This window comes from Bacillus sp. F9_6S_D1_P_5 (assembly GCF_054823925.1).
Map to the genome: position 1 here is coordinate 1 of NZ_JBTREW010000016.1, position 115,343 is coordinate 115,343.

129 protein-coding genes and 5 pseudogenes (1 of these 134 running past the window's edge) are annotated in these 115,343 nt (G+C 34.6%); 39 read left to right on the forward strand and 95 right to left on the reverse strand.

The genetic code is table 11. The features are described from left to right. Positions 1-132: 132 nt before the first annotated feature. The gene (bsaA, locus tag ACUXEY_RS18980; RefSeq protein ID WP_461301326.1) at positions 133-615 is read right to left on the reverse strand and encodes a glutathione peroxidase; all 483 of its coding nucleotides are present in this window, start codon (positions 613-615) and stop codon (positions 133-135) included. 224 nt (positions 616-839) lie between these two features. Here bsaA and ACUXEY_RS18985 point away from each other — a divergent pair, with 224 nt between their 5' ends. The 4 genes from ACUXEY_RS18985 (at position 840) to ACUXEY_RS19000 (ending at position 3,188) form a co-directional block, all read left to right on the forward strand. Continuing rightward, entirely contained in the window at positions 840-1,049 is a 210-nt protein-coding gene (locus ACUXEY_RS18985; protein ID WP_000844974.1) for a DUF3925 family protein, read from the forward strand. 95 nt (positions 1,050-1,144) lie between these two features. Then, positions 1,145-2,116 carry an MBL fold metallo-hydrolase gene (locus tag ACUXEY_RS18990; protein WP_461301327.1) on the forward strand — a complete coding sequence of 324 codons (972 nt, stop codon included), beginning with the start codon at positions 1,145-1,147 and terminating at the stop codon, positions 2,114-2,116. An 85-nt stretch (positions 2,117-2,201) separates the two neighbouring features. Further along, entirely contained in the window at positions 2,202-2,636 is a 435-nt protein-coding gene (locus ACUXEY_RS18995) for a hypothetical protein (protein WP_240369089.1), read from the forward strand. A gap of 309 nt (positions 2,637-2,945) precedes the next feature. After that, positions 2,946-3,188, forward strand: a complete 243-nt coding sequence (locus ACUXEY_RS19000; RefSeq protein ID WP_429601538.1) for a hypothetical protein — start codon at positions 2,946-2,948, stop codon at positions 3,186-3,188. Positions 3,189-3,242: 54 nt separating this feature from the next. Here the strand turns inward: ACUXEY_RS19000 and ACUXEY_RS19005 are convergent, their stop codons facing one another. Both ACUXEY_RS19005 and ACUXEY_RS19010 read right to left on the reverse strand, forming a co-directional pair. Next, complete coding sequence (locus ACUXEY_RS19005; protein ID WP_461301328.1) at positions 3,243-3,923, reverse strand: DUF3600 domain-containing protein; 681 nt, start codon at positions 3,921-3,923, stop codon at positions 3,243-3,245. Next, entirely contained in the window at positions 3,920-4,498 is a 579-nt protein-coding gene (locus ACUXEY_RS19010; protein WP_461301329.1) for a sigma-70 family RNA polymerase sigma factor, read from the reverse strand. The genes ACUXEY_RS19005 and ACUXEY_RS19010 overlap by 4 nt, the downstream gene beginning before the upstream one ends. A 195-nt stretch (positions 4,499-4,693) precedes the next feature. Here ACUXEY_RS19010 and ACUXEY_RS19015 point away from each other — a divergent pair, with 195 nt between their 5' ends. Together ACUXEY_RS19015 and ACUXEY_RS19020 are read left to right on the forward strand one after the other, a co-directional pair. Next, positions 4,694-5,680, forward strand: a complete 987-nt coding sequence (locus ACUXEY_RS19015; RefSeq protein ID WP_461301330.1) for a quinone oxidoreductase family protein — start codon at positions 4,694-4,696, stop codon at positions 5,678-5,680. A 29-nt stretch (positions 5,681-5,709) separates the two neighbouring features. Continuing rightward, complete coding sequence (locus tag ACUXEY_RS19020; protein ID WP_461301331.1) at positions 5,710-6,348, forward strand: zinc dependent phospholipase C family protein; 639 nt, start codon at positions 5,710-5,712, stop codon at positions 6,346-6,348. 45 nt (positions 6,349-6,393) lie between these two features. Here ACUXEY_RS19020 and ACUXEY_RS19025 read toward each other — a convergent pair whose 3' ends face one another. From ACUXEY_RS19025 to ACUXEY_RS19050, 6 genes are all read right to left on the reverse strand, one after another. Then, a complete protein-coding gene (locus ACUXEY_RS19025) occupies positions 6,394-6,777 on the reverse strand; it encodes a VOC family protein (RefSeq protein ID WP_461301332.1) in 384 nt (127 codons plus the stop codon). A 70-nt stretch (positions 6,778-6,847) separates the two neighbouring features. Further along, entirely contained in the window at positions 6,848-7,642 is a 795-nt protein-coding gene (locus ACUXEY_RS19030; protein ID WP_461301333.1) for a sugar phosphate isomerase/epimerase family protein, read from the reverse strand. Positions 7,643-7,837: 195 nt separating this feature from the next. Continuing rightward, positions 7,838-9,007: a DEAD/DEAH box helicase gene (locus ACUXEY_RS19035; protein ID WP_429601544.1), complete on the reverse strand. Its 1,170-nt coding sequence runs from the start codon at positions 9,005-9,007 to the stop codon at positions 7,838-7,840. 19 nt (positions 9,008-9,026) lie between these two features. After that, positions 9,027-9,554, reverse strand: coding sequence for a hypothetical protein (locus ACUXEY_RS19040; RefSeq protein WP_429601545.1), 528 nt, complete (start codon positions 9,552-9,554; stop codon positions 9,027-9,029). Between the two features lie 90 nt (positions 9,555-9,644). After that, positions 9,645-11,333 carry a formate--tetrahydrofolate ligase gene (locus tag ACUXEY_RS19045; protein ID WP_001985392.1) on the reverse strand — a complete coding sequence of 563 codons (1,689 nt, stop codon included), beginning with the start codon at positions 11,331-11,333 and terminating at the stop codon, positions 9,645-9,647. Between the two features lie 94 nt (positions 11,334-11,427). After that, on the reverse strand, positions 11,428-12,108 hold the full coding sequence (locus tag ACUXEY_RS19050; protein WP_429601546.1) for a class I SAM-dependent methyltransferase: 681 nt from the start codon (positions 12,106-12,108) through the stop codon (positions 11,428-11,430). A gap of 204 nt (positions 12,109-12,312) precedes the next feature. Here ACUXEY_RS19050 and ACUXEY_RS19055 point away from each other — a divergent pair, with 204 nt between their 5' ends. Further along, positions 12,313-12,651, forward strand: a complete 339-nt coding sequence (locus ACUXEY_RS19055; RefSeq protein WP_001253201.1) for a hypothetical protein — start codon at positions 12,313-12,315, stop codon at positions 12,649-12,651. A gap of 29 nt (positions 12,652-12,680) precedes the next feature. Here the strand turns inward: ACUXEY_RS19055 and ACUXEY_RS19060 are convergent, their stop codons facing one another. The 4 genes from ACUXEY_RS19060 to ytfJ all read right to left on the reverse strand — a co-directional run bounded on the left by ACUXEY_RS19060 (position 12,681) and on the right by ytfJ (position 14,697). Continuing rightward, positions 12,681-12,893 (reverse strand): hypothetical protein, encoded by a 213-nt coding sequence (locus ACUXEY_RS19060; protein ID WP_429601547.1) that lies wholly within the window; start codon positions 12,891-12,893, stop codon positions 12,681-12,683. 69 nt (positions 12,894-12,962) lie between these two features. Beyond that, the gene (locus tag ACUXEY_RS19065) at positions 12,963-13,283 is read right to left on the reverse strand and encodes a hypothetical protein (protein ID WP_429601549.1); all 321 of its coding nucleotides are present in this window, start codon (positions 13,281-13,283) and stop codon (positions 12,963-12,965) included. Positions 13,284-13,334: 51 nt separating this feature from the next. Continuing rightward, on the reverse strand, positions 13,335-14,111 hold the full coding sequence (locus ACUXEY_RS19070; RefSeq protein ID WP_000014091.1) for an oxalate:formate antiporter: 777 nt from the start codon (positions 14,109-14,111) through the stop codon (positions 13,335-13,337). 160 nt (positions 14,112-14,271) lie between these two features. Next, positions 14,272-14,697, reverse strand: a complete 426-nt coding sequence (gene ytfJ, locus ACUXEY_RS19075; protein WP_000349987.1) for a GerW family sporulation protein — start codon at positions 14,695-14,697, stop codon at positions 14,272-14,274. 142 nt (positions 14,698-14,839) lie between these two features. On the opposite strand from ytfJ, the pseudogene ACUXEY_RS19080 reads away from it, so the two are divergent. The 4 genes and pseudogenes from ACUXEY_RS19080 to ACUXEY_RS19095 form a co-directional block, all read left to right on the forward strand. Next, a pseudogene (locus ACUXEY_RS19080) lies at positions 14,840-15,292 on the forward strand (GNAT family N-acetyltransferase); the annotation flags it as partial. Between the two features lie 364 nt (positions 15,293-15,656). After that, positions 15,657-15,980 (forward strand): hypothetical protein, encoded by a 324-nt coding sequence (locus ACUXEY_RS19085; RefSeq protein ID WP_061531419.1) that lies wholly within the window; start codon positions 15,657-15,659, stop codon positions 15,978-15,980. A 52-nt stretch (positions 15,981-16,032) separates the two neighbouring features. Then, positions 16,033-16,116: pseudogene (locus ACUXEY_RS19090) on the forward strand (GNAT family N-acetyltransferase); the annotation flags it as partial. Positions 16,117-16,325: 209 nt separating this feature from the next. Beyond that, positions 16,326-16,661, forward strand: a complete 336-nt coding sequence (locus ACUXEY_RS19095; RefSeq protein WP_139867454.1) for a hypothetical protein — start codon at positions 16,326-16,328, stop codon at positions 16,659-16,661. A gap of 212 nt (positions 16,662-16,873) precedes the next feature. Here the strand turns inward: ACUXEY_RS19095 and ACUXEY_RS19100 are convergent, their stop codons facing one another. The 15 genes and pseudogenes from ACUXEY_RS19100 to ACUXEY_RS19170 form a co-directional block, all read right to left on the reverse strand. After that, a complete protein-coding gene (locus ACUXEY_RS19100) occupies positions 16,874-17,065 on the reverse strand; it encodes a hypothetical protein (RefSeq protein WP_461301392.1) in 192 nt (63 codons plus the stop codon). A 111-nt stretch (positions 17,066-17,176) separates the two neighbouring features. Next, entirely contained in the window at positions 17,177-17,389 is a 213-nt protein-coding gene (locus tag ACUXEY_RS19105; RefSeq protein ID WP_461301334.1) for a hypothetical protein, read from the reverse strand. Positions 17,390-17,450: 61 nt separating this feature from the next. Next, positions 17,451-17,675: a DUF4176 domain-containing protein gene (locus ACUXEY_RS19110; protein WP_078420111.1), complete on the reverse strand. Its 225-nt coding sequence runs from the start codon at positions 17,673-17,675 to the stop codon at positions 17,451-17,453. A gap of 2 nt (positions 17,676-17,677) precedes the next feature. After that, positions 17,678-17,881: a hypothetical protein gene (locus ACUXEY_RS19115; protein ID WP_210625945.1), complete on the reverse strand. Its 204-nt coding sequence runs from the start codon at positions 17,879-17,881 to the stop codon at positions 17,678-17,680. 125 nt (positions 17,882-18,006) lie between these two features. Beyond that, on the reverse strand, positions 18,007-18,198 hold the full coding sequence (locus ACUXEY_RS19120) for a hypothetical protein (protein WP_078420030.1): 192 nt from the start codon (positions 18,196-18,198) through the stop codon (positions 18,007-18,009). A 126-nt stretch (positions 18,199-18,324) separates the two neighbouring features. Next, entirely contained in the window at positions 18,325-18,513 is a 189-nt protein-coding gene (locus ACUXEY_RS19125) for a hypothetical protein (protein WP_461301335.1), read from the reverse strand. Positions 18,514-18,781: 268 nt separating this feature from the next. Continuing rightward, positions 18,782-18,967 carry a hypothetical protein gene (locus ACUXEY_RS19130; RefSeq protein WP_461301336.1) on the reverse strand — a complete coding sequence of 62 codons (186 nt, stop codon included), beginning with the start codon at positions 18,965-18,967 and terminating at the stop codon, positions 18,782-18,784. Between the two features lie 143 nt (positions 18,968-19,110). Next, a complete protein-coding gene (locus ACUXEY_RS19135) occupies positions 19,111-19,290 on the reverse strand; it encodes a hypothetical protein (RefSeq protein WP_373605321.1) in 180 nt (59 codons plus the stop codon). A 579-nt stretch (positions 19,291-19,869) separates the two neighbouring features. Further along, a complete protein-coding gene (locus tag ACUXEY_RS19140) occupies positions 19,870-20,058 on the reverse strand; it encodes a hypothetical protein (RefSeq protein ID WP_461301337.1) in 189 nt (62 codons plus the stop codon). Positions 20,059-20,141: 83 nt separating this feature from the next. Further along, positions 20,142-20,336, reverse strand: coding sequence for a hypothetical protein (locus ACUXEY_RS19145; protein WP_340438099.1), 195 nt, complete (start codon positions 20,334-20,336; stop codon positions 20,142-20,144). Continuing rightward, complete coding sequence (locus tag ACUXEY_RS19150) at positions 20,337-20,531, reverse strand: hypothetical protein (protein ID WP_461301338.1); 195 nt, start codon at positions 20,529-20,531, stop codon at positions 20,337-20,339. A gap of 13 nt (positions 20,532-20,544) precedes the next feature. Next, on the reverse strand, positions 20,545-20,922 hold the full coding sequence (locus tag ACUXEY_RS19155; protein WP_461301339.1) for a cupin: 378 nt from the start codon (positions 20,920-20,922) through the stop codon (positions 20,545-20,547). Between the two features lie 12 nt (positions 20,923-20,934). Next, on the reverse strand, positions 20,935-21,420 hold the full coding sequence (locus tag ACUXEY_RS19160; RefSeq protein ID WP_461301340.1) for a GNAT family N-acetyltransferase: 486 nt from the start codon (positions 21,418-21,420) through the stop codon (positions 20,935-20,937). After that, positions 21,417-21,524, reverse strand: a pseudogene (locus tag ACUXEY_RS19165) (2'-5' RNA ligase family protein); the annotation flags it as partial. The gene ACUXEY_RS19160 and the pseudogene ACUXEY_RS19165, both read right to left, overlap by 4 nt. Further along, positions 21,503-22,060 (reverse strand): GNAT family N-acetyltransferase, encoded by a 558-nt coding sequence (locus tag ACUXEY_RS19170; RefSeq protein WP_461301341.1) that lies wholly within the window; start codon positions 22,058-22,060, stop codon positions 21,503-21,505. The gene ACUXEY_RS19170 and the pseudogene ACUXEY_RS19165, both read right to left, overlap by 22 nt. A gap of 136 nt (positions 22,061-22,196) precedes the next feature. Here ACUXEY_RS19170 and ACUXEY_RS19175 point away from each other — a divergent pair, with 136 nt between their 5' ends. After that, on the forward strand, positions 22,197-22,802 hold the full coding sequence (locus ACUXEY_RS19175; RefSeq protein WP_461301342.1) for a DUF1648 domain-containing protein: 606 nt from the start codon (positions 22,197-22,199) through the stop codon (positions 22,800-22,802). A gap of 52 nt (positions 22,803-22,854) precedes the next feature. Here the strand turns inward: ACUXEY_RS19175 and ACUXEY_RS19180 are convergent, their stop codons facing one another. Both ACUXEY_RS19180 and ACUXEY_RS19185 read right to left on the reverse strand, forming a co-directional pair. Further along, positions 22,855-23,982, reverse strand: coding sequence for a metallophosphoesterase (locus tag ACUXEY_RS19180; protein ID WP_461301343.1), 1,128 nt, complete (start codon positions 23,980-23,982; stop codon positions 22,855-22,857). Between the two features lie 120 nt (positions 23,983-24,102). Further along, entirely contained in the window at positions 24,103-24,525 is a 423-nt protein-coding gene (locus tag ACUXEY_RS19185; protein WP_461301344.1) for a GNAT family N-acetyltransferase, read from the reverse strand. Positions 24,526-24,655: 130 nt separating this feature from the next. On the opposite strand from ACUXEY_RS19185, the gene pdxR reads away from it, so the two are divergent. Further along, positions 24,656-26,056, forward strand: coding sequence for a MocR-like pyridoxine biosynthesis transcription factor PdxR (pdxR, locus tag ACUXEY_RS19190; protein ID WP_461301345.1), 1,401 nt, complete (start codon positions 24,656-24,658; stop codon positions 26,054-26,056). A gap of 46 nt (positions 26,057-26,102) precedes the next feature. Here the strand turns inward: pdxR and ACUXEY_RS19195 are convergent, their stop codons facing one another. Both ACUXEY_RS19195 and ACUXEY_RS19200 read right to left on the reverse strand, forming a co-directional pair. Beyond that, positions 26,103-26,948 (reverse strand): YitT family protein, encoded by an 846-nt coding sequence (locus ACUXEY_RS19195; RefSeq protein WP_000755131.1) that lies wholly within the window; start codon positions 26,946-26,948, stop codon positions 26,103-26,105. A 169-nt stretch (positions 26,949-27,117) separates the two neighbouring features. Beyond that, the gene (locus ACUXEY_RS19200) at positions 27,118-28,326 is read right to left on the reverse strand and encodes a macrolide family glycosyltransferase (RefSeq protein WP_461301346.1); all 1,209 of its coding nucleotides are present in this window, start codon (positions 28,324-28,326) and stop codon (positions 27,118-27,120) included. A gap of 385 nt (positions 28,327-28,711) precedes the next feature. Here ACUXEY_RS19200 and ACUXEY_RS19205 point away from each other — a divergent pair, with 385 nt between their 5' ends. Genes ACUXEY_RS19205 through ACUXEY_RS19215 form a run of 3 tightly spaced genes read left to right on the forward strand, consistent with a single transcriptional unit; the run spans position 28,712 to position 31,207 of the window. Next, on the forward strand, positions 28,712-29,590 hold the full coding sequence (locus ACUXEY_RS19205; protein WP_461301347.1) for a nitrate reductase: 879 nt from the start codon (positions 28,712-28,714) through the stop codon (positions 29,588-29,590). Between the two features lie 23 nt (positions 29,591-29,613). Further along, on the forward strand, positions 29,614-30,501 hold the full coding sequence (locus ACUXEY_RS19210; protein WP_461301348.1) for a GNAT family N-acetyltransferase: 888 nt from the start codon (positions 29,614-29,616) through the stop codon (positions 30,499-30,501). Continuing rightward, positions 30,494-31,207, forward strand: coding sequence for a class I SAM-dependent DNA methyltransferase (locus ACUXEY_RS19215; RefSeq protein WP_461301349.1), 714 nt, complete (start codon positions 30,494-30,496; stop codon positions 31,205-31,207). The genes ACUXEY_RS19210 and ACUXEY_RS19215 overlap by 8 nt, the downstream gene beginning before the upstream one ends. Positions 31,208-31,227: 20 nt before the next feature. On the opposite strand, the gene alr is transcribed toward ACUXEY_RS19215, so the two are convergent. Next, positions 31,228-32,403: an alanine racemase gene (gene alr / locus ACUXEY_RS19220; protein ID WP_461301350.1), complete on the reverse strand. Its 1,176-nt coding sequence runs from the start codon at positions 32,401-32,403 to the stop codon at positions 31,228-31,230. Between the two features lie 171 nt (positions 32,404-32,574). Between alr and ACUXEY_RS19225 the strand changes: the two genes are divergently transcribed. Beyond that, a complete protein-coding gene (locus ACUXEY_RS19225; protein ID WP_166704488.1) occupies positions 32,575-33,036 on the forward strand; it encodes a DinB family protein in 462 nt (153 codons plus the stop codon). Positions 33,037-33,043: 7 nt separating this feature from the next. On the opposite strand, the gene ACUXEY_RS19230 is transcribed toward ACUXEY_RS19225, so the two are convergent. The 4 genes from ACUXEY_RS19230 to ACUXEY_RS19245 form a co-directional block, all read right to left on the reverse strand. Next, a complete protein-coding gene (locus tag ACUXEY_RS19230) occupies positions 33,044-33,820 on the reverse strand; it encodes a Cof-type HAD-IIB family hydrolase (RefSeq protein WP_461301351.1) in 777 nt (258 codons plus the stop codon). Positions 33,821-33,826: 6 nt separating this feature from the next. After that, complete coding sequence (locus tag ACUXEY_RS19235) at positions 33,827-34,417, reverse strand: histidine phosphatase family protein (protein WP_461301352.1); 591 nt, start codon at positions 34,415-34,417, stop codon at positions 33,827-33,829. 239 nt (positions 34,418-34,656) lie between these two features. After that, on the reverse strand, positions 34,657-35,634 hold the full coding sequence (locus ACUXEY_RS19240) for an SPFH domain-containing protein (protein ID WP_461301353.1): 978 nt from the start codon (positions 35,632-35,634) through the stop codon (positions 34,657-34,659). Between the two features lie 2 nt (positions 35,635-35,636). Then, positions 35,637-36,065, reverse strand: a complete 429-nt coding sequence (locus ACUXEY_RS19245) for an NfeD family protein (RefSeq protein ID WP_461301354.1) — start codon at positions 36,063-36,065, stop codon at positions 35,637-35,639. 274 nt (positions 36,066-36,339) lie between these two features. Between ACUXEY_RS19245 and ACUXEY_RS19250 the strand changes: the two genes are divergently transcribed. Continuing rightward, the gene (locus ACUXEY_RS19250) at positions 36,340-37,557 is read left to right on the forward strand and encodes an MFS transporter (RefSeq protein WP_461301355.1); all 1,218 of its coding nucleotides are present in this window, start codon (positions 36,340-36,342) and stop codon (positions 37,555-37,557) included. A 49-nt stretch (positions 37,558-37,606) separates the two neighbouring features. Here ACUXEY_RS19250 and ACUXEY_RS19255 read toward each other — a convergent pair whose 3' ends face one another. The 5 genes from ACUXEY_RS19255 to spoIIP form a co-directional block, all read right to left on the reverse strand. Next, entirely contained in the window at positions 37,607-39,082 is a 1,476-nt protein-coding gene (locus ACUXEY_RS19255) for an amidase family protein (protein ID WP_461301356.1), read from the reverse strand. Positions 39,083-39,419: 337 nt separating this feature from the next. After that, positions 39,420-39,866 (reverse strand): NUDIX hydrolase, encoded by a 447-nt coding sequence (locus ACUXEY_RS19260; protein ID WP_429601575.1) that lies wholly within the window; start codon positions 39,864-39,866, stop codon positions 39,420-39,422. Positions 39,867-39,888: 22 nt separating this feature from the next. Continuing rightward, on the reverse strand, positions 39,889-40,629 hold the full coding sequence (locus tag ACUXEY_RS19265; RefSeq protein ID WP_166704495.1) for a M15 family metallopeptidase: 741 nt from the start codon (positions 40,627-40,629) through the stop codon (positions 39,889-39,891). A gap of 11 nt (positions 40,630-40,640) precedes the next feature. Further along, on the reverse strand, positions 40,641-41,138 hold the full coding sequence (locus tag ACUXEY_RS19270; protein WP_166704496.1) for a GNAT family N-acetyltransferase: 498 nt from the start codon (positions 41,136-41,138) through the stop codon (positions 40,641-40,643). Between the two features lie 224 nt (positions 41,139-41,362). Then, complete coding sequence (gene spoIIP / locus ACUXEY_RS19275; protein ID WP_166704497.1) at positions 41,363-42,517, reverse strand: stage II sporulation protein SpoIIP; 1,155 nt, start codon at positions 42,515-42,517, stop codon at positions 41,363-41,365. Between the two features lie 89 nt (positions 42,518-42,606). On the opposite strand from spoIIP, the gene ACUXEY_RS19280 reads away from it, so the two are divergent. Continuing rightward, positions 42,607-42,903 (forward strand): hypothetical protein, encoded by a 297-nt coding sequence (locus tag ACUXEY_RS19280; RefSeq protein WP_166704498.1) that lies wholly within the window; start codon positions 42,607-42,609, stop codon positions 42,901-42,903. A gap of 4 nt (positions 42,904-42,907) precedes the next feature. Next, positions 42,908-43,213, forward strand: coding sequence for a permease (locus ACUXEY_RS19285; RefSeq protein ID WP_429601577.1), 306 nt, complete (start codon positions 42,908-42,910; stop codon positions 43,211-43,213). Here the strand turns inward: ACUXEY_RS19285 and ACUXEY_RS19290 are convergent. From ACUXEY_RS19290 to cbpA, 4 genes are all read right to left on the reverse strand, one after another. Continuing rightward, positions 43,186-43,713, reverse strand: coding sequence for a DUF1572 domain-containing protein (locus tag ACUXEY_RS19290; RefSeq protein ID WP_461301357.1), 528 nt, complete (start codon positions 43,711-43,713; stop codon positions 43,186-43,188). The genes ACUXEY_RS19285 and ACUXEY_RS19290 overlap by 28 nt on opposite strands. Before the next feature lie 19 nt (positions 43,714-43,732). Then, a complete protein-coding gene (gene csaA, locus ACUXEY_RS19295) occupies positions 43,733-44,062 on the reverse strand; it encodes a chaperone CsaA (RefSeq protein ID WP_048527442.1) in 330 nt (109 codons plus the stop codon). Positions 44,063-44,129: 67 nt separating this feature from the next. Continuing rightward, on the reverse strand, positions 44,130-45,467 hold the full coding sequence (gene brnQ4, locus ACUXEY_RS19300; protein ID WP_432207168.1) for a branched-chain amino acid transport system II carrier protein BrnQ4: 1,338 nt from the start codon (positions 45,465-45,467) through the stop codon (positions 44,130-44,132). Positions 45,468-45,901: 434 nt separating this feature from the next. Then, complete coding sequence (gene cbpA / locus ACUXEY_RS19305; RefSeq protein ID WP_087959607.1) at positions 45,902-46,549, reverse strand: cyclic di-AMP binding protein CbpA; 648 nt, start codon at positions 46,547-46,549, stop codon at positions 45,902-45,904. Positions 46,550-46,793: 244 nt separating this feature from the next. Between cbpA and ACUXEY_RS19310 the strand changes: the two genes are divergently transcribed. The 3 genes from ACUXEY_RS19310 (at position 46,794) to ACUXEY_RS19320 (ending at position 49,663) form a co-directional block, all read left to right on the forward strand. After that, positions 46,794-47,663, forward strand: coding sequence for a hypothetical protein (locus ACUXEY_RS19310; RefSeq protein WP_461301358.1), 870 nt, complete (start codon positions 46,794-46,796; stop codon positions 47,661-47,663). Positions 47,664-47,871: 208 nt separating this feature from the next. Next, a complete protein-coding gene (locus tag ACUXEY_RS19315; RefSeq protein ID WP_166704502.1) occupies positions 47,872-49,179 on the forward strand; it encodes a hemolysin family protein in 1,308 nt (435 codons plus the stop codon). Between the two features lies 1 nt (position 49,180). Next, on the forward strand, positions 49,181-49,663 hold the full coding sequence (locus tag ACUXEY_RS19320) for a DUF456 domain-containing protein (RefSeq protein ID WP_461301359.1): 483 nt from the start codon (positions 49,181-49,183) through the stop codon (positions 49,661-49,663). Between the two features lie 24 nt (positions 49,664-49,687). On the opposite strand, the gene ACUXEY_RS19325 is transcribed toward ACUXEY_RS19320, so the two are convergent. The 4 genes from ACUXEY_RS19325 to cls form a co-directional block, all read right to left on the reverse strand. Next, positions 49,688-50,308, reverse strand: a complete 621-nt coding sequence (locus ACUXEY_RS19325) for an NAD(P)-dependent oxidoreductase (protein ID WP_461301360.1) — start codon at positions 50,306-50,308, stop codon at positions 49,688-49,690. A 101-nt stretch (positions 50,309-50,409) separates the two neighbouring features. Further along, a complete protein-coding gene (locus ACUXEY_RS19330; protein WP_098095972.1) occupies positions 50,410-50,589 on the reverse strand; it encodes a hypothetical protein in 180 nt (59 codons plus the stop codon). 188 nt (positions 50,590-50,777) lie between these two features. Beyond that, positions 50,778-51,236 carry a spore coat protein gene (locus tag ACUXEY_RS19335; RefSeq protein WP_166704505.1) on the reverse strand — a complete coding sequence of 153 codons (459 nt, stop codon included), beginning with the start codon at positions 51,234-51,236 and terminating at the stop codon, positions 50,778-50,780. Between the two features lie 31 nt (positions 51,237-51,267). Then, positions 51,268-52,452, reverse strand: a complete 1,185-nt coding sequence (gene cls / locus ACUXEY_RS19340; RefSeq protein ID WP_461301361.1) for a cardiolipin synthase — start codon at positions 52,450-52,452, stop codon at positions 51,268-51,270. Positions 52,453-52,612: 160 nt separating this feature from the next. Between cls and ACUXEY_RS19345 the strand changes: the two genes are divergently transcribed. Beyond that, positions 52,613-52,699: a YjcZ family sporulation protein gene (locus tag ACUXEY_RS19345; protein ID WP_000505094.1), complete on the forward strand. Its 87-nt coding sequence runs from the start codon at positions 52,613-52,615 to the stop codon at positions 52,697-52,699. A 126-nt stretch (positions 52,700-52,825) separates the two neighbouring features. On the opposite strand, the gene ACUXEY_RS19350 is transcribed toward ACUXEY_RS19345, so the two are convergent. The 8 genes from ACUXEY_RS19350 to cotH form a co-directional block, all read right to left on the reverse strand. Further along, positions 52,826-53,332, reverse strand: coding sequence for an acyl-CoA thioesterase (locus ACUXEY_RS19350; protein ID WP_461301362.1), 507 nt, complete (start codon positions 53,330-53,332; stop codon positions 52,826-52,828). 195 nt (positions 53,333-53,527) lie between these two features. Continuing rightward, on the reverse strand, positions 53,528-54,397 hold the full coding sequence (locus ACUXEY_RS19355; protein ID WP_166704507.1) for a TIGR03943 family putative permease subunit: 870 nt from the start codon (positions 54,395-54,397) through the stop codon (positions 53,528-53,530). A 3-nt stretch (positions 54,398-54,400) separates the two neighbouring features. Then, positions 54,401-55,297 carry a permease gene (locus tag ACUXEY_RS19360; protein WP_000418725.1) on the reverse strand — a complete coding sequence of 299 codons (897 nt, stop codon included), beginning with the start codon at positions 55,295-55,297 and terminating at the stop codon, positions 54,401-54,403. A 198-nt stretch (positions 55,298-55,495) separates the two neighbouring features. Beyond that, positions 55,496-56,437: a magnesium transporter CorA family protein gene (locus ACUXEY_RS19365; protein ID WP_000932394.1), complete on the reverse strand. Its 942-nt coding sequence runs from the start codon at positions 56,435-56,437 to the stop codon at positions 55,496-55,498. A gap of 184 nt (positions 56,438-56,621) precedes the next feature. Next, entirely contained in the window at positions 56,622-58,001 is a 1,380-nt protein-coding gene (locus tag ACUXEY_RS19370) for a putative polysaccharide biosynthesis protein (RefSeq protein ID WP_429601586.1), read from the reverse strand. A gap of 97 nt (positions 58,002-58,098) precedes the next feature. Further along, positions 58,099-58,701 carry an undecaprenyl phosphate transporter UptA gene (uptA, locus tag ACUXEY_RS19375; protein WP_461301363.1) on the reverse strand — a complete coding sequence of 201 codons (603 nt, stop codon included), beginning with the start codon at positions 58,699-58,701 and terminating at the stop codon, positions 58,099-58,101. 104 nt (positions 58,702-58,805) lie between these two features. Next, positions 58,806-59,423 (reverse strand): NUDIX hydrolase N-terminal domain-containing protein, encoded by a 618-nt coding sequence (locus tag ACUXEY_RS19380; protein ID WP_461301364.1) that lies wholly within the window; start codon positions 59,421-59,423, stop codon positions 58,806-58,808. A gap of 106 nt (positions 59,424-59,529) precedes the next feature. Next, positions 59,530-60,606: a spore coat protein CotH gene (gene cotH, locus ACUXEY_RS19385; RefSeq protein WP_166704509.1), complete on the reverse strand. Its 1,077-nt coding sequence runs from the start codon at positions 60,604-60,606 to the stop codon at positions 59,530-59,532. A gap of 181 nt (positions 60,607-60,787) precedes the next feature. Here cotH and exsB point away from each other — a divergent pair, with 181 nt between their 5' ends. Continuing rightward, positions 60,788-61,348 carry an exosporium protein ExsB gene (gene exsB / locus ACUXEY_RS19390; RefSeq protein ID WP_076537042.1) on the forward strand — a complete coding sequence of 187 codons (561 nt, stop codon included), beginning with the start codon at positions 60,788-60,790 and terminating at the stop codon, positions 61,346-61,348. 44 nt (positions 61,349-61,392) lie between these two features. Here the strand turns inward: exsB and ACUXEY_RS19395 are convergent, their stop codons facing one another. From ACUXEY_RS19395 to ACUXEY_RS19420, 6 genes are all read right to left on the reverse strand, one after another. Next, positions 61,393-61,944, reverse strand: a complete 552-nt coding sequence (locus ACUXEY_RS19395; RefSeq protein WP_461301365.1) for a phosphoserine phosphatase 1 — start codon at positions 61,942-61,944, stop codon at positions 61,393-61,395. Between the two features lie 73 nt (positions 61,945-62,017). Then, complete coding sequence (locus ACUXEY_RS19400) at positions 62,018-62,563, reverse strand: short-chain dehydrogenase (RefSeq protein ID WP_461301366.1); 546 nt, start codon at positions 62,561-62,563, stop codon at positions 62,018-62,020. Positions 62,564-62,575: 12 nt separating this feature from the next. Beyond that, on the reverse strand, positions 62,576-62,992 hold the full coding sequence (gene fosB / locus ACUXEY_RS19405; RefSeq protein WP_166704512.1) for a FosBx1 family fosfomycin resistance bacillithiol transferase: 417 nt from the start codon (positions 62,990-62,992) through the stop codon (positions 62,576-62,578). Between the two features lie 58 nt (positions 62,993-63,050). Beyond that, a complete protein-coding gene (locus tag ACUXEY_RS19410) occupies positions 63,051-64,712 on the reverse strand; it encodes a peptide ABC transporter substrate-binding protein (RefSeq protein ID WP_098346470.1) in 1,662 nt (553 codons plus the stop codon). Between the two features lie 76 nt (positions 64,713-64,788). Continuing rightward, the gene (locus ACUXEY_RS19415; protein WP_461301367.1) at positions 64,789-65,784 is read right to left on the reverse strand and encodes a DUF2628 domain-containing protein; all 996 of its coding nucleotides are present in this window, start codon (positions 65,782-65,784) and stop codon (positions 64,789-64,791) included. 25 nt (positions 65,785-65,809) lie between these two features. Then, complete coding sequence (locus ACUXEY_RS19420) at positions 65,810-66,262, reverse strand: methylated-DNA--[protein]-cysteine S-methyltransferase (protein WP_461301368.1); 453 nt, start codon at positions 66,260-66,262, stop codon at positions 65,810-65,812. Between the two features lie 133 nt (positions 66,263-66,395). Between ACUXEY_RS19420 and namA the strand changes: the two genes are divergently transcribed. Beyond that, on the forward strand, positions 66,396-67,433 hold the full coding sequence (gene namA, locus ACUXEY_RS19425) for an NADPH dehydrogenase NamA (RefSeq protein ID WP_461301369.1): 1,038 nt from the start codon (positions 66,396-66,398) through the stop codon (positions 67,431-67,433). A 384-nt stretch (positions 67,434-67,817) separates the two neighbouring features. On the opposite strand, the gene ACUXEY_RS19430 is transcribed toward namA, so the two are convergent. From ACUXEY_RS19430 to ACUXEY_RS19440, 3 genes are all read right to left on the reverse strand, one after another. Continuing rightward, a complete protein-coding gene (locus ACUXEY_RS19430; RefSeq protein WP_461301370.1) occupies positions 67,818-68,309 on the reverse strand; it encodes a DinB family protein in 492 nt (163 codons plus the stop codon). A gap of 65 nt (positions 68,310-68,374) precedes the next feature. Next, on the reverse strand, positions 68,375-69,034 hold the full coding sequence (locus ACUXEY_RS19435; protein WP_461301371.1) for an oxidoreductase: 660 nt from the start codon (positions 69,032-69,034) through the stop codon (positions 68,375-68,377). A gap of 115 nt (positions 69,035-69,149) precedes the next feature. Continuing rightward, a complete protein-coding gene (locus ACUXEY_RS19440) occupies positions 69,150-69,299 on the reverse strand; it encodes a hypothetical protein (RefSeq protein WP_000540925.1) in 150 nt (49 codons plus the stop codon). A 266-nt stretch (positions 69,300-69,565) separates the two neighbouring features. Here ACUXEY_RS19440 and ACUXEY_RS19445 point away from each other — a divergent pair, with 266 nt between their 5' ends. Together ACUXEY_RS19445 and ACUXEY_RS19450 are read left to right on the forward strand one after the other, a co-directional pair. After that, complete coding sequence (locus tag ACUXEY_RS19445; RefSeq protein WP_166704519.1) at positions 69,566-70,516, forward strand: metal ABC transporter substrate-binding protein; 951 nt, start codon at positions 69,566-69,568, stop codon at positions 70,514-70,516. 134 nt (positions 70,517-70,650) lie between these two features. Beyond that, a complete protein-coding gene (locus ACUXEY_RS19450; RefSeq protein ID WP_429601597.1) occupies positions 70,651-71,121 on the forward strand; it encodes a GNAT family N-acetyltransferase in 471 nt (156 codons plus the stop codon). A 97-nt stretch (positions 71,122-71,218) separates the two neighbouring features. On the opposite strand, the gene ACUXEY_RS19455 is transcribed toward ACUXEY_RS19450, so the two are convergent. Next, positions 71,219-72,169, reverse strand: coding sequence for a CobW family GTP-binding protein (locus ACUXEY_RS19455; protein ID WP_429601598.1), 951 nt, complete (start codon positions 72,167-72,169; stop codon positions 71,219-71,221). Between the two features lie 165 nt (positions 72,170-72,334). On the opposite strand from ACUXEY_RS19455, the gene ACUXEY_RS19460 reads away from it, so the two are divergent. Next, positions 72,335-73,237, forward strand: coding sequence for an aldo/keto reductase (locus tag ACUXEY_RS19460; RefSeq protein WP_461301372.1), 903 nt, complete (start codon positions 72,335-72,337; stop codon positions 73,235-73,237). Positions 73,238-73,261: 24 nt separating this feature from the next. On the opposite strand, the gene ACUXEY_RS19465 is transcribed toward ACUXEY_RS19460, so the two are convergent. After that, positions 73,262-73,846, reverse strand: a complete 585-nt coding sequence (locus ACUXEY_RS19465; protein ID WP_461301373.1) for a GNAT family N-acetyltransferase — start codon at positions 73,844-73,846, stop codon at positions 73,262-73,264. Positions 73,847-73,921: 75 nt separating this feature from the next. Continuing rightward, entirely contained in the window at positions 73,922-75,394 is a 1,473-nt protein-coding gene (locus tag ACUXEY_RS19470; RefSeq protein WP_429601601.1) for a flavin monoamine oxidase family protein, read from the reverse strand. 240 nt (positions 75,395-75,634) lie between these two features. Here ACUXEY_RS19470 and ACUXEY_RS19475 point away from each other — a divergent pair, with 240 nt between their 5' ends. Both ACUXEY_RS19475 and ACUXEY_RS19480 read left to right on the forward strand, forming a co-directional pair. Then, positions 75,635-75,826 carry a DUF3896 family protein gene (locus tag ACUXEY_RS19475; protein ID WP_144611075.1) on the forward strand — a complete coding sequence of 64 codons (192 nt, stop codon included), beginning with the start codon at positions 75,635-75,637 and terminating at the stop codon, positions 75,824-75,826. 105 nt (positions 75,827-75,931) lie between these two features. Beyond that, the gene (locus tag ACUXEY_RS19480; RefSeq protein ID WP_461301374.1) at positions 75,932-76,933 is read left to right on the forward strand and encodes an LLM class flavin-dependent oxidoreductase; all 1,002 of its coding nucleotides are present in this window, start codon (positions 75,932-75,934) and stop codon (positions 76,931-76,933) included. A 45-nt stretch (positions 76,934-76,978) separates the two neighbouring features. Here the strand turns inward: ACUXEY_RS19480 and ACUXEY_RS19485 are convergent, their stop codons facing one another. From ACUXEY_RS19485 to ACUXEY_RS19495, 3 genes are all read right to left on the reverse strand, one after another. Beyond that, complete coding sequence (locus ACUXEY_RS19485) at positions 76,979-77,923, reverse strand: alpha/beta hydrolase (protein ID WP_461301375.1); 945 nt, start codon at positions 77,921-77,923, stop codon at positions 76,979-76,981. 207 nt (positions 77,924-78,130) lie between these two features. Then, a complete protein-coding gene (locus ACUXEY_RS19490) occupies positions 78,131-78,586 on the reverse strand; it encodes a DUF3939 domain-containing protein (RefSeq protein ID WP_098346456.1) in 456 nt (151 codons plus the stop codon). 107 nt (positions 78,587-78,693) lie between these two features. Continuing rightward, positions 78,694-79,137, reverse strand: coding sequence for a Dps family protein (locus tag ACUXEY_RS19495; protein ID WP_000105199.1), 444 nt, complete (start codon positions 79,135-79,137; stop codon positions 78,694-78,696). A gap of 241 nt (positions 79,138-79,378) precedes the next feature. Here ACUXEY_RS19495 and ACUXEY_RS19500 point away from each other — a divergent pair, with 241 nt between their 5' ends. Then, positions 79,379-80,419: a YkvI family membrane protein gene (locus tag ACUXEY_RS19500; RefSeq protein ID WP_166704527.1), complete on the forward strand. Its 1,041-nt coding sequence runs from the start codon at positions 79,379-79,381 to the stop codon at positions 80,417-80,419. A 36-nt stretch (positions 80,420-80,455) separates the two neighbouring features. Here ACUXEY_RS19500 and ACUXEY_RS19505 read toward each other — a convergent pair whose 3' ends face one another. The 6 genes and pseudogenes from ACUXEY_RS19505 to ACUXEY_RS19530 form a co-directional block, all read right to left on the reverse strand. After that, positions 80,456-80,824, reverse strand: a complete 369-nt coding sequence (locus ACUXEY_RS19505) for a DUF3979 family protein (RefSeq protein WP_429601609.1) — start codon at positions 80,822-80,824, stop codon at positions 80,456-80,458. Positions 80,825-81,121: 297 nt separating this feature from the next. Then, complete coding sequence (locus ACUXEY_RS19510) at positions 81,122-81,427, reverse strand: hypothetical protein (protein WP_144611070.1); 306 nt, start codon at positions 81,425-81,427, stop codon at positions 81,122-81,124. A gap of 195 nt (positions 81,428-81,622) precedes the next feature. Then, positions 81,623-82,570: a methyl-accepting chemotaxis protein gene (locus ACUXEY_RS19515; RefSeq protein WP_429601629.1), complete on the reverse strand. Its 948-nt coding sequence runs from the start codon at positions 82,568-82,570 to the stop codon at positions 81,623-81,625. After that, a pseudogene (locus ACUXEY_RS19520) lies at positions 82,565-83,605 on the reverse strand (cache domain-containing protein); the annotation flags it as partial. The pseudogene ACUXEY_RS19520 and the gene ACUXEY_RS19515, both read right to left, overlap by 6 nt. A gap of 204 nt (positions 83,606-83,809) precedes the next feature. After that, positions 83,810-84,859, reverse strand: coding sequence for a ribosome small subunit-dependent GTPase A (rsgA, locus tag ACUXEY_RS19525; protein WP_166704531.1), 1,050 nt, complete (start codon positions 84,857-84,859; stop codon positions 83,810-83,812). A gap of 182 nt (positions 84,860-85,041) precedes the next feature. Beyond that, positions 85,042-85,569, reverse strand: a complete 528-nt coding sequence (locus ACUXEY_RS19530) for a DinB family protein (protein WP_461301376.1) — start codon at positions 85,567-85,569, stop codon at positions 85,042-85,044. A gap of 196 nt (positions 85,570-85,765) precedes the next feature. On the opposite strand from ACUXEY_RS19530, the gene ACUXEY_RS19535 reads away from it, so the two are divergent. Together ACUXEY_RS19535 and ACUXEY_RS19540 are read left to right on the forward strand one after the other, a co-directional pair. Further along, positions 85,766-86,113 carry a DUF4257 domain-containing protein gene (locus ACUXEY_RS19535; RefSeq protein ID WP_000426320.1) on the forward strand — a complete coding sequence of 116 codons (348 nt, stop codon included), beginning with the start codon at positions 85,766-85,768 and terminating at the stop codon, positions 86,111-86,113. An 84-nt stretch (positions 86,114-86,197) separates the two neighbouring features. Then, positions 86,198-86,422 carry a hypothetical protein gene (locus ACUXEY_RS19540; protein ID WP_142286529.1) on the forward strand — a complete coding sequence of 75 codons (225 nt, stop codon included), beginning with the start codon at positions 86,198-86,200 and terminating at the stop codon, positions 86,420-86,422. 45 nt (positions 86,423-86,467) lie between these two features. Here the strand turns inward: ACUXEY_RS19540 and ACUXEY_RS19545 are convergent. From ACUXEY_RS19545 to ACUXEY_RS19555, 3 genes and pseudogenes are all read right to left on the reverse strand, one after another. Beyond that, positions 86,468-86,664 (reverse strand): annotated as a pseudogene (locus tag ACUXEY_RS19545) (hypothetical protein). Positions 86,665-86,696: 32 nt separating this feature from the next. Beyond that, positions 86,697-87,872: an MFS transporter gene (locus tag ACUXEY_RS19550; protein WP_429601612.1), complete on the reverse strand. Its 1,176-nt coding sequence runs from the start codon at positions 87,870-87,872 to the stop codon at positions 86,697-86,699. Positions 87,873-87,921: 49 nt separating this feature from the next. Further along, entirely contained in the window at positions 87,922-88,857 is a 936-nt protein-coding gene (locus tag ACUXEY_RS19555; RefSeq protein WP_166704534.1) for an aldo/keto reductase, read from the reverse strand. A gap of 108 nt (positions 88,858-88,965) precedes the next feature. Here ACUXEY_RS19555 and ACUXEY_RS19560 point away from each other — a divergent pair, with 108 nt between their 5' ends. After that, positions 88,966-89,274 (forward strand): ArsR/SmtB family transcription factor, encoded by a 309-nt coding sequence (locus tag ACUXEY_RS19560; RefSeq protein ID WP_001259913.1) that lies wholly within the window; start codon positions 88,966-88,968, stop codon positions 89,272-89,274. Between the two features lie 312 nt (positions 89,275-89,586). Here ACUXEY_RS19560 and galT read toward each other — a convergent pair whose 3' ends face one another. Further along, a complete protein-coding gene (gene galT, locus ACUXEY_RS19565) occupies positions 89,587-91,077 on the reverse strand; it encodes a UDP-glucose--hexose-1-phosphate uridylyltransferase (protein ID WP_166704535.1) in 1,491 nt (496 codons plus the stop codon). A 619-nt stretch (positions 91,078-91,696) separates the two neighbouring features. Here galT and ACUXEY_RS19570 point away from each other — a divergent pair. Beyond that, complete coding sequence (locus tag ACUXEY_RS19570; protein WP_461301377.1) at positions 91,697-95,197, forward strand: endo-alpha-N-acetylgalactosaminidase family protein; 3,501 nt, start codon at positions 91,697-91,699, stop codon at positions 95,195-95,197. A 249-nt stretch (positions 95,198-95,446) separates the two neighbouring features. Here the strand turns inward: ACUXEY_RS19570 and ACUXEY_RS19575 are convergent, their stop codons facing one another. From ACUXEY_RS19575 to ACUXEY_RS19625, 11 genes are all read right to left on the reverse strand, one after another. Next, complete coding sequence (locus tag ACUXEY_RS19575) at positions 95,447-99,823, reverse strand: endo-alpha-N-acetylgalactosaminidase family protein (RefSeq protein WP_461301378.1); 4,377 nt, start codon at positions 99,821-99,823, stop codon at positions 95,447-95,449. A gap of 430 nt (positions 99,824-100,253) precedes the next feature. After that, positions 100,254-101,261, reverse strand: coding sequence for a tagatose-bisphosphate aldolase (lacD, locus tag ACUXEY_RS19580; RefSeq protein ID WP_461301379.1), 1,008 nt, complete (start codon positions 101,259-101,261; stop codon positions 100,254-100,256). Between the two features lie 15 nt (positions 101,262-101,276). Beyond that, positions 101,277-102,212 (reverse strand): tagatose-6-phosphate kinase, encoded by a 936-nt coding sequence (gene lacC, locus ACUXEY_RS19585; RefSeq protein WP_461301380.1) that lies wholly within the window; start codon positions 102,210-102,212, stop codon positions 101,277-101,279. A 26-nt stretch (positions 102,213-102,238) separates the two neighbouring features. Continuing rightward, on the reverse strand, positions 102,239-103,387 hold the full coding sequence (nagA, locus tag ACUXEY_RS19590; RefSeq protein ID WP_461301381.1) for an N-acetylglucosamine-6-phosphate deacetylase: 1,149 nt from the start codon (positions 103,385-103,387) through the stop codon (positions 102,239-102,241). Between the two features lie 20 nt (positions 103,388-103,407). Then, positions 103,408-104,574 (reverse strand): SIS domain-containing protein, encoded by a 1,167-nt coding sequence (locus ACUXEY_RS19595; protein ID WP_461301382.1) that lies wholly within the window; start codon positions 104,572-104,574, stop codon positions 103,408-103,410. A gap of 64 nt (positions 104,575-104,638) precedes the next feature. Next, on the reverse strand, positions 104,639-105,535 hold the full coding sequence (locus ACUXEY_RS19600) for an ROK family protein (protein WP_461301383.1): 897 nt from the start codon (positions 105,533-105,535) through the stop codon (positions 104,639-104,641). Positions 105,536-105,643: 108 nt separating this feature from the next. Continuing rightward, entirely contained in the window at positions 105,644-105,811 is a 168-nt protein-coding gene (locus ACUXEY_RS19605; RefSeq protein WP_440166123.1) for a DUF6903 family protein, read from the reverse strand. After that, a complete protein-coding gene (gnpA, locus tag ACUXEY_RS19610; protein ID WP_461301384.1) occupies positions 105,801-107,972 on the reverse strand; it encodes a 1,3-beta-galactosyl-N-acetylhexosamine phosphorylase in 2,172 nt (723 codons plus the stop codon). The genes ACUXEY_RS19605 and gnpA overlap by 11 nt, the downstream gene beginning before the upstream one ends. Positions 107,973-107,984: 12 nt before the next feature. Then, entirely contained in the window at positions 107,985-108,974 is a 990-nt protein-coding gene (locus ACUXEY_RS19615) for a carbohydrate ABC transporter permease (protein WP_461301385.1), read from the reverse strand. Between the two features lie 14 nt (positions 108,975-108,988). Further along, positions 108,989-109,879 (reverse strand): carbohydrate ABC transporter permease, encoded by an 891-nt coding sequence (locus tag ACUXEY_RS19620; protein ID WP_440166117.1) that lies wholly within the window; start codon positions 109,877-109,879, stop codon positions 108,989-108,991. A 70-nt stretch (positions 109,880-109,949) separates the two neighbouring features. Then, entirely contained in the window at positions 109,950-111,293 is a 1,344-nt protein-coding gene (locus tag ACUXEY_RS19625; RefSeq protein WP_461301386.1) for a carbohydrate ABC transporter substrate-binding protein, read from the reverse strand. 169 nt (positions 111,294-111,462) lie between these two features. Here ACUXEY_RS19625 and ACUXEY_RS19630 point away from each other — a divergent pair, with 169 nt between their 5' ends. From ACUXEY_RS19630 to ACUXEY_RS19640, 3 genes are all read left to right on the forward strand, one after another. Further along, positions 111,463-112,323, forward strand: a complete 861-nt coding sequence (locus ACUXEY_RS19630) for a helix-turn-helix domain-containing protein (protein ID WP_461301387.1) — start codon at positions 111,463-111,465, stop codon at positions 112,321-112,323. A 69-nt stretch (positions 112,324-112,392) separates the two neighbouring features. After that, entirely contained in the window at positions 112,393-113,256 is an 864-nt protein-coding gene (locus ACUXEY_RS19635; RefSeq protein WP_461301388.1) for a PucR family transcriptional regulator, read from the forward strand. 237 nt (positions 113,257-113,493) lie between these two features. Next, positions 113,494-114,597: an ABC transporter ATP-binding protein gene (locus ACUXEY_RS19640; RefSeq protein ID WP_461301389.1), complete on the forward strand. Its 1,104-nt coding sequence runs from the start codon at positions 113,494-113,496 to the stop codon at positions 114,595-114,597. A gap of 210 nt (positions 114,598-114,807) precedes the next feature. Here ACUXEY_RS19640 and ACUXEY_RS19645 read toward each other — a convergent pair whose 3' ends face one another. Then, positions 114,808-115,343: the 3' portion of a serine protease gene (locus ACUXEY_RS19645; RefSeq protein ID WP_461301390.1), read on the reverse strand. Its footprint extends 415 nt past the window's final position; the window shows 536 of its 951 coding nt (coding positions 416-951); its start codon lies off the right edge, out of view — the gene reads right to left on this strand; its stop codon occupies positions 114,808-114,810.

Sequence of the window (115,343 nt, forward strand, 5' to 3'; positions counted from 1 at the left end):
TTCCCATAAAAGAAACACCTCCGTATATTCGTATTTAAATTAAATACGGTATAAGAGGTGTTTTTTCCTTGTCTTATTTCATTGGGTCACTTCAGTTCTTTGAGGCTTTTTTTAATAAAGTGAAACTTCTAGTTATTCTCCAAGCACCTTCTCAATCTCAACCTCTAAATCCACCGGCTTCGTTTGTGGCGCAAAACGCCCTACTACTTTCCCGTCTTTTCCAATTAAAAACTTAGTAAAGTTCCATTTCACTGCTTTCATACCTAGCAAACCTGGTGCTTGTTCTGTCATGTATGTATACAGAGGATGAGCCTTATCACCTTTCACATCAATCTTTGCAAACATCGGGAAATTTACACCGTAGTTTAATTCACAAAAACTAGTAATATCTGCTTCTGTACCTGGTTCCTGTCCTCCGAATTGGTTACATGGGAAACCGAGTACTTCTAGTCCTTGGTCTTTATATTTATCATATATTTCTTGTAACCCTTTATATTGCGGTGTAAAACCACACTTGCTAGCTACATTTACAATAAGAAGCGCTTTTCCTTCGTAATCTTTTAACGATTTAGCTTCTCCTGTTATCGTTTTAGCTGAAAAATCATAAACTGTCATTTTCCTTGCCCCTCTCTTCACTATCATTCTATGTTTATACTATACTACATTCGTGAATATACAGCTTTTATTACGTACTTACACGATAAAATGATAGCGCTTTATTTCTGTTCGAAAATTCGACACAAACTACTAGACTTTTATGTTGGAAAGTTTTACAATTGAATTGTGAACAAAATGTGACAGTTTATATTCCATTATAAAAGAAAAGGATGGTGTTCATTATGAAAACTGCACAACATGAAACGATTTCAAATCGCGAGTTTTATTTCGTACTATATATGATGTTATTGTATGTGATTGGTTGGGTAATCGATGTAAATGGTTTATTCTTAAGCTCCTACTTTAATTTAGCAGGAGAAATTATGCTTCCAATCGTTGGTGGCATAGTTGGATTGTTCGTTATGTCTATCAATAAAGAACAAACGAGATAAGAATAATACAAAAGGCAGAAGACGAGTTTTCGTTTTCTGCCTTTTTTCTATTTTAGCGTATAATAGAAACATATAGTAAATAAGGAGTGGTAAATATGAAAAAAGTAGAGCAATTATCTTCTCACCTATATCTAATTGATGATTTTGATTTACAACATAATGAGCGAACTGGTACGTATGTTTTATTAGGTGACGATATTACTTTAATTGAAACTTGTGCAGCCCCTTCTCTTCCGTATATTTTAGACGGCTTACAACAATTACATATTGATTTAAACGATGTTAAAAACATTATCGTTACACACGTTCATTTAGATCACGCCGGGGCAGCTGGTTTAATGATGGAAAAATGCCCAAATGCTACTTTATATGTACATTCCCGCGGTGCTCGTCATATGATTGATCCAACAAAGCTCATTTTAGGCGCAAAAGCTGTATACAAAGAAGATTTTTATAAACTATTTGATCCAATTCTTCCTATAGAAGAGGAACGTGTTCATATTGTACAAAATGGTGATACGTTACAAATTGCAGAAGACCGCATCCTCACATTTTATGATACACCGGGACATGCAAAGCACCATATTAGCATTCACGATTCATTAACAAATGGCATTTTTACTGGCGATACAATTGGCATTTATTATAGAGAACTCGCAGACCTTGGTGTAGAACTATATTTACCATCAACATCCCCTTCACAATTCCAACCCGATGCGATGATTGCTTCTAAAAATCACATTCAAAGTATGAATGTAGATAGTATTTATTTCGGCCATTACGGCGCATCATCCAATGTTACAGAAGTATATAACCAGCTTGAACATTGGTTACCTATTTTCGTTCAGACTGGTAAAGAGGTCTTTGAACAGCATAATGATTTCGATGAAGCGACTAACACTTTACAAACTGTATTAATGGATAAGATCTCTTCCCACCTTACAAAGTTAAACGTTCCATCAGATCATTCCGTTTATAACATTTTACATCTAGATATAGAAATTAGCGCGATGGGCATTATAGATTATTTCACAAAGCAAGAAAAAGCAAACTCCACTATTAACTAACCGTAAAAGAAGAGATATACAACAGTAGTTATTGTATATCTCTTTTTTCTTTGAATATATTTTGAGTAAAGGATGGTGGAATACAATGCAAAAAGTGATGCTATACCTCTGCTTTACATTATTTATCGTGTTATTATTATTTGTCGGAGTGAAAATTCAATTTTATTTAGATACAGATGCACAGGCAAACTTTAACGTTTATCCAAGATTATTCTACTTTACACTCTTCCCTCTTATAGTTGGCATCTTATTACGATCCCTTCAATCTATTAATCGCGAAACGAGTAAACAAAACTGGCGCTTTCAACCGGATAAATTTATTGCTATTACAGTGCCTACGCTATTCATTTCCTTTTCTCCAGCTCTACTCTTTTCACCAGTTGGTGCGTACCTACCTTATTTAGCAAATATTATTCTTATCAATACAACTTTTGTTACGATAATTAGTTTAATAGCTGGTTATTCACTGTTAGATTGTTTTATACAAAAAGACAAGGAGAATAGTAAGGAATATAACTAAGTGATTTCCCACTTTCACTTATTAAGCAAATCAACATAATTCTACCCTGACTTGTATGCAAAAGAACCTAATGTTCAATTTTTAAGTGTCGTTGGTTATGATGGTTTATTTATAAGTGCCATACTCCTTGTAAGATTTGCTATACATGCAGTAAGGAAATTTACGTAATAACAAACCGAGTATGAAATCGCATAGATTTTATACTCGGTTTTTATTGTTCATATATTTAATTGACAATAGGAAATTTATGTTAAACTAAAGCCAGTCGTGCACTAAATCAAAATAAATTTCAAACAAGGGAAACTTATTTTGAAATTAGGGACTTTCTCGTTTCTAACGTTTATCGCGAGCGTATGTTCTTTCTTTATTTTAAGAGGACCTCATGCAAATTTAACTTTAGTTATTTCGATTCTAGTTATACTTTCATTACTCGGTATTATTTTTGCAATCGCCTCAAAGAATTGGTTATTCGGAATAGTTGGTACGGCATTAAATGGAGTAATACTAGTATTTGTATATTTCTTATCGCTAGCAAAAGGAATAGGTGGTTAATATATTTACGTTTCAATAAGAAAAGCTCGAAGCTAAAAATTTGAGCTTTTTTACTTATCTCACCTTTTCATCTACATACTCCATAAACTGCTCCGCTTGAATAAACCTTTCTTTGTACGCCTCAGGTATTTCTTCTACTTTTATTGCACCAGTTGATTTTGTCTTCACTCGTACTATTTCATGTGTCATTAAAGCTTCCATATAGTGATCAAACTCTTCTTCTGTTAATACTTCTCTACTTGATTTATGACCATTTAATTTATCAAAGTATGGTTGAAGGCCCATACTTACCTTTTTCATTTCTTCTCTTTTTGCTGGTGATAATTGATCATAATCAATATTACCGTTCGAATCTCCGTACGCAAGCTTTGCATTTGTTAATTTCTTTAGTTCTTTTGTAAACACTTCATATCCTTTCGTACCCATTTCATCTTTCGCTTCTAATAACTTTGCACTAAAACGCATGTACGCCTCTAATGTCATTGTTCCAGCATGTTTTTTTAAATTCTCAAAAGATCCGTATATACCATCCGCCATAATAGATTGATACGCAAAACCAGTCGTCGGGATAAAAAAAGCCGCTGCAAGTACTCCTGCGATAAGGCGTTTCTTCCTCTTACTTCCACCACGATTCATTTTTATTTGAACGATTACTTTTTCTTTCAACTCCGGCGGGGCAACAATCCCCTTCGCTTCTTCTTGTATAGATTCTCTAACTCTACAATCTAAACTCATTTCACATTCCCTACCTCTCCTAAAAAGATTTCTTCTATTTGCTCTTTTTGACGTAGTTTTTTTAATGCTGCGTGAATTCTAGATTTCACAGTACCAATTGGAATATGTAATATTTGTGCTACTTCTTCTTGAGAGTAATCGTGTAAGTATCTTAAGATAATAACTTGTTTCAATTTATACGGTAATTTATAAATAAGTTCGATTAGTTTTTGGTTTGATATTTTACTTATAAGATCGTTAGAAAAATCAATTTGTACTGGTTTTCTTTGCTCTTCTGCTTTTTTTATAATTCGTAGTCGCATCCACCTCTTTCTTCTATAAGAGTGAATTTGTTTAATCGCAAGTCCAATTAGCCAAGGATGAAATGGCTTCTCGCTATCATACTTACGAAGCGATTCATATAGCTGTATGTATATTTCTTGAACGACATCATCTACATCCGTTTTATCTTCAATCAAAAAATGTGCTGTTTTATATACTTCTTGAATTGTTTTATCATACAATTCGCTATACGCTCCTTTATTTCCAGATAAAGTCAATTGAATTAAATCTGTATACACTGTTTCATCCTTCATTTACCATCCCTCCTTTGTCTTACACTATATATTGGAAAGTAATTGATATTTCGTTCGATTTTTTTACATAAATTAATATAATGATTCAATGAGTTCATAAGCTTCACTTATAAAGTCGCATAACTATTATATAATTTTCCAATTTCTAATGAAGATTTAAAATAATTTATATAGCCAAATTTAGGAGGATATATGATGAAAGCTATCGTTGTAACGTCATTCGGTGGTCCTGAAGTGATGAAATATACAGATGTGGATATGCCGACGATTTCAGAAGATCAAGTTTTAATTCGCGTTGTTGCTACTAGTGTAAATTTCGCTGATATTAAATCGCGTTATGGCAAAAAAGGAAATAAAAAACTACCTTTTATACCAGGGATAGATGCTACTGGTATTGTAGAACGAGTCGGTTCTCATGTGAAAAATATTTATCCTGGACAACGTGTCATCGCTTTTCCTCAAAATGGATCTTATGCAGAATACGTTGTCGCAAACAAAAACCTTACTTTCGTTTTACCTGATGAAGTAGATTTTCAAACTGCAGCCGCATGCCCTATCGTATCTTTCACAAGCTATAATTTACTCGCAAATGTAGCAAAGCTTCAACAAGGTGAGTCTGTACTCATTCATGCAGCCGCTGGTGGAATTGGTACGACAGCAATTCAAGTTGCAAAACTATTAGGGGCCAGAACTGTTATCGGTACTGTCGGAAATGAATCGAAAAGTAAAATCGCTTTAGACGCTGGAGCTGATTATGTTATTTGTCATCAAAATGAAGATTTTGTAGCGAAGGTCAATGAGCTGACAAATGGCGAAGGGGTCGATGTAATTTTAGATTCTATTTCTGGAACGGTTTCGGAAAGAAGTTTAAAATGTCTTGCTTATTACGGTCGCCTCGTTCATTTCGGTAATGCTAGCGGTGAAATTGGTAACTTTCAAACGAAAGATTTACACGCAAGTTGCCGCTCTATACTCGGTTTTAGCTTCGGCACTACACGAAAAAAACGCCCTGAACTACTCCAAGAAACTGCAAATGAAGTTTTCCGTTATTTACGTGACGGAAGTTTGCAACTTAAGGCTACGAAATCTTTTCCTTTGCAAGATGCAGGGAAAGCACATGAATGGGTCGAAAGTAGAAAAAGTACAGGGAAAGTAATACTAACTGTCCAGTCATCATCCTGAAATGAATACTTGAAACCGAGGTGTCATTCATGGGATCACGAATTATGCATGCTATTATCGCCAACAAGATTGCCGAAAATCTATATATCCAAGATAAAACTTCTTTCATACTTGGAGGGGTAGCCCCTGATGCGGTTCATTCCACAGAAGAAAAAGGAACGTCACACTTTTACGCCGGCACAACAAAAAACTATACGAGAAGGATAGATTTCAATTCTTTTTTTCAAAAATATAAAGCTCAAATGGATTCCCCTTTTCTCTTAGGCTATTACACCCACCTCATTGCCGATGATAATTGGTTAAGTGGCTTTTTTCTACCTTGGCTAAAAAATAGAATAGAAAATGACGAAACTATCGCACCTATGTACTATAACGATTTTAAATTGTTAAATGCAAAGTTGCTTCATCATTATGATAAAGAACAACAGCTTTTCTCTCTTCTCAATCAAGAGGCTCACATTGTGGATATTGAAGAGGTTTCTAAAGGGAACGTTTTAGCTTTTCGAAAGTACCTTTTTGAAGATATGTTGTATCCTGAGCAACATTTGCATGAAGACTTACAAGTATTTACGTTTAATCAAATCGTTGGTTACATTGAAACAGCTATTGAAAAAGGCGTATTTTATATTAATCAACTCTCTAATGAAAAATCCACTTCAAACATGTAATCCCCTTCAATATATTTGAGGGGGATTTTTCACATAGCAATATTATTATTTGTTCTTTTCCATAACCGCAAAATAATTCCCTTCACTATCAGCAAAGTTAAACACTTTGCCAGAAGGCATAGTTACCATTTCGCCAACAGTAACAATTTTATTTTTTAAATCTGTATATAATTGATCAAGATTTTCTGAGAAGAACATTAAGGACGGTGTACCAAGATTTAATTCTGGGCTCATTTTCGAAATAACTTCTTTATTATGTAATATAATGCTTGTTTCTGCACCGCTAATCGGAGCAATTTCAATCCATCTCATTCCTTGCTTATTATCTTCCTCTGCTACTACATGAAACCCTACCTTTTCCGTCCAAAAATTTACTGCATCATCTTGATTATTTACATATAACATAATTTGTCCAACTTTATGGATCATTTCATTTCCCCCTAATGTTTTTTATATTCTATGTAGGTTTCTACAGGTGCTATTATTATTCCTTTTGAATTTATATGTACTTCCTTGCAAAATTTATCGACTGATTCATCCCGTCCAGTTCGTCAAAATAATCATTTCTTTCAATCATGTTATATCCGTCGAATCCAATTTCATCTAATATCTTGAAGAATATATCGAAATCTACTTCACCATTTCCTGCTACTACCTCTATATACTTACTTGATCTATCACTTTTTACTTCTTTACAATCTTTAATATGAGTTTGTACTATATAGTCTTTTAATAGTAATAAACTTTCTACTGGATTTTCATTTACATCACTTATTAAATTTGCTGGGTCAAAGTTAACCGCTAGTCCTTTTGAGTTTATCGTTTCTAAAAACCGTTTTAACACTATCGCTTTTTCAGATCCCGTCTCAATGGCGAAGACTCCTCCAAATTTAAAAGCTAAATCCCCTAGCTCAAAACAAATCCGTTCCATTTCACCATAGATCTTACCTTTTTCATCATCTGGAATTTTTCCAATATGAGCTGTTATTACCCTTGCTCCAAGCTCTAACCCTCTTTCAGTAACGTATTTAAATCGCTCTATTGTACTGTCAGCTTCTGTTCCTATAATTCCATTTTCTCCAAAGCTAATTGCTAATGATGGCACTTTAATTTCATTGAAAGATAAGTTTTCTTTTAAAATGGTCCATTGTACCTTTGAAATGTTAGCTAAGTTGAAAGCCGGATTCATAGCATATAATTGAATATATTCTAACCCATATTCTCTCGCTTTTTTTATTCCTTCGTTTACTTCAATATGTTTCGTATTTAAAAACATTCCTAATTTCCTATCCATATATGCACCTTCTTTTTATTATTTCGCATCAGTTTAATATTCGACTCTCTTTATATTACTTCCTTGCACAAACTAAATGAGAAATGATTTACCTGTATCGATATTTCTTATACGATAGGTACATTTAAATCCCCTTTTTCATTCATTTACAAACAAAAAAGACGTAACTACAAATAGTTACGCCTTCCCTATTATTTATCTAGGTTTTTTCTTCCCAGTAAATGCTGGTTTCTTTTTCTTTGGTGCTTTCGGTTTCGTTTCTACAAATGATCCGTTGAACATTTCTTGCTTCGTAAATACGATGCCTAGTTTTTTCGCAAATTGCAGTAATTTACGCTCTTCTTGTGGAGTTACAAGAGATACAACAGTTCCTTCTTTACCCATACGTCCAGTACGTCCAGAGCGGTGAATATATTGGTCTACTGTGTCTGGTAATTCTAAGTGAATTACATGTGTTAAATCATCAATATCAATACCGCGAGCCGCAATATCAGTAGCAAGTAATATTTCTAATTTACCACCGCGGAAAGCACGCATCGTCGCTTCACGTTCTTGCTTACTTGCTTCTGCATGAAGAGCTGCTGCTTTCATTTTGCGGAATTTCAATTTCTGTGTAATTTCATCTAAACGGAATGGGTCGTTTAAGAAAGCAACGGCTTTTACATCGCCCATATGCATAATTCTTCTTACGTAATCATTTTTTTCGCGTCGCTCACAAATGATGTACGTATGCTCAACTAAGCTTTTTGACTCAGCACGAGTTACACGTACTAATTGTGGCTCAACAGCTAAATCACGTGCCGCATCTTCTGCTGCTTTTGTCATTGTTGCCGAGAAGAATACTAATTGACGATCGCGCATTGTAGATTTAATTACATCTTGTACAGCACCTATCATCTTTTGTTTTACAATTTGATCAAACTCATCAAATACAATTGTTTTCACTTCATGCATCTTTAGCTTTTTCATACGAATTAATTCTAAAATACGTCCTGGTGAACCAACAATTACTCTCGGGTGTTTCTTTAATTTTTCAACTTGACGCTTAATATCTGCCCCACCAATTAAAGATGCACCTGAAATTTCAGTTCCTGCTGTAAACTTTTGAACCTCTTCGTGAATTTGCATGACAAGCTCACGTGTTGGCGCTAAAACAACAACTTGTGGCTGTTTTACTTCAGGATTAATTTTATGTAAAAGGGGTAATAAGTACGCTAATGTTTTTCCTGTTCCAGTTGGAGATTCAGCTATAACGTCTTGTCCTTCTAAAATAGTTGGAATCGCTTGTTTTTGAATTTCAGTTAATTCTTTAAAACCAGCCTTCTCCCAAGCTTGTTGTAAAAATGGTTGCATATCTTTTATCATTTGTTTTTCTCCTTTATCTCTATTTTTGAAGAAAATGTTGTATTGTTCGCACCGTTTCTATCATGTGTGAAATAACAGCTATTAAATCATCAACATGGTCTTCTGTAATCGCTTTTTGAAATAGAACCTCTACCTTATTATGATATGAAATCGCTTGCTTATTATATTCGTATGAAAGTTTTTGCGTAATCATTCTTTCTTTTCCCCATATAGAGTGCATGAAAGTTTCAATTTCTTCGCACGTTACCTCTGGCTTTTCTATCGGGAATGAAAATGCTAACTTCATTTCACAACCTGGTGTAAATTGGGGTACTTCTAATATTTCACCAGACAAGTTCTTTGCATCTACAGATAGTGAAAATGTTGCTTCTACTAACGGTTCGAATGGTTCTGTTAATTGAAATGCAATATGATATATACGACTTAATGAAGCAAGGTCCATCATATCTTTTCGATCTGTTACAAGAATATCTCCATGTAAATCAAAATCATAAACAGCGCCTTCTACGATTACTTTTAAATTATCAAAAGCAGTTGGATCAAACATAATTTCCTCCAAAAAACAGGCGCCTTTCGATGGAAAGGCGCCACTTGATGTATATATAGTTTACAGATAAACGAGATGAATTACAACCTTTTAGAATAAACCTACTGCTTTTCCATCTTCATTTACATCCATTTGCAGTGCTGCTGGCTGTTTTGGAAGGCCTGGCATTGTTAACATTGTTCCTGTTAACGCAACGATAAACCCTGCACCGATAGATGGTTTTAGCTCACGAATTGTAACGATAAAGTCAGATGGACGACCTAATTTTGTTGCATCGTCAGAAAGAGAGTATTGTGTTTTCGCCATACAAATTGGTAGGTTACTCCAGCCCTCTCCTTCATATTGAGCTAATTGCTTACGTGCTTTCGGAGCAAATTCAATATCTTTTGCACCGTACACTTTTTGAGCAATTGTACGAATTTTTTCTTCTAATGGTAATTCTAGTTCATAAAGTGGCGCGTAGTTGTTTTCACCTTTTTCAATTTCTTTTAACACTTTTTCAGCAAGATCAACTCCGCCTTGGCCACCTTTCTCCCAAACTTCTGTTAAGGATACTGCATAGCCACGCTCATTACACCACTCTTGTAAGTAAGCAACTTCTGCATCTGTATCTGTAATGAATTTATTAATTGCAATTACGAAAGGCACACCGAAGCTTTGAATTGTTTCAACATGCTTCTGTAAGTTTTCCATACCTTTTGCTAATGCATCTACATTTTCCTCTTTTAATTGATCTTTTGCTACGCCGCCATGCATTTTAAGCGCACGAATAGTCGCAACAATAACAACAGCTTCTGGTTTAATACCAGCTGCACGCGCTTTAATATCTAAAAACTTCTCTGCACCTAAATCAGCACCGAATCCAGCTTCTGTAATAACATAATCACCTAATTTTGCTGCCATTGTTGTAGCGATAACACTGTTACAACCGTGAGCAATATTCGCAAATGGTCCGCCGTGAATGATAGCTGGTGTATTTTCTAACGTTTGCACTAAGTTTGGTTTTAATGCATCTTTTAATAATAACGTTAATGCACCTTCTACACCTAAATCTTTAACCGTTACAGGTTGATTTGCAAAGTTATAAGCAACTACGATGCGAGATAGACGCGCTTTTAAATCTTGAATATCTGTCGCAAGGCAGAATACGGCCATAATTTCAGATGCTACTGTAATATCGAAACCGTCTTCACGTGGTACACCTTGAACTGGTCCACCAAGACCAATTACTACGTTACGTAGAGCACGATCATTTAAGTCAACACAGCGTTTCCAAACGATTTTACGCGTATCAATTCCAAGTGTGTTTCCTTGTTGGATATGATTATCAATAAACGCCGCTAACGCGTTATTGGCAGTTGTGATCGCATGTATATCTCCAGTAAAGTGAAGATTAATGTCTTCCATAGGTACAACCTGTGAAAAACCACCACCTGCTGCCCCGCCTTTTAGTCCCATCGTTGGTCCAAGAGATGGTTCGCGAAGTGCAATTACTGTTTTCTTACCAATTTTATTAAAAGCTTGACCTAAACCAACTGTTACTGTTGATTTACCTTCTCCAGCTGGAGTTGGGTTAATCGCTGTTACTAAAACAACTTTACCGTCTTTTTCATTCTGTAAGCGCTTAAAAATATCAAGAGATAGCTTACCTTTATAATGCCCGTATGGCTCTAATTCATCTTCTAAAATATTTAAATCAGCTGCAATTTCTTGAATCTTCTTCATACTCGCTTCTTGTGCGATTTCAATGTCGGATTTAACTGTTGTAGTAGTTGTCATATACCCTAGTCCCCCTTTAATTGGTTCTGATGATATTGTATCAGTTTTTTGTATTTTCTGCACTTATTTACCTCCTAAAAATTCTTTCATTTCTTTATACGTTTTTCAACATAAATACCCATAAGAATGTTAACGATTGTTGTAACTCTGTAGGGAGTTGACCTAACATCTTCTCATTTACTCCGCGCTTATATACCCCAATCCCATCTACAACTTCAAAACCTTGTTCTTTCGCTAACTGTTCAAATTCCCAAGGCATCATCGTATTACAAACAACGTCTTTGCCGTATAAACGAGGATAACTGTTCTCTCGAGGTTTTGCTGTCGGTCCTAAAATTGCAATACATGCATATCCATCTCTTTTTAAAACGCGCTTTATCTCATTTAATGCTTGTAATGGCTCCTCGGTCCATTCTAAAGAATTAATTGCCATAATTGATTCAAATTGTTCATTTTCAAACGGTAAGGAAGAAAGATCTCCTTTTATAAAGGATAAATCCGGTCCTTCTCCTCGCTCCTTTCCTTTTTGAATCATCACTTCTGATAAATCTACTCCAACTGCTTTATAGCCTGCGCGACTTAATTTATATGTACCGTACCCATCTCCACAACCAACATCGAGCACCTTGGCTTCTTTCTTCACGTATTGTTCAAAAAATGGAATAATTGTACTCCTACTCCCGCTATCCCACATCTCCTGACTATTTTGATTCCAAAATTCTGCACTACTATCCCATTTCTTCTCTGCTGATTCATGCCAATTGAATTTCGTCATACATTCCCCTACCTTCACGGTTTATCACTCATTTCATTCTACATCATTTTCCAAAATTCCTGTTTATCTTCATTAGGAGATGTACATGCTAACGATAGAATCTTTATTCTCCAATTTTTGCTTTACTTGGGTTTAACTCATACTCATGTTCTTCCCTTTATGAAAGATACTATAGGTACACCCAATTGAAAGAGAGGGATGTACATGCGAAGAAAGAGAAATCATCATTTTAAAAGTGGTGAAAAAAACGAAGAGTATGCAGCTGAAATATCACCAGCTGGTATACCAATTAGACATAAACGTAAAGAAATTGCAAATGAAATAGAAGGTACAAATACCGGTGCAATGGTAGGCTATGTCGCTTTATTTCTTTCGCTTTTCTCAATTGCATTTTATCCGGTTACACTTGGTTCTCTTGCAATTTTAGTTGGCTTATTAGCTGTCAATTTTGGAGCAAGAACACTTGGATATACAGCAATTGGTTTTGGTAGTTTTTCTGTTTTATTTACTTTACTTTATCCGCTTGCTTTGTCAGCGTTTTAAAAAAACACACCAAGTTATACTTGGTGTGTTCATTCGTGATACAACATAATATGACCGCATCCACAGCAATGTTTCGCTGTAATTTCTTGAAACACTGGATAATTTTCTTCATCCCTATGCTCAATAAAAACCTTTTCAAAACGGTACATGTTTGGTGCATATGCCCAATCTTGTTTCGTACGTGCATATAATGTAGAAGAGAAAAAATCTTCACCGCCGCAAACAATACATTCCTTCTTCATCAATACCCCTCCTATGCTTGTCTTACTTCATCTATATGAACATAAGCATAAGAAAAAGACCTTCTATTACTAGAAAGTCTTCTCTGAAACAAAAAGAAATGTACCAAACATTCCTACCCCGCCATATTCTTTCGTAACACCAGCTTCAGTTTTAAATGTTTGCTTTACAGTCATAAAGAAGACACCATTTCGTGCATCTGTACTTTCAAATTGTAATTTTTCTTTTTTGCCGTCTACATTTTGCGTGCATTCAAAACTACCCTCATCACATTTCAATGCATACTTATCCTCTACATACACTTTAAAATCTGATTCTTTCGGACAAGTAATAAGTAAAATTGCCACGAGTATAATACTTACAATACCCACAATTGTATAATATTTCTTCATTTGAACTCCTTTCAAATGACAAGAAAACTTGACTTCATGCGCCAAGTTTTCTTAGTCCACAACCCATTGCCATTCTTGTTCTTTCTTATCAAAAATAAGCCAACCAGTCTCTGTTGCTTCTTCTTTCAATTCATCGATATTATCTAGCACCTCATCCGTACTTTCATACGAACCAACTACATATACCGGAATTTCAAGACCCCTTCTTGACTCAATTTTCCCTGCCAGATCAATATAAAGACCATCTTCCATTAATGGAAGAAGCCCCATGATTACTTCTTTTGAAATTGCTGGGAAAATCTTTGATTTTTGGAAGAAAGAAAAACGTTTCTTACCGAAAGCACCGAGTTTATAAGGAATGACTTTACTTAACATCCCTACAAAGTCTGCAATTCTACGATAATACACTTTGTTGTACCATCCGTCATCATGTGAAAAATAAACAAATCTATTTTTCAATAACGGAAAGAATGTTCTTGCAAGTGGTTCTTTTTTGTGAGCCAAATATAAAAGCTCTGCAATTTCTTTTGGCTCTAATTCATCTAAATCGCTTGCATCATCAAAATCTACCCAACAAAATTCATCAAATTCATCAATCTCTGCTTGAATTAACTTATGTATATTTTCTTCCTCAACATATTCAAATAAAGTATGATAATGAAAATCTGTCCATTCAAAATTATGCTTTAAAAGCAACACTTGATGAAGCGGTGAAGGGATGTTACTTGCAAACTCTTTAAACGTAATTCCTGATGTGATAAAACAATGACCTCGACGATTACCATTAATATATATCATATTCTTTACTTGGTCAGATCCTCCAGACAAAGCACCTAGCCACCTTCGTTTTATATGTTTCAATTCTATAGCATATTTTAACATGAAAAATTTTAGAAACATAGAAAAAAGTTCAAAAACTATTTACAATTTCATGTGTTTTATTACATAGTGATTACAAGAAAAAACGCCTGCTCGTAAGCAGGCGTTTTTAAAGGATTTCATCTGGGTTTTGAGGATGATGATTTCCCTCTTTCTTTTCATCTTTTTGGAACATCGATTGAATTTTATCAATTGTTTGTGGAGCTAATTCAATCATTTTTTCTGCTAAATGTGTCGCATTTTGTAGATGAAGAATATTTACTCCATCTTTGTTCACCACAAGAAATGCTACTGGTGTAATAGAAACACCACCTGCGCTACCGCCACCAAATGCAGGGTTACCGTTCGCTCTTTGTCCATCATTCGTTTGGAAATCAGAACCTCCTGCTCCAAAACCGAACGCTACTTTAGAAACCGTTAACACCACACCACCGTCAGCCGTTTGAACAGGCTCTCCAACAATCGTATTTACATCGACCATTTCCTTCAAATTTTCCATTGCTGCTTTCATTAATCCTTGAATTGGATGATCCACCGTTCATAACCTCCTTTGTCATATCTTTCCTAGTTTTTCCGAAAGTTGGTGAACTAAACATAAAATTTTATATTGCTTTCAAAAAACTTAAGTTGTAAAATTCAGAAAAGTAAAAAACATTCCATTTTATGATGATACGAAAATTAAGAAAGATCATGAACAAGTATCCGCTTACCCAAAAGAAGAAGCAGCCCATAACTGATTTATTATTGGAGATATAGAGTCTTTCGGTTATGAAACAGACTTTCAAGGTCTGTGGGGAGTATTTCAAGAGAATGGAACATTAAAATCAATTTTACTCGGCTTCCATGATTCATTTATACCATGTAGTAAAGAAGAATTTGTTACCTCTCATTATGAGGCACTTCTTTCCGCATATAAGCTGATAAAACTCTCTGGAAAGTCAACTTATTGTTGAACGATTTAAAACTGTTTCAAATATACAGCTCGGTGCTAAAAATGAAATGTATTTTATAAATGTCTAGATGCCGACAACTTACCTAGTACGCCTGGCCAAGAAACAATTAAACTTGCCACACTAGATGTTGTAGAGCGAATTATGCAATTGCGGAGTAACATCATTGAATTTCCTACAAGATCAAACTGCTGAGGAATACACACTATTAGGGGAGCGCCAGTATATTGGAAAAATCCACGTTAAGAGCATGCAAGATTTCATACAGGTTTTTGGCTAATTCAGTAACATACGAGAACCCTAAAACCTACGCTAGGATAGGGATACATATAAAGTTGCATAAAATTATATAAAAAGAAAAAGACAGATTCCTTTTGAGGGTAGGATTTCTCCATGTGCTTGCTACCAATCAGAAGACGTTATGTTAATTGAGGATGAACACAATATATAATAAAAATCCCTCGTTTTCTCTTCTTATCACATGATAAAATGATTATAAGTGATAAATTTCGAAATCATTAGAGAATACAAAAGGATTGATTACATGAAAAAAGGATTAGGATTACTTGTAACTATAATGATTGAAGCTGGAATTGTATATAAATCATCTAAGATCTTAAAATGGAGTTTTGTTGATTTAACTTTCTTCGCTGGAATATGTTTTGTCATTATTACATATTACTTTAGCAGTAAAGGCGGATTTTCTAGCAACAGTGTTCGCCTCCAAGCTCAAGCTAGATTGGGTATTAAAGTAGAGGAAGAAAAATTTGAATTAAGTGTAAATCCTATTTTAATAGGATCTATTGTTTATACAGTATTATCTTTAATACTTGTAGTAATAAGTTATTGGGATTACTTTATCAAATAATTTTCACTTTCAATAACGAGAATTATGTAAATGAGCTGTCCAAACGGATGGCTTATTTTATAACAACCCAGCTGCTGGCCGAATTTATAAACGATTAAGATTTAAAAATATTAGAATGCGAGCGATGTATCGATAATAAAAAGCTTTGTTCGCTGAATTACGATACTTTAGAGGTTTGAGACGTATAATGAGAAATGTTTTTGTTCAATACGTTCGTTGATACCGTTCACTCTTAACAATGTTTATCGTTATCCATATTTCACCCTACATCTTATTAATGGTAAAATTATTTCTGCATTTCCAAGACAAAATCGATAAAATTAATTTTTTGAAGGAGAACATAATATGGATTACAAATTCGAATTACTTAGTACAGGTAGCTTAGTTATTAGACTACAAAAAGAATTCGATACTTTAGAAGCTTTTTTAAATGTGGAGGTATCCACATTCGGTGATTGGATAGCAGAAACTGTAGATAAAGTTTTAAACAAAAAAAGTCATCACGAAAAAATAAGTGCGAATATTTTTGGGGCAGATGTTCGAAGAGATACAACAGTTATATTTAATAAGTATGATGAAGATGAAATCGAAATCCCTCTTGAAATAGAAACTATTACATTAAGAAATCTAATAGATATTTATTTAAATGAGCATACAAAATTAATAAGCGAAAAAAAATAATCATTAAATAATATTACATATATTACAAAATGACACACATTCACATACTTATCACTAGCGGTAATATATAACACGTCACTTTCAAAAAATATCCTTTAATTTCAAAACCATAAGATGATGTTCGCTACTTACTTATTAAAGTACAGCTCTCTCCAACTCTTATGGAAAGTTTATTATTATCATTTCCCAATCAATATAAAATTCCTAGGTGTTTATTCACCTCTATTTGTAATTTTTTTAGCTAAACGATTAAATAATACTGAACTTCCATATGCCAACACCCCAATACCAATCATACCAATACTGAAAAATAGTTTCTGCCATAAATTAAATGGGAAAAACCACCCTGCAATAACAAGTACCATTGTGCCAATAATAATCATAAATTTGCCTTGTTTCAAAATAAATTTGCTCCTCTCTTTCAAAGAAAAAATGAATCCTCCATTACGATGAAAATAACGTTAAAAGAGGCAACCAGTATGCCACCTCCCAATTAAAACTATTAGTTATACATGTTACATATTTTTAGCTGTGATTCCATACAATCTATCTCTATTTCCCCTCTTCTTTTTTCGATTTTTAAACATAATCTCTAACACTACCACTGTGGTGAATCCTACAGTTAGTTGTAACCCTGTAAACAGCAGTTTATCATTTAAAGGAACATCAGGTGCACTCCACAGTAGTACCGGAGGGATAAGTATACCTATGATTACAAGGGTTCTCATTATCTTTCCACTTTCGTATTTTTAAAATCTATATGTATTTTTCAATTTTTTATAATTCTACTTATTTCCCACGTAAAATTATCAAATACCCTCTATGCACTTCATCTACAACCTTATCATGATTAAAGCATAACACTTTTTCATCATCTAAATATCCAACCGGATAAAGAACTCCTACATAATCAAAAGCACGTTTATCTGCTGAAATGATCATTCTTCCAATAATCATAACAGTTTGGTTTAAATCTTTTAGCTTTACAACTGAACCAATCGGGAAAAACTTTATCGTCATTCTCCATTGTTTTTAGATATATTTTTCAACTTGTTACTCATAATTTCTAATAGATAGGAAGTTCCAATACCTATTCCACCAATAATTAATGCTGCAATAGCTGTTAAAAACCTTTTTCCCATTGGCTGCGGAAAAAAGAATGAAGAGAAAAATAACACCACGGTAAACATATACATCAAAATACGTCCTTGTTTAAACATGTGTGATTACTCCTTTTTTTCAGGTTTCAAGAAAAACCTCCTCCGAAACCTTTGTGGGTTATCCCTCTTGAAATCGCCCTTAATAGGTATTATTATCATGATGATCTCCCCCTCTTGTATTAACCTTATTTATGTTTAAATTTACTATACATCCATTCGTAAAACTTATTAGTACCAAGTGCACATGCTCCCAAAATAAGAACACCTATAATAAAACCAACCTTTTTAGGCAATTCATAAGGAGACATTATAGCGACTACAAGAAATATAGCAATTGCAACATATGTAATATATTTTCCAGCCTTAAATGGTTGCATATTAGTTTGCTCCTCTCTTAATCTCCAATTTTAATAGTACCACCTATCCCATAACCATCTCTAACGTATAATCCTGTTTCTTTTCCTAATTAATATCGGATTGTCCCTATCCTTTTTCAAACTTTATTATTCTTTAAATTTGTTATATATTCGTCCTACTACTTTATTCGCTCCCAAGGAAATGGCCCCTAAAATTAAAACAAAAATAATAAGAGCAATCTTTTTAGGTAGGCTATATGGCAATAACATAGCAAATATAAGAAGTATCAAAACTGCAACATATGTAATATATTTCCCAGCCTTTAATGATCGCATATTCATACGCTCCTCTCTTAATCCTCAAACTTAATGGTATCGCCTACAACATAACCCATGGTCTCCTATAACTAGAGTAAAATCTAATATAAGAAAAGATTTCATTCAACTTCTTACTTATTAACCGTAACTTCTATTGCTAGTTTGGCTGTCTACATAATCAAAATTACATTTATGTGCCGATTCGACCATTATAACAATAATCATCAAAATTGTTTTAATCCCTCTAGTTTCACTACTACTCCAATCGACAAAAGTTTTATTTATTTCACTTTTTATGTATCTTTTGATAAATTCGTTCAAATAAAACTGAAGACCACACAGCTATTACACCGAATAAAAATATTACAAGTACATTTATTAATCTTGTTTTATTGTCTGCTGGCACTATAAAACTCGCGATGAGTGTTACTAATGTGCCAATAACAATTATAATTCTTCCTTGCTTTAACATTTAGTTACTCCTTTTTCTTTGTCCAAGCTACCTTTATAGCCATATTAACTGAATTTGTATTCATCTACATTTAGAAGAATGTAATAAATACAAATTTCTCTTCATTTCAATTTATAGAAAAGAAATGCTCATTAATCCAAGTTTCATTTATTTATCCTTCTGCTAATATAATCCATTAAAGTAATAGCTCCGATCCCCATAGCTCCCCAGAAAATCATACTACATGTATATATTACCTTTTCCTTAATTGAATATGGACCTACTAGTCCAACAATGATTGAAATTACAACTCCTATAATCATTACAATTTTCGCGATTTTCATCATCCTACTGTCCCTTATCTATTTTTCCATTAAAATTTTGAATAATATTAATAACAACAGAGTTCCACACTAGAGAAATTACAGTAAACAAAGTTGCAACTAAAGCAACTATAATTTTATCTTTCCACGTGTTCTGTACTACCATTGATAGTATCATCATTATTAATCCACAAGTGCATATAAATATTTTTGTACCTTTACGCATATTCAAATTATTTTCACACTTCTTTCTAAAACTGAAAAGAAAATTTTTCATTCACCAGTATTAACAATTAACAGAATTATACCTACAATAAATTAGGTCCTTACTTTCTTAAACAAGCTAATTATTTCTATTCTCTCTAAATTTACTAATTATGTATTCTACTAAGTTTGTAGTCCCAAGAGACATTGCACCCAATACCAGTATAAAAATAAAAGAAATAATTTTCCCTTTTAAAACGAAAGGAAAGAATATACTAGCAATGGCCATTGCTATAAATCCAATAATTTTAATAATTTTAACATTCTCTTATTCCCCTTGTTTTTTAACTTTACAAATAGACCACCAACTACTTTTCCGATTGGTAAAATTTTTATTTATTTCTCTTTTCTTTGCTTTTTTATAATGTAATCTAATAATGTAAGTCCACCTAACCCGATTGCACCATAAACGACCATACCTAGTGTATGTACTCCCTTTTCTTTTAACGAAAAGGGAGTTATTAGTCCTGCAATGATTACAATTACAATTGCTATAATCATTACTACTCTTGCGATTTTTATCATCCTATGTCTCCTTTCCCGTCTTCTCAAACTATACAAATCTACATCTTTGAGTTTTCCTACCTCCCCCACTGGAAACTTTTTATTTATCCTCTGTTATCTTTTGCTTCACTAATAAAGTTCATCAAATATGTAAATCCAATTGCTAATCCGCCAAAAACAAGTACAAAAAAGAAAGTAAGTATACGATCTCCTACTGACTGTGGAAAAAATAATGAGAGTAATGCAATAATAGGTACTGTTATTAAATATATAGTTCTCATTCGCTTGAAAGGTCGCATTTATTTACTCCTTTTTCTATTGAATTTCTCCATAAAATTTATAACAAATGTGTTCCATACTAGAGAAAATCCAGTAAATATAAGAACAGCTAGCGAAATAACAATTTTATCTTTCCACGTCTCTCCAGTTATCATAGCTAGTGTGATTAATAGTACTGCTGCTGCACAGATTACTATTTGTGTAACTTTGCGCATAGTAATCCCCTCCTTACACACCTTTATCATCAAATTTCCCCACTTCTTTCATTAAAACTCCTTTCTCAAGTTCCTCCGACTCAATCACAATTGCCATCAATCCCTTTTCCGTACTCGTTTCATGAAACTCACCCTTCTCCCAAAACACAGCTTGTCCCGCTTCCACCTTCACTTTTTCTTTATTTGCTCCGCATACATATCCTTCTCCGTCCACAATAAGAAGCAGTTGCGATACAACTGCTTCATGATATCCAATTATTCCATTCTCTTTTAAATGCATAACACCGATATGTATATTCCCTTGATGGTTTACTATTTTCGACATTATGAAATTAGATTGAAATGCTGTGATTTGCTTTCCTACTTTTTCACTAAAATCAAAAATCTTCACTTCTAGTCCTCCTTATATGTATAAAACCATCCTTACTGTCTGCATCATATGTCCTTCAAAATCTTCTTCAAATTCCTCTAATTGTGCAAAACCTTTCGCTTCATAAAAACGTTTTCCTTTTTCATTCGCTGCTTCTACATGAATGTATAATTTTCGAATTCCTTTTAATGCCGTTAACCCTTTTTGTAATAAAGCACTTCCTATCCCTTTTCCTTGCTGATCAGGTAACAAATAAATCGCGCCTAATTCTGCTTCGTTTTGCAGTCTAACAGGTGAAAAATTTGCAAAGCCAATTACTTCTCCCTCTTCTTCTGCAACGAATAAATGTGTATTTTCAAGACGATATTTCATTTTTTCGTCAGAATATGCCTCGTCTAAAAAACTATCTTGAATCTTTCTCGGAATAATGCCTTCGTATGTATCATGCCAAGCTATTCTCGCTACTGATTGTACAGCGTGAATATCTTCTTGCTTCATTTCTCTAATTACATATGTCATCTCGTTGTCTCCATTCTCTTAAAATTATATTCTGCTAATATACTAGAAGAAATGGCAGAACCATTTTCATAATTCACCTTAATTAATTTTTCAATGCTTCCCATTCTTCACGAATCATTCCCATTCGAATAGAATCATAGTACGTTCCGTTATAATAACGGCATTTGCGCATTCTACCTTCTAAAGTCATTCCTATTTTCTCTGCTACTTTCATCATGCGTTCATTGCCAGACCAAGTCGTAATCCCTACTCTACCAATCTCCATCTTTTCAAATAGCAAATCTCGATATAACGTTAACGCTTCTGTACCATAACCACCATTCCAGTAATTTGGATTATAAATAACAAGACCCATCTCTAACCAACGCGTCGGTTTATATTCCCAATAAAACCCGACCGTCCCTATAATTTGACCGTTATTTTCTATAATTAAATTAGATAGAGGTTCTTCTTTTAAACGAGTTTGCATCTTCTCCTTATAGGGTGAGTATTCTTGCATTGAAAACGGAAAATACGGTGCATCCCATTTTTTCCATTCTGGATTTTCTTCTTTAAATATGAGGTTCCATAATGTTTTTATATCTGATTCTTCAATTGTACGAATTGTTAATTTATCCCCTTTTACTATTACGTTTTGCATAATTCCCTCCTACAATCCTCTTTATTTCATATATAATTATAATATTTTTTCAGAAAAATCAAAACAGATATCGTTTATTATATTGTATAATTTTGTTATAAGATACCAATTATTCATGTAGAAAGCTGGTGATTCAATGAATAATCGATTTAGTATTGCTTTATTTCTCACTATTATTACGACGAATATTATTCTCTATTTCTTCTTACCATTACGTATTGTTACGAAATGGGACTTCAATGGAACGCCTACATCAACAATGGATAAAAGTACTTTTGTTATCGTCAATATAATTATATGTTCCTTCTTATTCTTTTTATTTTTAGCTTTATCTAAAGTAGAGAGTAACCAGAAACCTCTCCTCTGGATCGGCAACATAATTTTACTATTTTTATTTTTTGTCGATATTGTCATTGCCCTCATCGCTCTTGACTTCGCACTCCCTCTTGATCATTTCATATTTATAGCATTAGGGCTTTTATTTATATTAATAGGCTATTTCGGTTCCAAAATTGATACGACTAAATCAACAATTTCATTGGAATGGAATGATAAGCACCTTGAAAAAAGAGCTTCAAATATTTGTAGTATTTCAATGATGATAGCAGGTATTTTCCTAGCTGGGCTTCCATTTATCATTCCTGCTCCGTATAGAGGTTATGCTATACTCACAATTATTTTAGGGATGACGATTGTCATTTTACCGAGTACGATTTATTTACTTGTTAAAGACAGCAAGTAATCTACTCATATAAAAAGATAATAAAAAAATAGGAGGCTCCATCCCTCCTATTTCAGCTAAACGTTTTCTTTTTCATCTTTTCTATCTCAACTAAAATCCCTTTCTCTATCCAACCTTCTACTCCATCTTTTTTAATTAAATCATATCCTGAGCAGCTACCATCAATGAGAGAAACAATATCCCCTTTTTTTACGCTTATTTGCGCACAAGAAATATCGGTTTTCACTGTGTATTCACCTGAATCAAGTTGCTTAATGTATTCATCTTTCACAGAAAGTAATGTATTCGTTTGCTTTTGCCTGCATATTGTGTAATCTTGCTTCTTCTCAATAGGCTCTATGTAATAATGTGGATAGGTAACCCCGCCCTGCATTGTTGCATCGGCATGAAAATCTGCTATTACTTCACATTCCGGGAAATAGTCTACATATGTATAAGAAAACTTATCACTTGCACTTGTCCTCTGAATGATAAATGCATTTAATTGTCCTGCCTCTTTAATCGCATTTCCGCCGTCAATCGCTATAATCTTTTTCTCCTTATCAATAACTGGATTGTTAGACGGTGCCTTCTCTGAGTAGTTTACAACAGGCCAATGACCGACAACTACATACTTATTTGCTTTATGTGATTGATTGAAAAACTCCGGCATTGCTATCGCATTTTTTCGTTCTGTTTCTTTCCAATCCTCTCTATCTTCAAGGCCAGCATGTACAAAAATATAACCCTCAGTTTCAATCGCTGTCGGCAATTCTGTTAACCATTCTATTTCTTTTGAAAAATGGCCCATCAATATGTTTTTCACTTCACAAATATCACTTTCTTCATTAACGGTGACTTTCAATTTCCCTAGCCATTCATTAAAAATTGTATTCTTTCGCGTACACAAATAATTTATTAGCGCAGGATTTTCATTTACAAGCGCCTCAACTACAACTTCACAGTTCCCTTCGACTACATAAACATTTGGCTTGCTAACTACTAGATCCATCACATAGTTTACGACGCCAACGCTATCTCTTCCTTTCTCACAAAGATCACCATTTATAATTAAATAATCTTCATCTTTAAAATTAACTTTATGTAGTAATTCTTTTAAAAGAGGTAATTCTCCATGAATATCAGATATTACGATTACTCTAACATCATTAGGGATTGATAGTTTCTTTATTTTTTCCAAGTATAAGCGCTCCAATCATTCTCTGTATTATTTATGAAAAAACAATTCAACAACATAAATTATAAACCTTTCTAAAAAAAATAGGTTCTATATATTATGTCATATAGAACCTATCCTGCTTTATAATTCTTTATGAAAAGAATAGCTTACCTTATCATAGCCTTCTCTTTCATAAAAGCGGTGAGCGTCTAATCTAGGAAACGCTGATGTAAGAGCAGTGGACTCACATTCATTTTCTTTTCCCCAGTTCTCTATATACGAGAGTAATACATTCCCATATCCTTTTGAACGATGTGCTTCCGCTGTTACAAGGTCATATACGAAAACGTGCTTCTTATTATAAAAATTCGTACAAATTGCTACACCGGCTAAACTCACAACTTCTCCCTCTTCATTACGTAGCGAAAATAGTTTATAGTTTTCTTCTTGCATTTTTTGAAATAAAGAACTTACTTCTTCTTTTGAAAGTTTTGTTCTTAACTGCTGTAATACAGGAAATACATCATGTAAATCCGCTTCTGTTACTACTTCTTTAATATGCATTATGATTCTCTCCTTACTATTTATAAAATTTTCTAAATGTTATATCATCATTATAGAAAGCGACTGCCCTTAGCTTAAGTGACAGTTCTATTCTTTTTTATAAGGCCAGTATAAAAAGGAGCGTCTATAAATGGATCTGAATATCCCATTAGTATTACAAAGTAAAACACCCATTTACTTACAAATTTATGAATATATGAAACGAGAAATCTCTCAAGGATCACTACGTGCTGGTACACGCCTTCCTTCTCATAGAAATTTAGCTATGCAACTTAATGTGAGCCGTATTACAGTTGAATCTGCTTATCAACAATTACTAGCTGAAGGGTATGTAGAAAGCAAACCGAAACGTGGAATTTTTGTTGCCGAAGTCGATATTGATGTCATTCAAAAGAAACAGCAAATTACGTCAAACAGTGCTAATAAGAAAGAAAAAGAACAATATGATTATGATTGTAGCCAAGGGCTTATTGATCAAAAAGCTTTTCCGATAACAAACTGGAAAAGAGCATTACACGAAACTTTATTTCAATATGAAAATGAATTATTTGCTAAAGAAGATCCACAAGGTGAGCTTATTCTACGAAAACATATTTCAAAGTATTTATATCATGCTCGCGGGGTACATTCTTCGCCTGATCAAATTATAATTGGAGCAGGTACACAGCCTCTTCTTTGGCTACTAATTCAACTACTTGGTTCAAAAAAAGAATATGGAATCGAAAATCCTGGGTTTCACCGTATACCTGCTATGATTCAAAGTTCTAATCTTCCCGTTCACCCTATCCCTTTAGATGATAAAGGCATTCATATTTCCGCTTTACGTGAATCGGGTTCCCATGTAGCGTATGTCACTCCATCCCACCAATTTCCACTTGGAATCATTATGCCATTATCTAGAAGACTCGAGTTATTAAAATGGGCGAATGATTGTGAGGGATATATTATTGAAGATGATTACGATGGGGAATTTCGTTATATAGGAAAACCCATTCCTTCTTTACAAGGACTAGATTCAAATGAACGCGTTATTTATATGGGAACTTTCTCAAAATCTTTTTTACCTTCTTTACGAATGGGATATATCGTTTTACCACCTCATCTTTTAACAGTCTATAGAGAACTTGGTGGTATGTTTAAACAAACAGTTTCTACGCTGCAGCAACTTACCTTTTCCACCTTTATTCAAAATGGTGATTGGGAACGCCATATTAACCGAAGTCGTACGTTATATAAAAGAAAACATATTTCTTTAATTAAGTGTATTACAAACGAGATGGGAAATAACGTTCATATACTCGGTGAACAATCCGGACTCCATATTGTACTTCACGTTCATAACGGGATGAACGAACAAGAACTTATTCATGCAGCCGCAAAACAACGTATTAAGTTATACCCTCTCTCCACATACGATTCAGTTCATAATGTAAAAGAAGATTCTTATGTATTGCTCGGTTTCGGTAGTATTCCAGAGGATCGGATCGAGACTGTTGTCCAATTACTGAAAAAGGCCTGGTTTCCTAAATAAAAATAGCTCCACGCAAGTTATACTTACGTGGAGCTATTTTTATTTACTATTTTTCTGATCTTGCTGCCCTTCCTGGACGCTTAACACCAGTTGTTTCTGTTGAATAAGAAGCTTCAATTATAGCGGTTGGATCTACAGAGAGAACGAGATCTTTCATTTTCGGATAAATGAAACGGTTTGTAATACAATAAATGATTCTCTTATGTTCTCCTAAAAAACCACCTTCTCCATGTAGATACGTAACGGATAATTGCAATTCTTTCATAAGTAGATCGCCTATTTCTTTATTTTTACCAGAAATAATCATAACGCTCTTTCCTTGATTAATGCCATCTAATATGAAATCAATCATCTTCGTAACAATATAGAAAATTGCTAATGAGAACATCGCTTGTTCAATTGAGAATAAAATGGCAACAAAGATGAAAATAACCGCATTTACTGCAAGTAAAAATGTACTAATCGGCACTTTAAAATGTTTATTCATCCAAACAGCTAACATTTCTGAGCCATCAATTGCTCCTCCCATTTTTACTACAATCCCTACACCAACACCAAATAGAACTCCTCCATAAAGAACAATTAACAATTCAGAAGTTGTAATTGCTGGAAATGGTTTCAAATAAATCAATCCGAGTGTTGTAACAACGTTTGCATAAGATGTACGGATAAAGAACTTCTTTCCCATTACTTTTGCAGTAAATAATAAAATCGGGATATTAATCCCTAAGAACACTCCATAAAGCGGCAATCCTGCAACTTTATTCGCCATAATAGCAATGGCCGTTACCCCGCCATCTACTAATCCATTAGGCGCTAAAATAAGCTCTAATGAACCTGCTACAATAATTGAGCCAATTGTTAATAATACGTATTCAAATACTTTCTTCATTCATTACCCCCAAAACTTATATATTTTCTTAGTATTATTTTAACGTAATTTTACTACTAATTCAAAGATATGAGTTTATATACACAAAAGTTTCACCTTTACAGTGATTTTTTATGTAATTTATTTATAGAAACACACTTACATATTACAGTAAGTGTGCTCCAAACATTTATTTGAGTTTTGAGTATGAATTCATTTTCATTTTTAAGATTTCATCAACTGCCCTATTATACCCACCAGCATTTCGAAGTGACTCTCCAACTTTACGACTATTTTCCTTAAACGTTACATCATACGTTACTTTCTCTACAGCTCCACGTAACGATTCAGAAGTTAATTCTTTACGATTAAGCCTTATTCCAGCCCCTACTTCAATCACTCGTTTCGCAACTAAAGGCTGATCCCCTGTTACCGGAATTACAACTAACGGGACACCGTAATATAGTGCTTCACTTGAACTATTCATACCACCGTGTGTCACGAATACATTAGCATACTGTAATACTTCTAATTGCGGCACATAATTAAACAACTTAAAGTTATTTGGAATATTTTCAAATTGACTTATATTTATCTTCTTACCAACGACTAATATGACTGTCGCTTCTACATCTTTAAACGCTTCAAAACATTTTTCATATAGCTCAGGTTGTTCATTAAAAACTGTTCCCATAGAAATGAAAATCAATTTTTTATCTTTTAAATCTTCCATAGGAAAGCCTCCTACTTCTTTACGCGTAGCAATTGATGGGCCGACAAACTTATATGATTCATCGAATACATCTGAACGCGGCTGATATTCCTTTGAAGTATATACAATCGTAATATCACCAGGGTGGTTCATAATATCATACATACTATTACATTTCATTCCATACTGTTTGTTCCATTTTTCTATTCCCGCTAAACAAGATTGATACAATGGATTCGTTTCATCTACTTTTCTTGATTCATGTTCATCGTTAAAAGTAATGTAATGATTAAAAGCAAACGTTGTACAAGAAGAAACGCTAGGTAATTTTAAAACATTGGCTATAATACGTCCTACTGGAAAATGATTATCGTATATTAAGTAATCGTACTTTTCCCCTTTTGTTTCTTCTACAATTTGAGTAACAATACGCTCTGATGCTTCCATCATATGAGACAGCATCGTCAAAGGACTCCCCCCTTCATTTACTCGCTCCATAATATTAATTTGAGAGAGGAAATTCTCAAACACTCGGAATTCTGCACCTGTTGCTTCAATCTTCTTTCTATAATCTTCAATACAATACGAAACAACTGTCTCCCCTCGCCGAATTAACTCATTTACAATAGCTAAAGTCGGATTTATATGACCTTCTCCAGGGAAATTTATTACGAGTACGTTTGCCATAATATTCTCTCCTATCTAATATTATTAATAATTAATCATGTTAATTAATTTAAAACTATTATAAAGGAATCTATTCTATTTCTTCACATTTTTCTCTTCATTTTATTATTGAGAAATATTTTTCATAACCTACATTATAACTCTCATAAAAGAATACTTAACTGTTCATTTACTGAAAAATAAAAGATTTATATTTGGTATTTTTACAGATTTATCATCAGAAACATTATTTTGATAATTCATACAAAACTAGAAAAATATAATTTCCACACTGATTTCTCACCATGAATGTATGTAAGTTCAATGTTATTCCTATCATTATCCACTTGGAACATATTCTGTTATATAATGAATTTATAGAATTTACAGAAAAAGGAGTGACTTCATGCTACAACAACTATTCACTTCACCTATTTTATCTGTTCAAGCTTTACACCCAGGTTATGAAGACCATGCAAGCGATGTATTTCTCGTCCGAACAGAAGAAGCAGAAGTTATCGTTCGTTCTTCTAAAATGAATGAAGAACCAACTAATGATTTTTGGCGGGGATGTAAAAACCTATTTGGAATTGATCCGAGGAATGTCCATCATTTAGAAACAGTTCATACATTGCTGCAAGAACATACTAATCTTCCTATCCCAGCAATATTAGGAAAACATATTTTAAATGGTCGTGAATTCGTTGTAGCCGAAAAGTTAGTAGGTAACACAGTTCAATCTTTTATCGAGCAACCAGATCCTATTTTATTCAGTTTAGGAAAAGGGCTTGCAGAAATACATAAATTTAAAGCCAATTACATAGGAAATGTGTCAGGTTCCTTCCAAATTACACTAGATGAATTCCATTCACATGTTTTAGATGTGGGTAAAGAGCTTGTAAATATGTTTTATTCCGATAATGAAAGCATACAAAATGCATTTTCTACTTTTGAGTCACAACTTTCTTCTTTACCAGCACCAAAGGAATCCACGCTCGTTTTAATTGATATGGACCCTACTCAGTTTTTATCAGATGGTTCTGCTATTACAGGTTTAGTAGATACAGAAGCCTATGTAGTTGCTCCCCGGGAGTTTGATTTTATCGGACTAGAATATGTACTTACCGAAAAAGTGGCTCATGCTTTTAAACAAGGATACGAAACCATTATGCCCATTCCTCATCTTGTAGAATGTAGACGTCCCTATCGATATTTATACCGGTTATTGTCTGTTCAGGGCAGTGTGGAGTTAGAAAAGTGGCTCAGTCATCCAGCCTATTTTTAAATAAGAATGAGAGGGATTATGAAATGAATATTGAACAAAAACAATCTTTAACAGCGAACGAAATTCAGCAAATGAAAGATTTAGCTCATATTTGCGGACAATACGATCGAATTGATTATTCTTCAGATTTACATGTAAACTTTTTAACTGATCGTAATAAAGAAGAGATACATGATTTTTTACTCTATGACGATACTCAATTAGTCGGTACATTAAGTATGTATGACTTTGAAAGACCGACAAAACTGGAATTAATAGGGTTTGTTCATCCGGACTATAGAAAACAACATATAGGCACCACTCTTTTACAAACTGCAATGAAAGAAATACGAAAAAGAGAGGCAGATGAAGCACTTCTTATTATGAATGGGGATTCTGCTTCTGGGAAAGAATTTGCAAAGCATATGAAGTTACCTTATTTATATAGTGAATACAGTATGGAGTTCAAAGCAAAAGAAGTGCAAAAACCAACAAAGAGTACTATACAGCTCACTCTTGCATCTTCAGAATCACTTCTTGATCTTATTGAACTTTCCAGTAAAGCCTTCGGAGATTCAGCAGAAAATACCGCTATATGGTTACAAAAAATGATGAATTCATCTTCTCATCAAGTTTACAGTGCTCTTATCTACGAAAAAGTGATAGGAACGATTACAGTTTCTGGGCAAGAACAATCTACTACACTATCAGGATTCGCCGTTCATCCTTCTTATCAAGGTAAAGGATATGGTAAAGATATTCTTAGTTATATGGTACATACCCTTATTACAGAAGGAGTTTCAACAATTGAATTAGACGTCGAAACGAAAAATAACCATGCTTTACAACTATATACACAATGTGGTTTTGAAATAAAAACGAAGCATGACTATTATAATGTAATGAATTTTGAGGTGAATACATATGTGTAAAAAAACAATTTATTGTGATTATGATATTTTTGCAGACATCTATAATAAACATTGGGGACATTTTGCTGAACAGTCCTATCTACTTTTGGAAAAACTCGTTTTACAATATGCACCACCATATTCTCATATTTTAGATCTTTGCTGCGGGACTGGTCACCTTACTAAGAAATTAATTGATAATACTTTTGTAGTAACTGGTATAGATGGTTCTGCCCAAATGATTGAATACGCACGTCAAAACGCGCCAGACGCAACCTTTATCGTCGATGATGCTCGTTATTTCAATATAAATGAGCAATTTCACTATGTTATCTCTACTGGCGATAGCTTAAATCATATTTTAAAATTAGATGAATTAAAAAGTGTTTTTCGTAATGTTTACTCCGTACTACATAGTGAAGCTACATTCGTATTTGATATGAATATGGAGAAAGGTTTTCTTGAAAATTGGATTGCTTCATTTCATATTTCAGCAGAAGAATATGTTTGTACGATTGATTCTACATATGATAACGAAAATAAAAAAGCAGAAATGAACTTTATACTATTTCAGCATGACATACATAATAATTGGACAAGAAGTGACTTTTCTTTTGAAGAAGCTTGTTATTCCAATGAAGAAATAATTTCTTCGTTGAAATCCGTTGGTTTTAAGAACATTCAAATACACGGTACAAATAGAGCATTTTTCATTTGTCAAAAATAAAAAAACTGAATCATAACGATTCAGTTTTTTCTTAGTATATTTACGACAGCAGCCGTTTCATTATTTTCTTTATACACTCGCGGGATTCTTCTGTCTAACATACATGTAACTTCATAGTTAATTGTACCTAACATATCAGCTACTTCTTCTACCGCAATTTCTTCTTCACCTTGCTTACCGTAGAATACTACTTCGTCTCCCACTTGTACTGGCATTGCTTTTGAAACGTCTAACATGAGCTGATCCATACAAACACGACCAATAACAGGTACTCGGACTCCATTTATTAATGCATGCCCTTTATTAGATAACTGACGGTTATAGCCATCCGCATAACCAATCGGTATAGTGGCAATCCATTCTTCACCAGTCGTTACATACGTATTCCCATAACTTACACCGCGATTTTTCTTTGCATGCTTAATATGAGCTACTTTTGATTTTAACGACAACGCAGGCTGTAACGAAACAACTGAATGATCTACCTCTTTTGAAGGATACATTCCATAAATTCCGATACCGACACGAACCATATTTTGAAATGTATTGCTAAGCTCCATTGATCCTGCACTATTTGAACTATGAATATATGGGATATGAATTCCTAATTCTTTTGCTGCATTAACAGCTTTTTCAAATAAACTTGTTTGCATATTCGTATAGGATTTATCGATTTCATCTGCCGTAGAGTAATGTGTAAACATTCCTACTACCTCTACATACTCCATACGGTTCAATTCTTCTAAAAATGGCATAACCTCTTCTTCTTGTAAACCGATACGACTCATTCCTGTATCAATTTTCACCTGAATTTGCGCTTTCTTTTGAAGACGGTTTGCGATTTCATTTATACCTTGTAAATCTTCACTTCTATAAACAGTCATCATAACGTCATATTGAATTGCCTCTTCCGCAGCTGCTACTGATGTATACCCTAAAATTAAAATCGGCACGTTAATTCCTGCTTCTCTTAACTCTATCGCTTCATCTACAAATGCAACTGCAAGCTGGTTTATTCCCGCTTCAATAGCAGCTTTCGCAACTTCAACTGCCCCGTGACCATACCCATTTGCTTTTACAGCAGCCATCATTGCAATATTTTCATCATTCACTCGTTTTTTAAATTCTTTTACATTATGTTTTACTGCATTTAAGTCAACTTCAACAATTGTATCTCTTCCATATTTCAAACTCATTGGTCTAACTCCTAACTCAATAATTGCATTCCATTCTATTTCACGTTTCTTATGACCTTTTACAATATAATACTTTTCAATATGCTAGTCAAACTACTAGAATTTTCGGAATTTTAAGTATGGTATAATACCCTTAAGAAACTATTATAAACGGAGGTGAGGAGAATTACAATGTTTGTTCAATCTTCCTTGCACCAACTTAAAGTTGCTGTTGATACTACTATTCAAATGCTTAACCAATATAATGAAGCCGAATTAAAAATACAACCCATTCACGCAAAGCGAACTCTATTTGAAATGTGCACCCATCTTTCTCTTATTTGCCATGCAGATCTACTCATTTTAAATGGCATTACAGAAAAACAACTACATACTTTCTATAAAGAACAAACACTCGAAACTATTACGCAAATGCAACAAACGATGATGCAGGGCTATGATTTACTTTCTAAAACTTTTTTATCCTATTCCAATGAACAATTAGCGGAAATGAAGACTGCTTATTGGGGTATTTCTTATTCACGCTTTGAATGGTTGCTTGAAATTGTTGCACACTTTTACCATCATCGTGGGCAAATTCATATTTTATTATGTGAGCACATTAAAAATCCTAACATACCTTTATTTCAATAAAGGTATGTTAGACGATATGAAACTTTTCTAAAGCAAATAAAATACCACCTTCACTCGCCTTCTTTGTAACGAAATCAGCTCTTGTTTTTAACTCTTCTCCGCCATTCCCCATCGCAATACCTAATCCTACATACTGCAACATCTCAATATCATTTCCACCATCTCCAAAAGCAATTGCTTCTGATTTGCAAATGTTTAGTTGCTCTAATACTTTTTGAATTGCAGTTAGCTTCGAGACTTTACTATCTTCCAATACATTTATAACGTAATTATGAAAACGATCAAATGTAAGCATCGGATATCTTTCAAGAAATTTTTGAGCTTCTATTTCATCTGCATACAGACATAAGCAATAGATTTCTTCTGACAAATCCTTGCTTTTTTCAGGATACTTCTCTAAATTCAACGTCTCGCTAAGCGCTCGCATTACACGCTTATTATCTGAAGCTATTCCGTTCATTGTAAAACCCTCAGTAAAATAAGAAACGCCCTGACCATGTAATTTTGCAAACTCTGAGATATCATTAACGATTTCACTTGAAAGTACCGATTTATGTATAACCGTTTCCCCACACTTGATATGTGCACCATTTGCAGAAATAAACGTATTTATGCCTAGTTCCATAAATTGCGAACATAAGCTATATGGTCTCCCTGTAGTAACAACTACGTGAATCCTTTTATCTATTAATCTTTGTATTGCTTCTTTTGTACTTGCGTGCATACTTCTGTCAATCTCACTTAAAAGCGTACCGTCAACATCAAAGAACACTACTTTGTACATAGGTCTTTACATCCCGTCTAAATGACTCGTATCATTAATGAAATGTACCGTTTTTTGTTCACCATCAATTTCAATTAAACTTATTCCCGTATCTCCCATTTTAAAATAATAATCCATTGAAATTGGCATTTTGAAAAATGCACGTAATAGACTATTTATTACACCGCCGTGCGCAACGATTGCTATCCGGTCATGTGTATTCTCTGTCACGATTTTAGAAAAGATTCCTTCTATTCTCATTCTAAATTCAATAAACGATTCCCCGTTTTCAAAACGATCATGAAGAAACTTTGGCTCTGGATATTTCTTTGCTTCTTCAAATGAAAGACCTGCTTGTACTCCATTATTAAATTCCATTAATTCCTCTTCTAATTGAATTGGACAACCAATTCCTTCTGCTAATGTTTCACCAGTTTCTCTAGCACGTTTTAATGTACTTGCCCAAATGAAATCTGGTGGAAAATCTGCTTTCACTTTCTGTACAAGCCTTTGCACTTGCCTTCTTCCTTTTTCTGTTAATTCAAAGTCTGCTCGTCCTTCATGTACGTTTAAGATATCAGCTTCTGATTCTCCGTGACGTATTAATAATATTTGCATGTATTTTCCACTCCCCTGTTCAATATCCATAAAATCTCATTATACCATATTCTTAATCTTCCGAAACAAAATAGCTTTCTATAACAGTTGTTCAACTTAACATTTCCAAGCAGTCTAAACTTATTATTCTTTCAAACGGGCCATACAAAAAAGTCCTATCCATAGTAGCAAAGATGCTACTATTTTTTATTCAGCTCAAAAATAAAAAGAGAAACGGCTTACCATTTCTCTTTCCACTCTTATTGTTCGTTTTCGTTTGGTGTTTCTGACGAAGGCAATCTCTTCGCATGTTTTTCTTTAAAAATTTCTCCAATTGCCCCGAGAGTACCAAGTGTTTCAATTGCATTAGATGGAATAAAGACTTTATTTGCTGGCCCTTTCGCAACCTCAATCAATGATTCAAATGATTTATAAGCAAGTACACGCTCATCTAAATTCGCTGCACGAAGTAATTCAATTCGATTTTGTTCTGCTTTTGCAATTTCCTCAATCGCTCTCGCTTCCCCTTGCGCTTCTAATTCTTTTGCTTCTTTAATACCTTCCGCTTCTCGAATACGTGCTTCTTTATCCCCTTCAGCCATTAGGATTTTACTTTGCTTTTCACCTTCAGCACGAAGGACTTTATCTTGTTTTGCGGCTTCCGCTTCTAATATGATTGCACGTTTATTACGCTCTGCTTTCATTTGTTTTTCCATTGATGCTTGCACATCTTTCGGCGGATTAATATCAACAACTTCAACACGTTCAATACGAACGCCCCATTTTTCTGTTGCTTCATCAAGTGCTAAGCGAATTTCTGTTGAAATTTTTTCACGACCTGATAACGTTTCATCCAGTTCCATCTTACCAATGATTTGACGCATCGTTGCAGAAGTAATGTTACGAACACCATATTCATAATTCGAAATACCATATGTCGCAAGTTCCGGTTCCACAATTTGATAGAAAATAATTGTATCAATCTCTACTTGTACATTATCTTTCGTAATTACCTTTTGCGGTGGTACATTCGTTTGTTGAATACGTAAGTCATGGTATACACGAACTCGATCTACAATCGGGATTAATAAATTTAATCCTGGCTGCATAACACGTTGAAACTTACCAAATCTTTCAACGACTCCAACTTTTTGCTGTGGAATAATTTTAATTGTTAACGCGATAAATGTAACAACAATTAGTGCGAAAATAATGGTTAATGTTAATCCTACTACCATATTTATTCACTCTCCTTTTTTACTTGTAATATAGTACTATGCCTCTTTATAACAATAACTTTTTCTCCAGCATCAATTGGATCATCTGCGGTAGCTGTCCAAGTATCTCCATCCACCTTCACAATACCATTCGCCTCGTTTGTAATCGCTTGCATAACAGTCCCTTTTTTACCGACTAGCATATCTACTGTATCTGTAAAACCTTTTGCTTCTCGAAAGTTTTTTGAAATTCTTTTCGTAAAGAAAGTCAATGTTAAACTTACAATCGCACCAGCAATGACTTGTAACAGTAGTGCTTCAGGAGCAAACAAAGCTATTAGACCTCCGACAACAGCCCCAATTCCAAGCCAAAGCATATAAAATGTAATCGACAACATTTCTGCAATAAATAAAATACCAGCTATTATAAACCATATTACCCAAGCAGCCATATGCTACCCTCACTTTCTTTCTCATTTTCTATATGTATATGAAGAAAAGAATGGTTTATCCGCCCTTTCTTATACGTGGGCGCTTACTACAAGCTATTGTACATATTCACTGTTATAATGAGTATTATTAAAATACTATATTAATATATTCTTCATTATACATGAAAATCCCTTTCAAAAAGTGACAAAAAATGAAATTCTTCCGAAAATTTAATTTTCAAATTATAATTATCTTAAATACTGAAATATTATTTTTAGGAAGGCGGTGTGCTTATTGCAAAATCGTTCATTAACTTACTATTTAGGATCGAAAATATGTATTACTCTCGCTGACATCGTATACATCATGATTATTACAACCCATATGTATATGACAACTAAATCAGCTACATTAACTGCCCTGTTTCCATTACTCCAAGTCATAACTACTCTTATAGCAAATACATCTGCACCACATATCATGAATCGTTTTTCATCTTATTCCTTACTTTTTACACTACAATGGACAAAAACTGCTCTCTTATTTTTATTAATGATATTATTCCCAGCCCTGTCCACAAACATTGTAGCACTATTCATTTTCATTTTTTTCATTTCATTATGTAGCGGCTGGAGCGCGCCATTATTATACGGTATCCTTCCTCGCCTTACACGAAAAGAACAATTAGTAAAAGTAAATAGTATTTTTTCCTTTTCCACACAAATTGCGCAAGCCGCTGCTTATTCATTTACAAGTGTTATTGTTCTTCTTATAGGCGCCACCTCTACACTCATGATGAATAACATTTTGATGATTTTTGGATGTGTTGCACTACACGTTTCATTGCGTTCCATACATACTGAACGGGTAATAGAGCCTTCTTCTTCAAAAGGCGCTGCTTTATTAGAAGGTTGGAAACTCTTATTTCAAAATCCATCTCTCCGTACCGTCACATGTATGGACTTAATGGAAACTTTTGCAGGGACGATTTGGATTGGTGCTATTACGATGGCTTATGTAACGACTGTCCTTCATAAAGGAGAAGAATGGTGGGGATATATTAATACAAGTTATTACGTTGGGACATTAATTGGCGGGATATTAGCGTGGAAAATGAGTACATACATTCAAAATAATTTAATACGCTCCATGGCGATAGGCTCTCTTCTATTTAGTATTCTTACATTTTTATATGGTATGACGAGCAGCGGTTTTATTGCGCTTTTTCTGTGCGTTCTAATGGGGCCATGTTATCAAATTAGAGACATTTCCCAAACGACCGTTTTACAAACAAGTGTCCCTCCTTCTTTATTATCCAAAATGTATACAGCTCATGGTGCACTTCTCTCGACTGCTTCTGGTCTTTCTATGCTTAGTGTTGGCATTATCACTGATATATTCGGTGTTCGTACAATTTATATCATTGCTGCTTTTCTTATTTTATGTTCTGCTTGTTTATCTTTTAGCCTATTAAAATATCATAAGACAGATCAAAAAGATATTTCAATGTAATCAATAAAGCAAAAAGGACAGGCATGCCTGTCCTTTTTGTATATTCTATTTATGACAAACCCGGAATTTTTCTATGTTTTGTCGCTCGTTCAAAAGCATATGCTAGCTTAATTAATATTCCTTCACTAAAAGCTGTACTTGCAAAAGTAATTCCAAAAGGTCTCCCGTTATCCATATATCCCGCAGGTATTGCTATAGACGGATAACCTGCTTTCGCACATATAGTGGAGCCTATATAAGAAGGGAACAGAATTGCATCAAGATTATATTTTTCCAATGCAAAATCAATACCTTGTTCTTGTGAAAAATATATATCTTCTAATCTTGCATTTAAATATTCTGGATTTCTTAACGTATTAGGAAAAGCCTTTCTTCTTCCTAACTTAGTTTGTCCATATTTTAAAGCTCTTTCTGCTATATTTTCATTAAACACCATTAACTCTGAAATAGAATGTACTGGCATAGTAGAAGGTAATTTAGAAAGATAGTTATCTAAACTATGCTTTAGTTCATAAAGCGATACTCCCCAGCTCCATTCTCTATGAAAAGACGGAATATCAATATTTTCTACTACTGTTGCTCCCTCACTACGCAATACTTCAATCGTTTCCTTAAACAATTTTTCATCATACTCTCCAGTTTCATAATAATCTTTTGGCGCATTGCTATATACACCAATCTTTGCTCCATTTAAACCGTTAACATCAAGATATTTTGTATAATCATGTTCTGCTATCCCTTCACTTTTATGAGTAGCTACATCTTTCTCATCTATTCCAGTTAAACTCCCTAGCAAAATAGCTGCATCTGTTACTGTTCTCGCAAATGGCCCCGCTGTATCTTGCGAATATGTAAACGGAATAATGCCTCTACGACTAATTAGACCAACAGTCGGTTTAATACCGACTACAGAGTTTTGAACTGCTGGACTTAATATAGAAGCATCTGTTTCCGTTCCAACAGATACTACTGTAAAGTTAGCGGCAACTGCTATCGCAGATCCTGTACTTGAGCCACCAACAAACATATCATCCTCGCCCGTTCCATATGGATTGATTGTTTGCCCACCTCTTGCACTATATCCAGCCCACATGTCAAAAGACATTGCATTTGCTAATTCTGTCATATTTGTTTTTCCGATTATGACTGCTCCCGCTTCTCGCAGTTTCGTAACGAGAAATGCATCCTCACTACTAATATTTTGTTCTAGAGCAATCGTGCCTGCACTTGTATGCATGGAATCATTCGTTTCAATATTGTCCTTAAGTAACACAGGTATACCATGTAATGGACCTCTTATACCTTTTATCTTTCTTTCATAATCTAACGCTTCTGCAATAAAGACAGCATCTGGATTGATTTCTAAAATAGAATTAATTTTTGGGCCATCTTGATCATATTTTGCGATTCTATGGAGGTAATACATGACTAATTCTTTTGAAGTTAATTGCCCAGCTTCCATTGCTGTTTGTATATCATGAATTGTTAACTCTTTTTGTAATAGTGTATTGAACTGAATCTCCATTGTCATTCTCCTTCTATAAAGTGAAACTTTAATCAGTGGGGGTTTTCTTCATCCCCCACTGATTATTAGTTGAACCAATCGGACTTTTATGGGCAGTTGATCCCCCACCTAACTTCTTTGCTTTCGCTGAATTTTGAGGTGGAGGTCTTACTGCCCATTAAAGTGGGATAAAGCCTTTTATTAATTACATGTACTATTCGTTTTTCATTTTCTCCGCTCCTCGCATATACAACTACAAGCCCTTTAAAAGAATTCAACTTACAAATATTAAACCCTTTTATTTCCTGAAAAATAAAAAAAGTCTGAAACGAATAAACTTCCGCTTCAGACTCTTTTATTACTTTACATATACCTCATCTAACAAATATAAAAACTCACCTTGTTTCCCGGCTAATTCAGGGCATTTTGAAATATCAATCCATTCGTAGCAAAATACTAAACCTTCATCTTCCTCACCGGCACTTACAATATGTTCCCAATCATCTTTTACATCTGTTAGTAACGTTATGTGGAAGAAATGGCGTTTTTGATATTCCTTTTTGTCTTTTACAAGTATGATGTAATCAGCTAGGAATCTTTCTATGCATAAATGACGTAATCCAGATTCTTCTTGTACTTCACGTAAAAGTGCTGCTTCTAACGTTTCTCCTTCGTCAACTGTTCCTCCTGGTACTTGCATACCAGCTTCAGGTATATCACGATGTTTAAAAACAAGCAGTTGCATAACTCCTTCTTTTTCTCTTGTCACATATGCATGTACTTTTTTCTTATATAACACCGTCATAATCCTTCTCCCCCTCAATTGTTCACTGCGTTACTTCTTCAAGTGTCAGTTGATTTTCATATAAATATGTAGCTTGTGGATTTCCCACATACCTCACATGCCATGGTTCAAATCGATAACCCGTAAGCGATTCTTTCTCTTTTGTATATCGAATGACAAAACCAAATTTATGGGCATTTTCAGAAAGCCATTGCCCTTCTTTCGTTTCACCAAAAACTGTCTCTAACTGAAACTTGGCAGATTGAGATGTAATATCCATTGCAAGCCCTGTTTGATGTTCACTCGTTCCAGGAACCGCGCTAGACATCGCTGTTTTTGCTTCTCCATCTTGTTTTTTATACATCGTATTTAATGCTTTTTGTCGATCAAAAGATCTAAATCCAGAGACTGCAAATAAGAAGATATGCTCCTTATCCGCTTGCTGAAACATTTCCTCAAGCGCCCCTGCTGCTTCTTTCCTCATTTTTTTCTTTTCTTGATCACCTTCACTTGAGTAGCGCACTTTCGGAATAACTAAATCTGGCGGTCTATACCCATCTGGCAAGCGCCTACTTTTATTTACAAGCACAAGCATCGAATTCGGATTACTAATGACCGCAATATCACCATCCATATTCGCAATCGTTTCTTTCGCTTTCGGAAATATGTTATTTACATTTACCTCGCGCGCCTGCTTATCCTTATACATTTTATAATTGACTCCTGCTATTCCAACAATAAGTACCATCGCTACGATACCAAGTAGTGTCCATCTTTTTTTCATATAACGACCTCTTATTTTAATAATTTGGCCATTTCATACTCATCGATGTTCTCTCCATCGATAATAAGAGCAGCTCTTTTGACACCTTCTTTCTCAAATCCAACTTTTTTATATAGTGCCTGAGCTCTTGTATTGTGGGCCATTACCGTTAATTCTAAACGCCATACATCATGTAATCTTGCCCACTTCTCAGCCTCTTTAAACAATCTCGTCCCAATACCTCGACCACTATACTCTTGCAAAATACCAATTACAATACTTGCTACATGTCGCTTTCTTTGAATATGATTTCCATTCAATAAAATAAATCCTACTATTCTCTCTTCTTCAACTGCTACCAATATTGTTGCATATTTATTTTCTATAAAGCGATGAATCATTTGTTCTTGTTGCTTTACTGTAAATTTTCTTTCTCCTGGTTCGTATAACATAAATTTCGTTTCTTCATCTAGTTGCTTACTTAATTGCAGAAATGGTGCCGCATCTTCTATTTTGATCTCCCTAATCACTTCAATCACCCTACCAGTTTTAGAATAAAAAGTTTTCCTTGTAAAAAGATTTTCTCTATTTTCCCGAAAATCCCTTTGTAAATCCCCCAGTATAATTTGACAAATTTCGATATTACTATAACATCGACAAATTATGTCTTTTCTGTGACGTCTCATCAATTACAAAAAAACGTAAGCATTACACTCACGTTTTTTCAGACTCTCTCATTCATTTCTGTTTCACTTTATCCATTCACTTTTTCTGCCTGCCAGAAATATTCACCAAACGCTTTAGCAAGTACATCAATGGATCGATTTAGTTCTTCTTCAGTATTATCCACGCCACCAACTTCAATTAAAATCGCTTGCCCAGATAAGTCTTGATTATAGACACCATTTCCTGTTTGGAATCCTTTTTGAATGACACCACGACTCACTCCTGGATATTTCTTATTAATTTCCTCATGTAGAGCTGTTGCTAACTGTAAGTTCTTTTCATAGTTTTTATTGCCTTTCCCTATTACGAAAGCAAGCTTTGCATATGATTTATCTCCAATTGCCTTTGTCGTAACATTTTTCCGAGCACTATCACGGTGTAAGTCAAAGAAGTATTGCAGTTCTTTATTGCCAGTCATTGCTTCTTGTACAATTTCCCGTGACACTTTGTAAGAACTATTACTATTTAACCCTTTACTAATCAACTTTTGACCGACATCAGTCTTGTCGTTATTAGCTCCAATCCCTTCACTTGCTAATTGTTCACGAAATCGATCGCCGACTATTGAAATATTCGTGACAGAACTTGTTGCTTTATTCGGATTTGGATCATTTGCTAAATTCAGTAACGGCAAATAAGATTCCCAGCTATGCGAATGATAAATAAACGCAACTTGTCGTTTCCCTGTCGTTTGAGCCGGTTGCTTTTTCTCTTTGTTCGTATCCGGCTTTTGAGCCTGTCCACCTTCTCCAGTCCGTTCTTTTACTACTTCTTCAAGTGGCACGCTCGACTCTATCGGTAAGTTAGAATAATTTGTCCCTTCACCTGCAATAACAATTTCTGTATCGTACTTACCAAAACCAGGTAGCTCTTTGCCGACAAAACTGCGTACATCGTTAAAACGAATATTCGTTGCCATAGAAAAGAGAAACGAAGAAATGGAAAAATCTTGATTTAAATTCCGATATTCCTGTGTAAAATAATGATTCTCTTTTCCAAGAACGTACATATAACCATTCATCGATAACTCATTTAACCAATTATATAAATACGTTGACTTTGTCTCTTTCATAGAAGTTACCATCATACTAATAAGAAAAAAAGTCGCTAGTACTGTAGCAATAATAAATAATATTAACTTTCGTACACTCGTAAACTTCACATAAAAAAAGCCTCGATTCATACTATCACCCTCTCTATTTCAAGTTATGTACAAGCTCTAGAGAATAGACCGTCTAAATTCCGGCTATATTGTTAATGAGGTGAAATGAATTGAAGCTACTACTAGGAACATTACCCGTTGTACTATCATTTATTTTTTATTGGCTTGCTAAGCATCCTACAATCCGCATTGCGTTACATATTTCAGCGTACTTATCTCTTTATGTACTCGGTACAATTATTTCTATTCATATATATGAGGTTTTAATGCAAGATTTAGTTTTCATGACAAGCATTCATAGCATTTTACTAAATCCATTTTTTCTAATTGCAGGAGCGTATATAGGGATATACACTTTATACTTACTTTTGTCTTGCATGATTACAAATATGAAAAATGGAGCGTAATGAAATGCGACCACTGTTCATCTGTCATATATGCAAAAAAAGAATTGTACGAAAGAAAGATCTTATAACTGCCGCACGGTACTTTCGCATATATTTATTTCACAGTGATTGCTTTAAGCGGCAGCATGTGTTCATGCCAAGATTTATCCCAATGAATACACTATTTAATTTCTTTCTAATTATATATGGACTTATTTTTGGCAGCATTCTTATGATTACAGAGCCATCTATTATTTGGGTTATTTTTTTATTTCCCATTTTATATCGGTTTCTTTCCTATTATTATGTTGAGCGTTTTTTCTCTGCATAACGTGCAGACTGATTTCTAGGAATGCTTAAACATTCCCACTCATTTTCTTTTAACATTTTCCCAATGTAAATAATCTGCCCAATATGCAAAGAATAATGAGAAATTTGTCTTTCAATTGCTTGCATGACAGTTTGCGCTTCACCGCGAATATATACCGTCTGTAATAAATGTTCCGGCGTTAGCATATTTATCGTTTTAAAAACATATTCCCATCCTTCATTCCATGCTATGAGAACCTCTTCCTTAGAAGAATAACCACCTTCAAATTCAGCATCTCGGTTACGATCTACTTTTTCACCATCAGATGTTAAAAAATCCGTCCATCTAGAACGCATATTACCGTGTAGATGCTTAATTATGATTGCTATGCTATTTGTTTCTTCATGAGAAGACCATTCAATCTGTTCATATGATAATTGTGACAGCACCCGTTCCCCTTGTTTCTTTGTTGCTTCAAAATTCGAAATGGCACATTGTAAATATTCTCGTCCAATATCCATGTTACCCCCTGCCTTTACACTAACTAATTTTTGTTCCATTTGGTAATTCCATATTAGGCTGAAGTAATACTACATCACCCGCTTCAGGTACTCCGCCAAGCACAAGTACTTCTGATTTAAATCCAGCCACGCGCTTCGGTGGAAAGTTTACAATCGCAACAATTTGTTGTCCAACTAAATCTTCTGGATTGTATCTTTTCGTAATTTGAGCACTTGACTGCTTACTTCCAAGCTCTCCAAAATCAATTTCTAGTTTAATCGCTGGAACTCTCGCTTCCTTGAATTCCTCTGCACGTGTTACCGTTCCAATTCTTACATCCAAATTTAAAAAATCTTCAAAATTAGCCATTTTATCATTCCTCCCAATTATTACTTAGACAAAACAAAAAAATTCCCTTTTAAAAAAAGAAAGGCGCCTAAGCACCTTTCTTTTGCAATTCACTTGATTCATTTGATTTATAGAAGAAGAAACCGAGAATCCCGCCAATACATGATGGGATTAACCACCCTATTCCTTCTTTATATAATGGTAACATTTGTAGTACGTTAGAAATCGCGTCAATTTTAATATTCGCACTTTCTAAACCGTTAAAGAAACTAATTAACAATGCACCTAAAATAGCTCCAATATAAATGGTATTACGCTTTCCAATCCATTTATGGAAGTAAGAAAGTACGATTAATACGATTGCAACTGGATAAATGATCATTAACACTGGTAATGTAACTGCGATTAATTGTGTTAAACCTAGGTTAGATACGATTAAACTAAACACACATACCATTGTTACAATCGTTTTATGCGAAATCTTAGGGAATAAGTTTGTAAAGAAGCCAGCACAAGCTGATGTTAATCCTACAGAAGTTGTTAAACAAGCAAGTATAATAACAAGCCCTAATAAAATTTTACCACTTGTTCCATATAACTCATTTACAACATTCGTTAAAATAAGTCCACCATTCTCTGATACACCAAGTGATGTACTTGTTGAACCAAGATAAGCAAGTGATAAATAGATTAACGTTAAACCAAGTACTGCAATAATACCTGATACTACTGTTATTTTTGCAATTTGACTACTTTCTTTTATTCCTTTAGAGCGAATAACTTGTACAACGACAATTCCAAATACAAGTGCACTAATTGCATCCATCGTTAAATATCCTTGAATAAATCCACCAAAGAAAGCATTTTCTTTGTAAGCTGCTAGCGGCGCAGCCGGTTCTCCAATTGGATCAATAATTGCCTTTCCGACAATTACAGCAACAATCAATACTAACAATGGTGTAAGAAATTTCCCGAACCAATCCACTAATTTAGATGGATTTAATGATAAATACCACGTTATTCCGAAGAAAATTATAGTGAAAAGAAATAGCATGTACCATTCTGAAACCAATGACTCTGATAGAAATGGCTTCATACCCATTTCAAATGAAACGGCTCCAGTACGCGGAATCGCGAAAAATGGTCCAATTGCTAAATAACTAATCAATGGGAAAATAAACGCAAATACAGGGTGAACTCTAGAAGATAGCGCTTTCAAGTCCCCCTCTACAAACGCGACAGCTGTTACAGCTAATAGGGGTAATCCGACTCCCGTTACTAGGAATCCAATTGTAGCAATCCAAACATTCTCTCCAGCTTGTTGCCCTAAAACTGGTGGGAAAATTAAATTTCCTGCTCCTAAAAATAGTGCAAATAACATTAAACCAATTGCTACCGTATCACCTGGCCTTAAACGTCCCTTCATACTTTTCATTTGCATAGCACTTTTTCATTGTTTATCTTTATTTTCACAATATGCTATGCATCCTCCTCTCTGCTCAAGCTGATAAAATATGCCCCTTACAAAGCAGCGTCTTTCTCCATAATTTCTCCATTCCCCTTATTCTTACTCTAACTATTAATTTTTGATTTTTTTGAATATTTAACTCATTAGAGTGGTATTGCGTGGAGTATAGTTGTCAGACCTCTTTGTTTTTATCACACATATAGTAACATATTTAGTTGAAAAATAAAAACATATTTTCAAATTGATTTTTTTGAAAATCAAAATTATCTACTTTTTTATTCTTTTACACAAGTTTTGTTACAATTTCAATTTTTACCCTACCATTATTTTTAAATAATTTTATGCGCGTAACATGCAAAAGCCATCCAACATAATTAGATGGCTTTTGCATGTTACTCTATCGTTTCAACTTCACGTGGATTTTTCATCTCTTCCACATATACAACTCTAAATCCATGATCTTCTAAATCTTTCAATAACGTCTCTAATTCATCGTCGTTAAACTCTTCTCCTAATGTAAACATAATTCTTCGAACTAATAAGGCATCATTATCAAAAGTCATTAAACTTTGGATACCTGTATATTTTTTTAATACAGTCGATAATTTTTGAATGGCTCCGTTATAATCCTGTGTCCCAATCATGACGGAATATTTACTAGAATGGACGCCCCAAGCATCTTCTAATAACTCGAAAACTTTTTTATGCGTTAAAATTCCAAGAAAGATTCCTTTTTCATCAACTACTGATAAATAAGGTAATTTTTTTATTGTAAAAAATACTTTAAAGAACGAAGAATCTTCTCTGACATAACCTTCTTTATCGTTTAATAATTGTACGACACTCTCTTCCAGCGAACCTTTATATTCTAAAATATCTACTTTGTATACATTCCCTAAATATTTCTCTTTTTTTTCATCTAAAACTGGTACACAACGATAGCCAGTTTTATTTAAATGCTCCAGCGCTTCCCCTATTGTAATTGAACTTGAGCAAAATAAGACTTCTCTTTTCGGCACATAATTCCCTTTAATCCTCATAAACAGCCTCCTTATGTTAAAATACTTTCTGTGCCATAACTATATTATATTTTCAGAAAAAAATAAATAATTTATTTTACTTTTCTGAAAATTATTCATTTTCTTGTCATAATTTATTCACGTTTCATTCACTTATATCCCGTACAATACTAAACTTCTTTAAGAAAAATATATTGTAACTTACGCCGAAAGAAGCTAAAATAAGAATAAGAATTTTCTGAATATTCTAAGAGTAGGTGATTACATGTCTTTATTGCGCTCACATATATGTAAATTTATCGTTGGTGTTCTCATTATATTTATCATCAGTCCTATTCCGGCATTATTCATTACACATAAATACTCTTACATAACTGGCTTTATAAGCATTTTTCATGACTTCGCACAACTTTCTTCTATGACAGTTCCAGAGATTGATTGGATGCACGAATCTATCTTTTTCTCAGCAAATCAGATAGTACATACTTCGAATCATTCAACACCGTTATTCCCTTACATATGGGAAATATATTTTTTATCGATTGTTCGTTTCACCTTTACTCTTGCGATCGGATTCTTCATCAGTTTAGGGATCGGTCATTTATTTTTTAAAGCACCTCATTCGGTTAAAAAGTTCACTTTCTTATTAAGATGGATACCCTACTCTTTTTGTACTGTATTATTACAATGCTCAGTCTTATTACTACTCCTATACATCGCAAACTTTATAAAACTTCCTTACTACTCATCTTTTATCATCGTTTGTAGTACTTCCATGATTATCGTTATGCAAGCAATTAAAAAATGGATTCCGTTCTTAAGTAACACAAATGAATATGAAATAAAACAATCTTCTTTCCTTGTAGATACATTGTTTTTGGCACTTACTTCGAATCATAAATCTATTTTAGGTTCCATTATACTTTCATTCGTTTTTATGGAATGCGTTTTTCATGCAAGCGGACTATTGCAATTTATCGTTCAATTCGGCGGGAATGCACCTATTATTGTTACAATTAGCTTATTACTTTTGTATATCCCGTATTGCATACTCTCGTTCCTTCAAACACTGTGGACGACAAACCACGTTAAACAACAATCATATGCTTTAACTAGAAGTATTCCAAAACCTTAATTTGAAATAACCCTCTATAATCTGAAAGTAGGGGGTTATTCCTTTTGTATAGCGGACAAAATAACAGCACATTCAAAAACTATTGCAGAAACATACCAATATTTACCCTTTTTCTTTGACTATTCTTTTCGTTTGGATTTATTATAAAAGTATAACATAATCGCAGGAGGTGACATCTTTATTCCCAAATACGGAATAGAGAACACACTTGGACATATTAAATATTTTTCTCATCTTTGTACTTATCCTTATTTCCGGCTTTTTCGTTGCATCAGAATTCGCTGTTGTAAAAGTACGAAAAAGTCGAATTGACCAACTTGCAAATGAAGGAAACAAACAAGCTTTAGCTGCAAGAAGTGTCATATCTAATTTAGATGTGTATTTATCAGCTTGTCAGCTCGGGATTACAATTACTTCTTTAGGACTTGGTTGGCTTGGTGAACCAACTGTGGAACATTTACTACGACCGCTCTTTGAAAAGATTAATATTACTGGAACAATGGCGAATACTTTATCCTTTATTATTGCTTTTAGTGTTATTACATTTTTCCATGTTGTATTAGGTGAATTAGTTCCGAAGTCTTTCGCAATTCAAAAAGCAGAAGCGATCACACTTAAGTTTGCACGACCACTTATTTTATTTGATAAAATTATGTATCCATTCATTTGGCTACTGAATAGCACAGCTATCTTTTTCACAAAACTACTCGGTTTAGAGCCTACTAAAGAAAATGAACTTGCCCATTCTGAAGAGGAACTACGACTCATTTTAGGAGAAAGTTTCAAAAGTGGCGAAATAAATCAAACCGAATATAAATATGTAAATAATATTTTTGAATTTGACGACCGAGTTGCAAAAGAAATTATGGTTCCTCGTACAGAAATGATTTGCTTATCTACTGAAAATACGTTAGAAGAAAATATGGATATCGTCGCAACTGAAAAGTATACACGCTATCCTATCATCGAAAAAGATAAAGATGATATTATTGGTATGATCAATACGAAAGAAGTATTTCACGATCAAACGAAAGGCATTCATAAGCCACTTGAATCATACATACATCCAGTACTAACTGTATTTGAAACTGTTCCAATTCGCAAAACGTTAGTACATTTACAAAAGAATCGCGTTCAAATGGCAATTGTTATGGATGAATATGGTGGAACTGCTGGACTTTTAACAATGGAAGATATTCTTGAAGAAATCATTGGAGAAATTCAAGATGAGTTTGATGCGGATGAATCACCTATGATTGAAAAACGCACGCCAAAGCTGACTGTTTTAGATGGGAAAGTGCTCATTTCTGAAGTAAATGATATGTTTGGCCTACATATTGATGATAGTGATTTAGATACAATTGGAGGCTGGCTCCTCTCCCAAGCAGTAGACTTAAATATTGAGGCTGGTTATTTCATAGAATTTGCAGGTTTTCAATTTAAAGCACTAGAACTTGATGGACATCAAGTGAAAAAAATTGCGGTACATAAATTAGAAACAAAAAAGGAGTTATAAAGTGACAGTATTATTAACAATCTGTATCATTGCCTGTTTTATCGTTTCATTTCTCGCCTTTATTTATCCTATCATTCCAGGCATCCTTGCTGTTTGGGCTGGATATTTCATTTACCATTTTGGTATAAATGGCGGAGAACTAACAACTTCCTTTTGGATTATTCAAGTCATTTTCACACTATTCATTTTCCTTGCTGATTTTATTGCAAATGGATATTTCTTAAAGAAATACGGGAGTTCTAAATCGGGAGAACGTGTCGGTATGATTTCTATCATTGTCGGATCTTTCTTCTTCCCACCATTCGGTTTAATTATCATACCGTTCTTATCGGTATTTATTACAGAGCTCATGCATAAAAAAGCGCTAAAAGACGCCTTTCTAGTAGGGGTTGCTACTGTAGTTGGTTTTTTAAGCAGTACAGTAGCGAAAGCCATTCTCCAAATCATTATGATTATCATATTTGTATGTTATATCGTCTTTTAACCATCCCAGTTTCGGGATGGTTTTTTAATAGGAAATACCTACTCGGCTATTCTCATATTCATTTTCACTACATAGATTCCACGTAAATTGTGCTGTATCACCAACTGTTATTTTCGTTCCCCCTTCTGGTAATACATCTTTTTCAGTTCGATATACTCCCGTCACATCACCGTCTATTAAATGCGTCGGACAAACGACCGTCCAACACAAATTACTACTACTCAGTAACTTGTATGCGGCTAAATGATCTTCTGCTGCGGTTGTTGTCTTCCTTTTTGATTCCGTTGATTGAAAACGATATAAATTTAGATCTGTTCTCGCTTGTAAAATACCGGCTGTTCCTATTGTAATGATTTTATGAACCCCTTCTTCTTCCATTTGCTTTATAATGTGCGGCATACTCTTCGCTAACGTTCCATTTTGATCCGTCCCAAGTGCACTTATTACTATATCGCTTCCTTCTATTGCTTTCTTTATATCATTTTTATTTAATACATTACCTTCTATCACTCGTAACCTTTCATGTTGTATTTCTATTCTCTTTACATCACGTGCTAATGCAGTCACTTTAGCTGAATCCTTTAATGCTAATTTAATTATGTTTGAACCTACTCGACCTGTTGCTCCTAATATACATACTTTCATTTGTTTGCCCCCTCTTTCATTCTTCCTCTATTTTTCAATAATCTCAATCAATTTACAACAAAAAAGCTTCCTTATATATCAAAGGAAGCTCTATTATTACATTATTTCTTTTCTTTAGAATCCGTAGACTTCTCAGTTCCACTCGTTTCTTTATCCTTTTTGTCCTCTTGTTGTGTTGTTGTATCTTCTTCGTTCTTCTTGTCCTCACCTTTACTACAACCTACCATTAATAAAGAACTTGCAAGTGCCATAGCAGTTAATGATTTAACCCATTTGTTCATTTGCGTTTCCTCCTTTAGATAGAATATGTACAATCCCCATATTACTCTCTATTTTTAAAGGAAAGATTGAAAAACAGTAAATAAATGGTAAATAATTGTAAATCTTCTGATAATAAACATAGACACCTATTCTTTTTTCTCCATGAAAAGTAAAAAAACTAAGGCGCCCATCTTTCCGCCTTAGTTTCTTATGCAAACTTCTCATTTTCATATACATGTTGAATCTTATACTCTTTCTTCACAACATATTGCCATACACTATAGGCATAACGATTCATTTTTAAGAAGCAATTTTCTAAAAACGAGCGGAATTCTGGATTTGCAACTTCAACTGCCACTTGAGCAAACTTTATTGCTAACCGTTTTAAATGCGAAATATAACAAGTTGCAATATAAATATCCCCTGTATATTTACTATCAGTTTCCTTTTCCATTTCATGAAAATGAAATGAAATTGGTTCACAAGTTATACGCTGTACATTCTCTCCTTCTTGAAAATTCACTTGTTCATTATATGCTTGCAACATATATGGTAAATGGTGCTGTAATAGCTCCTTTAATTCTTCATCTCTTACCTTTCCTGTATACTCCCCAACCTTATATATAAGCATATAACTATACCTCATTAGTTCTTTCATACAATCCATGAAAGTGCCTCCCTTCTCTTTTGTCTATATACTATAAATATGATGCTATAACATTTGCTATTCTTGCTAAAAACCAATCCCATTTACTAATTTTCTCAAAATCTTCTTCCGAAAATTTTTTTGATTTATGAAAGTCTTCTTTTAATCGGTTCCATACGTCCGCTGTTACTCCCTTATCATAGATAATACAATTAGACTCCGTATTTAAATAAAAACTTCTATTATCAAAGTTTGCGGTACCAATATCAACAATTTCCCCATCAATGATTGTTACTTTCCCATGAAAAAAACCATTCTGATATTGATAAATCTCCGCTCCAGCATGTAACATGTCTTTCAAATACGGATAGGCAGCTTGTTTTAACAATACTGCATCACTTTTAAATGGTACGAGAATTTTCACATTGACACCGCGGTTTAATGCATCTTTTAACTCTTTCACCATTTCTTTACTTGGCACAAAATATGGCGTTGCAATAATTAAAGACGTTTTAGCCTGCTTTAAAAGTGCTCCATATTTTTCCCATAAACCTTTTCCATCTGAAAATACATATTGATATTTCACATTCCCAATTGCAGGTAAACTTTCATGTATAGGCATTTTTTCTCCTGTATCTTCTTCCCAGTCAGTTGCAAATTTTCTTTCCATGTCCGTGGCACCATTCCCAATGACTCGCACATGATAATCACGCCATGGGCCAAATTTCGGATTTTGTCCAAGGTACTCCTTTCCAATGTTAAAGCCGCCAACGTATGATACTTTTCCATCTATCGTAACGATGCGTCTATGGTTCCGTTGGTGCAACGAATAGAATAAATGTTTCAATTTAGGTTTTTTACTAAACGTAAACTGGACACCATTGCTTTTTAGTTGATGAATTATCTTTTTCTTCAGCTTATATCCGCCTATTCGATCGACTGACAATTTCACTTCTACTCCGCTCGTTGCCTTTTTCTCAAGTAACTGCAAAAACTCTTTGCTTATTTCATCTTTACCTACAATATAAAAATGGATATATACGTACTTTTCTGCATTACGTATATCCTCAAATAATTTCTTATATAACTCTTCACCGTTCGTATATAGTTGAAATTCACCTAATCGAACTTGTCCTACTTCATATTCACTAACCATTTTTTTCCCCATTTCCACATCGATGTTCATCCAAATGAATACACCTACTAAAAAAAGGAGTACAGCGAAAAAGTGTTTCATGGATATTTTCCTTTCTCCACTTACTGTTATTTCTATATCTTCCCTTTTTTAATACATTATCATTCAAGAAAATATGTCATTACATGATATATGTCCATATCAAACGATAGCTCATTTGCATATTGTATGTTGTATCTTAAAATAAAAGGAGGAAATAACAATGGGCTTCGCACATGGTAATGGATTCGCGCTATTAGTCGTATTATTTATCCTCTTAATCATCGTCGGTGCTGCTTGCTTCTGCTAAGTAGTTATCGTCATATGATATGTGGATGAAAAAACTATAAAAGCGGACACCTATTTTTAGGTGTCCGCTTTTCATATGAAAAACATTTCAGTCCGTTATTGTAACTTTAACGACTAAATATTCAACTCAAAAAGTTAGTAATTTGGCTACTTTCTTACTCTCCGCCTTACGTATATGACGTTGTTCTGCACGCAGCACTGCAATGCGATGTAATTCTTTTTCTTCCTCTGTTTCAGGGATTACTCGCGGCACAGGGACAGGATTATTTTCTTTACTAAGTGCAACGAAAGTAACAAATGATGTTGCTGCTATACGTTTCTCACCTGAAATTAAATCTTCTGCTACTACCTTCACAAATACTTCCATAGAAGTTCTACCCGTCCAAATTACAAAAGATTCATAACTAACACAATCAGTAGACCGAACAGGATGTAAGAAATCTACCCAATCCATTGATGCTGTGACACATTCTTTTCTTGCATGCCTCGTTGCTGAAATAGAAGCAACCATATCCATCTCGGCTAATATCTTTCCACCAAATAGCGTATTGTGATCATTTAAATCCGTTGGAAATACTCGGCTCGTTTTAAACACTCTAGACTCATTAGCTGTTTTTCCCTTTACTTCAGTCATTGTTATCACCTCTTTGATTATTTCATCCGCTATTTGCAGATATTACAACTCCCACCACAAAATTCAGCTGGAGCAAAGAAGTTTAGCAAGAGTTTCACTTTCCATTAACACTAGAACCGTATGAGCTTATTATCACTACACGTTTAATATTAACAACATTCAGAACTTTTAGTCCACAAAAAAGAACCGATGTTATCAATCGGCTCCTCTAAATACATATTGTTCTTTCGGCTGTTCAACTTTATTCCATTTCGTTACTTCTAAAACAGGAATGTTCGCATGGAATGGCTGATAAAATTCAGTAGAAATTTCTCCCTCTATTTGAATCCAATCATCGTTTTTCCATTCTACACCTTCCGGTTTTTTTACTAACATACCATATACACCAGAATCTGCTACGCAATGTATAATACCGAAACGGAATAAGAAATATTGTTCTTTTTTAGATGAATCATCTTTGAAAACAAATCCTTTAAAAGATAATTTTTTTCCAGTAAACTCGCCAGGGTAATTATAAATTGTTTCCATACCCTTTAGGAAATTTTCATCATTTAAAGTAACACTATCTTTCGTTACAAACTCTTTCTTCCCTTTCTCCATTACACCACGGTATCCTTCTTTTCCGTAATATATACTCGTGTCAGGTCTTAAAAATTGCCTTGTCATAAATGGATCTTTACTTTCTGCTTGTGCTACTGGAAAATGAAATCCCTTCGCCTTAACAATGTCGGAATCTAATGTTGCAATTGGGAAAAACAATCCTGATATAATAGGAAAACAGAACAATGAGTACGAAAATACTTTTTTCCACCATGTATTCTCATCTTTTGAATGATCATGTCCGCAATGGCTATGATCACAACTACAATCTTGTTTTCCTTGTTCTTTCTCATGTTCTTTTTGAAAAACGATAATAATTTGAACTACTGTTAAAAAGCCTAAAATAATGGCTGCTGTAGTTGATAAATAAGCATACTTCATATTGATATACTTCGTAATATTACCTGAAATATGAAGCTGCGCGATTAAGATTGTAAAACCTAATAATATATATGCCCGAAACATAACCTACCACCCCATCGCATAAATGAGTAGTGAGCTTGCATAAACAACAACTGTAACTGTAACTGTAACGACAATTACAAATTTCGTTTTAAATGTTGCAAGCATCATAAACATATTTTTAATATCCACCATCGGTCCATATACGAGGAACGCGACAAGTGATGCTGTTGAAAATGTACTTTGGAATGACGAAGCAATAAATGCATCTGCTTCTGAACAAAGTGATAAAATGTAAGCAAGTCCCATCATAACAGCTGGTGATGAAAACGGACCTTGTCCTATAGCAAGAAGTGTTGAAGTTTGTACGAACGTTTGAACTGCAGCTGCAATTAACGCACCTAATACTAAATATTTCCCCATCGAGAAAAATTCCTCAACAGCATGTGTACATACATCCCACATTTTTTTACGTAACGGACGCTTATGATTCACTTCTGGGAAGTGGTCATCTCGTAATTGATGTTCTTTAAACATAAATGATAATATAATTCCAACGATAATTGCTACGATAATCGCTACAATAGAACGATACCATACCATGTGCATACTACTTCCAAAGGCAACGTATGTTGCGAATAATACGACCGGATTAATGATTGGCCCAGTTAACATAAATGCAATCCCGGCATATGGCGGAACCCCTTTTCCGATTAATCGCCTTACAATCGGAACGATTCCACATTCACACCCCGGAAACATCATCCCTAAAAAAGTAGCCATTAAAACAGACAGAAATCGGTTTTTCGGCATCCATTTTGCTACCATATCTTCTGTCACAAACATTTGAATGAATCCTGAAATAAATACACCAATGAGCACAAAAGGAAGTGCTTCGATCAATATGGAGATAAAGATTGTATTCATTTGCAGGAATGCTTTCGGTAATTGAAACAATTCCATGATGTATTTCCTCCAACTTTTCATTAACAATATGTAATTTTAACCCCATTTTATGAATTGGACAAGACTTATACGGAATTCACCTCTTTCATATACATTACATTTTATAAGTTATATTCTATTCAAAATTTGGGATTTCATAGCAAAAAAGCTGCTCTAGCGCAGTTACACAACTATGCTAGAGCAGCTTTCTTATCGTTAAAAGTAACGTTTCTTCCAAAATACAAATGCTAAAGCGCAAGATAATGTTGCACATATTATGAGTACAATTACAAAACCTTGAGCCTCACCTTCAAATGGAACCTTTACGTTCATTCCGAAGAAACTAGAGACCATTGTTGGTAATGATAAAATGATTGTAATAGACGTTAACAGTTTCATAACACTGTTCAAATTATTCGATATAACAGAGCTAAAAGTATTCATCATTCCACTTAGAATATGACTATATATTTCCGCCATTTCAATAGCCTGTTTATTTTCAATTAATACATCTTCTAATAAATCTTGATCGTCTTCATACATTTTTAAAAATGTACTGTTACGCATTAATTTTTGAATTACAATTTTATTCGCCTTTAATGATGTTGTAAAGTAAACTAAACTTTTTTCAAGGCCTAGCAATGTGAAAATCTCTTTATTTTTCATCGACTTATTTAATTGGTGCTCTAAATCGATTGTTTTTCTGTTAATTTGCTTTAAGTATCTTAAATAATAAGTAGAAATCGTATATAAGAGCTGAAGTGCAAAGCGTGTCTTTTTAAACGTATAAAATTCTTTAATACGTTGATTAATAAAACGTTCAAAAATTGGATTTTCTTCTAAACAAATTGTCACAAAACAATCTGGCATTACAATCATACCTATTGGAATCGTGTCATAAATCGAATTTCCTTCTTCATCATGTCTAACTGTTGGAATATCCACGATTATTAAAGTATTATTGTCTTCCTTTTCAATACGAGAGCGTTCTTCATCATCTAAAGGGTCTTTAATGAAATCTAAGTCTACATTTAAAGTTTGTACTAGATATTGAATTTCTTCTTCCGTTGGATGAAGTACATTAATCCAGCAACCCTTTTGCATTTCCTCAACCTCTTGTAGTTTTCCGTTTCGGTCTGTTAAATAAATATTTAACATACTATCACCCCGATTCTTTTTACATGTAGGAATCTACCTCTCTTACAGAACAGTTTTTGAACCGCCATTCTCAGCATATGAAACATACGTTTAAATTTCAATAGAAAAATTATTTTGAAAACGTTTTTATAAGAAAAATATTAGGAACAAAGAAAAAGACAGAGTGCTCTCTGCCTTAAAAAGCTTATGTTGCCTTTATAACATATTTAGAAAGCATCCACAAGTTAAAGCCAACTGAAATCGTATAACCAGCGTATGTTGAAATAATAAAACTTACATAATCGAAATACGGAAGCAATACAATATTTAAAACTATCTTCACAATAATGCCAATTACTAATCCTAGCACTGTTTTCTGTTGTTGATTAATTCCTTGTAACATCGCTGCTGTTACTGTAAAAAGCGAAAATAGTATACAGGCAGGAGCATAATACTGTAAAATCACACTCCCCATCTCCGGATCATTTCCGGCACCAAATAAAAGAGTATATACTGGTTTTGCTAACAACATCATTCCAATTGCCGCAGGTACCGTAATACCTACTACCAATAGATTTGTCCTTGTAAAATGTTTGTACAGTAACTTCACATTTCCTGCTGTATAGGCTTTTGTCATCTCAGGTACGAGAGACATACTAAAAGCAGTCGCAACGGAAACTGGGATAAGTACAACCATCTGAACAAGACCAATTATTGCATTGATTTTCTCCGCTTCTCCTTGCATATATCCTATTTGTATTAATAGTTTATTAATTGTAAATGTATCAATCGTCTGATACAACGGAATTGCTAAACCTACCACAACAAACGGTATTGAATATGTAAACAACTCCTTATATAGCGAAAAGAAAGATTTCGTTGTTTGCGGTATACTTGCCATTTCTTTTTTCTTTAAGTGCTTTCTCCTTTTTATATAATACGCACTTAAAACTGTTAATCCACCTATCGCTCCCATAAAGGCACCGAACGTTGAAATACCAACTGCTAGCGAGACAGAAGCTTTTAAAATATATAAAACGACAAAACTTCCTATTAAAATGGTTAAGACTCGAAAAAATTGTTCTACAACTACACTTAAAGCAGAAGGTCCCATCGATTGGAACCCTTGAAAAAATCCCCTTAATAAACTCATTACCGGTACAAGTATTAACGCAAAACTTACAATTTGAATATTAGTAGTGACCGCTGTTATACTATTCCCCGTTTGATCATTTCCATCGATTACAAGTTTAGCTAAATGTGGAGCTAATATATATAGCGTTAAACATGAGATGACTCCCATTATTAACATAAAAAAGATACCGCTCTTTAGCACTCTCTTAACCGTATGATAATCATTCAGTTGATCATATTTTGATACCATTTTTGAAACGGCCAGTGGTAGTCCCATCGTCGCAATGCTGAGCATAATCGTATAGGGACGATATGCATACGTGTATAAAACGTACCCACTCGTACCGACCATTGCTGTAAATGGTATAACATATATAAACCCTAACATTTTAGATATCATTGTTGCCATCGTTAAAAATATCGTTCCACGTATAAACGGTGATCCTTTCATCACATTCCTCCGCTACGCTTTATTATTACACATTATGGACAACTCCTTTTCTTTAGAACCGAAACAAATAAAAAAAGCCAATGAAAAATCATTGACTTTAACGCACTGCTTTTTTCTTTTTTAAATACTTTAAACCGAAGTATAGAGCAACAAAGAGAACAGCTCCTATAATTATGTAATGTGTGTAATCAGATGCATACTCTTTAATGTGTCGCCAATTCCCGCCAAGCTTTTCACCTAAGTATATAAACAGTATTGACCATGGAATAATCGCAACTACTGTATATAGTGTAAATAGCTTTAATGGCATTTTAGCTAAACCAGCTGGAATAGAGATTGCATGACGTACGACTGGAATAAAGCGTGCAGAAAAGATTACTCCTGCTCCGTAACGCTTAAACCAACCTTCCGCTATGTCTAAATGGTGTTTATTAATAAGTAGATATTTCCCATATTTCTCTACAACCGGACGCCCTCCGTAATATCCAAGCCAGTATAAAAAGATTTGGGCTAAAGTACCACCAATAGTTCCAGCAATAACTGCACCGACAAAGCTAATTTTACCATCTGCAACTAAAAAGCCCGCATATGAAAGTACAATTTCACTCGGAATAATTTCAATCATTAAAGCTAGCGCTACTCCAAAGTAACCTAAGCTTGCAAAAAATTGCAATAACTGATCTATTATGCTTGCTAACATTTTATTTTCTATCTCCTTTTTTCTTCACATACCATCCCATTATTACATAAAGGTTGCATTCTGCCAATATCTTCATTCCAACAATATTATCGGTATAAGCATAATTAATCTATTAAAGTTTCTTTCATAGGTTCTTTCATATAAGCAAACATTTCTTTAATTTGCTCTTCTGTATTTCTAGCAATCGATAAATTAGGTAATTCATTCTCACCAAAAAACTCCACATCTTCTGTTTCAATACTAGTTTTCTTTTCACCACCAATAATCTTACAGGCAATAAAAATTTTATATACATGTGTTGCTGAAGGTGATGGTTGATGTTTTTCTTTATCAAATATAGCGAGTAGCTTAAAATCATCTACTTCATAACCCGTCTCCTCTAAAACTTCTTTTGCTGCTACTTCTGTCGGTGTATAACCGATATCAGCCCATCCACCTGGCAATGCCCATTTCCCATCACTTTTTTCTTTCACAAATAATAGTTTATCATTTTGAAAAACAACTGCTCTTATATCAACTTTTGGTGTTTGGTAGCCTGTCTCACTTGCAAATAACTTCTCTACAACTTCCCAATCTGTCTTTGTGTAATGTGACATCATCGAAATGGAAATATCTCGTAATTGTTGGAAACGCTCTATATCATACACATCCTTAGAATACGTTAAACCTGCTTGGGCTATAGATTGTATTTGTTTTACCCAATCAATCCATTTTACCGTCATGCTTTTACATCCCCCATTCTCTTTCAAGTGAATATTAAGTCAATCCCATCAATACATCTTTATTATACAAAAAAAGAGATTGATAATGTTCCAATCTCTTTCAAAATTAATCCAATTCATGTAAATGATCTTGTATATACTTTCTTCTTTTATTTATATATTCCTCAATCATATCAGCTTCTTGATCAAATATTTCTAACTTTTCTTTCATATATGGATCTTGTAGTAAATATGGACGAATCGATTCACACAAACTTTCTACTTTCGGCATCATAAACGAAACGGTAAATTGTTCTTCTAATATTTCTTCCAAAATACTTCGGTATTGTTTTCTAAATACAGGTATATCTAACAATCTTGCACTTAATGTGTTATAACCTTGAATACGAATATATTCATGATTAAGTGGTCTCCCTTGTACATCTCGCCCCCAAGTCGCATCATAATCCCACGGTATCACTTCAAATAAATTCGTTGCATCGTTATGATATAGTGCATAGTTATGAACAAAACCATCAAAGTTTTGCGTGAAAATGACGCCAGCTAACCACCTTAAATATTTGTCTACATGCAAAAACTTTCCAATCTCTTTTTCATAAGCTTCCCTCGACAAAGCATTCGCTTGAAATACAAATTCACTCAGTTGTTCTTTACTATTTTCATTCGAATATTTAAATTCATACCCCGCAAAGAGCTCGGTCTTAACATCTTTATCTCTCTCACTCATTAAAGAAAAATTCGCATCATCATCTATCGCATAATAAATAGAACCACTCGGTAATCCTCTATTTTTCAAAAAGTTTTCATCAACTGATTCTAACTGTAAATATACACCTTGAATTTGACCATTAATTTTTATAAATACATGTTGTGATTTCGGTGAAAGTACACCAATATCATGAAAAAAGTCTAAAGATAATTTATTTCGTATGAGAGACGGATCCATAAACTCAGAATTTAAATGAAACTCTTTCGCACCTTGAAATTTTTTCGGTTTATAAAACATAACATGATAAGATTTTTTCTCAAATTCACGAATATGAGCACCTCGGTATACGATATCAATGTCATACTTCTTTTTTCCATAAGTTAACTTTGCTGGCACTGGACTATCTGACCAAATGTCTTTTTTCAATTCCACTAAGTACATTGGATGAATAAAAAAATCATATGAAGGCAGCATATTTTCTCATCCCTTCTCAGTTCTCTTCATTCAATGTATGCACCTTGCCTTGTCCATACATCCGCTATCATCTATTTATATAAAATTACACTCTTGTCCTGTTCAGAAAGACGTCATATCTCATATCATGTTAAGGAAAAAGAATACCTTTTCAACTTAATACATGATAAGGAGGATTTCTATGAAACGTGATATTAGAAAAGCGGTTGAAGAAATCAAAAGTGCGGGGATGGAGGATTTCTTACACCAAGATCCAAGTACGTTTGAATGTGATGAAGATTGCTCTTCAAAAATTGAGTGTAGCGATGATTGTAAATGTCCAAGAACGAGATGTACTCGCGTAAAACATTGTACGTTCGTTACAAAATGTACTCACGTAAAAAAATGGACATTTGTTACGAAATGTACTCGTGTTCGCGTTCAAAAATGGACGTTCGTTACGAAAGTAACACGTAGAAAAGAATGCGTTTTAGTAACAAAACGTACTCGCAGAAAGCATTGTACGTTCGTTACAAAATGTGTGCGCTTTGAAAAGAAATTTTACTGGACAAAACGATGTTACTGTAAAAAATGCGAATTCTTCCCTCACGGACACGGTGGCTCTTGTGATGATTCATGGGATCATGGTAAAGACTGTCACGATGATGGACACAAATGGAATGATTGCAAAGGCGGACATAAATTCCCATCTTGCAAAAACAAGAAATTCGATCACTTCTGGTATAAAAAACGTAATTGCTAGTTTTTATACCTATAAAAAAGGCCGTTTTGCGGCCTTTTTTTCGTTTATTGAAAATGACTTATATCTGCAAATTGCTTCACTTCACCTTTACCTTCTTCAAATTCTATTACACTTAGACTAGCACTATGCATAAATGGATCATTCCATACATTTTCTATTTCAATACCTGCAAAATGTCCTACAAGTAATTTGGCCGCTGCCGCATGGGAAACAATTAATATACTTTCTCCTTTATGCTTCTCTAAAAGAAGATGTATCCCATCAATTACCCTTTTATGAACAGTCTTAAAATCTTCTCCTGATGTTGACTGAAAAAGATGTGGCTCATACCAAAACAATTCTATATCGTCTGGGTATTTTCTTTCTATATCATCTATAGTCTGTCCTTCCCATATGCCCATGTTAATTTCATAGAAATGCTCGTCCGCGATTATCGGTATATCACGTTCGCCCTTTATTAACTCTGCAGTATGGAGGGTCCTTTCACTCGGACTACTATAAATGGCATGGATAGATAAATCTTTCATTCGATCCCCTAATTGCTTAGCTTGTAGCATACCGTTTTCAGTTAAAGCAGAATTTTTCCGCCCTTGCATTCACTTCGCTACATTCCATTCCGTTTCACCGTGCCTTGTTACATATATAGTTGTTTTCATTTGCCATTCCCCCTTACCATATTGGCCGCAATTCCCAAGGTTCTACTCGTCCTACAATCCATTCATCACATTTACTCTCAATTCCTTTTATTACCCCCTCCGATATTTCTTTATGGGTAAGCCATCTCCCGTATGTATCTTCTAATATAAAACCTAATATTATTCTATGGTAGCTACATCGTGTACCACCTATTTTTTGTGCGGGCATACGCGACGCTTTACTACCCAAAATATGAAAAACATTGTATGTTTCAGACGACAAGTCTAATTCTCTACAAATGAGCGATAACGTATCCTTCGCACTAGAATGTATCCATGCGACAACTAATGTTATTGGGCCATTCCGCTCAATTGTGCTTTTAATCGCTAACTTTACATCGTCTTCATTATGATAATCTAACGATAGACATGTGATACTTTCTGGTGTAGCACTCTCTCGCTTAACATTTTCTAATTTCACTTCATCTCTCCCAATAATAGAAACATGAAACTCTTGCTCACAGAGCCACATAGACACCCTCTTTAGCATTCCTGTTCCACCAATAACTAGCGCATGCAACTTCTTCCCCCCTTAGTAAAATGTCATATGAGGTTTATCTTCCCTATAATAATTAAGTCGGTCTTGCAATGTCCCTGAATGAAATTCAAACTTATGGCCGTCAGGATCAACAAAATAGATAGACTCACAATCCCTTATATTCCGCTCTCTTCCTTGTAAAATATGAACATCGTTTTCTTCTAATCGCTGCAATAGACGTTCAAAGTCTTTCTGTTCAACTGAAAACGCAATATGCGTATAAGATTGATGAATCTCATTTCTCGGAATATGTGCTTCTTCATTAAGTGCTATCCATACCCCACATATATTGAAATATGCGAGTTTTCTCCCTTTAACTAATAATTCCCCTTCCAATACTTTTTCGTAAAATGTAATAGAGTCTTCTAAATTAGATACTGAAAAACAAAGATGATTGATTCCTTTTAACAACTCTAATTCCTCCTATACAAATAAAAGATGAGCGAAAATTCACTCATCTTTTATTATACTATTTCTTTGTAATATATGCCCATTTATAGCTGAAGTCCCCACCAAACGTATGATTTGCAATACCTTTTACATACGGTTTCTCTAAATATGCCGTACTTTGTTGGTACGCAGGAGAAATGGCAGCATCTTCACCAATTAAGATTTTTTCAGCTTCTGCAAGTGCATTCCAACGTGCTTTATCATCTTTTAATAGCTCTCCTTTTGATTTCGCTACTAAATCATCATACTTCGGATTAGAATAATCCATTTCATTAAATGAACTTCCAGTAACGAACATATCAATATAAGTCATTGGATCTGGATAATCCGGACTCCATGCAGATAATGAGAATTCATATTCAAATTTCTTTTCTAACTCTAGCTTCTGCTTATATGGTTGTTGTTTCAAATTCACTTTAATACCAGGTAAATTTTTCTCTAACTCTTCTTTAATAAAGTCGCCCACTTTTTTACGACTACCGTTATCATCATTTAGAAATTCTACTGTAATTGTATCTTGGCCAAGTTCTTTCTTCGCTTCTTCCCATAATTTTTTTGCTTTTGCTGCATTATCTTTACTGTCACGGAAATTTTTATTTACAGTACGGAAATCTTTCCCATCTGGTCCTGTCGTAAATTTTTCAGGTACTAAGAAATATGCTGGCAATGATCCGTCATTTAAAATAACATTTGCAATTCCTTTTTTATCGTATGCTAGATCAATTGCTTCACGAACTTTTTGGTTTTTAAACGTTGCATTTTTCTGGTTAAAACGTAAGAAATACATACGTGGATCTAACTTCGTTTTAAATTCATCTGGCTTATTCTTTTTATATTTATCAACAAATTCAGAACTTAAAATAACACGGTCTGCTTGATCACTATCATATAAATTTACTCCCGTGCTCGTTTCCTTCACTATATTTACATTAATTTCTTCTAATTTCACTGTATCTTTATCCCAATAATTAGGGTTTTTCTTCAATTGATAACTTCGTTCATGTTTCCATTCACTCATCGTAAATGGTCCATTGTATAATAGTTTATCTGCTTCTAATGCATATTTATCCCCTTGTTCTTTCACATATTTTTCATTTAATGGGAAAAATGTCGGGAATGAAGTAAGCTCAAGGAAATATGGTGCTGGTTGTTCTAATTCTACTACTAACGTTTTATCATCCTTTGCTTTTACTCCTAATTGATCTAACGGTAATTCTCCCTTATTTACTTTCTGTGCATTTTTCACATCAAATAAAATAAATGCATACTCAGCTGCTGTTGCTTTATCTAATGCACGTTGCCATGCAAATACAAAATCTTGCGCTCGAACTGGATCGCCATTAGACCACTTTGCGTCTCGCAATTCAAATGTATATGTCGTTTTATCTTCACTAATCTTTACATCTTTTGCCATACCTGGAGTTGGTTTATTATCCTTATCTAAACGATATAACCCTTCCATTGCATTGACAAAGGCACGGAAAGATACAGAGTCTGTCGATTTTGATGTATCCATTGAAGGAATTTCTGCTGCTTCTAGTAAGTTTAATACTTGCTTATCTGCTGCCCCCTTACTTGCCTCTTTCTTCGTTGTAGATGCCTTCTCCCCATTTCCGCAACCTGCAACTAATACACTAGTTGATAATGCTACTGCAGCAATCGTTGTTACCTTTCTCTTCATTCTTCCTTCCCCCAATCTATATGTATAAATGAAAGCCAGTATAATATATATTATTATACAAAAGATTCAGATTATTTCAAATATTATTTTCGTACATTAAAAAAAGAAGCGGATAGAGAGTCTTTCCATCCGCTTCTTTTTCTATTTCTTTTACTTGTAATCCATCGTCTATATCAAATGGATTTTGAACTTTAAATATTTCGTCCATTATCTTCAAAAATTCTTCCTCATTTTTAGATTCGCCGTTAATCGTAATTGAGTACGGCTCAATCTCACCCAATTTATAATCAACAATAAATTGGATCTTCACCTTTTTCCTTGGCATATCAGGACTAATCCCTTGGAATTCTACTAATTCTAATCCTTCCGTTCCACGATAATATACCCAGCCCGGATTTCTAAAATAACTTTCAAACGATTCACCAATAGAAAAGAATGGATATTCATAAAGCGAGCCTGTACGAACTTTTTGAATAATATCTCGATCAGTTGGGAAAAAGAAATGGCTGAAAAAAATACTAGCAACCGCTAAAATCGTAACGATGGTTGCTCCCATTTTACTCGTTCCACCACTATTACGAATGAGGTACTTCTCAACCGATTCATCTTGAATTTCTCTTGCTTTTATTCGATATATACGCCTTTCTGCAAATTGATAATATAATCCATTCGCAAAAATCGCCATTCCAAATAAAATAAAAACGAGTAATAGAAACGTCAGAGGCACCATATTAATGATTGGTAATGCTACGTTGAAACCCATATAATAAGAAAACGCATCGCACGCTACTAATAACAATACAAATAATGCTGCTGGTAAATAGTACTTACGATACCCAAGCCAGCCTACATTGAAAACGGCTGCCCAACCATTCCAGCTCCACCTAGCAATCCGCTTTTCCTCAAGCTCCCATTTCCTTTTGTAATACGGATATTGTCTCCCTACATACACTTCTAATTCCTTGTCTATTAGTGAGCTTCCTTCACCTTGTTCAGTATGCAAAGTCCGCTGGCAACTTTCACAATTCAACTGATTTCCCTCGCAAAGTTGCCCACAATTTATACATCTCAAAACAATCCCTCTTCCCGTCCATACGTTATTTCAATATACCTTCGTGTTTTAATAACCACTCTTTCCTCCATAAACCACCTGCATATCCAACAAGCTTCCCGCTCTTTCCTATTACACGATGACACGGAACGATAATTGAAATCGGATTACGACTATTCGCTCCTCCTATCGCTCGTACAGCTTTCGTATTTCCAACTTTCTCTGCAATATCTAAATATGAAGCACTTACGCCATACGGAATAGTATAGAGCGCATCCCATACATTTTTTTGAAATGCTGTTCCCTCGGCAGACAGCGGGACTGTGAACTCTCTTCTATTCCCCTTAAAATATTCATCTAACTCATTTATACATTGATCTACCATTTCATTTGTAATTTCTTCTTGTCTCTCATCAACAAATATAACAGACGTAATTCCTTTATCGTTCGCTTTAATTTCCAGCAAACCTAATTCACTTTCATAATAAGCCTGGTACATATGTCAGCCTCCAATTCAATTCATATTAATTATTGTAACACGAATAGACAAAATTTTTCGTATAAGCGTTTTATTAGAGAAACAAAAACGAGAATGATACAATGTAAGAAAATTCAATCTAGGAGGCTATTGGATGCATTCCGAACTTTTTTCACCTTATACAATTAAGGACGTTACATTAAAAAACCGTATCGTTATGTCACCTATGTGCATGTATTCATCAAAAAACGAGGATGGCCAAGTAACAAATTTTCATCTCGTTCATTACGGAACAAGAGCTGCCGGTCAAGTTGGTTTAGTTATGATTGAAGCGACAGCCGTGTTACCTGAAGGAAGAATTTCTAACAAAGACTTAGGTATATGGGATGATAGCCTAATTGAAGGCTTACATAAAACGACAACTATTATACATGATAACGGTGCAAAAGCTGCCATTCAACTCGCTCACGCCGGAAGAAAAGCAGAATTAGAAACGGATGCTCTCGCTCCATCCGCAATTCCATTTAATGAAACAATGAAAATACCAGTAGAAATGAGTATACAGGAAATAAAAAATACTATATTAGCTTTTCAAGAGGCTGCCATACGTTCAAAACAAGCTGGATTTGACGTTATTGAAATACATGGAGCTCACGGTTATCTTATTAATGAATTTCTTTCTCCACTTTCTAATAAACGGACTGATGAATATGGAGGTTTACCTGAAAATCGCTATCGTTTCTTACGTGAAATTATTGACTCAATAAATGAAGTTTGGAACGGACCGTTATTCGTTCGTATTTCAGCAAATGACTATCATCCTGATGGATTAACGGTTCAAGATTACGTTCAGTATACAAAATGGATGAAAGAACAAGGGGTAGATGTAATCGATTGTAGTTCTGGGGCTGTTGTACCGGCACACATCGATGTATATCCCGGGTATCAAGTACAATACGCTAAACATATTAAAGAGTATGCTAACATTGCAACTGGTGCTGTTGGATTAATTACGACCGGGGCACAAGCAGAACAAATTTTAAATAATAACGAAGCAGATTTAATTTTTATCGGACGTGAGTTACTTCGCAATCCTTACTTCTCAAGAATAGCCGCCAATGAACTTGGCTTTGAGTTAGAAGAACCGTACCAATATAAGCGAGCACCAGGGAAAATCCATACGAATAAATAAAACCGAGAATATTATGTACGACTAAATATAGAGAAATTAAAAGTATACTACAAGACAGCGTATATTATTTCATAATATCGTTTTAAGGTGTATCAACATTTTGCTTGATACGCCTATTTTTTGTTTTTCACCTCCCTGTTGTTACTACATTTAGTATTACATTGAAATAACGTTATATAAAAAATTAAATTTAATGAACAAAACAAGCATAATCACACTCTAAATATGCGACAAGGTTATAATCCACATTCCATAATATGGGTCACAACTGAAGTAACAAAAAAACAATTTCTCAAATTAAGTAGGAAATTGTTTTTTATTATAATAGTATACTGTTTTTAATTCGTTTGTTTCGTTTATAACTCCAACAAATTTAAGTATCCTTTATAAATAGGAACGATGCGCTGGCCATGAACCTTGGAGCTTACGAATTTGTACAATTTGTCCTGTATGATAAGCATCGTGCAAAAGAATGTTCTGATATTGTTGCCAAATTGGAAGAGAAGGGGTAAGTCGATCTAGTTCTGCTTCTTGAAGGGATATTAATACAGATTGTAAAGCATCATGCACTTGAATTGTTCGTAACACTATTTGTTGCCAAGCATCCTCATCATTACATCCACCTTGGACAAACGTTTCATCATTATTTTGTGGTGCAACAAATGTTTCATCTTCGTATAAGCGGGCAAGTAGGCGTTCTTTAAAAGTAAGTAAATGGTTTACATTTTCCCAAATTGTATTACTAGCCCTTCCTTCTGGTTGCCAACATGCTTGTGCAGCGGTAAGATCCTTTAACGCGTCTGATATAGGTGGATACCATGCTTCTTCGTAAAAAACTTGCTTAATTCCATTTTGCAACATTTCTTTTTTACTCATTCGTATATCCTCCTTTTGCAAACCCTCAAAAAGTATGGACTAGTACATATCATTCTTCTCGTTTGTTATTCTATCGTTGTAATTTCATTTGAGTTATAAAAATAGATACCCGTTTCTTCTCGCAATGCAGTGATATACATCCCTTTCGCCACATCTTTCGCTGAAATTGGTTTATACTTTTTGAAAGCCCCTTTAAATATAAAAGGAATCATACGAGATAACTTTTCAGCCATTCGTTCACCAAAACGAAATTCTTGTCGATTTCCTACTAATAAAGATGGCCTAAAAATGTGAATACCACCAATCACTAATTTTTGTAATTCCTCTTCCATTTTCCCTTTAACTTGCGAATAAAAGAAAAACGATTTAGGATTTGCTCCCATCGAGGACACAACAAGGAAATTTTGCACCCCTTGTTTCTCCGCTAGACACGCAGCTCGTACCGTATATTCATAATCTACCTTTTTGAAATTTGCCTTTGTTTTTGCTTTTTTGATTGTTGTTCCTAGACAACTAAATACGTCATCTACAGCGAAAAACTCTTTATATTCCTCTAACATCGAAAAATCTACTTGCTTTTGCTGTAACTTCTCATGTTGCCATTGTATTGGTTCTCTTACAAAAATAGTAACCGAATCGTAGTAATCTGATTCAAGTAATAGACGCGTTATCTCTTGTCCAACTAAACCACTTGCACCAAGTACTAACGCTGTTCGCTTATTCATATATGCATATACCTCTTATTTTACTTTTCTCTCCTTCAGTAAAATACAACTTTTAGGAGTTTCCTTTTCTCATTTTACCACAAGTAAAGCACTATGCGTACGCATAGTGCTTTACTCACTCTTTTTTCTCATCTTTCTCTCGTAATTTTGTGACTGTTGATGCATCTCCTAAATTACTTATTAATCTTCTTAAAAAAATTAAGACTAAGGCTAATGGTAATACTACCGCTAATATCAATAAAATAGCTTCCATTAAGTAACCCAAACACTCATCCCCCTCTACACCCTCCTTTCATATATATGAACACAGCGTTGTCACATATGCATGTATTCGCAAAAATAACACATCTATATTTGACAACTTTATAACAAAATCAAATCGGAATGATTATTATTTATTGCAACTTTATAAAAGATGTATTATACTAAGTTCGCAAACTAAAACGTAATTATTCCGTTTTGTATTAAAATGATATTTTTCTTCTAAAATTGGGGAAAATATATCCGTAAAAAAGAAAAGAGGAGAACTTCATGCCTAAAAGATTGACTATATTTTCATTCTTACTTATTTTCACTTTAATTTTTACTGGCTGCTCAAATACAAAAGAAGGTAATGCCAAGAAAGACGGAAAGCTAACTGTTTATACAACTATTTTCCCTCTTGCTGATTTCGCAAAAAAAATTGGTGGCGACTATGTAACGGTTGAAGCAATTTATCCACCTGGTGCAGATTCTCATACATTTGAACCAAGTCAAAAAGAAACAGTAAAAGTTGCAAAAGCCGATTTATTCGTTTATAACGGGGCTGAATTAGAGCCATTTGCTGAAAAAATGGAAAAAGCATTACAAAAAGAAAATGTTAAAATTGTAAATGCATCAAAAGGTATTGAACTGCGTACTTCTACTGAAGAAGAGCATCATGATCACGGAGACGGCCATAAAGAAGATGAACATCATCACGATAAAGACCCACACATTTGGTTAGACCCTACTCTAGCAATGAAACAGGCAGAAAAAATTAAAAATGCACTTGTAGAATTACAACCTGATCATAAACAAGAGTTTGAAAAAAACTTCGCAGCACTTCAAACGAAATTTACTGATTTAGATGATCAATTTAAAGCAGCTGTTGCGAATGCAAAAACGAAAGATATTTTAGTTTCTCATGCGGCTTATGGATACTGGGAACAACGCTATGGCCTGAAACAAATTGCTATCGCTGGTATTTCAGCTTCTGATGAACCATCTCAAAAACAGCTTGCTGACATTACAAAAACAGTAAAAGAACATAATCTACAATATATTTTATTTGAAACATTCTCTACTCCAAAAGTAGCATCCGTCATTCAAAAAGAAACGGGTACAAAAATTTTACGCTTAAATCACCTTGCTACTATTTCTGAAGATGACGCGAAGAGCAATAAAGATTACTTCACTTTAATGGAAGAAAACGTAAACACATTGAAAGAAGCTACTAACTAATCAATTTTTGAAAGAAGCTGAACGAGTCATTCAGCTTCTTTTTTATTTGTTCTTACTTGACTTGACCAAAATAACAAGTAAAATTATCCATATTAGCTTTTTAGCTATATTAATTTAGAAGGTGAGTTGGAATTATGAATCTTCACATTTGTGAAGTAACAGAAAAAAATTGGCGTTCGGTAGCTGCTTTAAACGTCGCAAAAGACCAGCAGCAATTTATTGAAAGCAATGCGTTTTCTCTAGCAGAATCATTATATGAGGGAAACGGAACGTCAGTAGGTTTATATGATGGAGAAACACTTGTAGGATATGCAATGTATGGATGGTATTGGGAAAAACGTAAAAGCGTATGGTTAGACCGCTTTATGATTGACGAGCAATATCAAGGAAAAGGATACGCAAAACGATTCCTTCGCATACTCATTCAATTCTTACAAGATAAATTTGAATGTAAAATAATTTATTTAAGTTTACATCCAGACAACAAACTCGCAATGGGATTATATGAATCATTTGGCTTCCGTTTAAATGGCGATATTGATGATGAAGGCCCAGTTGTAGGTGTTGTAATGGAGTTACTATTAGATGAACATACAAGCCTGTGAAAACAGGCTTTTTATAATCCTTCGTTTTTTGCAATCTAGCATGTTTCTATAAAGCACTTAATTAAGTCCAAAAAATAAGCCTGCAATATACGCAGACTTATTTCACACACTCCTTGAAATGTTCTTGGAACCATTCTTTATTAATATCTTTTCCGATAAACACGACTTCACTTACTCGTTCTTCGCCCTCTTGCCACTCTCTATCGTATGATGCAGCGAACAGTGTATGCACACCTTGGAAAACGATACGTTTATCTATCCCATCAATCGATAAAATTCCTTTGTAGCGATATAAATATTCACCTAGTTCTTGAACGACAGCTGACATCCACTCATTTAGTTTTTGTAAATCTAACGGACGCTCTTCACGTAATACAAACGACTTTACACCTTCTAAATGATTATGCTCTGTATGAGGATAAATTTGTAACGTATCTTTCGTTTTAAACGTTTGAATTTGTAGTAACGATGGAATATCCACATCACAGTTAGTAGCCTCGATTAACTTTGCAGTCGGATTAATTCCTTGCAGTTCATGTAAGAGATTTTCTTTCTCACTTTCTTCAATTAAATCTAGTTTATTTACTAAAACAACATCAGCAAACGCAATTTGCTCTTTTGCTTCTAGTCCTTTTTCAAAATGTTTATGTATATGATAACTATCTACTACTGTTACAACACCGTTAATTTGGTATGCGGATTGAATAACAGGATCTAAAAAGAATGTTTGAATAATCGGACCTGGATTTGCAAGACCCGTCGTTTCAATTACTAATCCATCAAAGTCCATTTTCCCTTCTGCTTTTACGTCCAGTAATTGTTTTAAAGCGACGAGTAAATCTTCACGTACAGTACAACATAAACATCCATTCGTCATCTCCATAATCTCTTCTTCGACATTCATAATCAGTTGATTATCAATACCAATTTGCCCTATTTCATTTACAATCACTGCTAATTTCTGACCGTGATTCTCTGATAAAATACGATTTAATAATGTCGTTTTCCCTGATCCAAGAAAACCAGTTAATATTGTTACTGGAATCATTCCCTACATCTCCTTATAGCTATATGTTTTTACATTATAGCATATAGAGAAAATCGTTTTTTTAGCAAAACATATTTATTGTATGTCTGAACATGTAACTATATAATAATATGTAGTAAGAAAGCCTTTTCAAAATATTATTCATTCATCAAGGGGGTACATATAATGGAACGAGTTCAAATGACCGAAACACTAGAATTTTCTCGTATTATTCAAGGTTTTTGGCGTTTAGCAGAATGGAATATGTCAAAGCAAGAGTTACTTTCTTTTATTGAATCTTGTATGGATATGGGGATTACTACTTTTGATCACGCTGATATTTATGGCGGTTATACGTGTGAAGGACTGTTCGGAGAAGCATTACGACTCAAGCCTTCCTTACGCGAAAATATGCAAATTGTCACAAAATGTGGAATCGCTCCCCCATCACCGAAATTTCCAGAGCGATATGTTGCGCACTACAATACGAGTGCAGAACATATTATAAGAAGCGCGGAGAAATCTTTACAAAACTTACATACAGATTATATTGATGTATTGCTCATCCATCGCCCTGATCCATATATGGATCCAAATGAAGTAGCAGAAGCGTTCTCACGATTAAAACGAGAAGGAAAAGTCCGTCACTTCGGTGTATCTAACTTTTTACCATCACAGTTTAATATGTTAAGTTCCTATTTAGATTTCCCACTCATTACAAATCAAATCGAAGTTTCTGCGATGCAGCTTGAGCATTTCGAAAAAGGGACAATTAATTTATGCCAAGAAAAAAGAATCAATCCTATGATTTGGTCACCTCTTGCTGGCGGAGAAATCTTTACTGGGCAATCAGAACGTGCTATACGTGTACGTGAAACGTTACAAAAAATCGCTACTGAACTAGGTGTTACTAGCATTGATACTGTTATGTATGCATGGTTGCTTTCTCATCCAGCTAACATGATCCCAATCGTTGGCTCTGGTAAATTAGATCGTGTTAAAACGGCGGCTCTTGCTACAAAAGTTAACTTAGACCGTCAACAATGGTTTACAATTTTCGAAAGTTCTAATGGACATCCTGTACCATAATGTACAAAAAGAAGAGCCGTTTCTTTACAGCTCTTCTTTTTCATATGTATCTCTAGTCATGGCAAATACACACATATCCCTTAATCCATTTCCATCTACTGCTAAACTCGCACTTTCTAACGTACCTTCTAACTTAAAGCCTAATTTCTCAGGTATCGCTCTACTTTTCTTATTTAAAGAATCACATCGAATTTCTACGCGGTTTGCTTTCAGTTCAGAAAAAGCATAATCCGTTATACCCTTTGCAGCCTCTACCATATAGCCTTTTCCACTAAACCTTGAATCAATCCAATATCCAATTTCAAATTGAGGTATATCCCAATTAATACGATGTAATCCAGCTGATGCAATAAATTCACCTGTTTCTCTCGAAAAAACTAGTAATCTTAAATCCTCACGCTGCAAAAATTGAATATGCGATTTTCTAATGCTCACTTCTACTTCTTCCTCTGTTTGCTCTTTTTGTGCAAAAGCCATCCATGGTTTTAATTCTTTCATAGAAGCTTGAATTGCATCGTATACGGCTTTACCGTCACCTAGTTTCGGCATTCGAATAAATAGCCTTTCAGTATAAAATTCAGAAGGAAAATCGAATAATAACGGATTCACTTTCAACACTCCCTATAATTCTTTTATATATAATAATATCCATCTCAAACTATACAGTAAAGAAATTTCTGAATTTTACACTTTTAATTCATTTACATCTACCGCAACACGAACTCCAGATTCAATTGCCCCTTGTATCCATCCGTGATATAACGTTGTATGATCACCAGCAAAATATAATCTCCCCTCTGGTTTTATAATTGCTGGTTGTAGTTCAGATTCTTGGCCTGCCTGAAATAGCGCAAAACCTCCAAGTGCATATGGATCCAATGTCCAACTTTTTGATATGCCAGATAAGAACTCATCATATACTTGGCCGCCTAATATTGTCGCTAAGTTCTGTAGTGTGTAATAGATACGATCCCCTTTTGATAAGCCATCCCATAACAACGCATCATAAGACCATGTATAACTTCCTAACATCATAGCAGGTCCTTTCTCTCCAATTCCGTGACTTGGATAATAAGCGTAACGAATGGGCAAATCCGTTATAATCCTGCCACCTAACTGTCCTTGTTCTTCCCAAAATCGACTTTTAAATTGAATTCCTATTTTTGTCGCTGGCATATAATGCAATTCACGAATTGCCTTCCATTTTTCATGAGATATAGAATCAAATGGATCTACTTCTACAAAGCGCATTGTCGAAAATGGAATTGTAATAATAACTAAATCCCCTGTAATACTGCTATATTCAAAATTTTCCTCGTTTCGATAAAAAGCTGTCACACCGTTATCATGCTGATGTAGCTTCATTAATTTTTGATTATATATAATATTTTCTTCTAATTGTGGTAAAAAGGACTTTGGTAATCTATCATTTCCCCCTACTATTTCACAAAAGCCATTCTCCTCTTGCATAATATATAAAAAGCGTAACGTCTCAACAAATGACCTTTCCAAAAAACCTTCTAAATCTAATAAAACACCGATCATCTCGATTGTTACTGGTGAAAAGTAAGTATTATATTGATAAGGATGATACTTTAAAAATTGTCCTGTAGAATATCTCCCAAAATCCTTTACTACAACATCCCAATTTTTCTCTGGGTTCTTTTTTATAAAGTTTATAATAGGCTGCACTGCTAACAATAATAACTCCTCAGAAGTTTTCCCAACTTCATTCATTTCTACAGGATACTTTAATATACTTGGATCTTTTTCATATTGCTTTAATGTCGTTTTTCGGCCATTTACGTAAATAATATCAGTGTCATTCCTATTAATAAAAGGGCTCACCTGTAGCCCGAATTTTCTTATATATGCCATCGTTAATGTGTGCGAATACGGAATTCTCATTGCCCCAACATCCAAATATAATCCGGTATCTTCCATTCTAATCGTCTCTATACGGCCACCTACCCGGTTGTTTGCTTCAAAAATCTTCACTTCATGTCCTGCAGCTTTTAATAAAGACGCCGAAACCAACCCAGCCATACCAGCCCCTACTACTATAATTTGCTTCGGACGAGTCGTCTTCTTTAACCCTTTATTTATAACTTTTAACGTTTCATCCATCTCAGTGTTATACATTATATCTTTCTGCACAATTCCACCCCTTACTTCATAAAGTGAAACTATAATCAGTGGGGGTTCTCCCCCCACTGATTATTAGTTGAACCAATCGGGCTTTTATGGACATTAGTGGTTTAGTGCATTTTATTCATAAATTCCCATAAACATAACAACATGGAAAGAGGAATATTCACTAAAAGTACATAAGAGTTAGCTTTCACCTCTCTTCACGCCCCGTATCATATAGCAACAGCAAAGAAGGAGTGGTTGAAAATGAAACAAACTTACGACTACCACGCTACAAAGAAATATTTAGAAAAAAAGAAACAACAACTATGCAACAAACTTAGTAGTATGCATCTATCTAAAAAAGAGCGTGAACAACTAAAACTTGAGATTGATAACTACGATTATATTTTAAATTTAGTCGAAATGAATCATTATGAACGAGGCTTTTCTCGTTAAATATAGATAGGTGGTTTATCCACTTTTAATTTTGAGCATTTTATTACGCATTTTTCGTAAGTAAATATATAATAGGATGTACATTAAGATTGAGAGGTATATTCTATGATCAAATTAAGTGTGTTAGACCAATCCCCTATTTCAGATGGTAGTACAGCAGCACAAGCTTTTTCACATACAGTTACACTTGCACAAGAAGTTGAAAAACTCGGATATACACGCTTTTGGGTATCAGAGCATCACAATTCTGTCAGCCTTGCTGGTTCAAGTCCAGAAATACTTATTTCTCATATTGCAGCGAAAACAGAGCGTATGAGAGTTGGTTCGGGTGGTGTTATGTTACCGCACTATAGCCCATATAAAGTTGCTGAGAATTTCCGCGTTTTAGAAGCGCTTTATCCAAATCGTATTGACCTTGGTGTCGGCAGAGCACCTGGTGGTATGCCCATTGCAACTCGCGCACTACAAGAAGGAAAAATGGTCTCACTTGATCAATACCCAGAGCAAATTGCAGATGTTGCAATGTACTTACATGATCAAGTACCAGAAAACCATCATTACGCAAATTTAAAGGCTACCCCTATCATTCCAACATCTCCTGAGATGTGGATGCTCGGTTCTAGCGGAGAGAGTGCAATGATTGCCGCAAAACAAGGTGCTTCTTTTGCATTCGCACAGTTCATTAACGGATACGGTGGCCCTGAAGTAATGAAAGCTTATCAGGAACAATTCCAACCTTCCTATTTAGGAGATAAACCAAAATCAATCGTCTCTATTTTTGTTATTTGCGGGGAAACGAATGAAGAGGCGGAAAAAATTGCTTCTAGTTTAGATTTATCAATTTTATTACTAGAACAAGGAAAGCGTACAACTGGTACTCCTTCTATCGAAACTGCACAAAATTATTCATACAGCGCTTATGATTTATTCCGTATAAAAGAAAATCGTCAACGTATGATCGTCGGTGATCCATCTTCTGTGAAAGAACAAATCGTAAACTTAAGCAAAGCGTATAATACTGATGAATTTATGATTGTCACAATTACTCATCAATTTGAAGATAAATTAAAGTCTTATCGCTTACTAGCAAATGTTTTTCATTTATAATGCTAAAAGGGAGATACATCCATTACGATGCATCTCCCTTTCTTACTACTTATTACTTTTGGCTTCTATATAATCAATAGCTTCTTTTAATAGCTCTTCAAATCCCTCAGGATAATCATGATTTAAATTAGGCACAACTTTATACTCATGTTCTATATTTTTATCTCTTAATAATTGTACAAATTGCTGCGTACATTCAAAACAATCTTCATCTTGATCCCCGCACACTATATATCCCTTTATATGTTTATCTTGTAGCACTTCCAATAACTCATTCCATTCTTCAACCTCTGGAAGCCACGGCGCCATAAAAATAAAACCATCTACATCTATATCTTTTTGTAAAATCGTATACAAAGCTACTCTTGCGCCAGCAGAAAAACCACCAATTATTACTCTTTCTACCATATGACTTTCTTTAAAATTAATGTAATGCTCTTTTAATTCTTCTTTCCCTCTATGTATATCATCCCAAACAAACCCATCTGAAAACTGAATTTGCGAAGACTGTGGTATAGCTAACGTATAATCTTGATCCAAAACAGATTTCCAATATGGTTCTACTATTCCTATATTTTCTTGATCTCCGTGCATTGCAATCAATAGTTTTTCTTTTTTCTTACTTTCTATATATTTCACGTCTGCTCGTTCTGTTTTCTTTGCTAATTCTTCCCTCTCTTTACATAATTGAACCATTTTATGAAACACTTCAAATTTATGTAGTGGTTTTAAATCGTCGTCGGAAATCAAATACTCATTTCCATACCAAAAACCCTTTTCTATAATGGCTTCCTTCATTAATTGCAACGCTTCTTCTTCAAGTCCTGCTGCACCCGCTAGTGCATATTTGAAATTATATATTTGCGCCTCATTTCCCACTATGCCTTTCGCATGCTCCATTATATAGGTGTACGCTTCCAAACTTCCTTCATTTGCATAACGATGTAACGTTTCATTTAATAATTGAATGTAAGTCATACTATTTTTCATACACTCATTCCCCCGTAATCTTTTATAATATTTATTTCTCAAACCTTTATATCATTCTGTAATCGCTGTATGTAACTTACGCTAACAATACTTAATTATTATTCCTCTTCGTCCAATAAGTTTAGTATAAAACTTAATAAACTGAAAAATCAATATTTTCACAAACAAAAAAAGACAACAATATATTTATTGTTGTTTTCCATACATCTATCCACTTTTCTGTTTTTTTCTGTCTGGTTTACTTGAAACTAAATAATGTTTTTCTGAAATATATAAGTCTCTTTTTAATATACGATTTAAATACGGTCCTAATTTCATCCCGCATATAAGACGCTCTTCACTACCTTCAACAATCGGAAACATTTCTTTTTCTGTTACGTACTGATCTACTGCTTTTTGTACGATATCAATTTCTTTAACTAGGTTTAGATTTTCTTCTGTATGTTCAAATACCTCAAGCGTTTCCTTCGTAATAAGAAAACTATTTGTTGGAAATGCAAGTAAATACGGTTTTAACAAATCATAATTTACTGTATAATCATCATTTACTAATACTGTATAAACGATATTAGCATTCGTTTCTAGGAACTTAGCCATCGCTTGTTCTAATTCATCTTTCGTAATTTCACGCTCTTCTTTTCCAGTTCTGAAAAAGCGAAACATCGCATCGCCTCCTTTTTTACTATATTATAGCATAAAAGAAAACTGAAAAATTACAAAAAAAGCCATTGAAAGAATTTTTCAATGACTTTTTCTTAATAAACTTCTATTTATTTTAAGAACGCACTTAACATCCATACGTGTTGTTCCAATGTAGTATGAATTGCTAATAACATGTCCGCTGATGTTTCATCGCCAGCTTCACCAGCAACTTCCATGCCTTCTTTTAATTCTTGAATAAGAGCAGAGTAATCATTCACTAATGTTTGCACCATTTCTTCTGCTGATTCCTTGCTTGTCCCTTCACTCACACTAGATGTTGCAAGGTATTCTTTCATTGTTGCTAATGGCTTACCTTCCAATGCTAAAATACGTTCTGCTAATTCATCAATATACGTTCCAGCTTCATTGTAAAACTCTTCAAATTTCTCATGTAATGTAAAGAAGTGTGGTCCTGTCACATACCAGTGATAATTATGTAATTTCACATATAACACATTCCAGTTTGCTACCTGCTTGTTTAATACTTCAACAACATTTGTTTTCGTACTCATACAATCCACTCCTCTTATCATTTCATAATGTTAATCTTTTAATAACCTAATTACATGTTACCATACATTTCCTATCCTTTCGAACGATTGGCTCATATGTAACAAAGTTTTAACACCTTTAATACTTCCCTAATATCTTTTAATTCATGTATGTTTTCAACTACTTCTTACGTCTAATTGTCCAAGCTCATACATATGCATAATAGTAAATCAAGCTCATCGTAGTAGAAAGAGGGATAACATGGACAATCAACAATGGCAAGTAGCAAAGAAAGTCGCTGCTACTTATATTGGAACAGTCGTTGGAGCTGGATTTGCTACTGGACGAGAAATTGTTGAATTTTTTACAGTGAACGGATTTTACGGAACAATTGGTATATGTGTAAGTGGATTTTTTTTTATTTGGCTTGGCACGAAGATGATGTTGCTTTCATCACAAATCGGTGCATTTTCAGCGCAAGAATTTAACAAATATTTATTTGGAGATGTATTTGGTAATGTTGTAAATACACTATTATTACTCGTATTATTTGGTGTAACGAGCGTTATGTTATCAGGAGCTGGAGCGGTATTTGAAGAGCAACTTCGTTTACCAAGACAACTCGGCATTCTCATTACAGTAATTGCATGCCTCATTATAAGTAGTCGTGGATTACAAGGTGTCTTTGAGGTAAATACTCTTGTCGTACCTATTATGATGATTTTTATTATAGGACTTGCTATTACTACTTTTTTTCACGGTACAACTCCTATTAGTAACACTATTCCAGCAGAAAGCTGGAATATGAAGTGGATTACTAGCCCAATTACATATGTCGCCTTAAATCTTTCTCTTGCCCAAAGCGTTCTCGTCCCGTTAGCCAGTGAAGTTAAAGATCGAAAAGCCATTTTATGGGGTGGTATTTTAGGTGGGGCAGGACTTTCTTTAATTTTACTATGCAGCCATTTAGCGATCTTATCAGTCGATCAATTTTATCAATATAACATCCCAATGGCTGAAGTCATAAGAAGATTTAATGCAACTTTCCACTTCTTCTTTGTTCTTGTTATTTTCGGTGAAGTGTTCACAACTTTAGTTGGCAATGTATTCGGAATGACGAAACAGATGCAATCGATTACCGGATGGCAAAACAACAATATTATTTTCTTCATTTTACTAATTAGTTATTGCTTTAGTTACGTTGGTTACAGTGAATTGCTCCACATTTTATATCCTATAATCGGATGGGTCAGTATTATTTTACTCCCGATTATTGCTTTTAAACGACTTCAAAAAACATAAAAGGAGCATCCATATCATTGGATGCTCCTTTTATGTTTATTCACAATCATCACAAACTTCCCAATACGGTCCCATTTCGAGTGCTAAATATGGCTTTAATTGCAAGCGAATCATCCGACTAGGCATACGTTCTAAAACGAATTGAATTCCTTCTTCCTCTTCGTCTAATTCAACTTTTGAAATCGCAATTTTTTGCATAGTAGAAATAGGCATTTCATCTTTATATAAAGTGATTTTCACCTCATCATATTCATTAAAATACAATTCAACACTCATTTGATTTTTTAACAGTTCATCAACAATTTCATATTTATCATTTCGTTCCTGGATTATATATTTCCAGCCACCTCTACCTTCTTCTTTCGGAGCTGCTTGAAATATTGTCATCAAATCCTCGTATAGCATAAGATAACCCCTCTCTTACTAAAAAACGATGGGTATTATATATACCCTTTATCTCTATCACTATCCATATGTATTGTACCATATATCACAGTTCTTACCGTATTCATTTGCTTCATAACTACATATAAAACACCTGGATTCTCTTCATTATTATATGAATTGTCTCTTATTTCATTTTTTAATATGCTTCTAACTTTTTGAAAGCATATCAAACTTAATGAAATGCATTCTTTGTCCATCTTCCACTTATTATTTCCTTGCAACAACAAAAAAGAAGAGTGACTTATATCACTCTCCTTAAAAGAATTTCCCAGTAGCTGCTAACGCTAATACTAGTATTAAAATTGTAAACAATAATGATACAATGAAACTAAAAATAGGTAATGCTTTCTTTTCATTCTTCTTAAAGAGTAACTTTAAACTAAGAACGATGTTTACTGGTACAAGTATAAAATAGAAATATTTAACAATTTGCACCGAACTATTCGAAAGTGTTTTTAAAATAAACACTTCAATTAGAAAAACGATAAAAAATGAAATACTTAACCAAAATGAGACATAACTAAGCCAAGAATGTCTTTTGGTCCCCCAATAAACTCCCATAGTAATCTCCTTCATTTGTATTCTATATGATTATAATTATACACAAAGTTAACAAATACCTCTATTTTTCGACAAATATTATACAAAATATACCTTTCAATATTATAAAGATACTCTCCACCCTATTTAATTTTTCATAATAAAAACAGACTACTCCAATAGCATACTGCTATTTTGGAGATAGTCTGTCCTCTGTTACACTTTAAATCTTTCAATTAACCCTTGTAACTCTTCAGCCATTTGAGATAACGTACCCGCCGCGGAACTAATCTCTTCAATGGACGCTAGTTGTTCTTCTGCTGATGCTGCAACGTTTTGAGTACTCGTCGCATTATTCTGTGCTGTCATTGCAATTTGACCTACTGAAATAGACACTTCATTCGCACCTTTTGACATCCCATTAGCCGTTTCAACCATCGTTTTAATTTGATCTGCAATTTCATTTGTAGATTGTAAAATCTCGGTAAAGTTTTGCTTCGTTTCATTTGCAATAACAAGTCCAGATTGAACCTCTTCATTTACATGTCCCATAGATTTTACCGTCTTACTCATATCATCTTGTATTTCACATATTAATTTACTAATTTCACTAGAAGATACGCTAGACTTCTCTGCCAATTTACGTACTTCATCTGCAACGATTGCAAACCCTCTTCCGTGCTCTCCCGCTCTTGCAGCTTCAATCGCTGCATTCAAAGCTAAAAGATTTGTTTGATCTGCAATATTTTGAATGACTTCTAGTATGTCACCAATTTGCTTTGATTTATTATTTAATAACTGTATAACTTCATCTGATTGTGAAACAGATTCTGCAATAGATTGCATTTGGTTTACTGTTTTCCCTACTAGTTTCCCACCATCTTCTGCTTTTTCACGAGTATGAGCAGAAGCCGTATTAATCGATGATGAACTATTTGCTACATGCTGAATTCCTTCTGTTACGTCAAATAGTAACATTGCACCATTTTCTACACTTGTAGTTTGCGTTGTTGCCCCGCTCGATATTTCATCCATTGCCATTGTAATTTGCTCAGTCGCTTCGCTCGCTTGTCTTACACTTGCCGTTAGCTCTTCTGATGCTGCTGCAACATGTCCAGCCGATGTATTAATTCTTCCAATTAACGTTCGTAATGCATCTGTCATCTCATTAAACCCTTTTGCAAGTTGACCAATTTCATCATTAGAATGAATATCAATTGTTTGCGTTAAATCTCCCTCACTTATTTCTTTAGAAGTGGAAACTAATCTTTTTAATGGCTTCGTAATAGAAAGTGTCACAAAATAAATAAGAGCTCCGCCTATAACTAATGAAATGAACATAACAATTAACATATTATAAAATACAGGCTGCGCAGCTTCAATTACTTCATTTGAGTACATCGTCCCGCCAATTTTCCAACCAGTTTTTACATTTGTAGCAAATACCATTTGCTTTTCGCTACCGTCATACGTATATGAAAAAGCACCATGATTATCTTCATAAATTTTCTTCGCCCAAGAATCAGCTGCTTTTTCCCCTGATTTTTCTTGAGGATGTGCAATTATTTTTTGTTTCCCATCTAAAATGAAAGCATATCCTTTTTTACCAATATTGATTAACTTTGTTGTTTTTAATAAATTATCTAAACTTAAATCTATCGCTACAACACCGTTTTTATCTTCTGCTTGTTTTGCAATCGTTACGACAATATGTCCATTTCCTTTCGCTTTATACGGCTCAGTAATTACAATACCACCTTGTTTTGCTACTGCATCTTTATACCAAGAACGTTCTGTTGGATCATAGTCTGCTGCCATTTGTATATTTGGTTCTTGTACAAATTTTTTATCATTGCCAGCAACATATACTTGTTCAACATCTTTATTCAAGTTGATATATTGAGATAACATTTTTCTTAATTCATCTTGATTATCCCCTTGATACATATTACCTTGAATCACCCGTGCAAAATTATTTACATCATTAAATTTCGCCTCAATCATTTGATTAATTAAATTATCTAATATTTTTATATTGTCGTGAGCACTACTCGTAATTTGTGATTCAAAATTCTTTTTAGCTGTTTGATAAGACATGCCTCCGATAATAGAGACAGCCGCAATTAAAATGACGAAAAATGAAATTAGTAGTTTTTTTGCTACTTTCATATCACGAAACCAATTTAATAGTCTATCCATTACAAACCTCCTGCTTTTCAATTTCAAAAGTTAAATTTAGCGAACTGTATATATTTCCCATTCCCTAATTATTATTTTCATAACCTATTATGATGAATACTTTGTAAAGTTTAAACAATTAATTTCTTTTTGTCTATATATACAAATAATATTATTATAAAATTTACAAATGCAAAAAGCCAAAGGGAATCCCCCTTTGGCTTTTTACATTTTTTTATGCTGTTTAGAAATCTTTTTCCACTTATCGCGCTCAGCTCTTGCAAGAATAGCATCTTGTTTTCTCAGAAAATATGCCAGTTCTCTTTGTAATTTTTTATAACTTTGCAAACGATTTATCATAATAATTCCGTTATCTATTGCATGATGCACTGCGCACCCTGGCTCATTTTCATGCTTACAGTCCCTAAAACGGCATGCTTTTGCTAATTCTTCAATATCAGAAAATGTTGTTTGAATTGCATCGCTTCCTTCCCAAAGCTGCAGCTCCCTCATACCTGGAGTATCAATAACTAAACTACCACTCGGCAATCGGAACAATTCACGATGAGTTGTCGTATGCCTTCCTCTACTATCTTCCTCACGAATATCTCCCGTTTTTGCTACTTCAATTCCTATAAGTGCATTTAACAAAGTGGATTTTCCAACCCCAGATGATCCGACTAGAGCAATTGTTTTTCCTGAAGAAACAAATTGCTGCAACGATTCAATACCAGTATGCTCTAAACTATCAACGACGAAGATCGGAACACCAATCGCCACAGCTTCCGTTTCAACAATTTTCTGTTCCACGTCTTCACATAAGCTACTCTTTGTTAAAACAATAACAGGCATTGCACCGCTTTCATACGCTAATAGTAAATAACGTTCCATTCTTCTTACGTTAAAATCATGGTTAAGTGCATTCACTAAAAATAGATAATCTACATTTGCTGCTATTACTTGTTCTTCCGTTCGAGTACCAGCCTCTTGTCTAGAAAAAGAGCTTCTTCTCGGAAAAATACGATGAATGATAGCTTTCTTTTCATTCTCTATTTTCTTTATATACACCCAATCACCAACAGCTGGATAATCTCCCTTCGTTACTGCTTCATGCCGAAACTTTCCAGACAGCTCTGCCATATATTCACCATCATTACAAACAATCCGATATATATGCTTATGCTCAAGTAAAATACGTCCTACGTCAAAATTCTCTACAGCTTGTTCCTCAAAAAAAGAATCCCAGCCGAACGATTCTAAAATATTTTGATTCAAATTAATATCCTCCCTAGTTTAAGCTAAGCGGAAGGATCGTGCGCTAACTTATACAGTCTCGCCCTTTCCATCCACCTTTGTATTTGGTTTATTATTCATATAAGTTATTTTCGCCATAATACATCACCCCGTTCTCATTTTAATTATTCTCATTATATGAAATATTTATTTAAAAAGCTACTTTATTTAACGTAATTTTCAAATAATTTATTTTTCATCATTCTAATTTGTCCACGGTGACTAATCTCATCTTCTAGCACATGAAACCATAGATAGTGCTGGTTATACGCTACACCGTTAGGCCACTTTCTTTCTGACATAAGCCATTCATCATCTTGTTCACTCAAATACTTCAGAGATTCTTCTCGAACACTTTGTAAAAGTTGTACATAATACTGTATGTCATGACCACGGATTTTTCTCCCAGCTTCCCCTAAATACAGTGCGTCTTCCCATATTTCTAATTCTTCTTTTGTAAAGTCACGCTCTTGAAATGAAATAAGTTGATGGGCTTTTTCTATAGCTGATATATGCTTTAGTAACGCTCCGATGGAATTCCCTCCACTCGGCATAATTAAATCTAATTGCTCAACTGATAAATCTTTTATTTCCTGTAATGTTACAGCCCTCGTATGCTCCAGCATGCTTACTAATTCCCCTATATTTTTTGTATAACCATCCACACTTCTTATTCGATAATCTATATTCATATCACGCACCCCTTTCTACATTCATATTAAGGAATAACTGCTTCATATAATAGACTCATATATATCAGATTTTTCTGCTATAATTAAGTTGAATACAGAAAAAAACCAAACAAACTTTCTCAATATGCTTCTATGAAATATTAAAAGGAATCAATATAAAATAATCGAATCTTATTTACTAAAAGGAGTGGATTCGATGGAAATGTATCAATGGCTAACTGCTGTTCTCGTTGGTGGCATTACTGGTTTCGTTTCCCATCTTATCAATAACCAAGGCAAGTTATTGCTTCCACGCCGTTTGAAAACTTTTTTTCACTTTGGTTTTTTGACTGATATTTTCACTGGTAGTCTAGCTGCACTTCTTGGACTCGTTCTATTCGATGTCACCTTAATAAAAGAAATTATTAAAGTATCCATTGTGACTGCTATTTCCGGTCAGACTTTCTTACTGCACCAAGCGCTTGGTGGTGAGCAGGCTAAAAATACACAGATTGGGAAAGCTGATGAGAAGATTCAAGAAATTGACAAATTATTACGACGTTAGTCTATACTTTCTTTAAAAATTATTGCTATAATAAACAATAAATATTTTCTATTGCGTCGTTTGTCAGAAGAAAGGGTGTTTCGTATGACAAAAAAGAAAATAGAAGATTTCTTAACAAACACTGAAAAAGAGGAACTGCTAGAAAACTATAAATGTTTACGAGAAGCCCGCACAAAAAGCGAAGCTAACTATTTTGGTGAAGCAGTAAACCATCTATTAAATAAAGCAAAACAACGAATTATTAAAGATGCAGGCATACACGATGAAAATGCAGCAACTGTTCAATCAAAGAAAAAAGCACTGTTTTAGTTCATTAGCTAAAACAGTGCTTTTTATTACGGTATTTTTTCACATCTATTTCACATCTATTTCACAAATATAAGTAGTCCTATATGCTAAACTAAGTATATCCTTTTCCAAGGAACTATATGCCGATATATAAATCCCTATTTTTATAGGGATTTTTTATTTTTTGGATTCCTCATAACTTTGTTACGATACATTACTTCTACTATTTCTATACTTTTAGTAACATGTATGCACACTCTTATTCATTCTGATATGCGCAATATTTATACAAGCTTTATGATGCAATTCCTGTTTCACTATTTTCAGTAAGTTTTTCACTTTTTCTAAACAAAAATAAAGCTCCTATATATAGTAATGCAGTAAAACTACCTATAAGTGTAAAATTGTGAGATGCTGCAAATAACATTCCTGCTATTGCCGCTCCAATCATTTGACCAATATACATAGAAGCATTTGCAAGCGCGGCTCCTGTTCCTCTTGCTACACTTGACATGTTTTGTAAGTGCCTCATCATTAATACAAACAGAATTCCTGTTACAAAAAATAAAACAAAGAACAATAACTCCAACAATATAATGTTCTTTACATGAGGAAGTAATACATATAGCACTGCTGTAAATATAATTCCACCATAGAAAGAAAGGTTATAACCAATTTTATTTACAATTCTAGGGCCAAAAATATTACCTGTTAAATTTCCTAATCCTAATACGAGCATAGCTGTACCTACTTCATGAACTTGTAAGCCGAATTGATCGGAAAGCCATACGCCAAAGAATGAAAATGCAGCAAAATTACCAGTTTGAAAAACAAAATATGCAAAATAAGAAAGTGAAACCCTTGAATCTGCAAGTAATTGTTTATAGCGCTTTAAGATGTTTGTTTTACTTCCACCTATATAAACCGGTTGTATTTCTGGTAATATTACGTAGATAGGAATGACAAGTAGCGCTGATAATATACCAATGACGAAGAATGGTGTTGTATAATGTATCGTTGCTAAATATGATCCAATTGGCAGCCCTAAAATTTGAGAGATTGCTAACCCTGCTGTTACAATTCCAATTGCTTTTACAATTTGCTTCTTCTCTATAAGAAGAGGTATAGATGCCCACACTTGTGGAGATACAAAGGCTGCACTTACACCTGCTAAAAATCTAAATGCTAGCATCCATAGAAAACTCGGTGCCATTCCACATAAAAACGTACTTAACGCAAAAAAGCTCATTCCTATTACCATCACTTTTTTTCTATTTAAGCCATCTGATATAGGACCAGCAATAAGTGCAAATCCAGCGTAGCCTAAAGCATATGAGCTCACCATCCATCCTGACAGCTCAGTTGAAACATGATACACCTGTTGTAATGTCGGTAAAAGTGGTGAAATTAAGAAAGTATCTGTACCTATCATAAACATGATCGTAAAGAATATAGTTAGTACTCTTTTCATTTAAACTTTCTCCTTTTATATAAAGAGAGGTAACTCCCCCTCTTCTCAACTAAGCTTCTAAAATAAATGCAATCTCTTTCATAACCTTCTCATTCAATGAAACTTCCACAGCTCTTACACTTTCTCTTATTTGCTCCGCTCGTTTCCCACCAGGAATAACAGTATCAATTCCTTTTTTGTTTAATAGCCACGCTAAAGCTACATGCAATACTTCAAGGTTCATTTCTTTAGCTAAGCCTTTTAACTTCTCAACTTTTTGAAAATTGCTCTTATATGTATTTTCTTCAAATAAACTTACACTTTGACGCCAATCTCCTTCATTTAATTTAAAATCTTCTGTATATTTACCACCTAATATCCCAAATGCAAGAGGCCCATATGGAATAAATGAAATACCTGATTCTATACAGTACGGCAAAAGTTCTTCCCCAGCAACACGATCCAACATATTATACGGTGATTGTACAACATCTATCTGTCCGTGCTGATTCGCTTCTTTTAATTGCTCTATGTTTACGTTAGATATTCCAATTGAACGAATTTTCCCTTCTTCTTTTAGACGAGCAAGCTCTCCAATTGAATCTATGTAACTTATTTCTGGATTTGTAAAATGTAAATAATATACATCAATATAATCAGTTTGTAATCTTCTTAAGCTATTTTCCACAGCATTTCTTAAATAGCTTCGTTCATTATTAATATAAACCTCTCCATTTAATAACGGCTGTATTCCACCTTTTGTAGCAAGTACAAATTCTTGGCGTCTTCCTTTCAATACTTCTCCTACCAATTCCTCTGATCTACCGAAACCGTATGAATCTGCTGTATCAAAAAATGTAACCCCTTGCTGGATAGCTTCTTCTATTAATCGTTTTCCTTCTTCCTCATTCACATCAGCATATAAATTATGCCCCCCTACAGCGTTTGTTCCTAACCCCAACTTCGAAATGTTTAGTCCTGCCTTTTGTAATTTTGTATACTTCATTTTTTCTCCCCCTATATTTCTATTGTTCGAATATATTCGAACAATAGAAATATACCATTTTATATGTTATAGTGCAAACTATATTAACTTATGCAAGTAGGTGAAAAAATGCGTACTCTCTATCATCCAAACCGAGAAGAAATCCAATTCTCTTCTGTTTTATACGCACTTAGCGATCAAATTCGTTTACAAATTGTAACGATGCTACTAGAGAAACATGAACAATCTTGTGGTGCGTTAAACATTCCCATTGCGAAATCAACTTTATCTCACCATTTCAAGGTTTTACGTGAATCCGGTGTTATGTATACACGCCTTGAAGGAACACAACGTTTCATTTCAATTCGTGAAGATGACTTACATGCTAGATTCCCCGGTTTATTAGATGTCGTATTACATGCAACAGAACCATACTAAAAAAACATCTCATATTCATATGAGATGTTTTTTAGTTTTTGCTATTCTTTTAATAAAATGCAACTTTAATCAGTGGGCAATTTGTTTATCACACACTAGGAATATATATTTTTCATTCCTTATTACTTTATTTTTGCAGTGGATCCTTTGGACACTTTAATTATTTGATTACATTTTATACACATCATTAATATAGGGCCACCTATCTGTTTCAATTCCTGTAGTTGCTTATGCTCACACTTCCCCATCTTATTACCTCCCCTATCATATAATTAGGTCATTTTGTAATCAATAACACTACTAAGTCCATTCCTAATGTATGGTCTGAATAAAACGTTTAAACGCCGATATCCCTTCGTCATCTCGTTTAAAAACACCAGCATCTTCAAGCGCCTGTATAAATTTCCGTCCTAATTCTGCTCTTACTATCTCCTGTACATTTTGTTCATGTATCCGATTGTCATATTTGATTTTTAATTGTTCTGCCCATCGTATATGAAGCGTTGGAATATCACTTGGAATGTTAAGTAAGAATTTTTCCACTTCCTGAAGTTCTGTTTTTAAACGTGCAGGAAGTACTGCTAACCCCATTACTTCAATTAGACCGATATTTTCTTTTTTAATATGCTGTATTTCCGCATGAGGGTGGAAAATACCTAGTGAATGTTCATCACTTGTACGATTGTTCCGCAAAACAAGATCCAATTCGTACATACTATTCCGGTAACGAGCAATCGGAGTTATCGTATTATGCGGAATATCATTCGTAAATGCAAATATATTAACAGATGGATCACTATATCCCTTCCATCTCTCTAATATGTACTCCCCTGCATTTACTATTTGTTCTATGTCTTTACTTCTTAAGCGAATAACTGACATAGGCCATTTAATAATAGAACATTGCATTTCTGGAAAGTTAGTTAGTTCAAACGTTAGTTCGTTTGATGCATTTGCCATAGCAAATTCATAGTTTCCACCTTGATAGTGGTCATGTGTTAGAATAGACCCTCCTACAATTGGCAAATCTGCATTGGACCCAAGGAAATAATGCGGGAATTTTTCCACAAATTTTAACAAACGTAAAAATGTTTGACGGTCAATTTTCATATCTCGATGTTCTGAGGACAATACAATACAGTGTTCTTTGAAGTATATATACGGAGAATACTGTAGAAACCAGCTTTCATCTGTAAGATTCATCCGGATCATACGATGATTCGAGCGTGCTGGATGTCCAGTTCTGCCTCTATATCCTTCATTCTCAATACAAAGTAAACATTTTGGATAATTTGTACTTTCCGATACTCTCTCTCTAGCAATTTGTTTCGGGTCTTTTTCCGGTTTTGATAAATTAATTGTTATATCAATGGCACCATATTCCGTATTTACTTTATAATTAATATTTTTGGCAATTTGCTTCATTTGTATATAGTTGCTGTTTTTACTTAATTCATAGAAGTAATTTGTCGCATCCCTCGGATTTTGTTCGAATTTTTCATAAAATAGTGTATTAATAGCAGACGGTTTGGATATAAAAACATCCATAATTGCACTTGCTAAAATCTCCCTCTCATCCATTACTGACTCGATGACTTTATGCATACAAGCATATTCAATTAACTCTTCCAATAACTCCGAAGTTGCTTTCTTTGCAGGTACAGGTGCTGACGCTTCCACTACAAAGTCCTCTAAACGAAGTAAAGAAAGAATTTTATTCCTTGTATATATTTCATCTTCTTGTTCAATTAATTGAATTTCAATAGCTCGATCAATTAACTGCTGGATAGCTTGATATATCATCAGTATATACCTCCTCTAACCTTATAGCTGTTTATGTTGTTGCGATGCCAGTTCTATGTGCCTTTTATCATTTTATGAACAGACGTATGGGATAACCACCATACTAATATACGTTTTTCTTTCTCCAAAGAAGCTATTAGCATACTTGAATCGCCCGTTTAGCAAGCTATTTTGTTACATTATACGTACATAGAAACACTTCTACAATCAACATCTTGTCGTATTTTTTATACATCTTGCTTTTCACTTTTAACATCTCACTAAAAACATAAAAAGTAACATTTTTGGAAGAAAGATTTAATGAAAACAATGAGGCTTATCTCCACCTAGATAGACCTTCCAATCACATTATTACACTACCTATAAAACTACCTTCATCTTGAACCTTGTTCTTTACCTTTATGTCTCTCCCCCTAAAGCCACCATTTGAATAATAAATGTACTTACTCCGGTATCGCCGCCGTCTTATTTTATTTATCTTATTTTCAACATTACAAAAAACAATATTTCTAAAAAACAGAGCAATATCTCTCTTGTGTAAGCGTTTCAGAAAAAGTAATCTATACCTGTAAAGAACCATCAATGTCAAAAGTACCAAAATGAAACCGAGGGGGTACACATGAAAAAATCAAAAAAGAAATTCAGGAGGACGATCGCAACACTTGTATCGGGTTGTGTCGTAGGTTCTACTTGTTTTACAAACGCTTCCCTAATCCAAGCTGAGGGAACCACGGATACTATACAAGCTGAAAATCAAATTATTTCTCAAAGTCCTAATGCGGTTATTTCATCTAATCAAATGAACGTTCTTGTTGATGTGAATTTTCCAAGAGTCATTCAATACGATTTAAAATCTGGAAATGAAGCAGGAAAGACTTTTTACGGACAGACTGAGGCATTAGATACAATCCTTATTAATGACGTAGCAGTAAAACCAAAAGTAAAAACAAAAGTTTTATCAGATAAAGTTGTATATGAAATGACTGTAATAGACACTAATAACAATATTTCTGCGGTTATTACTGCTGAGTTCGTTGTTAAAGAGAATATATTAGAATTCAATATTACAAAGATCGTCGACAACAAAATCGTAAAAACTATTGAAATTCCAAATCATAATTTAATTTCCGTAAATAACAGTCAAAAAGATGCAGTGCTAGACGGCGTACAGATGTCAACAAATACACGTATTAACGGTGACAGACAGGTAAAGGTTGATGAAAATTTAATTACGAAAGATGAAGAGCAAAAAGGATATATGTATGCTTTTCTTTCTACTGATGAATTAAGTGCAAGTATATGGTCTAATACGGAGAATAGTTTAGTAAAAAAATTAGCTCCAGATTCCTATGCTGCAAAGACTGATGCTCAAAGAATTACGGCAAATGCTACGACTAATAGTGCGGGTAAAAAAAACATTGGTCTAAGTAGTACATTCTGGACGTATCAAAAGTCAGAAGAACACCGTAAAGAAGATGGCACTCTAGAGCTAGAGGATGGGACAGTTAATAAGGTAGATGAAATGCCGTCTGTGAAGGTTATCATTACCGCTGACGCTAATGATGATAAGAAGATAAACTGGCAAGACGGAGCAATTGCTTATAGGAAAATTATGAACGAACCTCTAGGGGCGGAAAAAGTTCCAGACTTAGTTGGTTACCGTGTTAACATGAACTTTGGCAGTCAAGCCCAAAATCCTTTCTTAATGGCTTTAGACGGAGTGAAGAAATTTCATTTAAATACTGATGGACTAGGACAATCTATTCTACTGAAAGGTTACGGTAGTGAAGGGCATGATTCTGGTCATTTAAATTATGCTGACATCGGAACCCGAATTGGCGGTGCAAAGGATATGAAAACATTGCTAGCAAGGGGGAAAGAATATGGGGCAACTTTTGGTGTTCATGTAAATGCAAGTGAAACGTATCCAGAGTCAAAATATTTCCAAGAAGATCGTTTATTAAAAAATCCAGATGGAACTTATAAGTATGGTTGGAACTGGATTGATCAAGGAATAAACATTAATGCTGATTATGATTTAAGAAATGGCAGAGCACAACGATTCAAAGATTTATATGATGCTCTTGGTGGCAAGAAGAATGAATTAGATTTTATTTACGTAGACGTTTGGGGTAATGGACAGTCAGGTGATAATAGTACATGGCCGAGCCGTCAATTAAGTAAAGAAATAAATAGTTTAGGTTGGCGCTTAGGCAGTGAGTGGGGATATGCGAATGAGTATGATTCCACATTCCAACACTGGGCAGCCGATTTAACTTACGGCGGGTATACCCTAAAAGGTATCAATAGTACCATCACTCGTTTCATTAAAAACCATCAAAAAGATGCATGGATTGGCAACTATCCTAAGTATGGAGGCGACGCAGATGCTCCATTATTAGGTGGATACAGTATGAAAGACTTTGAAGGTTGGCAAGGTAGAAGTGACTACAAAGCGTATATTGATAACTTATTTGCGGTGAATGTTCCAAGCAAATTCATTCAACATTATAAAGTAACACAGTGGGAAAATGGAAAAGCAGTTGAAATGATAGATGATAAACAACAAACTTACAACTGGGTACCAGGTATGAAGACAGTATTAAAGGACGAATCTAGTGAAAATACACTTACAATTGAAAGAAAATCAAATGATTTTGCAAATGATAAAGATGGCTATCGAACGAGAACTATGACATTAAATGGTAAACAAATATTTGAAGGTAAACCTGGTGACGAAAAGTATTTATTCCCATGGTCTTGGGATCAAAATGGCAAAAAATTATCAACAGAGAATGAAAAATTATATCACTGGAACACAAACGGTGGAAAAACAACGTGGACTATCCCTACTGGTTGGCAAGGTACCGTTAAAGTATATGAGTTAACAGAATTAGGTAAAGAGAAAATGAAAAATGTTAAAATTGAAAATGGAAAAATCACATTAGATGCAAAAAAATCTACTGCATATGTAATTTATAAAGGGCCAAAATCCAATAAAGATGTTAAATGGAGTGAAGGAATGCATCTTATAGATACTGGATTTAACAGCAATTCCCTAAAAGATTGGAAAATCAAAGGAGACTCAAAAGCAGTTCAGATTACGAAGAGTGAAGGTAATAATAATATGCTAACAATCTCCAACAATAAAAAGAAAGTAAATGTTACCCAAAAATTAACAGACCTAAAACCTAATACAAAGTATGCTGCATATGTTGGTATAGACAACCGAAGTGAAGCACAAGCAAGCATCACAATTACTTCTAACGACAAACAGTATACGAATAGTACTGGTAAATCTATCGCTAAAAACTATGTAAGAGCATACGCACATAATACACTAGGCTCTGAGCAAGCAAAAGCTGATGGTCAAATGACTTCAACTGTAGATGGAACAAGCTACTTCCAAAACATGTATGTATTTTTTGAAACTGGTAAAAAAACATCCGATGTAACAGTTGATTTATCTAGAGATGCTGGGAATGGTGCAAGTTACTTTGATGATATTCGCATCGTGGAAAGTAATGCTGAAAACCAAGTAAGCGATAATAAATTCGTACAAGACTTTGAAAATGTAGTACAAGGCATCTATCCGTTTGTAATTGGTAATCTTGAAGGCGTAGAAGATAATAGAACCCACCTGTCTGAATTACATGCACCCTATACGCAAAGAGGTTGGAATCAAAAAATAGTAAATGATGTTATCGCAGGTAAATGGTCACTTAAAACGAATGGATTAACGGAAGGCGATACTCTTGTGTACCAAACTATCCCTCAAAACTTCACATTTAAACCAGGAGTAACGTATAAAATTACTTTTGACTATGAAGTAGGTAGTGATGGAACATATGCAGTAGTGTCAGGTAATGCTCCATTTGAAGAAAAAGGAGTATTAACTAAGGAAGAATTAAAATCAACCGCAAGTAATGATAAGAATGCAAAAGCTGGCACATATTCCTTTACTTTAACAGGAGATGGATCGGGGCAAAGCTGGTTTGGGATTTATTCGACTAATAAAGCAGCTAATACTAACGATGTGAAAGGCTCACAAGCTAACTTTAACGGTTATAAAGATATTATGCTTGATAATCTAGTTATTGAAGTAGTGTCAAATAAATAGAATCAGTTGTTATTATTTGAAAAAGGTTGTCTCAAAGGGTCATTACAAATAATCTTTTGGAGACACCTTATTTTTTATAATCTATAAACATAAGAGTATCGTTCCTTTCTTTCCATAATTTAGTTGTGATGACATATTTATATCAAAAAGAGGCTAACCCATATAGCTACTTAGCTACTTTTGGGTCAACCTCTTTTCATTCACGATATTACACGAACGATAAAACTACCTTTATCTTATTAGAGATTTTTACCTCTCTGTCCCTCCACCTGAAGTCACCTTTTCAATACGTAAATTATCTAAAATAAACGTACCTGCTCCAGTATCCCCATTTAAATTCGTTCCATCACTGAAAATTCCAACATAAGTTTGGCCGTTCTCAGAACCTGTCACAGTAAACTGTGCTGTTTTTGTATCAGTAGATGCAGTAAGAGTGTTATTCACACTCAATCCCTTTGCACTCGCAATGTCTCGAACATCAATTTCTTGATCCCCTGAAATAAAGCGGAATGCATTTGCTGTCGTTTGATAGTCAAATGATACTTTATAAGTTACGCCAGGTTCGAAACGATAATTTTGAGGAATAGTACGGTACAGCAAACCTTTATTTCCAGTGTTCACTTTAACAGACCAATTCCCACTTAATACATCATCGACTACTTTTTTACTTGCCCACCCTTTTTGCGTATATGGAGCATGTAATTCAGACAGATGAATTCTGTTGTCTTCTACCCCTTCTGTGTTACCGATAACGAATGGGTAAATACCTTGTACTACCGATTCAAAATCTTGTTTAAATTCCGTTGGTGAGACATAATTTTTTAAGGACTTTTGAACGATCCGAATATCATCAAATTTTGTGTTTCCTTTTCCAGCATCACGGCTGAGATTTAATTTAGCTTTATTAGTTACAGCCGTAAAGCTTACTTGCATGATTTGCATTTTACTATTGTATCCATCATTTGAAGCATGTGAATCTGCCTTAACATAGTTCTTTTGCAGGCTGCGCAGTGTGTAATTTTTAACGTCTTCTTTCCCACCTGTTACTGTAATTCCGGCCTTTACGTCACTATTATTTTCAACATATACCTCTGCTACATAATCTTTACCTGGTTCTAAACCAGTAAGGACACGGGAAACAGTTGTATCTTTTGACGGACTATCAATATTCAAGTAGTAATCTCCACTACTTACATTGCGGTTGCTTCCAGTTTGATTCGTTCTAACGGCGCTTATAGCTTTGTTATCTCCCTCAATAGTTGTATATGCACTTACTTTTCCTGTATTGAATCCCGCGTCATATATATGTGCACCTTTGCCCCAATCATAGTCAAGAATTTCCAAACCTTTATCTCTTTTTGGTACAACAACATAAGGAGTTGCCGCACTAGCTGTCAAAGTTACCTTATTATTTACGACCTTGACTTCTTTCATATCTGCTCTACCACGATCTGTCAGTTTGTATACATATACACTAGATGCATCTTTATATTCATTTGGAAGTGTCCAAGTTGTTGTACCACCTTCCAAATTCCAGTGATATAGTTTTTCAGAATTAGAAGTTGGATTTTTAAAATCTTGTTTCACCCAAGGAATTAAATAAGTGTATCCATCAAGTACAACATTTCCATTCAGTGTAATAACACGTTCCCTAGAATTGTCTTTTCTCGTTACATCGACAACATCCCCATTACTTGGGTCTTTCAATTTTATTTCCTTTTCTAAGTTCGTCTTGCTTTTATCTCCTTCTACCGCTGTCCAATTCGTTACATAATATTTTTGTAAGAACTTAGTAGGTAAATTCGTATCAAATGTCATGCGTATAAAATTATCAAAATTCTTATCAGATTGCCATCCTTCGAAACCAGCTAATTCAAATCCACCAAGTAACGGATGATCAGCAGTTCCTCCTACTTCAGGCCAATTCAACACCCAAGAATCTCTTTGGTGATTGCTAATAAAGCGTAGTACTTCTGAGTTGATACCTTTGCTTTCCGGTCCACCGTAGTTTTTATCGGTAGCCCAGTGTTGCCACGTTGAATAATTGGCCATAGAACCACCAAATTCCGTTGTTAGCCTCCAGCCTCTATCTTTAAATTGATCTGCTATTCTATTTGATTCCCATTGATTTTGATACCATACATCTAAATAAATAAAGTCGAGATTTGGAACAGCAGCTTTCAATTCATCTAGTCTTTTTGCACGCGCTCCAGAATACAAATCTTTTAATTTATTAATTGTATAAGACTGATCTAACCATCCCCATCCTAAAGAATTTGGACGATCAATAAAATCATTGTTGAAAGCTTTCGCTTCAGGATAAACTTCTTGCGCATTGATATGGACACCAAATTGGGTATTATACTTACGCCCTTCTTTAATAAGCGTATCCAAATCTTTAACGCCACCCATACGTTCACCTACATTACCATAATCAGGATGACCACTGTCATGTCCTTCGTTTGCATATCCTTTTAATAATACAGCCTGCCCTAATTCATCTGTAGCGAGGGCAACCTTTTTAATATTATCTGCAGTTTTTAAGAATGGTTGTTGTGCTTGTGATCCGAAATTCATTGCAATACGCATTCCAACATTATTGTTTACATCTTGATATCCTTTAATGTCTTGCATAATATCACGGTATGCAATCGCCGCATCTTGCCAATCTGTCTTATTATCAGTATTCAAATCTTTAGCGATAGCTATTTTAATAGTTGGTTTATTTTTTTGTGGCTCTGGCATAAAATCTCTTTGGTAATAGAGTGCACTAGAACCTATCCCCATTGCCTTAGCACCATTTTTATTTACATATCGATTTGCAACTAAGTTTTTATAGCCATCCACTTCTGAACTTGACCATACACCTGCACTCAATTCGTCAGTTGACAAAAATACTGTATAATTTTTAGTAGATGTACCTATTTCTCCCATAGAAGAATCTACGCTTACATCTACATCACCTGATTTCCTAACATCCGTACTAATATTCGTTAATTTAGCTTTTGCACCTTTTTGTTCCGAATTTACTGAGATAACGTTCATATCAGTAAACTCAACTGTTTCAATTTTTGCACTACCATTATTTTTAATTTCATCGAAACTATAAATAACTTTATTATCATTCACTTTCAAAGATACCTTAAATGCAGCATCAAGGTTTTTCATTTCATCCACAACTTTTAATGTATATAGCGCTTCACTATCGCTTAATTTTTCAAAGCTTACTTTAGGATAGTATAAGGAACCATTTACTTTCAATCCGTACACAGGTGATTCTTGTCCATTCATTACTTTATCGCCAACTTTGTATTTCACAATCCGCGGGAATACTTGGTCAATAGTGACATCCATATACTTTGACTTTAATGTATCTTCTACTGGTAGAGTATCTGGAGGTTTTGGTGCACTGTATTCCTTAATTTTGATATTAGAAATCGTAATATCAGCAGCACCTCGGCTTTTTTCAAACCCTAGTCCCCCCGCTTGATCTACACCACCAGTTAAAGTCCAAGAGTCTACCTTTTTATCATCAATGTATAACGTCGCAACATCGTCCATGAATACTAAACGTAAATGGTATGTTTGTTTTGCTTTTAACGGCACGTTTGAAGTCATCGACGTCCAATTGTTTATAGGTCCAAATGTTTCACCAAAATACTGATCGTTCGTATCCCCTGTTCCTACATATGTGTATGCAGATGCATTTTGAACACGATAAATGAATCCAAAACGATTCATCTTATCAGTATTAGTAGTAATATCCGCTTCAAAAACACCATTTTTAATCCCTTTCATTTGGTTGTAGACAATTCGATTTTTTTGGGTAGATGTAACACCGAAAGTTGCTGAACCATCTTGATTATAAGTAACTTTTCCGTCGCCAGAGATAATTTTTAAGTCGCCTTCTTCTAATTTATTATCCGTAATGTCGACAAGTTTTTCATCTCCTGGATCCGTACCTCCATCCCCAGGTGCATCTCCTAATTCAATGAGGACTTGACTTTTTTTATCTCCAAAAGCACCAAGTTTAACTGCTTCCTTACCTGTAAAGAGATTATTTACATCATTAGGTAAAGTAACTGGTCCAAATAAATCTTTTCCATCTAATGTAATATTCATAGTGGTTCCGTTATAATCGATTTTTATAGCATGCGCGGTCCCAGCCTCTGGAAGTGGAACATTCGGTCTTGTTCTTAACCAATCACCTTTTCCTAGATATTTGTATTCATAGAACCATCCAAGTGAATCGTAGCCTACAAAAACGAAGTTATTATTGTCAATATAATGAGGATAGAAACCAAATCTAGTATCTTCGCCCTTGGTTTCTGAAGTAAAGGTATACGCCATCGTTCCCGCTTCTTTAGCGACTTTATTTTGTTCTTGAAAAATTGCAGCTTTAGCCCCGTTATCATTTCCAGCACCTGCTCCAAGCCTTGCATAGGACTTCCCATTTTGTTCTATTAATGCATTAATTTCGTTTCCTCCAGATGAAATTGTGACCCATGGATTAGACACATTTGCTCCTACATGTAATGGCACAATCATGCTCACTAAAAATGTCGGCACAATTAGCACAAGTGCAAGAAGGGTATTAAAAACTCTCTTGAAATGCTTACTCTCCAATTCTTCTCCCCCTTTGAAATTTAAATTTTAGTTAAAAACAATACCTGCACATTCATTTTTAAAAATATACCAAAACCTGAAAGGTACCGCTTTCACTTATGTTTAGAATAGTTTTTTTCAAGTGCCCACTCAATAAAGATATTGTTTCTTTTTTTAGTTATATTGTCTTTTTAAAACGCTTACAAAATAAGAATGTTATCACCTTTTCAAGGGTGTTCTTCATTAAAATTTATAAAATAATTAACAATATTCGGTTTATTTATACGTAAAGGTTGCTCCCCCCTTTTTTAGTCATGATCACAACTCCCTTAACTGTTCTGCGCTTTCATCGTAGCATTTGTGGCCATACTGGACGCAACGAAAAAATGAGCAGACGAATGTCTACTCATTTTTCTTCATTCCATTTAAACATGGAAGAAAAGATATTTTACTAACTTTGAAGCTCAGCTGTTACTTTCACTTTAGTAAACCATGAATTAGCCGTCTCTTTCAACACGAGATTCAATTCTTCAATATTCCTTTTACCAATATCTTGTAACCAATGACGACCTACTTTTTCACCGCCTATAGCAAACGGCATGACACCGTCTTTCCAAGTTGCCCGACCACATAATACTCCATTAAAGGTGGAACCGGATTCTTTAGCAAATTTTAATGTTTCTTGAAATAATTTTGCGCTTACTCCTGCACTAAGGAAAATAAATGGCAGCTTCGTTGCTTCACTTTGTTCTTTGAAATAAGAAGCTGCTTTTTCTTTACTGTAAACAAATTCACCTTCTGTATATCCTTCCACATAGTTCATATCTACTGGAACTTCTACTTTTAATACATCTACTTTATATTGTGGCTTTGAGAACTCCTTCATGGACTCAATCACTTTATAAGGTTTTATTTTTGCGTATGCTTTACTTTTCACATCATCACTTTCAGCATCATAGGTAACAATCTCTAAGAAAAATGGTATGTCTTCAGCTGCACACTCAGATCCGATACGTTCCATATAAACATGTTTATAGTTATTAATTTTTTCATCTTCATCGACATCATAGTAGAGTAAGAATTTAATTGCATCGGTACCTGCATCCTTTAATCGTTTCACTGACCATTCTGGTAATAAATCTGGCAACCGTCCTACTTCTGACGTATCGTATCCAGTTTTTTCATACGCTACGATTAAGCCTGATTCTTTATCTCGGACTTTAGCCGCTGGCAAACCGTATTCCGGGTCCAAAAGAATCGCTGTTGTAAATGGTGTTAATTCCTCAGAAACTACTTCTTTAAAACGGGTAATGCCCTCATCTCCAACTTGATTTACACCGCCAGACGCAATCATTTTTTTCAATGATCCACGCTGGTCAATAGCCAATGCACCAATTATTCCATTTTCTGCAGATAAACGTTTTAGAGCTTCCAATTTATTTTTGGTTAGTTCTAACATCAACATTCTCCTCTATCAATCTATTTTTTCAACTTTAACGAGATCAAAGTATTGTTTAAACTTATTCACATTAATATAACCAGTTTCAGCTTCCATCGTATTTAACATTCCTGTAGTCATCGCCGTTTTAAGAACAGTCTCGACTGTTTGATGTTGATGTAGTGCCACAGCTAATCCTGCAACTGTTGCATCACCAGCCCCTACAGGATTGACCACTTCTATTTTTGGGACCATAACTCTATAATAGTCCTCGCTATGCTTAACAAATGCACCTTCACTACCCATCGACACGATAATCCACTCAATTCCAGTAAATAATTCATGGTTTAATGCTTGCTTTAGTTCTATAATTCCCGCTTCCATATCAATGCCCAACAGCTGTGATAATTCCGCTGTATTCGGTTTGATGGCGAATGGTTTTTCTTTATGAAGCATCACTTGTTTCAAAGATTCCCCTGACGAATCCATAATTACTGGAATTCCATTTTCATGACAGATTTCTAACATTTGATAATAATAGTTAGTCGGTAATCCTTTCGGCAAACTGCCCGAAATTGTCACAAGTGAAGCTGTTGTAAGTAGAAATTCAAATTTCTCTAAAAAACTAACACCTTCTTCTTTGGATAATGTTGGCCCAGATTCTAAAATCTCTGTTTGCATCCCTTCATGAAGAATGGCGATACAATTTCTTGATTCTTTTTTGATTTTCAAAAAGTCATTTGGGATATTGACTTTATTTAATTCTTGAATAATGTATTCCCCAATCGTACCACCAAGCACACCTGTCGCTAGGACACCTTCTTCCAATTGAGCGATCACTCGCGCAACATTCAAGCCTTTTCCACCAGCAGTTTTATGAACGGCTTCCACACGGTTAACAACATCTAACTTTAATTCATGAATCGGATAGGAAATATCGACCGATGGATTCATGGTGACAGATAGTATCATTGGTAATCCCTCTTTCAGAAATTTGTTTAAGCTTGAAAACGGCATACACCGTCAAGATAGGTAGCAGTTACATCCATCTCTGGTGTCATCACAATAAAGTCAGCATCATATCCCTCAGCAATCTTCCCACATTCGCCATCCAGTTGCATACTTTTAGCTGGTGCCATGCTCGCCATGTAAATCGCTTCCTCAGGTGTGGCAATTCCCCACTCGACGACATTTTTGACAGCATCTTTTAATTGCAAAATGCTTCCTGCTAAACTTCCGTTTTCCAAACGAGTCATCCCATCTTTTACTTTCACAGGAAATTCTCCCAACTGATACATTCCTTCAGGCATACCTCCAGCCATCATACAATCAGACACCATAACAACCTTTTCTCTACCGCGGATATTCATTAAAATATTTGATGCAACGGGATGTACATGATGTCCATCACATATGATTTCGGCAAAAACATCTTTTAAATTCATGGCCGCTCCGACCATCCCTGGCTCACGATGATGCAATGGACTCATTCCATTGAAAGTATGAATAAAAATTGAAGCTCCTTTTTCAACCGCTTGCTTTGCTTCTTCATAAGTTGCATCACTGTGGGCCAACGCTACTGCAATCCCTTCTCCTACAGCATATTCAATACATTCCGCTGCCCCTTTCCTTTCAGGTGCAATCGCAATTTTTTTAATAGCATTATTTGATAATTCCTGCCAAACTTTCAACATTTCAACTGATGGGTCACAAAAATATTTCGTGTTCTGTGCTCCTTTATGCTTTTCAGTAAAAAATGGTCCTTCTAAAAAAATACCTTTAATTTTTGCACCTTGTACTTTCTTATAATTGGCACCAATCATTTCAACGATGTTATTTAACGATTCTATTGAGGATGTTAAAGTTGTCGGTAAAAAAGATGTAACGCCGCATGAAAGGAGTCCTACCGAAATTTCGTTCAGTCCTCCAAAATTATTGTCCATAATGTCGTGATTTCTAAATCCATGAATATGTGTGTCTACTAAGCCCGGAGCAATCCAATGTCCTCTATACTCAATAATTTCTGCCGTTTCCTCTGGCCTAGCTTCCAAAAAAACACCGAATTTTCCGTCTTTTATTTCTAAAAATCCAGGACCTGTGACCATCTCTTCAAGAAAAAACTTATCTGCAAAAATAAAAATAGACATGTATGTTTCCCCTATCCTAGTTACTCATATTCGTAGATGGTAACCCCTTTAACGACACGGTTTACTGTTCCTGTCGATGAAGGCGTATCCGGTGTATTGCCTACTTTTACTGAAGCTAACAGTGAGACAGTCTGCCCAATCATGACAAAAGGTAATGCTAAGTATGCATCTGGTACAGACTGAGCCTCGCTGCCGAATACAAATCTGTTCCCAGCATAATTAGTTTCTCCATCAACCTCGATGGCACAAATATAACTGGCGATGTTGTCTTGCTGCATTTCTTTTAACATATCTAAATCATATTGACGTGTATACGGATGGTTAGAAACAAACACAAAAACCAATGATTTTTCGTTTACAAATGATTTTGGACCGTGCCGGAAGCCAAGCGGTGAATCAAATGCGGTAACAATTTTTCCAGCTGTCAGTTCTAATATTTTTAATTGTGATTCTTTTGCTAAACCTTCTAAACTACCGGAACCTAAGTAAATAATTCGGTCAAAATCAAAATCTACTATCCTTTGGATAACGTCTTCTCTTTGAATGACACTTTCACCCATTTGATGGATTTTTTTCACTATATTCGATTTTTCTTCTATTGATATAGAATCAAAAACAAGTAATGCCGTTAACGCCATGCAAGTATAACTTCCTGTCATTGCAAAACCTTGATCATTTGATTTTTCAGGCATCAATAGTAATAAATTTTTTTCATTATTCACGGCCCTTTTAGCTAATTTCCCATCTTTCGCACAAGTAATCGTTATTTGATACAAATCGGTTACTATTTGCTCAGCTAATTGTACAGCAGCAACACTTTCCGGACTATTTCCGCTTCTAGCAAATGAAACAAGTAAGGTCGGAAAATCCTTTTTGAAAAATTGATAAGGATTTGAAACTAACGTAGTGGTCGGAATACTTAGTACTTCCCACTGTTGTTCATCTACTTTTTCTATTAGATAAGGGGTGACTGTATCACCAACATAAGCAGACGTTCCAGCGCCTGTAAAAATAACCCGAACCCGGTTGTGTTTCGTTACTATTTTTTGCAAAAACTCATCAATTACCTCGCTTTTCTCCTTATATAAAGCAAAGGTTTCAGCCCATAAATCAGGCTGCCGTCTTATTTCCGCCGTTGTTATCGACGCGCCTAACGAAACTAATTTGTCTTGACTTAATGTAAACATATTCGTCCACTCCTCTACCAATTTGTCATCATTTTCTCCATAAATGAAGACCGGCGCGGCCCCATTACTTACCTTCGAATACTCGTAATCCTGCACCAATAATTCCATTATTTTGCGCCAATGTACTGATGCTCATCTGCTCCAAAAGATGTTGTTGCTCAGGAAGCTGATAACTTTTTAACTTCGCTCTAATCAACTCCAGTAGAAATGGATTTTTCACAATGACACTGCCACCAAAAACCATTTTATGCGGATCTAATAAACAGGAAATCTTATAAAGACCTTGAGCTAAATAATCAGTTACCTCATTGATGATGGACTGATATTCTGGTACTCCATTTATATAACTAGCAAAAACATCCTTTGTTGAAATAGTATCTACCTGTAACTCCCTTTCGGCTATTCTCTGAATCCCTGGCCCAGCAGCAATTTTTTCTAATCGTTCATTGCCCCCCTTCGTGAGGACAGGAATCAAACCCAGTTCTCCAGCAAATCCTGCCCCCCTAAAAAATGAGCCTTTATAAATGATAGAACAAGATATTCCCGTACTTATGGTCACATAGACAAAGGTTTCATCCTCTTTTACATGCGCTGCTCTCCATTCGGCATAAGCTGCCATATAGACATCATTGTCAATCGTAATCCGCTGAATACCAAATTGCTCTTGCAAACGAACTGAAATAGGAAACTGTCCCCAAGGTAAATTGTTTTGAAAAACGGCAATTCCCTTCTCTCGATCTACTTTTCCCGGTACCCCAACACCAATCCCCTCGATATTAGCGATGGAAATCGATGATTTTTTGAGAACTTGTTCCACAGCTTCTACAACTCTACCAAACATTTTTTCTCGGTCTGAAGGATCACTTTTTATTTCCACGTGTTCAAGCAGTTCGCCTGTATCCGAAATGACTCCCGCTGCAATCTTCGTTCCCCCAATATCAATGCCGACTGCCTTTTTCATTTGTCCGCACCCCTAGGTTTGTATTTGAAGTATTGAGTAATTTTCTATACTTGTTATCGTTGAACATACATGTGCGATTCCTTGATCAATTCACTTGCCCTAGTTAATTTATACGTATTTTCGATTGTAGTCATAAAGTAACCCTAAGAGACCAGCTAACCCAATCAACATCATACCTAGTTCGAATTTACCAGCTGTCTTCTGGTAAAAAATAATTAAAGACAGGCATACGATAAACACAACAATTTTAATAATAAATAAAATATTAGCCTTCATTTGAAAAATCCTCCCATCTAATTTCACTAGGTGCCAACGTCACTTCTTTCCTGTTTCCTTGTCCGTCGTAGACAGCCGTTGTTTGTTCGATCATTGAATTGTTAACGATTGCCATTTTTTGAATAGATGGATATGCATGGACTTCACAATAAATGTTGCTCGCATGATACTTTTGGAATTCTCCTTCTTTATTAGCAGCATAGTATAACGCGCGCATCAGCAGACGTGTATTTTCTTCGCTGTATGGCAGCCCTGCTATATAGACAGCTCTGCCTTCTCCAAACGGATGACTAGAAAGGTGAACTTCTCCATTCGAATATTCGATTATTTCGGTTTTATCTGATAACGCATAAATGTTTTTCATTCCTTCACCAAAATCAAATTGGGTGCTATCAGCAGAAATAAAGTGATTTTCGACAGGGTTAATAAAATATTTATCTGTTGATAAGCTAAACCCTAATTCTTTGTCAACACCTAAGACGTTTGCCAATTGAAAATAATGTCCTTCATGCTGATAAGCTGTCGGTTCGCCAATACCTATGAAACCCCCGCCATTATACATCCAGGCCCTGACTGTAGTGACTAACTTTTCATTAATCCAATTAGCCCCTCCTGAAAAAGCTGTGCCTACATCGCCGGCATTAATGATAACGTCAATATCCTCAGGTATCCCCTCGTTAATGACATCATCAAAACTAATGAACGAAACTTCCACGGCAGCCCCGCTTAAGGATTCCAAAACACCTAAATAAGAATAAATTTGTTTATACCATAGAGCGTGCGCAACCATATGTGTTTGCCAAGTTCTCAACTTGCCCCATGAATTCAAAATTGCAACTTTAAGACCGCTGTATGCTTGAACGCCTTTAATCGTGTCATGAATTTCACGAAATTCCTCAGTAACTTTTTCAATGTAGGAGATAAATTCCGGGAATTGATAAGCTAAACTTAAATAACCGCCATAGCCGATACGATCAACAGGATTCCGCAGTAAAGCTCTTCGCGCCGTTAACCAGTTTTCATTCGCTTCAATCGTTGGGTTGTTACCTTCGTAAAACGTATCTGGGAAGAAATACGGTAAGAAACGCCCTTCTGTGTAACGAACATGCGGTATATCTGCAATCATACGTAATGTAGCTCCGCCGCCCACACTGCCTACAACTGCGTCCAATCCGATATTTTCGAAGTATTTTCCATATGGTTCTGTACCAATCCAGTTATCACCAAGGAACATCATTGCTTCTTTTCCACTTTCATGGACGATATCCACAAGTTTCTTTGCTTCTTCAGCAACAAACTTATGAACAAAATCTATATAATCTAAAAACGCAGGAGTTGGAATTCGAAACGCAGTATTATAATAACCTTGATCAACTATGTCCTCTGGCCTTAAGCGATAGCCCTTTTCTTTTTCAAAGGCATCCAAAGCTGTAACTGAAACACTAGCACCATATCCGAACCAATCAACAAATTTCTCTTTGCCAAGATTATTAAACACAAGAGTAAAATGATAGAAAAACGTTGTAAATCTGACCACATCTGTATCTGGATTTTCTGTCAGCCATTGTTTTAAATAGGTTTTCATAAATTTATTAGAATGCGGATGCCTGACATCAAAAGGAATATCATGTGGCTTATCGCCCCAATTATTAGTTATATGATTGTACATTTGAGTTGGATCCCAAATCGCATAGACTAGGAATGAAACTGTATATTCATGCCAAGGAATCGCCTTCGTAATTAAAACACAATTTTTCTCTTCGTTTACTTCCCAATCATTAACGTCAACAATTTCTCCTGTTGTCCGATCGATTACCTCCCAGTATTTTTTAGGACTGTGAATGTAATCCGGCTTTAATTGTTCCTCAAAGTAGCCTTTCATAAAATCAATTTCAAGGTTGTCAGTAAGCGCAGTATTGAACAAGCTCATTAAATAAAGTTGCTGGCATTCATCCATGTGCTTCTCTGCGAACTCATTGTGAGCTCGTGCAACAAAATAGGTCGTATAAATTTTCGCATCCAACTGTTTAATTTCATCATCTAGTTTCGTTCCATCACTATCGCGAATCGCATCCGCACCCCATCGTTCCATCAATTCTTTTGTTTCCTTAAGGAAATTTTCTTCACTCGGTAAAGTAACACGGCCTATTTTCTTTTTCATGTAAATCCTCCTCTAATCCTTTAAACCACCAAGGGTCATTCCTTGTGTTAATTTTTTTTGAACAATGATGTATAAAATCAAAGTTGGTAGCATGACAAGAACCATACCTGCATACATTTGACCATAGTTCGCAGCAGATTTTTGAGCTGCCATCAAGTTCATTAATCCAACAGGTAACGTTTTATTTGGTCCTGGAATTAATGTTAAGGCAATAATGTATTCATTCCAAAAGGCAAGAAAATTAAATAAAATGACGGCAATAATACTTGGACGAGCTATCGGAATCATGACTGAAATCATTGTTTTAAAATATCCGGCACCATCGACCAATGCCGCTTCCTCATACGTGGATGGAAGAGATTGAAAAAAACTAGACAGCAAGTAAATGGTAAATGGTAACGCCGTCGCCGCATATACGACAGCTAAAATAAATAAATTGTCTAGTAGAAATCCTTCACCAAGCTGGTCTTGTAAAAAGGTATCTCCGTCCAATAACATCAAGAAAATTGGAACAACAATGTAGTTCACATTGATGAATAACCCAGCTTTAAAAAAAGTATTTATTAATTTGCTTCCTCTAAAAGTATATCTTGCTAACACATATGCTGCTGGTAAGGCCACAATCAATAAAATGACCAGAGCCAACGCAGTTACCATGACTGAATTCAACATGTATGTACCCATGTTAGCCTTTTGGAAAGCATCGATAAAGTTTTGAAAATAGAAGCTTTTCGGCATGGCCCAAGGACTTCCATAAAACTCCGAGTTTTTCTTCACTGAGGCTAAGAAAACCCATGCAACAGGAATAATGATAGAAATTGCTAACGTAATCAGTGCTACATATATAAAACAGCGATATATTGCTTCTGTAGTCATACCTTTTTGGGGCTTAACTGTTTTTTGGGCTTTATAAGCTGCTTCTACAATCATTTCTTTTTCGGCTTCCATCATTTTTGGATCTCGATAAGCTGTTTCTGTAGTCATTCTTTTTTGTGTTTCCATCGTTTTGGACCTCCTTAATACTCCAACACTTCCCTTTTAGTGACACCGCTTATAATTGCAGATAATGCGAATGAGAATAGGAAAATGACCACTCCAATAGCCATACCGTAACCGTAAGAAGAATTAGTGTAAGCTTGCTTATACATGTAGCTTAAAAACACTTCCGTCGATCCGTCAGGTCCCCCGCCAGTCATTGCTTGAACGAGTAGAAAACTTAAATTAATCGTACTAATAACGAAGAAAGTTAACGTCGTCCGAATGTTATTCCAAATTAATGGTAAAGTAATACTGAAAAATTGTCTGATCCGTCCAGCCCCTTCCAAAGCGGATGCTTCATAAAAACTTTCCGGAATACTTGCCATTGCCGCCATATACATGACCATATAGTAACCAATCGCTTGCCAAATGAGTGCCCCGCCAATGCTGTAAATAGCAATTTTTTGATTGCCGAGCCACATCTTTTGAAGATTTTCAAGGTTAAATAAAGCAAGTATATTATTTAACAATCCTGTAGTCGGATCATAAACTGCAGAAAATATTCCCGCGATAACTACAACTGATAAGATATTAGGGAGATAAAATATAATTCGAAAGAAGCCTTTACCTTTTATTTTTTCTCTCGTTAACAAAGTAGCAAATAAGATCGCCATCACCATCGTGATAATTGTCACAATAACAATTAATACAATACTGTTTTGGAGAGATCGAAAGAAATTCATATCATTCCATAAAATCTTAAAGTTATCGAGCCCAACGAATACTTTATTATTAGAAAATCCTCCCCACTTATATAAGGACATCCTGAATACCTCAATCGTAGGAACAATCATAAAAACGGCTAACAGGATTAGTGCGGGTGCAGTACAAACAAAAATAAAAATTCTTTTTTCTGTTGTCTTATTCATGCCATCACCTCAGTTAATAAGTACAACGGTGAGACTAGGCGACTCACCATTGTACATAGTGAAAACGAATTTATTTTAATGCAGACCGTAATTGGTCACTCACTTTTTCAACAGAGCTTTGCCAATCTTTCACCTTTTTATCACCAGATACAACACTGTCAATCGTTCTAAATAATGTATCTGGCATACTTACACCTTCAACAGCTTTCGTTGCAGCAAATCCACCTATTCCCACTTTCACTCCATTATCATAGATACTATAGAATGATTTATTTTCACCTGTCAGTTTATTAGAAAGGCCTTTGATAGGCTGGATCGCACTCGACTCAGCAAAAATTTCAGCTGCCTTATCCGAATAAACAAACGTCATGAAATCTTTAGCAAGTTGTTTATTTTTAGCTGCAGAAGGAATCCACATTTGCTCAAAGAAAGTAAATGCATAACGGTCGCTATTAGCATCAATTGTCGGTAAAGCCATCATGCCCCATTCAAACCCTTTAGATCGAGGAGCTTCTTTCATTTCACCAACTACCCACGTACCATTTGGCATAAACAAAGCTTTGTTATCGAGAATCAATTGTTGATTTTTCTTGTAGTCTTTATCATTTGCATTCGCAACAGTAGTTGGCTCTGTGTATTTTCCTAATTTTCCGATAATTTCAAAAGATTTTGTTGCTTCAGAAGTTTCCCAAACACCATCTGTATATTTCATAGCTTTATTAAATAACTCAGGTCCGCCCACCCCTAGTAGTAAAGAGTAGAAGAATGTATCAAAGTAGCCTGTAGTAGGATAAGTAAATAATGAAATCCCTTCTGCTTTCGCTTTATCTCCTAAAGCCCACATTTCGTCCCAAGTCTTCGGCACTTCCCAACCTTTTTCTTTTAATAAACTAGCATTATAAAATAATCCAGTTGGACTATAGAACATCGGTGCCATATAAATTTTACCGTCATTATAAGGGTTAGTTGCAGGTGTACCAGTAAGCCCTGGTACTAACTTATCTTTGACTTTAACATCTTCACCATAAACATTTTTATCAAAAACATCGGTAATGTCTTCTAATGCTTTATCTTTAATCAAAGTTTCTGTTAGCGCCTGTTTTCTCCCGGTTGCCAACAACACAACATCCGGATATTTTCCTGCTTTCATATTTGAGCCTATGACATCCTCAAGATTTTTGTCCACTGTCAATTTAACCTCAACTTTTGGATTAGCAGCTTCATATGCGTCAATCACTTTGCTCCACATCTCTTTACCATAAGCCGATTCAAGTGTTGCCACATGAAGGGTTTGTTTTTCACTGGAGCCTTTACCATCCTTAGATTTATCAACTTTTGTAGTATTACCTTGGCAAGCTATTAAACTAAAAGATAACAAAGCTGTCATTCCAGACAACAATAACTTTTTTTTCATCTCTATTTACCCCCATCTCCTAATCTTCCTTTCATAATTAAAGAATACAAAATAGATAACGCTTTCACAATAAACATCTTGTTCTGTTTTTTAGATATCTTGCTTTTTACTGCATATCCCACTAAAATCTTTATACAATAGATAAAAAGTCTACGAAGGAGAGATTCATTTGTCCAATGAAGTATATGAGATTCCACAATTTCAACGAAACCATCTTCCAGTAAAGCTTCTTTATATGACAAAATCAAAATACGATAAAGATTGGCATAGCACCATTCACGCTCATCACTTTACAGAGCTATTGTATATTACTAAGGGCAAAGGAACTTTTATCTTTTACAAAGAAGAAATCCCTGTCCAAGAACACAATTTGATTATCATTAATCCAAATATCGAGCACACGGAAAAGTCTGATACAGATCACCCACTCGAATACATCGCACTTGGTATTCAAGGTCTGTCCTTTTCATCCTTAGAAAATCCTAGCCCAGTCACTATTCATAATTATAGCCAGGATCAAAAAAACTTTCTCTTCTATCTTCAGCAATTGGTCGAGGAAGTGGAAAACCACCAAGAAGATTACAACTTAATTATACAAAATATTCTGGAAATTCTACTACTTAAAATGATGAGAAAAAAATCTTTTAATGTAGAGAAAACATCTACTCAAAAAATTAATAAAGATATTGAATTTATTAAAAACTATATTAAGCAGCATTTTCACGAAAATATCAGCCTGGATACATTAGCAAGCATCAGTCATATTAATAAATATTATTTATCCCATTCTTTCAGGAAATTCGTCGGTGTTTCGCCTATTGAATATTTAATTCAAACTCGTATTAGAGAAAGTAAAATATTGTTAGAAACTACTAATTATTCGATTTCTAACATTTCAACCATTACCGGTTTTTCTTCCCAATCATTCTTTGCACAATCATTTAAACGGGAAACGACTCTATCACCTTCACAATACAGAAACGCTATAAATTCTAGCAAAAACAAACTAGATTCTAGTGCGAAAATTTAAAGATAATTACAATGAATCTATACTTCTTTACTATATTGTTACTATAATTTTTGAAAGAAGAGTGTTCCTATGATTCAACAATTAAAAACATATTATGGTGAGGATATCAAAATCAATGAAGCTGTGTTGTCTGAAGATTATAGCTGGTTTTTAGTTGACGGAAACAAAGTCGGGATTCGAAAAATCCGATTACACCAAAGAGAACATCAATTGCTTTCATCTATCTTAACACCTATTCATACTGACACATTTTATAAAACAGAAAAAGAAAAATTGTGGCATGAAGCATTATACAAAAATAATAATATTTCTATACTATCAGTTCGTTTTTTACACTTCTTCACAACACAACCTATAGTAGAAAGAGATGAATTTCAAGATGCTTTACAGTCTATGTTTTCTTTTCCTACTACAATGTTATGGGAAACTTCGCAAGCAGGTGTCCTCATCTTAGAAGAAAACATGATAGAATCTGTATTGCAAACAGCCCTAGATACACTAGAAACGGACTTTTTTATATCCCTATCCTTCTTTGTTGGGAAACGCTATTCACAAACAACTGAATTTGCTTATCTGTACCAATGGGAGCGAAAACTATTTTCTATTCTTTCTCCCTATTTATATAAAAAAATTACATACATTGAACAACTGCTCCCTTATCAATTAATAATTTCATTACCGAAAGAAGAAAGAAATAAATACACGAATCAATTATTAGCTCACATTTCTAATGACAAAGAACTAATAGATAGTGTTAAAGTATTCTTTGAATGTAACTTAAATGTATCTCTTGCAGCGAAACAATTATATTTACATCGTAATACTTTACAGTATCGAATTGATAAATTCATTGAAAAAACAGGAATTAATATTAAAACTTTTGAAGGTGCAGTAGCAGTTTATATGGCGTTTCTTTCTTTAGATGTCTCATGAAAGACAATATAATATTCATTTTTCTTATACCATCATCGTTTTATAATTGCGTGACTTGGAAGCTCTTTTCACTTATTTCTCTTATCTATAGATGAACTTTCGTCTATAGGAGCTTTCTCGTATCTTAAATCTGTAAACTTGCATAAAAGCCTCTTATTTTTTTGTGCACAATGCCAATTTACTTACGCTTTAAATAATCTTATAATTCGATTAATTACAAAAAAGGAGTGAATATTTATGGCTGAACTTGTATTAGATCATATTTTTAAAGTTTATGATAATAAAACCACTGCTGTTTCCGACTTTAATTTACATATTGAAGATAAAGAGTTTATCGTATTTGTCGGTCCTTCTGGATGCGGGAAATCAACAACTCTACGTATGATTGCAGGTTTAGAAGATATTTCTGATGGTTCGTTTTACATTGATGGAGAGCGTATGAATAATGTCGCTCCAAAAGATCGCAACATTGCGATGGTATTTCAAAATTACGCACTTTACCCGCATATGACTGTTTATGATAATATCGCGTTTGGTTTAAAACTACGTAAACTTCCGAAAGATGAAATTAATCGCCGCGTAACGGACGCAGCGAAAATCTTAGGGCTTGAAGATTACTTACAACGAAAACCGAAGGCATTATCAGGTGGACAACGCCAACGGGTTGCACTAGGAAGAGCTATCGTCCGTGACGCCAAAGTATTTTTAATGGACGAGCCTCTATCGAATTTAGACGCAAAATTACGCGTAAGTATGCGTTCAGAAATCTCAAAACTGCACCGTCGTTTAAATACGACTACTATATATGTGACACATGATCAAACAGAAGCAATGACAATGGCATCACGTCTTGTCGTTATGAAAGATGGGCTCATTCAACAAGTCGGAACTCCAAAAGAAGTATATGATACTCCTGAAAACATATTTGTTGGCGGATTCATAGGTTCTCCAGCTATGAATTTCTTTACCGGAACATTACAAGATAACTATTTTCATATGGAAAATATCCGCTTCAAAGTACCAGATGGCCAACTAAAAACATTAAAACAAAAAGGGTATAATGGACAAAAAATTATACTCGGCATTCGTCCTGAAGACATTCATGATGAACCTATCGTTCTTCAATCTTCTCCTGAATCCACAGTCGAAATTACAATAGAAGTTGCTGAATTATTAGGTGCTGAAACGATGATTCATGGAAAACTTTCAAATCAAAACTTTATTGCGCGAATTAACGCTCGTTCCGAGATTAAGGCTAACGATACACTTCCATTAGCTTTTAGCTTAGCGAAAGCACACTTTTTCGATATCACTACCGAACAAAGGATACGTAATAATTGACGGATAGCCCCAAAAAATTCGGACAGAATGGTCCTGTACGTAAATCAAAATTTTCATTTTAATTGCATGCATAGCTTCTACTTCAAAAAAATAGATATAGCTATGTCAACCATTTTGTGAAAAAGAATTAAACGCTAGATTCCACGGTATATGCGACAGAAGCATACTAAAAAACATCTCCTATGAATAGGAGATGTTTTTTAGTATTTTCTATTCTTTTAATAAATCTATTAATCCATTCCCTTCAGATGTACGTTCATATCCTAAAGGTACAGTTCTTTTAATAAGTTGTGCATATATTTCTGGCTCTGATAATTTTCTATCATATTCCCTCTCACACTGCTTAATAAGCAATGCTAGTGCTCCAGCGACATGAGGTGTCGCCATAGAAGTTCCACTTAATACCGCATATTTCCCTTCAAGATACGTAGATAAAATTTCATCACCTGGCGCCACTAAGTCAATTTCTTGATTCGAATTACTAAAACATGCGATTTTTCGTTCTAAATTGACAGCGCCGACTTCAATTACTTCCGAGTAAGCACCTGGGTAATCTAGTTCCTCCGTGTTATCATCACAATCTCCATTATTCCCAGCAGCACATACGACGAGAACATCTTGCTTTACTGCGTTTTGAATTGCTTCATGTAATTCTGGAACGTCTTGCGGGCCACCAAGTGACATTGATATAACTCTAACTCTTTCTTTATTAGGCCCTCTCCAATTTACAGCATAATGAATCGCCT

Bases quoted from the DNA above. Each gene is read 5' to 3' on its own strand.
- bsaA (WP_461301326.1), bottom strand. From the start codon at position 615: ATGACAGTTTATGATTTTTCAGCTAAAACGATAACAGGAGAAGCTAAA.
- ACUXEY_RS18985 (WP_000844974.1), top strand. From the start codon at position 840: ATGAAAACTGCACAACATGAAACGATTTCAAATCGCGAGTTTTATTTC.
- ACUXEY_RS18990 (WP_461301327.1), top strand. From the start codon at position 1,145: ATGAAAAAAGTAGAGCAATTATCTTCTCACCTATATCTAATTGATGAT.
- ACUXEY_RS18995 (WP_240369089.1), top strand. From the start codon at position 2,202: ATGCAAAAAGTGATGCTATACCTCTGCTTTACATTATTTATCGTGTTA.
- ACUXEY_RS19005 (WP_461301328.1), bottom strand. From the start codon at position 3,923: ATGAGTTTAGATTGTAGAGTTAGAGAATCTATACAAGAAGAAGCGAAG.
- ACUXEY_RS19010 (WP_461301329.1), bottom strand. From the start codon at position 4,498: ATGAAGGATGAAACAGTGTATACAGATTTAATTCAATTGACTTTATCT.
- ACUXEY_RS19015 (WP_461301330.1), top strand. From the start codon at position 4,694: ATGAAAGCTATCGTTGTAACGTCATTCGGTGGTCCTGAAGTGATGAAA.
- ACUXEY_RS19020 (WP_461301331.1), top strand. From the start codon at position 5,710: ATGGGATCACGAATTATGCATGCTATTATCGCCAACAAGATTGCCGAA.
- ACUXEY_RS19025 (WP_461301332.1), bottom strand. From the start codon at position 6,777: ATGATCCATAAAGTTGGACAAATTATGTTATATGTAAATAATCAAGAT.
- ACUXEY_RS19030 (WP_461301333.1), bottom strand. From the start codon at position 7,642: ATGGATAGGAAATTAGGAATGTTTTTAAATACGAAACATATTGAAGTA.
- ACUXEY_RS19035 (WP_429601544.1), bottom strand. From the start codon at position 9,007: ATGATAAAAGATATGCAACCATTTTTACAACAAGCTTGGGAGAAGGCT.
- ACUXEY_RS19040 (WP_429601545.1), bottom strand. From the start codon at position 9,554: ATGTTTGATCCAACTGCTTTTGATAATTTAAAAGTAATCGTAGAAGGC.
- ACUXEY_RS19045 (WP_001985392.1), bottom strand. From the start codon at position 11,333: ATGACAACTACTACAACAGTTAAATCCGACATTGAAATCGCACAAGAA.
- ACUXEY_RS19050 (WP_429601546.1), bottom strand. From the start codon at position 12,108: ATGACGAAATTCAATTGGCATGAATCAGCAGAGAAGAAATGGGATAGT.
- ACUXEY_RS19055 (WP_001253201.1), top strand. From the start codon at position 12,313: ATGCGAAGAAAGAGAAATCATCATTTTAAAAGTGGTGAAAAAAACGAA.
- ACUXEY_RS19060 (WP_429601547.1), bottom strand. From the start codon at position 12,893: ATGAAGAAGGAATGTATTGTTTGCGGCGGTGAAGATTTTTTCTCTTCT.
- ACUXEY_RS19065 (WP_429601549.1), bottom strand. From the start codon at position 13,283: ATGAAGAAATATTATACAATTGTGGGTATTGTAAGTATTATACTCGTG.
- ACUXEY_RS19085 (WP_061531419.1), top strand. From the start codon at position 15,657: ATGAAAAAAGGATTAGGATTACTTGTAACTATAATGATTGAAGCTGGA.
- ACUXEY_RS19095 (WP_139867454.1), top strand. From the start codon at position 16,326: ATGGATTACAAATTCGAATTACTTAGTACAGGTAGCTTAGTTATTAGA.
- ACUXEY_RS19105 (WP_461301334.1), bottom strand. From the start codon at position 17,389: ATGAGAACCCTTGTAATCATAGGTATACTTATCCCTCCGGTACTACTG.
- ACUXEY_RS19115 (WP_210625945.1), bottom strand. From the start codon at position 17,881: ATGTTTAAACAAGGACGTATTTTGATGTATATGTTTACCGTGGTGTTA.
- ACUXEY_RS19120 (WP_078420030.1), bottom strand. From the start codon at position 18,198: ATGCAACCATTTAAGGCTGGAAAATATATTACATATGTTGCAATTGCT.
- ACUXEY_RS19125 (WP_461301335.1), bottom strand. From the start codon at position 18,513: ATGCGATCATTAAAGGCTGGGAAATATATTACATATGTTGCAGTTTTG.
- ACUXEY_RS19130 (WP_461301336.1), bottom strand. From the start codon at position 18,967: ATGTTAAAGCAAGGAAGAATTATAATTGTTATTGGCACATTAGTAACA.
- ACUXEY_RS19135 (WP_373605321.1), bottom strand. From the start codon at position 19,290: ATGAAAATCGCGAAAATTGTAATGATTATAGGAGTTGTAATTTCAATC.
- ACUXEY_RS19140 (WP_461301337.1), bottom strand. From the start codon at position 20,058: ATGATAAAAATCGCAAGAGTAGTAATGATTATAGCAATTGTAATTGTA.
- ACUXEY_RS19145 (WP_340438099.1), bottom strand. From the start codon at position 20,336: ATGCGACCTTTCAAGCGAATGAGAACTATATATTTAATAACAGTACCT.
- ACUXEY_RS19150 (WP_461301338.1), bottom strand. From the start codon at position 20,531: ATGCGCAAAGTTACACAAATAGTAATCTGTGCAGCAGCAGTACTATTA.
- ACUXEY_RS19160 (WP_461301340.1), bottom strand. From the start codon at position 21,420: ATGACATATGTAATTAGAGAAATGAAGCAAGAAGATATTCACGCTGTA.
- ACUXEY_RS19170 (WP_461301341.1), bottom strand. From the start codon at position 22,060: ATGCAAAACGTAATAGTAAAAGGGGATAAATTAACAATTCGTACAATT.
- ACUXEY_RS19175 (WP_461301342.1), top strand. From the start codon at position 22,197: ATGAATAATCGATTTAGTATTGCTTTATTTCTCACTATTATTACGACG.
- ACUXEY_RS19185 (WP_461301344.1), bottom strand. From the start codon at position 24,525: ATGCATATTAAAGAAGTAGTAACAGAAGCGGATTTACATGATGTATTT.
- pdxR (WP_461301345.1), top strand. From the start codon at position 24,656: ATGGATCTGAATATCCCATTAGTATTACAAAGTAAAACACCCATTTAC.
- ACUXEY_RS19195 (WP_000755131.1), bottom strand. From the start codon at position 26,948: ATGAAGAAAGTATTTGAATACGTATTATTAACAATTGGCTCAATTATT.
- ACUXEY_RS19200 (WP_461301346.1), bottom strand. From the start codon at position 28,326: ATGGCAAACGTACTCGTAATAAATTTCCCTGGAGAAGGTCATATAAAT.
- ACUXEY_RS19205 (WP_461301347.1), top strand. From the start codon at position 28,712: ATGCTACAACAACTATTCACTTCACCTATTTTATCTGTTCAAGCTTTA.
- ACUXEY_RS19210 (WP_461301348.1), top strand. From the start codon at position 29,614: ATGAATATTGAACAAAAACAATCTTTAACAGCGAACGAAATTCAGCAA.
- ACUXEY_RS19215 (WP_461301349.1), top strand. From the start codon at position 30,494: ATGTGTAAAAAAACAATTTATTGTGATTATGATATTTTTGCAGACATC.
- alr (WP_461301350.1), bottom strand. From the start codon at position 32,403: ATGAGTTTGAAATATGGAAGAGATACAATTGTTGAAGTTGACTTAAAT.
- ACUXEY_RS19225 (WP_166704488.1), top strand. From the start codon at position 32,575: ATGTTTGTTCAATCTTCCTTGCACCAACTTAAAGTTGCTGTTGATACT.
- ACUXEY_RS19230 (WP_461301351.1), bottom strand. From the start codon at position 33,820: ATGTACAAAGTAGTGTTCTTTGATGTTGACGGTACGCTTTTAAGTGAG.
- ACUXEY_RS19235 (WP_461301352.1), bottom strand. From the start codon at position 34,417: ATGCAAATATTATTAATACGTCACGGAGAATCAGAAGCTGATATCTTA.
- ACUXEY_RS19240 (WP_461301353.1), bottom strand. From the start codon at position 35,634: ATGGTAGTAGGATTAACATTAACCATTATTTTCGCACTAATTGTTGTT.
- ACUXEY_RS19245 (WP_461301354.1), bottom strand. From the start codon at position 36,065: ATGGCTGCTTGGGTAATATGGTTTATAATAGCTGGTATTTTATTTATT.
- ACUXEY_RS19255 (WP_461301356.1), bottom strand. From the start codon at position 39,082: ATGGAGATTCAGTTCAATACACTATTACAAAAAGAGTTAACAATTCAT.
- ACUXEY_RS19260 (WP_429601575.1), bottom strand. From the start codon at position 39,866: ATGACGGTGTTATATAAGAAAAAAGTACATGCATATGTGACAAGAGAA.
- ACUXEY_RS19265 (WP_166704495.1), bottom strand. From the start codon at position 40,629: ATGAAAAAAAGATGGACACTACTTGGTATCGTAGCGATGGTACTTATT.
- spoIIP (WP_166704497.1), bottom strand. From the start codon at position 42,517: ATGAATCGAGGCTTTTTTTATGTGAAGTTTACGAGTGTACGAAAGTTA.
- ACUXEY_RS19285 (WP_429601577.1), top strand. From the start codon at position 42,908: ATGCGACCACTGTTCATCTGTCATATATGCAAAAAAAGAATTGTACGA.
- ACUXEY_RS19290 (WP_461301357.1), bottom strand. From the start codon at position 43,713: ATGGATATTGGACGAGAATATTTACAATGTGCCATTTCGAATTTTGAA.
- csaA (WP_048527442.1), bottom strand. From the start codon at position 44,062: ATGGCTAATTTTGAAGATTTTTTAAATTTGGATGTAAGAATTGGAACG.
- brnQ4 (WP_432207168.1), bottom strand. From the start codon at position 45,467: ATGAAGGGACGTTTAAGGCCAGGTGATACGGTAGCAATTGGTTTAATG.
- cbpA (WP_087959607.1), bottom strand. From the start codon at position 46,549: ATGAGGATTAAAGGGAATTATGTGCCGAAAAGAGAAGTCTTATTTTGC.
- ACUXEY_RS19310 (WP_461301358.1), top strand. From the start codon at position 46,794: ATGTCTTTATTGCGCTCACATATATGTAAATTTATCGTTGGTGTTCTC.
- ACUXEY_RS19325 (WP_461301360.1), bottom strand. From the start codon at position 50,308: ATGAAAGTATGTATATTAGGAGCAACAGGTCGAGTAGGTTCAAACATA.
- ACUXEY_RS19330 (WP_098095972.1), bottom strand. From the start codon at position 50,589: ATGAACAAATGGGTTAAATCATTAACTGCTATGGCACTTGCAAGTTCT.
- ACUXEY_RS19335 (WP_166704505.1), bottom strand. From the start codon at position 51,236: ATGGATTGTATGAAAGAACTAATGAGGTATAGTTATATGCTTATATAT.
- cls (WP_461301361.1), bottom strand. From the start codon at position 52,452: ATGAAACACTTTTTCGCTGTACTCCTTTTTTTAGTAGGTGTATTCATT.
- ACUXEY_RS19345 (WP_000505094.1), top strand. From the start codon at position 52,613: ATGGGCTTCGCACATGGTAATGGATTCGCGCTATTAGTCGTATTATTT.
- ACUXEY_RS19350 (WP_461301362.1), bottom strand. From the start codon at position 53,332: ATGACTGAAGTAAAGGGAAAAACAGCTAATGAGTCTAGAGTGTTTAAA.
- ACUXEY_RS19355 (WP_166704507.1), bottom strand. From the start codon at position 54,397: ATGTTTCGGGCATATATATTATTAGGTTTTACAATCTTAATCGCGCAG.
- ACUXEY_RS19360 (WP_000418725.1), bottom strand. From the start codon at position 55,297: ATGGAATTGTTTCAATTACCGAAAGCATTCCTGCAAATGAATACAATC.
- ACUXEY_RS19365 (WP_000932394.1), bottom strand. From the start codon at position 56,437: ATGTTAAATATTTATTTAACAGACCGAAACGGAAAACTACAAGAGGTT.
- ACUXEY_RS19370 (WP_429601586.1), bottom strand. From the start codon at position 58,001: ATGAAAGGATCACCGTTTATACGTGGAACGATATTTTTAACGATGGCA.
- uptA (WP_461301363.1), bottom strand. From the start codon at position 58,701: ATGTTAGCAAGCATAATAGATCAGTTATTGCAATTTTTTGCAAGCTTA.
- ACUXEY_RS19380 (WP_461301364.1), bottom strand. From the start codon at position 59,423: ATGACGGTAAAATGGATTGATTGGGTAAAACAAATACAATCTATAGCC.
- cotH (WP_166704509.1), bottom strand. From the start codon at position 60,606: ATGCTGCCTTCATATGATTTTTTTATTCATCCAATGTACTTAGTGGAA.
- exsB (WP_076537042.1), top strand. From the start codon at position 60,788: ATGAAACGTGATATTAGAAAAGCGGTTGAAGAAATCAAAAGTGCGGGG.
- ACUXEY_RS19395 (WP_461301365.1), bottom strand. From the start codon at position 61,944: ATGCAAGGGCGGAAAAATTCTGCTTTAACTGAAAACGGTATGCTACAA.
- ACUXEY_RS19410 (WP_098346470.1), bottom strand. From the start codon at position 64,712: ATGAAGAGAAAGGTAACAACGATTGCTGCAGTAGCATTATCAACTAGT.
- ACUXEY_RS19420 (WP_461301368.1), bottom strand. From the start codon at position 66,262: ATGTACCAGGCTTATTATGAAAGTGAATTAGGTTTGCTGGAAATTAAA.
- namA (WP_461301369.1), top strand. From the start codon at position 66,396: ATGCATTCCGAACTTTTTTCACCTTATACAATTAAGGACGTTACATTA.
- ACUXEY_RS19430 (WP_461301370.1), bottom strand. From the start codon at position 68,309: ATGAGTAAAAAAGAAATGTTGCAAAATGGAATTAAGCAAGTTTTTTAC.
- ACUXEY_RS19435 (WP_461301371.1), bottom strand. From the start codon at position 69,034: ATGAATAAGCGAACAGCGTTAGTACTTGGTGCAAGTGGTTTAGTTGGA.
- ACUXEY_RS19445 (WP_166704519.1), top strand. From the start codon at position 69,566: ATGCCTAAAAGATTGACTATATTTTCATTCTTACTTATTTTCACTTTA.
- ACUXEY_RS19450 (WP_429601597.1), top strand. From the start codon at position 70,651: ATGAATCTTCACATTTGTGAAGTAACAGAAAAAAATTGGCGTTCGGTA.
- ACUXEY_RS19455 (WP_429601598.1), bottom strand. From the start codon at position 72,169: ATGATTCCAGTAACAATATTAACTGGTTTTCTTGGATCAGGGAAAACG.
- ACUXEY_RS19460 (WP_461301372.1), top strand. From the start codon at position 72,335: ATGGAACGAGTTCAAATGACCGAAACACTAGAATTTTCTCGTATTATT.
- ACUXEY_RS19475 (WP_144611075.1), top strand. From the start codon at position 75,635: ATGAAACAAACTTACGACTACCACGCTACAAAGAAATATTTAGAAAAA.
- ACUXEY_RS19480 (WP_461301374.1), top strand. From the start codon at position 75,932: ATGATCAAATTAAGTGTGTTAGACCAATCCCCTATTTCAGATGGTAGT.
- ACUXEY_RS19485 (WP_461301375.1), bottom strand. From the start codon at position 77,923: ATGAAAAATAGTATGACTTACATTCAATTATTAAATGAAACGTTACAT.
- ACUXEY_RS19490 (WP_098346456.1), bottom strand. From the start codon at position 78,586: ATGTTTCGCTTTTTCAGAACTGGAAAAGAAGAGCGTGAAATTACGAAA.
- ACUXEY_RS19495 (WP_000105199.1), bottom strand. From the start codon at position 79,137: ATGAGTACGAAAACAAATGTTGTTGAAGTATTAAACAAGCAGGTAGCA.
- ACUXEY_RS19500 (WP_166704527.1), top strand. From the start codon at position 79,379: ATGGACAATCAACAATGGCAAGTAGCAAAGAAAGTCGCTGCTACTTAT.
- ACUXEY_RS19505 (WP_429601609.1), bottom strand. From the start codon at position 80,824: ATGCTATACGAGGATTTGATGACAATATTTCAAGCAGCTCCGAAAGAA.
- ACUXEY_RS19510 (WP_144611070.1), bottom strand. From the start codon at position 81,427: ATGGGAGTTTATTGGGGGACCAAAAGACATTCTTGGCTTAGTTATGTC.
- ACUXEY_RS19515 (WP_429601629.1), bottom strand. From the start codon at position 82,570: ATGACAGATGCATTACGAACGTTAATTGGAAGAATTAATACATCGGCT.
- ACUXEY_RS19530 (WP_461301376.1), bottom strand. From the start codon at position 85,569: ATGAATATAGATTATCGAATAAGAAGTGTGGATGGTTATACAAAAAAT.
- ACUXEY_RS19535 (WP_000426320.1), top strand. From the start codon at position 85,766: ATGGAAATGTATCAATGGCTAACTGCTGTTCTCGTTGGTGGCATTACT.
- ACUXEY_RS19540 (WP_142286529.1), top strand. From the start codon at position 86,198: ATGACAAAAAAGAAAATAGAAGATTTCTTAACAAACACTGAAAAAGAG.
- ACUXEY_RS19550 (WP_429601612.1), bottom strand. From the start codon at position 87,872: ATGAAAAGAGTACTAACTATATTCTTTACGATCATGTTTATGATAGGT.
- ACUXEY_RS19555 (WP_166704534.1), bottom strand. From the start codon at position 88,857: ATGAAGTATACAAAATTACAAAAGGCAGGACTAAACATTTCGAAGTTG.
- ACUXEY_RS19560 (WP_001259913.1), top strand. From the start codon at position 88,966: ATGCGTACTCTCTATCATCCAAACCGAGAAGAAATCCAATTCTCTTCT.
- galT (WP_166704535.1), bottom strand. From the start codon at position 91,077: ATGATATATCAAGCTATCCAGCAGTTAATTGATCGAGCTATTGAAATT.
- ACUXEY_RS19570 (WP_461301377.1), top strand. From the start codon at position 91,697: ATGAAAAAATCAAAAAAGAAATTCAGGAGGACGATCGCAACACTTGTA.
- lacD (WP_461301379.1), bottom strand. From the start codon at position 101,261: ATGTTAGAACTAACCAAAAATAAATTGGAAGCTCTAAAACGTTTATCT.
- lacC (WP_461301380.1), bottom strand. From the start codon at position 102,212: ATGATACTATCTGTCACCATGAATCCATCGGTCGATATTTCCTATCCG.
- nagA (WP_461301381.1), bottom strand. From the start codon at position 103,387: ATGTCTATTTTTATTTTTGCAGATAAGTTTTTTCTTGAAGAGATGGTC.
- ACUXEY_RS19595 (WP_461301382.1), bottom strand. From the start codon at position 104,574: ATGTTTACATTAAGTCAAGACAAATTAGTTTCGTTAGGCGCGTCGATA.
- ACUXEY_RS19600 (WP_461301383.1), bottom strand. From the start codon at position 105,535: ATGAAAAAGGCAGTCGGCATTGATATTGGGGGAACGAAGATTGCAGCG.
- ACUXEY_RS19605 (WP_440166123.1), bottom strand. From the start codon at position 105,811: ATGAAGGCTAATATTTTATTTATTATTAAAATTGTTGTGTTTATCGTA.
- gnpA (WP_461301384.1), bottom strand. From the start codon at position 107,972: ATGAAAAAGAAAATAGGCCGTGTTACTTTACCGAGTGAAGAAAATTTC.
- ACUXEY_RS19615 (WP_461301385.1), bottom strand. From the start codon at position 108,974: ATGGAAACACAAAAAAGAATGACTACAGAAACAGCTTATCGAGATCCA.
- ACUXEY_RS19620 (WP_440166117.1), bottom strand. From the start codon at position 109,879: ATGAATAAGACAACAGAAAAAAGAATTTTTATTTTTGTTTGTACTGCA.
- ACUXEY_RS19625 (WP_461301386.1), bottom strand. From the start codon at position 111,293: ATGAAAAAAAAGTTATTGTTGTCTGGAATGACAGCTTTGTTATCTTTT.
- ACUXEY_RS19635 (WP_461301388.1), top strand. From the start codon at position 112,393: ATGATTCAACAATTAAAAACATATTATGGTGAGGATATCAAAATCAAT.
- ACUXEY_RS19640 (WP_461301389.1), top strand. From the start codon at position 113,494: ATGGCTGAACTTGTATTAGATCATATTTTTAAAGTTTATGATAATAAA.